The sequence below is a fragment of the Cellulosimicrobium sp. GQ32 genome, assembly GCF_059758455.1.
This window is the reverse complement of the sequence record NZ_JCAXEP010000009.1, coordinates 114340-213537: the sequence shown is the minus strand read 5'-3', so window position 1 is coordinate 213537 and position 99198 is coordinate 114340. Positions and strand designations below refer to the sequence as shown.

The window sequence follows — 99198 nt, the reverse complement described above, 5'->3', positions numbered from 1 at the left end:
GCCGGTCGAGGGCACCGCGACCCTCACCGTCGTCGCCTCCACCCGACCTCTCGCGCGCGCGAACCAGGACACCGTCGACGACGCCCACCAGGGCAAGCCGACCACCGTCCCCGTGCTCGCCAACGACTCCAACCCCTTCCCCGACACCCCGCTGGAGATCGTCGGCGCGAGCGTCGAGACAGGCAGCGGAGACGTGACCTACAGCGGCGGCAACGTGGTCGTCACCCCAGCCGAGTCCTTCGTCGGCGTGATGGTCGTGGTGTACCGCGTCCAGGACGCCACGAAGGACCCGGACCGCCTCGTGGAGGGCCGCGTCCAGCTCAAGGTGCTCGGCAAGCCCGAGGCCCCGGCCACCCCGCAGGTCGACGAGGTCCGCTCCAAGACGGTCGTCCTGTCCTGGGACCCGCCGAACAACAACGGCGCCGAGATCACCGGCTACACCGTGCGCTCCCAGAACGGCTACGAGAAGGCCTGCGGCACCACCACGTGCACGCTCGACGGCCTCACCAACAACGTGAAGTACACGTTCACCGTCTTCGCGACCAACGCCGTCGGCGACGGACCCGCGTCCCCGCCCTCCGCCGAAGCACGTCCCGACGAGAAGCCCGACCCGCCCGCCGCGCCCACCCTCGAGTTCGGCGACAAGTCGCTCACCGTCACCTGGACCAACAAGACCTACACCGACCGGTCGCCGATCGAGACGGTCAACCTCGAGATCTCCCCGGCCCCGCCGAGCGGGGCGATCCAGATGCAGGCGCTGTCCGGCAACCAGGTCGTGTGGACGGGGCTCACGAACGGCGTCGCGTACCGCGTGCGCGTCCAGGCCGTGAACCTCGCGCCCGACCCGTCCGAGTGGGGCGACTACTCCGCCGAGGAGATCCCCGCCGGCCTGCCGGACGTTCCGAAGACCCCGAGGGCCGACCGCGCGGCCGACTCCCCGCTCAACGGCGGGTCGATCGACGTGTCGTGGGAGCAGCCGTTCGAGAACGGTGACGCCATCAAGGCGTACCACCTCCAGCGGTACCGCAACGGCTCGCCCGACGGGGCGGCGCTGACCCTCACGGGGCTCAGCCACAAGGCGACCGGGCTCGACAACGAGTCGTCCTACACGTTCACCGTGACCGCCGAGAACAAGGCCGGCGTGACCGCGCAGAGCTCGGCGTCCGCTGCGGTCGTGCCCTACGGCCGTCCGGAGGCCCCACCGAAGCCGAGCGTGCAGAACGTCGGGTCGTCGTCCCAGGACAGCGGCATCCCGCGCGTGTCGTGGGGCGCGGCCGACGCCAACGGCAGCCCGATCACCGCCTATACCGTGACGGCCTCGCCGGGCGGGACGACCAGGCAGGTGTCCGGGACGTCGGTGGACTTCACGGGCCTCAACCCCGGCTCGTACACGTTCACCGTGACCGCGACCAACCTGGGCGGCACCTCGACGTCGAGCCCCGCGTCGGCGTCGATCAACGCCTACGACAAGCCGGGAGTACCCGGGGTCTCCGCGTCCCGTACCGGCGTCAACCGTGGCCAGTTCTCGATCTCGGCGCCCTCGTCGAACGGCGGCAACGGGATCTCGCGCTACGAGTGGCAGCTCTCCGGCAGCCAGAACACGTCCGGCACGGGGCAGACGGTCAACGTCGGGTCCGACTACGACCAGACCTTCCGGCTTCAGGCGAGGGCATGCAACGCGGCCGGTTGCGGTGCCTGGAGCGGGCAGAGCACATTCACGACCGACAAGCGCCCCGATCCGCCGCGCGCCTGGGTCACTCGAGGTGCGCCTGCCTCGGTCGCCGGATGTGCTGACACCAGCGTCTGCAACAACTACCGCGTCAACGCGAACGGGACGTTCCCGTCGGGCAGTCATTCCTTCCAGTGCATGACCGACCTCGGTGGCGACCACAACATCGTCGCCCCCGGACGGTCGTACACCCGGACTCTCAACGCCAACGGGTGGGTCGACCTCCCCTGCGTCTACGGACGGAACAACGGCGCGAACGTCTGGGTGATCATCGACGGGACCGCGTACGAGCGCACGCCCTGGCCGCCGCGCTGACACGTCTGCTCGAGTAGTCGGAGGATCTGCCGTCGGCGAATGAGCCGACGGCAGATTCCTCGCCCGTCCGGGCCTCGCCCGAGCCACGGTGGTGCCATGACCACGCACACGCCACGCACCCCGCACGCGGAGGCCGCCGCCCCGGCGACGTCGTCCTTCGACGACCAGCTCACGACGCGCCTGCTGCACCAGCGCATCGTCGTCCTCGGCACGGCCGTGGACGACGCCGTCGCGAACCGTCTGTGCGCGCAGCTCCTCCTGCTCTCGGCGGAGGACCCGCGCGCGGACGTCGCGCTGTACATCAACTCCCCCGGCGGCTCGGTGAGCGCCGGGCTGGCCATCTACGACACGCTGCGGCTCATCCCCAACGACGTGTCGACCGTCGCGATGGGCTTCGCCGCGAGCATGGGGCAGTTCCTGCTGTGCGCGGGCACGCCGGGCAAACGTCTCGCGCTGCCGCACGCGCGGATCATGATGCACCAACCGTCGGCGGGCATCGGCGGCACCGCGGTCGACATCGCGATCCAGGCCGAGAACCTCGTCTACACCAAGGGCCTCATGCACCGGCTGACCGCCGAGAGCACCGGGCAGAGCGTCGAGACCATCGCCGACGACTCCGACCGGGACCGCTGGTTCACCGCCCAGCAGGCGCTCGAGTACGGCATGGTCGACCGGATCGTCGAGAGCGTCGACGACGTCCGCCCCGCCCGCGCGGCTCGGAAGGTGGGCCTGTGATGGCGAGCTACACGATCCCGACGGTCGTCGAGAAGACTCCGCTCGGGGAGCGCGCGTTCGACGTCTTCTCCCGTCTGCTGTCGGAGCGCATCGTCTTCCTCGGCACGGAGATCGACGACGGCGTCGCGAACGTCGTCATGGCTCAGCTCCTCCACCTGGAGTCCGACGCCCCGGACCAGGAGATCGGCCTGTACATCAACTCCCCCGGTGGCTCCGCGACCGCGCTCATGGCGATCTACGACACGATGCAGTTCGTCCGCTGCGACGTGTCGACCATCTGCATGGGCCAGGCGGCGTCGGCCGCGGCCGTCCTGCTCGCGGCGGGGACGCCGGGCAAGCGGTTCGTGCTCGAGCACTCGCGCGTGCTGCTGCACCAGCCGTCGGGCGGCGGCGAGGGCACCATCTCCGACCTGTCGATCCAGGCCGAGGAGATCCTGCGGATCCGGTCCGAGACGGAAGAGGTCCTGTCCCGCCACACGGGGCAGACCGTCGAGCGCCTGCGCGCGGACACCGACCGCGACCTCGTGCTCACCGCGCGCCAGGCCGTCGAGTACGGCGTCGCGGACGCCGTCGTCACCTCGCGCAAGCTCGCTGCGGCCGCCTGAACCCGGGTCGAGCGCTGCGTCCGCGGTCGACGGATGCGTCCCGGGACGCAGCTCTCGGCCGCAGACGCAGCACTCGCCGTGCGCCGCCGCGCGGGGCCTACCCGCGTCGCCGGAACCAGGAACGTCGACGTGGCTCCTGCGCGGGCTCGGCCGCCGGGCCCGGTTCCCCCGTCGCCGCGGGCTCTCCGGGTTCCGGCACCTCGGCAGTGTCCGCGTCGGGGAAGTCGGCGGTGTCCGCGTCGGGCACGTCGGAGGTGTCCGCGTCGGGCACGTCCGCGGGGTCCGCGTCCGGGTCGACGGCGGTGTCCGCGCCGGGCGCGTGGGCGTCCGGACCCGCTGCTCCCGGCTCGGGATCGCGCGCCGGCGCGGACACCGGGCGCGCCGTCGCCGCGATGCCGGCGATCCGGCCACGCTCGTCGAACCGGACGGCCACGCTCCCGTCAGGAAGCACGAGCACGAGCGCGCCGTCGTCGTCCGTCGTCTCCAGGCCGCGCGCGGCCGCGTAGGACGCGACCGCGCGGCGGTGGTCGACGACCGTGACGGACAGCAGGCCCTCGCTCAGCACCCGCACGACGCGCGGCACGCTCGGCGCGGGCAGCGCGAGGCCGGCGGCGTCGAGGAGGAACCACGCACGCGTCCCGCTGCCGACGGGGGCGCTGTAGTGGGTCCAGGAGCCGGTGACGGCCTTGGCCGCGAGCGCGAGGCGGTACGGGAGGTCGTCGGTGAGCGGCAGCTCGGCCTCCGTCGCCTCGCGCAGCCCGGTCTCGCGGGTCTTCTCGGCGGCGCGCAGCACGTCGTCGGGGAAGCCGTTGACGTTGTTCCACGCCCACATCCAGCTCCCGGGGCCCGGCGCGGCCGTGCCGAGGAACTGGAGCCGGCACGTCGTCGTCCCACCGGTGGCGGTGGTGAAGGTGAACGTGCCCTCCGCCATCTCGGCGCTCCATGCGTCGTCACCGTGGTGGTCGGCGAGGTGGAGCTGGTGCTCGTGCGAGAGGAACGCGGCGTCGTCGACGAGCTCCTGGAGAGCCGGGGCGGTCTGCTCTGCCGTGCCGTGCGCGGTCTGCGGCTCCGTCATCCCTCGACGGTAGCCGCGCGCCTGCCGCCGCACCGGGGCACGACACGCGGTGCCGACCAGGTACCCGTCGGGTGCTCTCGGCCCGCGGAGTCCCGCGGGGCTCAGGCCGCGAGGAGCAGGACGTCGTCGGTGCGCGCGATAGGGCGCACCGCGAGCGTGGCGGTCGCGGTCGTGGTGCGTGCGACCGGGAGGTCGCGCACGGGCTCGCCGGCGGGGGCGGGGTGCCGCGGCGCGGAGAGCGCGCCGCGATCCCGGACGGAGGAGAGCACGCGCACCGGGGCGACGGGGCGCAGCTCCTCACCCGTGCGGGCCACGAGGTCGACGAGGCGCAGGCCGAGCGCGCCGCAGACGGCCGCCAGCACCTCGGAGGACGCCTCCTTGCGGCCGCGCTCCACCTCGGACAGGTACGCGGTCGAGACGCGCGCGGAGGCCGCGACGTCGACGAGCGTGCGACCCTGCGCGAGCCGCGCCCGCCGGAGGATCCCGCCGATGACGTGGCGCAGCAGCGGCTCCGCCCGCCCGCCCTCCCGGGACCGGGGGCTCGCCGTCGCTCTGCTCGGCACTGCGATCGGCGCCGGGCCCGGCGCCGCGCTCGTCGCGTCCATGCGGTCACGCTACCCGCGCTCCCGCCCGGGTGCCGAGGCACCCGGGCGGGGATCTGCTGCTGGCGTAAGGCCCGACGTCGGGCGCTCACCGGCCCGGGAGGGGCGTCACCACCGCTCGATCGACCACGCCATCTGCCAGAACCGGATCTCGTGCCGGCAGCTCAGCTCGAACGCGCGCTCCATGCGCGCGCGCTCCGCCTCGCCGGCGTCGGCGGCGAGCGCGTCGAGGCGTGCCCGGAGGTCGGCCAGGACGCCCTCGGTGCGCTCGGCGGCGTAGAACTCCCACCAGCCCGCGAGGGGGTGGTCGGCCCCGATCGCGCCGGGCGTCGCCTCCCGCTCTGCGCGCCAGAACCGCCGCGCCGACCAGATGTAGGTCCACGGGCACGGCAGGAGCGCGGCGAGCAGCACGCCGAGCGAGTCGCGGCCCGCGGCGAGCATGTGGTCGACGTAGGCCTGCGCGCTCGGGGCGAGACGGTTCGTCTGTGCCTCCTCGTAGGTCACACCGAGGAAGTCGCACATCGCGTGGTGGGCGTGCGACTCGTCGTCGAGCAGGAACCCGGCCTTCTCGTGGAAGTAGGCGGCCCACGACCGGTCGGGCGCGAGCGCCATGCCGAGGCCGTAGCAGCGCAGGTAGGCGGTGAGGTACTGGTGGTCCTGACCGACGTAGTGCCGCACCGCGGCCGGCTCGACCGTCCCGTCACGCAGGCCGGCGAGGAACGGGTGGTCGTAGAACTCGTCGAAGAGGTGCGCGTACCGGCGGGCGAGGTCGGCGGTGAAGCCGCTCTCCCCCCTCCGGACGAGCACGGTCGGGTCGTCCGCGAGGACAGGGTTCAGGGTGATGGCAGCAGGCGTCGTCATGCCCACGTTCCTCCGCTCGTGCTAGCGAGATCAGGTTCGACGGGTCCGGGCGGCCGTACCGCTCGTCTCAGTCCCTCGGCCCGGCTGCCCGGGCGGGACGCCCCGCGTGGTTCGTCGCGACCCTAGCAAGGAAGCACCGTTCGCGTCGGGAGCATCCGGCGGAGTGTGGGAATATAGTTGTAGCGACAACAAGTTGGAGCAGACATGACCACGAGCACCCCGGGCGCGCCGAGCGACCGCCTCCTGTCCCCGTCCACGAGCATGGACGCCGTCACGCTGCGCGTCGGCGACCTCGAGCAGATGACGTCCTACTACACGGGCGCGTTCGCGCTCGCTCCCCTCGAGGAGCGCTCGCGCGGCACCGAGGTGCACCGCGTGCTCGGCCGCGGCACGACACCCATGCTGCGCCTCGTGCACACGCCCGGGCTGCCCGCCGTCGACCGGCGCCAGGCCGGACTGTTCCACACCGCGTTCCTGTTCGACGACGCCGCCAGCCTCGCCGCGACCGTCTACCGCGCGGCGCAGGACCGCCGCGGATCTTTCGTCGGGTCGAGCGACCACCTCGTCAGCGAGGCGTTCTACTTCACCGACCCCGAGGGCAACGGCGTCGAGCTGTACACCGACCGGCCGCGCGAGACGTGGGTGCGGGAGCGGGGGCAGATCCGCATGGCGACGGAGTTCCTGGACCCGAACGCGTACCTGCGCACGCACCTCGACCAGGAGACGTTCGACGCCGGGCCCTCGCTGGCCGGGCGCGTGGGGCACGTCCATCTCCAGGTCGGAGACATCGCGACCGCTCACAACTTCTACGTCGACGCCGTCGGGTTCGAGGCCACGGTCACCGAGTACAGCGGCGCCCTGTTCGCGTCCGCCGGCGGGTACCACCACCACGTCGCGATGAACGTCTGGAACAGCGCCGGCGCCGGGCCGCGCGCCGCGAGCCTCGGTCTCGGGGACGTGGCGATCACCGTGCCCGGCCGCGACGACCTCGACGCGCTCGTCGCCCGCCTGCGCGCCCGCAGGTTGCAGCACGCCGACGACGGCCGCTCCGTCGTCGTGCACGACCCGTGGGGCACGCGCGTCACGCTGGCCGTGCCCGGCACGACCACCGACGAGCTGCTGGCGCGATGAGCGCCTCCGCCTCGCTCGCCGCGGTCCGGTCCGACGCGGACCCTGCGAGCCCGACCGCGGCGGGCGCCGTCGTCGTCCTGCTGCACGGGTTCGGCTCCCACGAGCAGGACCTCGCCGGCCTCGGCCCGCACCTCGGTGCGCCCTGGGTCTCGCTGCGCGCCCCGCTCGCCCTCCCCCACGGCGGCTTCGCGTGGTTCCCGATCGTCACGCCGGGCGACCCCGACCCCGAGCCCGTCGCGCGCGCGACCGAGGCCGTCTGGGACTGGGTCGACGCCGAGCTCGGCCCCGAGCGGCCGGTCGTCCCCGTCGGGTTCTCCCAGGGCGGGCTCATGGCCACCCAGCTCCTGCGCACGCGCCCCGAGCGCGTGGCGGCGACCGTCGTCCTCGGCGGGTTCGTCCAGGCGGCGGAGCAGCCCGCCGACGCCGCGCTCGCCGCGTCGCGCCCGCCCGTCTTCTGGGGCCGCGGCGCCGACGACCGGGTCATCGCGCCGCACGCGATCGACCGCACCGCCGCGTGGCTGCCGGGCCGCTCGACGCTCGTCGAGCGCGTCTACCCCGGCCTCGCCCACGGCATCGACGCGCGCGAGCTCGCCGACGTCCGGGCGTTCCTCGACGACGTCGTCGGGCGAGCAGCGACCTGACACCCCGGGTCACGCCCCGCCGGGCGGGCGGCACAGGGCGCGGGCCGGGCGTCGCGCGCGCACGATGGGAGCACACCCGCCGTGCGCACCGAGGAGCGACGCCGATGTTCCGCAGCCTCTTCCCGATCCTCACCGTGGCCGACCTCGAGCGGTCGCTCGACTTCTACCGCGACCTGCTGCGCGGGACCGTCGAGTACGCGTTCCCGGACGACGGGCCGCCCGTCTACGTGAGCCTGCGCGTGGGCGGGTCTCCGCTCGGCCTGGGCCAGGGCGAGCCGCCTCCCGCGGACACGCGGATCGTGCTGTGGGTGTACGTCGACGACTGCGACCGCGCGGTCGAGCACCTCGCCGCCGCAGGCGTGCCGGTGCTCGAACCACCCACGGACCAGCCGTGGGGGGAGCGCGTCGCGCGCGTGCAGGACCCGGACGGCACCGTCGTGGTCCTCGGCCAGGAGGCCGCGCCGCCGCCCGAGCCGGACGGCCCGACCGGGCTCTCGTGACCTGGGTGCCCCCACCGGGACTCGAACCCGGAACACGCCGGGTTTAAGCCGGCCGCCTCTGCCAGTTGGGCCATGGGGGCGCGCGCCGAATCTACCGCGACCGCGGCTCTCACCGGGCCGTCGGCGCTCGACCCGACCAGGACGAGGACGCCGCGAGGGGCGAGCCGTACGCGCGGCTCGCCCCTCGTCGTCGGGCAGGTGCCGGGTACCCCGGCGGGTGCGGACGGGTGTCAGGACGCCTGGGCCGCCGGCGTCCGGTCGTCGGCGTCGACGGTGCCCGTGCCGGACTCCGCCGCGGCCGCCGAGCCCTGCGCGGTCTGCTTGACCGGCTCGCCGTCCTTCTTGGGCGGCACCGACGCGGCGCGGAACTCCGCGCGCGGGTCGTGCAGGGAGCCGAGCGACACGAGCTCGCGGCCGAGGAGGAACTGCCCGATCCAGCCGATGAAGATGCGGATCTTGCGGTTGCCCGTGGGCATCGCCATGACGTGGTAGCTGCGGTGCATGAGCCACGCGAGCACGCCGCGCAGCTTGAACACGCCGAACAGCTCCGCGACGCCCTTGTACAGGCCGAGGGACGCGACGGTACCGACGCTCTTGTGGCGGTACTCGACCGGCTTCTCGCTGTGCAGCTCGAGCGCGAGGTTGTCGGCCAGGCGCGTGGCCTCGCGGATCGCGTGCTGCGCGTTCGGCGGGCAGAACTTGCCCGGGTTCAGCACGTCCGGGACGGCGGCGCAGTCGCCCGCGGCCCACGCGTTCGGGACGACGTTGCCGTCGGCGTCCGCGACCTGGAGCGTCGGGAGCACCGTGACGCGGCCCATCTTGTCCACGGGGAGGTCCGAGGCCTCCTTGATGACCGGGTTCGCCTTGACGCCCGCGGTCCACACGATCGTGTCGGAGTCGAACTCCACGCCCGTGGACGTCACGACGTGACCGTCCACGCACGACGACAGGAACGTGTTGAGGTGGAACTCGATGCCGCGCTTCTTCAGCTCCTCGAGCGCGTAGCCCGCCATGGGCTCGCTGAGCTCGGGCAGGATGCGCCCGGCGCCCTCGATCATGACGAAGCGGAGGTCCTTCTCCTCGATCGTCGCGTAGTTGCGGGTCGCGTAGCGCGCCATGTCCTCGATCTCGGCGATCGCCTCGACGCCCGCGAACCCGCCGCCGACGAACGTGAACGTCAGCATGCGACGGCGCAGCTGCTCGTCCCAGGTGGACGACGCGACGTCCATGCGGTTGAGCACGTGGTTGCGGACCGCGATGGCCTCCTCCACGTTCTTGAAGCCGATCGCGTTCTCCGCGAGCCCGGGGATGGGGAGCGTGCGCGACACCGAGCCGAGGCCGACGATCAGGTGGTCGTACGTGACCGAGTAGTCGTCGCCCTCCTCCGGGTGGATCGTCACGCGGCGCGCGCCGTGGTCGATCGCGACGACCTTGCCCTGGAGCACGTCGACGCCCTTGAGCGCACGGCGGTGCGGCGCGACGACGTCGCGACCGTCGATCGAGCCCGCGGCCGCCTCGGGGAGGAAGGGCGCGTACGTCATGTACGGGCGCGGGTCGACGACGACGATCGCCGCCTCGCGGCGACCGAGCTTCTTGCGCAGTCGGCGCGCGGCGTACAGACCCACGGAGCCGCCGCCGAGGACGACGACGCGGGGCACCTTGCGGGGCCGCGGCGAAGCGGTCTGGGCACGGCTGACCGAGGTCAGGTCATTCTGAGGCATGGTTCCAGAGTATTACCGGTTGCGGCACAGGCGAGCCGGAGCGTCCGCCAGACGGGCGTGACGCGCCCCACGCTCGCCCCGCGCACGGGGCAGACGCGACATTCCGCGCGGTGCGGACGGCACCGGCCCCCGGGTCGCTCCCCACGACGACACGCGGCTGGGGAGCGATCCCGGGTTCGACGGTCCCGCGGTCAGCCGATCGCGCCGACGACGGGCGTCGGCGCGCTGGGCTGCGGCTGCGTGCCGCCCGCGGGCGGGGTGGGGCCGGGCTCGGGGGCCGTGCCCTCGGCCGGGTCCGTCGTGTCGCCCGACGGCGCGGCGCCGCCCTGGTCGCCGGCGTCGCCGGTGCCCGGCTCGTCCGTGCCCGACGCCGCCTCGCCCGAGCCCGCGCTCGAGGGCACCGCGGTGGGCGCCTTGAGGAACGGCCACGGCATCTCGCGCGTGCGCGTCCCCGTCGCCGGGACGGGCCGCCCGTCGCCGTCGGCGTACTCGACGTCCTCCTCGGCGACCGCGCGCAGGGGGTAGACGTTCCAGCGCTCGCGGCCGTCCGTCGAGAGCGTCGGCTGGAAGAACCACGACCCCTCGACGTCCGGGACGGCCCAGACCCCGTAGGCGCCTTCCTCCGTCACCGTGCGCACCGGCCGGCCGCGGTCGTCGAAGACCTGGACGTCGCGCAGCGGGTCGCCGGCCGCGTCGTACACGAACAGGTTGGACACCTGCATCCCGTCGACCCACACGCCGTCACCGCCGGGCCCTCCGCCGTCGTACGCGACCTGGTTCACCCCGACGCGCGCGTCGGCCACGCCCTGCTGGTACCCGCTCTCCCAGCCCGCGCCGGAGGAGGACGCCCCGGCTGCCGCGGCGCGCAGGACGAGGGGTGCCGCGACGACCGCCGCTGCGACGGACAGCGGGCGCACGACCTTCGGCAGCCACGTCGTGGGCAGCCACCGGCCCCTCCCCCACTGCACGCTCACGACGACGGCCGCGAGCACGACGACCCGTGCCGACAGGTCCGGGGGCAGCATCGCGATCTGGTACCCGCCGAACATCCAGAGCAGCAGCGTCGCGGCGACCCAGCCGCGCAGGATCCACCACGCGGGCGTCAGGGCCCGCAGGAACTCCATGACCGAGGCCCACTGGGGCGTCGACGTCACGGGCCGCCACAGCGAGCGCCACCCGGACGAGAAGATCCCGCCGAGCACGAGCAGCCGCCCGCGCAGCCCGATGCGGGGGCGGCGCGCACCGCCCGGCGCGGCGGCGGGCGGGAGCCCCGCGGCGGCGCGCAGCTCGGCGGCGTACTCCGCGGGCGGGCCGAAGAGCGCGACGAGGTCGAGGGCGGAGTCCTCGGCGCTCTCGGCGGCGACGGCGCCCGGCGCGTCGGTGAGCTCTCCGGCCCCGCTCGTGGGACCGCCGTCGGGAAGCGGACGAGGGGCGCCGCCGCTGCGCGGCAGCGCACCCGGCGCGTCGACGACCGCCTCGGCGAGGTCGGCCTCGAGCCCGTCGGCGAGCTCCTCGACCTGCTCCGGGCGCAGGTCGGCGAGGTGCGCGCGCACCTGCTGCGCGTACGCGTGGACGTGCCCGTAGAACGCCAGGCCCACGGGTGTCCCGGCGGGCTGCTGCGCGGACGTCGTCGTGCTCATCAGGCGGCCACCTCTCCGGTCCGCAGCAGCGCGGACACGGTGCCCGCGAACGTCTGCCACTCCTTGCGGTGCAGGTCGAGCATCGCCCGGCCCTGCGCGTTGATCCCGTAGTACTTGCGGTGCGGCCCGGCGTCGGACGGCACGACGTACGTCGTCAGCGCCCCGTTCGCGTACAGGCGCCGCAGCGTCCCGTACACCGACGCGTCCCCGACGTCGTCGAGCCCCGCGGCGCGCAGGCGTCGCACGACGTCGTACCCGTACCCGTCCTCGGCCTCGACCGCCGCGAGGACCGCGGCGTCGAGCACCCCCTTGAGCAGCTGCGTGGTGTCCATCCGACCCTCCGTCGGGCATTCCCGGCACTCGTCCCACCGGTTCGTGGCGGGCTCACGCGATGCACACTACCGCGCGATGCGCAGTACCGTGCACGGCGACACGCCGCCCGTGTGTTCCCGCAGACGGCGAACCCGGGGTCCCTCCCCACCCAGGCTTCGGGTGGGGAGAGACCCCGGGTTCGGCGGTCGGGTCAGGCGATCGACCAGGCGATCCCGTCGAGGATGTCGTGCTCGCTCGTGACGACCTCGGTGAGCGACCCGCCCGCGGCGGCGACGTCGTCGCGCACGCGGCGCACGACCTCCGACCACACGAGCGCGCCGGCGCCGATGACGTCCACCCGGCCCGGGTGCATGAAGCCGAGCGCGGTGCGCTCGGCGCGCGAGCGGTGGAGCAGGTCGTCGCACGCCGCCAGGACCGCGTCCACGGACAGCACGGCACCGTTGATCCGCTCCCGGTCGTACCGCGCGAGGCCGAGCGCGTGGGCCGTCACCGTCGTGACGGACCCCGCGAGGCCCACGAGCGTCGCGGCCTCCCCCAGCGGCACGACCGCGGCGGCCTCGTCGAGCGCGGCGCGCACGTCCGCGCGGGCCGCGGCCTCCTCGTCGACGGTCGGGGGGTCGGACCGCAGGTGCCGCTCGGTGAGGCGCACGCACCCGACGTCCATCGAGAACGCGGCGTCGGGCGCCGCCGTGCCGAGCACGAGCTCGGTCGAGCCGCCGCCGAGGTCCACGACCGCGTAGGGCCCGGGCCGGACGGCCGCGACGGTCGACGTCGCGCCGCGGAACGACAGCGCGGCCTCCTCCTCGCCCGAGACGACCTCGGGCTGCACGCCCAGCGCCGCCAGGACGCCGTCGACGAACTCGGCGCGGTTCTCCGCGTCCCGCGTGGCCGAGGTCGCGACGAAGCGCGTGCGCGTCGCGCCGAGCTCCGCGATCACGTCGGCGTACCGGCGCGCGGCATCGAGCGTGCGCGCGAGCGCCTCGGGCGCGAGGCGACCGGTGCGGTCGACCCCCTGGCCGAGCCGGACGACCTCCATGCGTCGGTCGACGTCGACGAGCGTGCCCGCCGCGGGGTCGACGTCCGCGACGAGCAGGCGGATCGAGTTGGTGCCGCAGTCGATCGCGGCCACGCGCGACGCACCGGGCGGGACGGGGACGGGCGCGGCGAGCGCGCCCGGGTCACGGGTGAGAGGAGAGGTGGAGCCTGAGGTCATGCGTCCAAGCGTGCCACGGCGTCAGCAGGTGCAGCGGTCCGGGCGCCAGACGTCGCGCACGCGCTCGAGCGCCTCGTCGCCCAGCGGGTTCACGCCCGGCCCGGCGGCCAGCGCGTGCCCGACGAGGACGTGCAGGCACTTCACGCGCGTCGGCATGCCGCCTGCCGAGATCCCGTCGATCTCCTCGACGTGGCCGAGCGCCTCGCGCTGCGCGAGGTAGTGCTCGTGCGCGCGCCGGTAGGCGGCGGCGAGCTCCTCGTCCTCGGCGAGGCGCTGCGACATCTCCTTCATGACGCCGTTCGCCTCGAGCGTCGACGCGGCCGCCACCGCGCCGGGGTGCGTGAGGTAGAAGGTCGTGGGGAACGGCGTGCCGTTCTCGAGCCGCGGCGCCGTGCGGACCACGAGCGGGCGCCCGCACGCGCACCGTGCGGCGATGCCGACGACCGCGCGCGGGGTGCGACCGAGCTGCTCCGCGAGGGTCTCGAGGTCGCGCTCGGTGACGACGGCGTCCGGGTCGTCGGCGGGGATGGCCAGGCGGGCGTCGGGCACGGGTCTTCCTTCGGGTCGGTCGGGCGCGTCGGGACGACGCGTCACCCATTCTCCCCGCTCGACGGCGCCGAGCCGTCGCCGGTCGGTTCCTCGCCCGCGGGCGGGTCCTCCTCACCGGCCCCGCCGTCGGCCGTCCCGGCCCGGTCGCCCGTGCCCGACGGCACCGGCTGCTCGCCCGCGACCTGCACCGACGCCCAGATCGCCTCGTACCAGGGCGTGCCGTCCTCGTAGCCCTGGACGGGGCCGTCGGTGATCGTCCGACCGGTCTGCGGGTCGATGTCGTCGACCACCGTCTCCGGGTCGAGCACGCGCCACGGCCGCTCGCCCGGCATGACGAAGTTGAGGCGGTCCCGCGCCTCGCGCTCGACGTACGCCTGGTCGTCCCAGCGGTCCAGCTCGGACTGGAGGTCGTCGCGCCGGGTCTCCGCCTGCGCGAGGTCGTTGCGCAGCTCGCGCAGCTCCCCCGTCTGGTTCACGTACGCCCGCAGGGTGGGCAGCAGCAGCACCACGGCGAGCAGCACGACGACGGACAGCACCAGGGTGCGGACCGTCACCACCTCGGGGAGCAGGAAGCCGTACCGGCTCCGGCGCCGGTCCTCCGGCGCGGGGCCCGCGGCGCGGCGCGACGGAGCCGGGCGCTGCGCGCGCGTGGCCGGCCGGCGTGCGCCCGGCGATGCAGCCGCCTTCGCGCCCGTCGTGGAGCTCTTCCCGGTCGTCGACCGCACGCGCGACGCGCCCGGGGACGCGGCGGGCTTGGACGTCGACGAGCGGGACGACGCTCCGGACGCCGTCGAGCCCGACCGGGCCGGCTTCGACCCGGACGACCCGCGCGCAGGCCCGGTCCCCGGGCGCGCGGGGGCACCGGGGCGCGGAGGGCGGCGCGAGGACGGCATGCCCCGATTGTGCTGCCGGGACCGGCCTGGCCCGGGGAGCACGCGCGGGGCGTCCGCGAACGTGAGCCGATCGACACGACATCTTCACCCGCGGTCGTGACCTGCGACGGCGTCGTGCGCGCGTCGTGCACCGGTCCCGGGCGCGCCGGAGCCCGGCGGGCCGACGAGCGGCCCACCGGGCTCCGGGTGCCGGGACGTCCCGGCGGGGTTGCTGCGCGACCGGACGGCCAGCCGCAGGTCAGCCCTGCACCGTCCAGCGCGGGAACGCGGCGCGGCCGGCGTAGCGCGCGGCGTCGTCCAGCGCCTCCTCGATGCGCAGGAGCTGGTTGTACTTGTTGATGCGCTCGCCGCGGGCGGGGGCACCGGTCTTGATCTGGCCGGCGTTCGTCGCGACGGACAGGTCGGCGATCGTCGTGTCCTCGGTCTCGCCCGAGCGGTGCGACACCATCGCGGTGAAGCCGTTGCGCTGCGCGAGCTCGACGGCGTCGAGCGTCTCGGTGAGCGTACCGATCTGGTTGAGCTTGACCAGCAGCGAGTTCGCCGCCTTGAGCTCGATGCCCTTGGCGAGGCGCTCCGGGTTGGTGACGAACAGGTCGTCGCCGACGATCTGCACCCGGTCGCCGACCTCGGCGACGAGCTGCGACCAGCTGTCCCACTCGTCCTCGGACAGCGGGTCCTCGATGGATACCAGCGGGTAGTCGCGCACCAGCTGCTCGTAGTAGGCGATCATCTCGGCCGGCGTCTTCGCGCCGCCCTCGAACTGGTACGCGCCGTCCTTGAAGAACTCGGTCGACGCGACGTCGAGCGCGAGCGTCACGTCGGTGCCCGGCACGAAGCCGGCCTTCTCGATCGCGACGAGGATCAGGTCGAGCGCCTCGCGGTTGCTCGCGAGGTTCGGCGCGAAGCCGCCCTCGTCGCCGAGGCCGGTGGCCAGGCCCTTCTCCTTGAGCACGGACTTCAGGGAGTGGTAGACCTCGGCGCCGGTGCGCAGCGCCTCGCGGAACGAGGACGCGCCGATCGGGGCGACCATGAACTCCTGGATGTCGACGTTCGAGTCCGCGTGCGACCCGCCGTTGAGGATGTTCATCATCGGCACGGGCAGGACGTGCGCGTTCGGGCCGCCGACGTAGCGGTACAGGTCGAGGCCCGCGCTCTTCGCGGCGGCCTTCGCGACGGCGAGCGAGACACCGAGGATCGCGTTCGCGCCGAGCTTGCCCTTGTTCGGGGTGCCGTCCAGGTCGATGAGCGCGGCGTCGATGAGGCGCTGGTCCTCGGCCTCGAAGCCGATGAGCTCCGGGGCGATGTCGTCGATCACGGCGTTGACCGCGCCCTCGACGCCCTTGCCCAGGTAGCGGGACTTGTCGCCGTCACGACGCTCGACGGCCTCGAACGCACCGGTCGACGCGCCCGACGGCACTCCGGCGCGGGCGAACGTCCCGTCGTCCAGGACGACCTCGACCTCGACGGTCGGGTTTCCGCGGGAGTCGAGGATCTCGCGCGCTCCAACGGCTTCGATGCTGGCCACAGGTGCTCCTTCGGGGCAGGGCTGCGGGCGCATCGAATGGGGTGTGGCCGACCCGGGCAGGGAAACCCGGGACGCCGCGTGCGCGCCCGCGACGGTGGTGGGTTTACGACCACAGCCTAGTGCCCGGATGTGACCTGCGCCGCTGCGTCCGCTCCGTGGGCCACGGGCCGGGGACCTGCGCGCCGACGATCGGGACGAACGTCCCGGTCAGGCTGACCCCTCCGCGCGCGGGGTCTCCGCCGCGACGATCCGCGCCTCGACGCGCCGCAGCGCGCCGCGCAGCGCCGCCTCGGCGTCCAGCCCGTCCGCCTCGGCGCGCGCCACGAGGGCGAGGAGCTCGCGACCCAGGCGCTCGTCCGCCGACGCGCCCTCGCCGTCCCCGACGACCTCGCCCGGGGCGCCGCCCGGCGGCGTCGCGAGCGCCTCCCCGACGACGTCCCCGAGGCCGCCACGCCCGGCCCGGGAGAGGACCTTCTGGGCTCGGGCGAGCGCGCCCTGGGTGTGCGAGATGCCCTCGAGCACGGACGACCGCTGCTTCTCGGCCTGCTTGATCGCGTCCCACTGCTGGTGCAGGTCGGTCACGTCGGCGTCGGCGAAGACGTGGGGGTGGCGTCGCACGAGCTTCGCCGCGAGATCGGCCGCGACGTCGTCGACCGTGAACGGGTCCGGCTCCTCGCTCGCGATGCGCGCGTGGAAGAGGACCTGGAGGAGCAGGTCGCCGAGCTCCTCGCGCATCCCCGCGCGGTCGCCGGTCTCGATGGCGTCGGCCAGCTCGTGCGCCTCCTCCAGCAGGTACCGCACGAGCGACTCGTGCGTCTGCTCGCGGTCCCAGGGACACCCTCCCGGGGAGTAGAGCCGGTCCATGACGGCGACGACGTCGCGCAGCGGGTCGGTCGCGGGGTCGTGCACGGAACCCGGGGCGTGCGCGGGCTCTTGCTCGGGCTGCGGGGCGGCCGAGGCCTCGGGGGCGGTCACCGGTTCATCGTAGGTTCGCCGAGCATGCGGTTCCCGCCGGTCGAGCATGCGGTCGTGGCCCGTCCGGGCCTCCGGACGGGCCACGACGGCATGCTCGGCGGGTGGGTGGGTCAGCAGGTCAGCAGGTGCGCGGCTCCACCGTGATGTCGCGGGTCGTCGAGCGGCCGTCGTCGAGTGCGGCCGTGACCGTGGCCTTGATGGCCGGTACCGACGTCGCGCGGGCTGCGAACGACTGGTAGGCGTTGGCACCCGGCGCCACCGCCGTGAACGTCCGCGTCCCGTACGGGGTCGTGAGCGTGACGTCGACGGGCACGTCCTCGCGGTTCGTGGCCCGGACGGCGACGTACGCCTTGCCCGCGAGGCAGCGCGCCGACGCCTCGACGTCGAGCGCGACCTCGGGCGCGGCGCCCGCGCCGACGAGCCGTGCGACGCCCCAGCGGGCCGTCGACTGGTAGCCCGCACCGGACGGGTCCGCCCAGTTGCGGATCGCCGTGCGGGTGCCGTCCGACGCGTCGTTGACCTGGAGGTCGAGCCCGTGGAACGTGCCCTCGCCGGCCTGGTCGGCGAGGTCGACCGCGAGCTCGACGACGTAGCCGTCGGCCGTGCGCGTCGTCGCGCTCGTGACGCGCGCCCGTTGCGCCGCCTCGTCGCCCGTGCCGAACGACACCGCGTTCTCGGCGCTCACGCGGATCTGGGTGTCCAGGTCCCGGTAGGCGCCGTTCTTGGCGTTGCCCGCGTCGACGTAGACCTCCACGGAGTCCTGCACCCACGGGTCGGAGCCGCTGACGTCCACCACCGGGTCGGCGACCTGGGCGAGCAGGTAGAGCGTCCGGTCGCGCCACAGGGTGCGGACGGTCGCGACCGCGCCGCCGCTGCCCTGGACCTCCTTCGCGGTCGTCACGGGCGCTCCCGCCTCCGCCCACACCGCGTCGACCTCGCCGTCGACCGCGGGCGCGGCCGACGCGTGCGCGACCTCGAGGTACGACAGCTCCTCGAGCAGGCGCAACGTGCCCGTCGCGCCCGGCGTGTTCCACGCGGAGGTCGCGCCGCCGTCGGTCCCCGCGTCCGTGACGCGCACGTCGAGCGCGAGCGTGTCGCCCGCTGCGGCGGCGTCGAGCGGGAGGTGCGCGACGACGTCGTACCCGCCCGAGCGCTCGGTCACCTCCGCGAGGACCCCCGCGCTCGTCGTCCCGTCGCGGCCGACGACGTGCTCTGCGCCGTCGAGCGCGAACGTCACGGCGTCGCCGGCGTCGGCGGTCGCGTCGTCGACGCTCGCGAACGCCGTGAGGTGGTCGGGCGACCAGCGGAGCTGGAACCCGACCGCTCCCCCGACGCCCCCACCCGGCGCGGCGAACGTGTGCAGCGGGAGCCGTCGCCAGTCCGGGGCCGTCGCGGCGTCGCCGTCGAGCGGGACGTCCCCGGCGAACACGTCGGCCGTGCGCAGGCGGGCCGGCAGCTCGCCGTCGACCACGCCGTGGTAGGCGGGCTTGGCCTTGAGCGCGTCGTCGAACACGAGCGGGGCGCCGTCGTCGGCGCGCCAGCTCCGGCCGTCGGTGAGGCCCCACACGGTGACGGAGTACAGGTCGTCGGCGTGCGCGCGGAGCACGCGGAACGCGTCGCGGTAGTAGTACCCCTGCTCGACGAGCGACGCCTGGGTGACCGGGGTGCCGGTCGTCACGTCGAGCTCGGTGACGGCCTGCGTCACGGGCAGGTCGGCGAACCGCTCGATCGCGCCCTCGAGCGCGGAGACCGGCATCGCGAGGCTCACGTGGAACTGGTGCCCCACGCCGTCGACGGGCACCCCGCGCGCGAGGAGCCGCTCGACGAGCGCGTGGTACCGGTCCTGCTTGCCACCCTGCTCGGTGTTGTAGTCGTTGATGAACAGCGCGACCGGCCGCTCCCCGCGCTCCTTCACCGCGGGGTCCGCGTAGACGTCGTTGAACGCCTCGTCGGCGTACGCGAACGCGAGGTCCAGGTACTCCTCGCCGAGGATCCGGAACCACTCCGAGCGGCGCAGGCCGTCGGGGTTCTCCCCGCCGTCCGACACGACCTCGTTCACCACGTCGAACGCCGTGAGCGGGTTGTCGCCGCCGAACGGGCCGTAGGCGTCCGCGAGCGCCTGCGCGACGGAGAAGACGTGCGTCCGCAGGCGCTCGCGCAGGACCTGCCGGTCGGCCTCGGACGTCGTCAGGGGCGCGCCGTCGGCGCCCTCGAAGAACCAGGCCGGCGTCTGCGAGTGCCACACGAGCACGTGGCCGTAGACGCGCAGGTCGTTCGCGGCCGCGTAGTCCATGAGCGCGGTCGCCTCGGGGTGCGTCCGGAACGTGCGGTCCTCGTCGTACCAGGCCTCGGGCTTCATGTGGTTCTCGGCCGTGACCTGGTCGAAGTGCCGCAGCAGCAGCTCGGACGCCGCGCCGGACGTCTCCCGGCTGTCGATCGCGACCCCGACCGGGACGTCGACGGTCTCCTTGATGCCCGTGAGGTCCTCGACCGCGGGCGGCGGCGGCACGCGCAGCACGACGTCGTCGACGAGCAGGTCGCTCGTGTTGTCGCCGTTGTAGTCCGTCTCCAGGTACAGCAGCGCCTCGTCCGCGGCGGCGCCGGGGAACGTCGCGGTGATCTGCGTCCAGCCGGTGCTCGTGATCCCCGCGAGCTGGGCGAGGGTCGAGTACGACGTCGCCCCGTCGACCGTGCGTGCGATGCTGAGCCACACGTCGTCCGCGGGCTGGCCCTCGGCGAAGCGCACCCAGGCGCTGAGCTCGTACGTCGTGCCGGCGGCGAGCAGCCCGGTCACGTCGTGCCCGATGCCGTCGCCCTGGCCGTCGCGACCGGAGACGACCGCGGCCTGCGTGCCGCCGTGGGCCACGTCCGTGAGGTCGAGCGACGGCGTCGTCGCGTCGCCCGCGCGCGGCACCCAGCCGCCGAGGCCGTCCTCGAAGCCGGTCTCCAGCAGCACCTCACCCCCGCGCGGCGGCGTGCCGACGGGGAACGTGAACTCCCAGCCTGCCGCGAGCCGCTCGGCGACGACCGTCTCGACCGCCGCGAGCGTGCCCGCGCGGTCACCACCGCCGTCGTGCGCGAGCACGACCTCGCCGGGCCTCATCGCGGCGCGCAGGTTCGCGGTGAGGGTCTCGACGTCCTGGGTCTCCCAGTCGGAGATCGTGTTGACGACCGCGAGCGGCTGCATGCCGAGCGCGACGGCGACCTCGGGGGTCGCGCCCCACGAGCCGTTCGGCGCCCGGAAGAACGGGACCGGGTACGCCGGGTCGCCGAGCGCGTCGCGCAGGATGCCGAGGTTCTCGACGAGGTCGGCGCGCACCTGGTCGGCCGACCACGCGCCCATGTCCGCGTAGCCGGTCGAGTGGTTGCACAGCACGTGGCCCTCGTCGACGATGCGGCGCAGGAGGTCGGCGCCGCCCGGCGCCTCGACGTTCTGGCCGATGACGCAGAACACCGCGTGCAGGTCGTGCTCGGCGAGGAAGTCCAGGAGCGCGGGCGTCGTGCCGGGGTTCGGGCCGTCGTCGAACGTCAGGGCCGCGACGTCACCGGTGCCCTCGGCGAGGCGCACGGGCGTCGGGACGGGGTTCACCGCTCCCCCGGGCACGACGTCCCCGGGGTCGGTCGCGACGGTCGCCACGCGGACGTCGTCGAGCAGGAACGACGGGTGCGCGCCCGCGACGGGCGCGGCCTCGACGTAGAGCGACGCCGACGTGAGGCCGGCGGGCAGGGTGTACGTCCCGCCGATCTCCACCCAGCCGTCCGCCGTCGTGGCGACGGCCCCGCCGACCCACGTGTACGCCGTCCCCGACGCGCCCGTCTCCTGCACCGTGAAGTGGACCCCGGACGACCCGGGCGTGCCCGCCGGGAGCTTGACCCACGCCTCGACGTCGTACGCGACGCCGGGCTCGAGCAGCGCGAGCGCGTCGGTCGCGACGCCGTGCCAGTCCGCCGTCCGACCCGTCACCGCGAGGCTCGACGACCCGCCGTGAGCCTCCGCGCCGGTCAGGGCCACGGTGACGGGCCCGCGCGCGGACCACGGCGCCGTCGCCACCGTTTCGAAATCGTTCTCCAGAACGATATCGATATCGTTATCGACCTGGGCAGGCGTCTGCGCAACCCTCAGATCCATCCCCACTGCCGCGCTCGCTCCCCCTCCCGCCACGAGGGTGGCGAGCACCCCCGCCACGGCGGTCCTCCACGTGCGTCTCATCGTCGTCGCTCCCTTGCGATCGGCTGCGCGGGGCAGGTCGCCCCCGGGCGCACCGGCGCGCCCGGGCCACACCCTAGGGGCACCGGCCAGGTTTCGACAATGGTTGAACTATTCACCACCACGACCACGAGCGGCCCCGCCCCGGTCCGTGCGGGACCGAGGCGGGGCCGGGAGTGCGAGGTCACGACCTCCAGGTGTCCGACAGCGTCAGCGAGCCGTCGGGACCGACCGTCGCGGTGCGGTTGCCGCCGCTCTCCCAGACGACGTTCCCCCCGCCGTCGCGCTTGACGTACTTGTACTGGAACGTCGCCCCGGCCGGCAGGTCGAGGGTCGCGGTCCAGACGGGGTAGCTCGCGGCCGAGAGCGCGACGCCGTTCGCGGGCGCCCAGGAACCCAGAGCCGGGATGCTGCCGACGACGTACACGCCCTGCCCCCAGGCCGTCGTCGCCGTCACGGCGAACGACGCGTCGCCCTGGCCCTCGACCGGGCCGGGCCCCTCGCCGTCGTCCTCGCACGGGTCGCCCGCCGTGACCGTCCCGCCCGAGACCGCGACGGCGGCGCCGCTCAGGGCGTAGTCCTTGCCGCCGTTGTTGTCCCAGGAGCCCGAGCCGTTCGTGAACGCCGCCGTGACGGTCGCGGCGGCGCCGGTCGCGCCGGCCGGCAGGGCGATCTCCTTCGCGACCCAGCCGGTGCAGGCCGCGGTCATCGCGGCGCCGGGCACGGCGGTCCAGGCAGCCGTGCCGACGCGGTAGTGGACGTTGTACGCGTCCCAGCCCTTGTCGGTGGCGTAGTAGACGGTCGTCGCGCCGCTCGGGTCGACGGGACCGGGGCCACCGGTGCCACCGTCGTCCACGGCGCCGACGTGCAGCGCGAGCGCCCCGTACGCCGGGACCGTCGCGGTGAAGGTGCCGGAGCCCGAGACCGTGACCGTCTTCGCGCAGTCCTTCGACGCGACGACGTCGCAGTACGTGCCCGCAGGGAGCGACGTCTGGTAGGTCCGTGTGACGGCGCTCGCGGAGTTGTTGATCGTCACGTACCCCTTGCTGCCGCGGCCGTACGCGATGTGGTTGTTCCCGTCGTCCCACCAGCCCGTCACCGCGGTCCCGGCGACCGCGTTGTGGAAGCCGACCATCCCCACGACCTCGGTCCAGCGCTGCGTGCAGACCCACGCGCTGCTCGAGCAGCTCGCGTCGGGGACGGACGTCGCGGACGCCCCGGGGGCGCCGGCGTCCTTGTTGTCCCACGTGTAGCCGGAGTAGACGCTGGGCGCGCCGTAGGGCCACGAGAGCATGAACGCGTTGGCGAGCCGGTACTTGGCGCCCCACTTGTAGTTCATGGTCTCGCCGTTGCGCTCGGTGTCGTGGTTGTCGACGAAGACGCCCGCGCGGTCCGAGGGGAGCTTGTTGTCGCCGATGGTGCGCAGGTCCTTGATCTGCCCGTCGAACCGGGACTTGAGCTCGCGCGCGTAGAAGAACTCGTGCGAGTCGCCGGAGCCGAGGTACTCCGAGGGCTGGATCGGCTCGCCGCTCGCGCCGATGACCTCGTGCACCCAGAAGACGTTCGGGTTCGTGAGCCGCGCCTTGATCGCCGCGAGGTCCGCGGCCGGGATGTGCTTGGCGGCGTCGATGCGGAACCCGGCGACGCCGAGGGAGAGGAGGTCGTCGAGGTAGCCCGCGATCTTGCCGCGCACGTAGTCGGAGCCCGTCCGCAGGTCCTGGAGCGAGACGAGGCGGCAGTTCTGGACGTTGTACCGGTCGCCGTAGTTGCTGATGTTCGACCGGCAGTCGTTGAAGTCGTTCGGTCCGTACGGGACGCCGGGGAAGCTGTCCACGGAGTAGCCCGTCCCGCCGGTGCCGGTTCCGGAGCCGGTGTCGGCGCCCGCGGTGTGGTTGACGACCGCGTCGACGACGACGCCGACGCCCGCCGCCCGGCACGTGCTCACCATGCGCTGGAACTCGGCGCGGGTACCGAGCTTGGACTCGAGCTTGTAGCTGACGGGCTGGTAGGAGGTCCACCAGGCCGTGCCCTGGATGTGCTCCTGCGGCGGCGAGACCTGGACGTAGCCGAACCCGGCGGGGCCGATGGTGCTGGTGCACTCGGCGGCCACGGAGTCCCACGTCCACTGGAAGAGGTTGAGGATCACGTCGCCCCGGCCGTTCGGGGAGTCGACGACGGGCGTGGGCACGGGCGGTGCGGCAGCGGCGGGCGCGGCGACCGGCACCGTCGCGGCGAGCGCCGCCCCGAGCGCGAGGGCGGCCGACGCCGCGGCCGCGAGGAGACGCCGCAGAGGGCCGTCCCCGCGGCTCGTGCGCCGGGACGTTCGCCGGGAGCGGTGACCGGCGACGGACGTCGGGGTGGGTGCCGGCGGACCGGCGGGATCGGTGGTGCGCGTCATTGCTGCTCCTTCGAGGTGCTGCGGCCGACGGCGCGCTCGGCATCGAGCGCGGAGGGCCACGCGGTGCTGGCTGCGCCCCGGGGTGTCGGGCGCGCGTCCGGACTCCGCGGCGTTGCAGAGAGTTTCCGGATGTTGCTGCAACCTTACAGAAGCGCCTGTGCGCTGTCACGGCCTGGTACGAAGCAGACGGTCGACCGGCCCGCGTCGCTGCCCACGCAGCCGTGCACCGCGGGCCCCGACGGCATAGCGTCGAGCCGTACGCACCACGGGAGGAGACGACGACATGGGGACCAAGCGCCGCTGGAAGGACCTGACCACGGGTCAGAAGATCGCCGTCGGGGTCGTGGGCGCGGCACAGGTCACGCTCACCGCCGCGGCCTACCGCGACCTGCTGCGCCGCCCGGCGGAGCAGGTGAACGGCACCAAGCTCGCGTGGGGCCTCGCGCTGCTCGTCAACTGGGTCGGCCCCATCGCCTACTTCCTCGACGGCCGCAAGAGCTGACGCCGACGGGGCCGGTCCGCGGTCGCCGAGCATGTGGTCGTGGCCCGTCCCGATGTCGGGACGGGCCACGACCACATGGTCGGCCGGGGAGATGGCTTCGGTCAGCGGGCGGCCGACGACGTCCCGACCGTCGCCGCCGCGCTCACCTCGCCGAGGACCACGGCGTCGATGAGCTGGCGCGCCCACGCGAGCACCTCGGCGCCGCGCAGCGGGCGTCCGCCGATGCGCGCCGTCGTCGGGTACGGCACGAGGAACGCGCGGATCGCGGGCTTGAGGAGCGTGCCGGGGTACAGGCGCTTGAGCCGGAGCTGCGCCGACTCGGCGAGGTCGACCGGCGCGAACCGGATGAACTTGCCCTGCGCGGTGACGTCCGTGAGCCCCGCGCGGCGCGCATGGTTGCGGAAGTCCGCGACGTCGAACAGCGCCGACGCGACGTCGGGCAGCGCGCCGTACCGGTCGACGAGCTCGGCCCGCACCTCGGCGAGCTCGGGCGCGTCGGTCGCGGCGGCGATCTTCTTGTACGCCTCGAGCCGCAGCCGCTCGGTCGCGATGTACGACTCGGGCAGGTGCGCGTCGACCGGCAGCTCGATGGAGATCTCGGGCTGCTCCTCCGGCCCGTCGCCGCGATAGTTCGCGACGGCCTCCCCCACCATCCGCACGTAGAGGTCGAACCCGACGCCCGCGATGTGCCCGGACTGCTCGCCCCCGAGCAGGTTGCCCGCGCCGCGGATCTCGAGGTCCTTCATCGCGACCTGCATGCCGGCGCCGAGGTCGGTGTGCGCGGCGATGGTCGCGAGGCGGTCGTGCGCCGTCTCGGTGAGCGGCCGCTCCGGCGGGTAGAGGAAGTACGCGTACGCGCGCTCCCGGCCACGGCCCACGCGGCCCCGCAGCTGGTGAAGCTGGGACAGCCCGAGCATGTCCGCGCGCTCGAGGATGAGCGTGTTCGCGTTGGAGATGTCCAGGCCCGTCTCGATGATCGTCGTGCAGACGAGGACGTCGAGCTCCTTCTCCCAGAACGCCCGGATCACCTGGTCGAGCTGGTGCTCGTTCATCTTGCCGTGGGCCACGCCCACGCGGGCCTCGGGCACCAGCTCGCGCAGCCGCGCCGCGGTGCGGTCGATCGTCTCGACCTTGTTGTGCACGTAGAACACCTGGCCCTCGCGCAGCAGCTCGCGCCGCAGCGCCGCCGCGATCTGCTTCTCCTCGTACGCACCCACGTACGTGAGGACGGGGTGCCGTTCCTCCGGCGGGGTCGCGAGCGTCGACATCTCACGGATGCCCGTGACCGCCATCTCGAGCGTGCGCGGGATGGGGGTCGCGGACATGGCGAGCACGTCCACGTTCGTCCGCAGCTGCTTGAGCGTCTCCTTGTGCTCGACGCCGAACCGCTGCTCCTCGTCGATGATGACGAGCCCGAGGTCCTTGAACCGGATGCTGCCCGTGATGAGCCGGTGCGTCCCGATGACGACGTCGACCTTCCCCAGCCGCAGGCCCTCGATCGTCTCCTCGGACTCCTTGGGCGTCTGGAAGCGCGAGAGCGCCTTCACCGTGACGGGGAAGCCCGCATACCGCTCGGAGAACGTCTCGAGGTGCTGCTGGACGAGGAGCGTCGTCGGCACCAGCACCGCGACCTGCTTGCCGTCCTGGACCGCCTTGAACGCCGCGCGGATCGCGATCTCCGTCTTGCCGTAGCCGACGTCGCCGCACACGAGCCGGTCCATGGGGACCGTCTTCTCCATGTCCGCCTTGACCTCGTCGATCGTCGCGAGCTGGTCCGGCGTCTCGACGTACGCGAACGCGTCCTCGAGCTCGCGCTGCCACGGCGTGTCCGGGCCGAACGCGTGGCCCTGCGTCGCCATCCGCGCCGAGTACAGGCGGATGAGCTCGCCCGCGATCTCCTTGACGTGCTTGCGCGCACGGGTCTTCGTCTTCGCCCAGTCGGCCCCGCCCATCTTGTTGAGGCTCGGCGACTCGCCGCCCGTGTACTTGGTGACCTGGTCGAGCTGGTCCATGGGCACGAACAGGCGGTCGCCGGGCTGGCCGCGCTTGCTGCTGGCGTACTCGATGACGAGGTACTCGCGCGTCGCGGCGTTGCCACCGGTGCCGAGCGTGCGCTGCACGAGCTCGACGAACCGCCCCACGCCGTGCTGCTCGTGCACGACGAAGTCGCCCGCCTTGAGCTGGAGCGGGTCGACGACGTTGCGGCGCCGGCTCGGCATCTTGCGCATGTCGCGCGTGCTCGTGCCCGCACGGCCCGTGAGGTCGGCCTCGGAGAAGACGGCGAGCCGCAGCTCCGGCGCGACGAAGCCCTTGCCCACCATCGCCGGGGTCACGAGGACGATGCCGCCCTCGGGCTCGTCGTCGAGCCGCGGCACGAGGCGTGCGGGCGTGTCGACGGCGCCGAGCTGCTCGACCATGCGCTTGGCCGGTCCGTGGCCCTCGGTCGTGAGGACGAGGCGCCAGCCCGCGTGCTGGAGCCCGCGCACGTCGTCCAGTGCCCGCGAGACGTCGCCGCGGTAGGACTCGACGTCGCGCGCGCCGAGCGTGAAGGTCGGGACGCCGTCCGCGCTCTCGCCCACGTGCGCGGCCGTGGTGCCCGACGACGCGCCCGCGCCGCCCACGGCCCGCGCACCTGCGTCGGGGGCCGCCTCGGCCGGCACGTCGAGGTCCGGGTTGTCGAGCGCGAACGAGGAGAGCGTCCACCAGCCGAGGCCGCGGCGCTGCGCGACCGCGCGCACCTCGGCGAACGTCTCGAACGACGCTGCGGACAGGTCGAGCGGCGACGCCCCGCCCGCGACCGCCCCCGTCCAGGCGGCGGCGAGGAACTCCTCCGTCGTCGCGACGAGGTCGTGCGCGCGCCGGCGCACGCGCTCGGCGTCGTCGAGGACGAGCAGCGCGTCGTCGGGGACGAGCTCGAGCACCGGGACCATGCGGTCCACGAGGACCGGCGCGAGCGACTCCATGCCCTCGACCGCGACGCCCGCGGCGAGCTTGTCGAGCATCTCGACCGCGCCCGGCAGCTGCTCGACGAGCGCCGCCGCGCGCGCCCGCACGGACTCGGTGAGCAGGATCTCGCGGCACGGCGGCGCCCACAGCCCGTGCTCCGCGATCTCGAGGCTGCGCTGGTCCGCGACCGCGAACCAGCGGATCTCCGACACCTCGTCGCCCCAGAACTCCACGCGCAGCGGGTGGTCCTCGGTGGGCGGGAACACGTCGAGGATGCCGCCGCGCACCGCGAACTCGCCGCGCCGCTCGACCATGTCCACGCGCGTGTACGCCGCCGCGACGAGCCGCTCCGCGACGCCGGTCAGGTCCGCCGTCGAGCCGGCGTGCAGCTCGACCGGCTCGAGCTCGCCCAGCCCGTCCACGACCGGCTGGAGGAGCGCGCGCACCGGCATGACGAGCACGCGCACGGGTCCCGACGGCCCGACCTCCGGGTCCGGGTGCGCGAGGCGGCGGAACACGGCGATGCGCTTGGCGACGGTGTCCGCGCGCGGGCTCAGCCGCTCGTGCGGCAGCGTCTCCCAGCTCGGCAGCACCGCGACCACGTCGGCCAGCTCGTCCGGCAGGTACGCCCGGACGCTCGCCGCGAGCTCGTCCGCGTCGCGCCCGGTCGCCGTCACGACCACGAGGGGACGCGAGCCCGGGGCCCACGCGCCCCCCGCCGTGCCGTCCGAGGACGCCCCGTCGACCGGGCCGGTGGCCCGCGCCCCCGCCATCGCCGCGAGCAGCGGCGGACGCGCGCCTGCCGGTCCGACCACGTCCGCCTCGCCGCGGGCGCGCACGTGCTCGACCGCCGCCGTCGCGGCGGGGTCGGCGAGGAGCGCGGGCAGGATGCCGGTGAGGTTCATGCGGTGAGGTCCCTCCGAGGACGGTGGTCGGGAGCGTCGGCGGCCGCGCGCGGGGCGGGCCCGGGTCGAGGACGGTACCGGGGCTGGCTGAGGACACGACGGGGCAGCACGAACGGCCCGGACCGAGGCTCACCGAGGGGCGGGCGGGTCCGGGCTGACGTCGTGCGAGACGACGCATCCCAGCGTACGCCCCGGCGCCCACACGGCGACCGGCGGCGGCGCGACGAGGAGACGGCGTTTTCACCCGGCGCCATCCGCTCGCGACCGGTGACACGGTCCCCGCCGCTCCGTCATGCTCGGGGCGTGCCCACCTCCGCGGCGCCGGACCGCGTGCCGGCCCGGTCCCGCTCGTCCGTACCGCTCGTGCTGCTCGCGCTGCTCGTCGCGGTCTTCGTCGCGCTCTGGGCCGCCTCGCACCTCACCGTGGCCGGGCAGCAGGCCGACGCCGGGGCGTTCCGGACCCTGGCGCCCCTGCACGACGCCGGGCGCGACGTCGCCGGGGCGCTGCGCCGGGGCCTCCCGGTGGCGTGCGCGGCCGTCGTCGCCGTCCTGGGCGTGGTCGCACTGGTGCGCCGCGCGTGGCGCGACCTCGTGGCCGCCGTCCTCGTGGTGCTCGGGACGGTCGGGATCGCGCTCGGGCTCCGCGAGGTCCTCGTGCGGCCCGACCTCGGGGAGCACGGCTACGCCTACCAGACCTTCCCGAGCGGTCACGTCGCGGTGGTCGGCGGCCTGTGCGTCGCGATCTGGCTGCTGTGGCCGTGGTCGGCGTCGCGCGCCGCCGCGGGCTGGGCCGGGCTCGGCGTGACCGCGGCCGCCGCCCTCGCCTCGGTGGTGACGTACGCGCACCGGCCGAGCGACGTCGTCGGCTCGCTGCTCGTCGCGGCGGCCGTCACGGTCGCTATCGTCTGGCTGCTCGACGTCCCCGGGGGACCCCGCGCCGCGAGCGCGAGCCCGGCGGCGCCTCCCGCCGTCGCCGACGGGACGCGCGAGCCTCCCCGGGTCAGCGACCCCTCGGCCTGACCTCGCCCAGTCCGGCGTAGAGCTCCTCGTACCGGTCGACGACGCGCTCCCAGGTGAAGTCCTCGACCCGTCGGCGGCCGGCGGCCCCGATCCGCTCCGCGCGCTCCGGGTCGTCGAGCAGGCCGAGCACGGCGGCCGCCAGCGCCTGCGTGTCCTGGGGGTCCACGAGCACGCCGTCGACGCCGTCGGTGACGATCTCCGGGGGGCCACCCCGCACGGTCGCCACGAGCGGCCGGCCCGACCGCCACGCCTCGAGGACGACGAGGGGGGCGGCGTCCGCGCGGCTCGGCACGACGACCACGTCCGCAGCCGCGAGACGGGCCGCGACCTCGGACGGGTCCAGCCGCCCGGGCAGCTCCACGCGCTCCGTCAGCCCCGCCGACGCGACCCGGCGGCGCAGCGCGGCCGCCTCGCTCCCGTCGCCGACGACGACGAGCCGCGCCCGGTCGCGCAACCGCGACGACGCGAACGCGTCCACGAGCAGGTCGAAACCCTTGACGTGCTCGATGCGCCCCACCGCGACGACCACGGGCTCGCGCACCGGGCCCGACCGCGCGGGCTCCCCCGCCGCGACGTCGTCCTCCGGACGGTGCTCGGCCAGGTCGTGCCCGGCGACGTCGTGACCGGCGAGGTCGACGCCGTTCGGGACGACCACGGCGTCCGGCGCCCCGAAGCGGACGAGGTCGTCCGCGACGACGCGCGAGCAGCCCGTCACCGCTCCAGCGACGTCGATCGAGCGCTCGAGCGCCGCGCGCAGCAGCCGCGAGTGCTCGAACACGGCATGGTCGTCCGCGAAGGTCTCCCCGTGCGAGCTGACCACGAGCGGCGTCCGCGTGAGCGTGCGCAGGCCGAGGGCGTACGCGCCGTTCGGGCCGAAGCACTGCACGTGCAGCACGTCCGGCCGGAACGACCGGAACGCCCGGCCCCAGGCGAGCGCGGCCCCCGGCGCGGCGAGGGCGAACCGGGCGACGTCGCCGGGCCGGCTCGACGGCTGCGGGGTCGGCAGGTACCGCACGAGGACGCCGTCGACGCGGCGCGTGCCGAGCCGCTCGCCGCGGTCCACGGTCCAGACCTCCACCGCGGTCCCCCGCGCCGCGAGCACGCGCGCGACGTGGCGCACGTGCGACTCGACGCCCCCCGTGTGCGGGTCGAACGAGCTCGCGACCAGCGCCACCCGACGACGCCCTGCCATGCGTCCCTCACCCTCTCGCGGGACGTCCCGCGCCCGGTCCACGATCACCCGCTCATCACCCGCTGCCGCAGGTCCGGCGGGGCGCCCGCGCCACTAGAGTGGGCCACTCTACCGACCGCCCCGGTCGTCCCGACCGTGCCGCACCCGCCACGCACCACGCCCCGAGGGGGACCCTCCCGATGCCGCAGCTCGTCGTCGCGACCGTCGCGGTCGAGGTCCCGATGGGGGCCCAGGTGTACCAGGAGGAGGTCGCCGCGCGCGCGACGGCAGCGCTCGCGGACGGTCCCGCCGGCGCGACCGGCGGCTGGTCCGTCGACCGCGCGGTCTTCCGCTCGCTGCGCTCCCCGCTCGCCGGGACCCACCGGCTCCCGCTCGGACGCCTCGGCTCCGCGAGCCCCGTGGTGCGCCGGGCCGTCGGCCGTGCGGTCTACCCGCGCGGCGCCGTCGTGCACCGCGTGGGGCTCGACCTGCCGCCGCACCCGACGCGCGACGTCGTCGCCGTGCAGGACGTCGTGTCGTGGCGCTACGACGACGAGTCCGCGCCGGTGCGCGCGGCCGCCGAGGAGGTCCGCCGCGCGGCGGCCGTCGTGTGCGTGTCGGAGTTCAGCGCGGACGAGGCGGCCGACGTCCTCGGGCTCGCCGAACGACCGTCCGTGGCCTACAACGGCGTCGACCCGGTCTACTTCTCCGCCCGGCCGCTCCCCCGCGAGCGTCTCGCGGCGCTCGGCGTGGACGGCCCGTACGTGCTGCACGCGGGCGGCGCGTCGCGGCGCAAGAACCTCGAGGAGCTCGCGGTCGCATGGCGCCGGGTCCGCTCGGCGCGGCCCGACCTCACGCTCGTGATGAGCGGCCCGCCGCACCCGCGCCGCACGGACCTGTTCGGCGACCTGCCGGGCACGCGGCTCGTCGGTCGCCTGCCGGGCGAGCTCATGCCCGGGCTCGTCGCGGGCGCCGCGGCCGTCGTCGTGCCGTCGCGCTACGAGGGGTTCGGGCTGCCCGCCCTCGAGGCGATGGCCGCGGGGGTCCCGGTGGTCGCGGCGCGCACCAGCTCGCTGCCCGAGGTCGTGGGCGACGGCGGCGTGCTCGCCGAGCCGGACGGCGCGAGCCTCGCGGAGGCCCTGCTGTGGGTGACGACGCGCGACGCCGAGGTCGAGGCGCTCGTCGGGCGCGGCCGCGAGCGCGCCGCCACGTTCACGTGGGAGCGCAGCGCCGCGCAGCACGCCGCGATCTGGCGCGCGGTCGCTGAGCGCGGCTGACCGCGCCCCTCCCCGGGTGACGGGGCTCACCCCGCCGGCTCCCACGCCTGGACCGCGCTGATCGTCGCGATCCACTCGCTCTCCGTCGCCAGCGGGACGAAGTCGGGGTGCAGACCGCCGACGATCCCCGTGTAGTTCGCCGCGAGCACGGGCACGTCCCGCTCGGTCGTCATCGGGAGCGTCACGCGCACCGCCGTGACCTCGACGGGGTCGAACGTGAAGAGCGCGACGCGGTCGAGGAACTGGTCGGTCTGCTGCGCCACGTCCTGCCACGCGCCGTCGGGCGTACGGACCGAGACGGTGTAGTCGCGCAGCCCCGACGTGCAGCACCGGATGCCGGCCGTCGCGACGGCGACGCGGTCGATCGTGCGCGGGCCGTCGGTCGTGACCTCGACGCCGGGGGCCTCGTCGACCGACCCGTCGGTCAGGCGCCCCGACCGCCACGGCTCGCGCACGGCGAAGGTCCCCGACGTCACGACGTCGGGACCGCTCGCGTCCTCGTGGGTCGACGTCGCGGCCACCGGCCGGCCCTCGAGCACGTCGTCGCCGAACGGCTCGACGGGTGCGACCTCGAGCGCCGTGCCTGCGGGCGCGACGAGCAGCACGGGCGCGCCGTCCACCGGGACCTCGACGCCCCCGGAGGGGACCTCCAGGCCGCGCTCGGCGCCGTACGGGTCGCGCGCGGTCACGGTGACCGCGCCGCCCGGCGCCGTCAGCCGCACGGTGGTGGACAGGTCCTCGCTCCACAGGGCGAGCAGCTCGGCGCCCTCGACCTCGCCGGTCCCGGGCGCGCGCACGGCGTGCACCCCGGGGATGCCGGTGTCGACCGCGTCGGGAGGCAGGAACCCGTCGAGGAACGCCGCGCTCGCCGCGAAGGCGGCGCCGGCGGGCTTCGCGTACTGCCCGTACTGGAGCAGCGACCACGAGTTCCCCGCCTCGCCGAACCCGCCCTCGGAGAAGAAGTACGTCCACTCGTCGACGCCCTCCAGCCCGTACCAGAGGAGCTTGCGCACGACGTCGGACCCGCCCGCCCAGAAGTTCGCGACGCCGTCGGACCACCACCCGGACTCGGTGTCCCACACGGGAACGTCCCCGCACGGACCGATCGCCTCGCGCAGCCGGTCCAGCTCCGCGCCGTCCGCGGAGAAGCCCTCCTCCTCCCACGACCGGTTGAACCCGGTGTAGGGGTGGATCCCGACGACGTCGAGCGAGTCGCAGCCGCCCGCCGCGACCAGGTCGGCCCACCACGCGGGCTCGATCCCCAGCGTGTTGCCGCCGACCACCACGACGTCGTCCGACGCGTCGCGAGCGCCCGCCGCGAACGGCGCGCCGACCTCCGCCTCGTACGCGGCCGCGTCCTCGTAGCCCGTGTTGTTGGGCTCGTTCCACGGCTGCCAGTAGCGGATCTGCGGTGCGTGCTCGTGGACGGCGGAGACGATCTCGCGCGCCCACCCCTCCCAGGTCCCGGCCTCCACCGCGGCCTGCTCCGCCTCGCCCCCCGAGCCGAGCTGGAGCGTGAGGATCACGCCCGCCTCCTCGGCGAGCTCGGCGGCGGCCGCGAGCTCGGTGAACGGGTCGACGTCGGCGGGCTCCTCGCTCTCCTCCTCGTCGGGCGCGAACGCCGCGTTCGGCAGCGAGTCCCAGACGAGCGCGGCGGCGTCCGGCTCGGCGGTCGGGTCGGGCACGATCGCACCGAAGTCGAGCTGCGTGCGGTGGCTGCCCACGCCGAGCTGGTCGGCGAGCTGCACGCCGCGCAGCGGTCCGGCACCGCCCCAGTCCGCGCCGTCGGCGAGCGCCGCCGGGTCGAGCCCGCTGCCCGCGGAGGCCACGGTATAGCGCAGGCACGTCCCCGAGACCGCCTCGCCCGTCGCGGCGTCGACGAGCGCGGCGTCGACCTCGTACACCCCCGGCCGGGTCGGCGGCAGCTCGAGCGGTACCTCCCCGCCCTCGGCGGGGAGGTCGACGACGGTCTCCTCGCCGATCACCGGGTCCCACACACGCGGGTCGCCGCGCACCTGGTACCGCAGACGGTAGGTCCCGGCGGCGGCACCCCACGCGTCGTCGAACGCGGCGACCACGCGCGGCGTGGTCCCGTCGGGGAAGACGCCGTAGGGCGCGTCCACGAGCAGCCCGGCGCCGAGCCCGAGGCCGCCGAACAGCTCCTCGTTCGCCGCGTTGTACTTCACCGGCGCGCCGAGCTGGTACGCCATGCGGTCGGCCGTGATCTCGGTGACGGCGAACCCGCCGTCCTCGCCGTGCGTGAGCACGTAGTACGGCGCGTCCCCGGCGGTGCCGTCGCGCAGCACCGGCGTGCTCTCCCACAGCGCGAACGGCTGCTCGAGGTCCTTGTGCGTGTCCGGCCACACGCCCCGGAACACGCCGTCGCTCCCCCACCACCGGAACCCGAGGTTCTCGTCGGCGACGACGAGGCCGTCGCCCTCCGACCCCGAGGACGGTCCGGTGGTCGCACCCGTCGTGTCGTCGAGCCAGGGCACGCGCGGGACGCCGAACGGGCGCCCGCGCTCCCACGAGGCGCCGAGGTGGAAGGACGCGTCATCGCCCTCCGGCCCCACGGCGCGCAGGTCGAGCGTGCGGCGCTCGTCGTCGCGCACGTCGGTCTGCACCAGGGCCGTGCCGTCCGGGAGCTGGGCGAGGACCGCGCCCTCGAACGGGGTGTCCGTGAGGAGCTCTCCGTCGCCCGACACCTCGTGCAGGACCTCGCCCGCCTCCTGGACGCCGACGACGGTCCCGCCGTCGCCCGTCCAGCGGACCGTCCCGTACAGGTCGAGCAGGTCTCCCGCCGTGTGCTCACCCTCGGGGATCGTCGTCGACCAGGTCGTGGTCCCGTCGGGCGCGACCTTGAGCAGGTCGCGGCGGTGCATGAGCGTGTCGAGGAGGTAGACGCTCCCGTCGGGGTCGACCTCGAAGGAGTCCGTGCGGAACGTCTCGCTCGCACCGTCCCACTCGAGCTCGACCGGCGTCGTCGCGGCCACGTCCCCGGTCGCGAGGTCGTACCGCGTCACGGTGTACGTGGCCTCGCGGTCCCACTCCAGCACGTACGCCGCGCCGTCGAGCACGCGGAACGTGACGAGCTCGCCGTCGTCGAGCGTCACGACGTCGTCGACGACCGTACGGACCCCGTCCAGCGCCTCGGTGTCGACGCCGTCGTCGGTCACCTGCTCGAGGCGGGGGAACCCGCACAGGGGCAGCGCACCCGCCTGCGTGACGGGCGCGGCCGCGGGGACCGGTGACGGGGTGAACGGCGGCGCGTCCGACGTGCTCCCCGTCCCCGTGCCGCCGATCGCGACGGCCGCGACCAGCCCGAGGACCGCGGCGACGACGCCGCCCACGACCGTGGGGTCCGTGCCGCCCTGGGCCCCCTCGCCGTCCTCGTCCGAAGCCATCTCGCCGCCCTGTCGTCGTCGGGCCCTGCTCGGGTGCCGCTCCCGCGAGCGTAGGTCCGCGGAAGGTCGGCGCCGAGGGTCGACGGGCACTTTCACCCGCGTTCGTCCGGTTCCGGGCGCGATTCACCCGTTCGACCCGGCCGCGGGCGCGAGCGGGACGACTATCTTTCATCTGTGCAGGCGACCACGGAACCCGCGATCCGCGTCGCCGGGCTGGGCAAGACCTACCGGCTCGGCGCCTTCGGCGAGCGACCGTCCACGGCCGCGGCCGCCGCGATCCAGTGGGTGCGGTCGACCGGCAAGCAGAAGTACACGCTGTTCGACGCCCTCGACGACGTCTCCTTCGAGGTCCCGCAGGGCGAGGCGCTCGGGATCGTCGGGCGCAACGGCGCCGGCAAGTCGACGCTGCTCAAGATCCTCACGCGCGTCACCGCGCCCACGCGCGGGCGCATCGAGCTCACCGGGCGCGTCGGGTCGCTCCTCGAGGTCGGCACGGGGTTCCACCCCGAGCTCACCGGCAAGGAGAACATCTTCCTCAACGGCGCGATCCTGGGCATGACGCGCAAGGAGATCACCAAGCGCTACGACGAGATCGTCGCGTTCTCCGGCATCGAGAAGTTCCTCGCGACCCCGGTCAAGCGCTACTCGTCCGGCATGTACGTGCGGCTCGCGTTCTCGGTCGCCGCCCACCTCGACACGGAGATCCTCGCGATCGACGAGGTCCTCGCGGTCGGCGACGCCGAGTTCCAGCGCCGCTCGATCCAGAAGATGCGCGAGGCCGCCCAGGGCGGCCGCACCGTGCTCTACGTGAGCCACCAGCTGCAGACCGTCCAGGCCCTGTGCACGTCCGCGGTCCTCCTCGACCGCGGAACCCTGAAGTACTCGGGCACGGTCGAGGGGACGCTCCAGGCGTACCGCGACAGCTTCGAGAGCTTCGCCGCGGCCCAGTCCGACCCCAAGAAACGTCCCGGCAACGGCAAGGTCCGGCTCTCCTCGGTCCGCATGGAGGACGAGTTCGTCAAGTCGTCCCAGGACATCGTCGTCGACTTCGAGGCGCCCGCGAGCAAGAAGCTCGTCGGGACCTACTTCGTCTCGATGCACATCAACAACGACCAGGGGACCGTCATCGCGCAGTGCGACTCGCGGCTCGTCGGGAAGTGGTTCGACCCGGAGCAGCCCCAGAAGGGCCGCCTCGTGGTCCGCGACCTGTGGCTCAAGCCGGGCCAGTACACGGTCGACGTCTACGCGTGCCAGGCCGGTGTGCTCGACGCCTGGGAGGGCGCGTGGCGCTTCGAGGTGCTGCCCGACCTTCCGTACCCCGAGTTCACGGAGGCGTCCAGCACCGAGAAGGGCATGGTCTTCGTGAACTTCGAGTACGAGGGGGCCTGACGTGGAGCAGACCGTGCAGCGCACCGTCATCACGCCGCCGGGGCGCCTCAACCTGCCGTCCTGGCGCGAGCTGTGGAACGCGCGCGAGGTCGCCGTCCGGCTCGCGCTGCGCGACGTCATCGTGCGCTACCGCCAGACGATCTTCGGCATCACGTGGGTCATCGCGCAGCCGCTCGTCAGCGCCGGCATCTTCACGATCGTCTTCGGGGAGATCGCGGGCCTGTCGACGGGCAAGATCCCCACCTTCCTCTTCACGCTCGCAGGCATGCTCGCGTGGAACCTGTTCAACGGCGCCCTCGGCCGTGCGTCCGGCTCGATGGTCGGCAACCAGTCCCTCGTGCAGAAGGTCTTCTTCCCGCGGCTCCTGGTCCCGATCTCGAGCCTCGCCTCCGTCGTGCTCGACTTCCTCGTCGCGCTCGCGCTCGCGGTCGTGCTGCTCTTCGTCTACGGGATCAACCCCGGCTGGGCGGTCCTGCTCCTGCCCGTCTGGGTGCTGCTCATCCTGCTGATCGGCACGGGGCTCGGCCTCGCTGCCGCGGCGTACATGGTCAAGTACCGCGACGTCGGGTACGTGCTGCCCTGGCTCGTCCAGATCCTCCTCTACGCGAGCCCGGTCGCCTACGCGCTGTCCTCCGTCCCGGAGAACCTGCGCTGGCTCTTCGACCTCAACCCGGTGACGTGGTTCCTCGAGGGCTTCCGCTGGTCCCTGCTGGGCACCGACTTCCCGCCCACGTGGCAGGTCGTGGCGCTGGTGGTCGCCGCCCCCCTGATCTTCCTCGCCGGGACGCTCGTGTTCCAGAAGAACGAGCGCGAGTTCGCGGACTTCATCTGATGCGCGTCTCCGCGTACGTCCTCCTCGCCGACCCGAGCTTCCTGCGCGCGAGCCTGCTCGCGTACTACCACCTCGTCGACCGGGTCGTCCTGTCCTACGACGAGACGAGCACGTCGTGGACGGGGACCCCGCTGCCGGTCGACGAGTGCCTCGCGATCGTCGAGAAGATCGACACGGACCGGAAGTGCGTGCACGCCCCCGGGAGCTTCGCCCGGCTCGACGAGCACCCCCTCGACAACGACACGTACCAGCGTCAGACGGCCCTCGACGCGGCGTCGGAGGGTGCCGACTGGGTGCTCCAGCTCGACACGGACGAGGTCATGCTGGACCCGGCCGCGTTCCGCGCGTCCCTCGACGCCGCCGAGCGGGCGGGGGCGGGCGGTCTCCACTACCCCGCACGCTGGCTCTACTCGCGGGTCGCGCCGGGGCGCTACCTGGAGTCGAGCACGCGTCTCGGCCGGCCCGCGGCGTCGTACCCCGGGCCGCTGGCGGTGCGCGCCGGCACGACCCTCGCGCACGCCCGCCAGGCCGACGTGCCGCTCTACCGCGTCGACCTGCGGCCCTGGAACACGGACCCGAGCCACCCGCACGACACCGTCGTCCACGAGGTCGTCCGCCCCGACCAAGCCGTGCTCCACTTCTCCTGGGTCCGCCGCCCGGAGGCCATGCGGCAGAAGTTCGGGTGGTCGGGCCACACGGCCCACTACTCGCGCCCGGGTGTCTACGAGTCGTGGGTCGCGCGATCGCGGCGCCCGCACCGCACCGTGCTGACGTCGCCCCTGCGCCGCGAGGACTGGTTCCGCCTCGTGACCGTCCCCGAGCCGCCGGGAGGCGCGCCGTGAGCCCGACCGTGAGCGTCGTCGTCGTGACGTACGGCCGCCCCGAGAGCGTGCGCGAGTGCCTGGAGCACCTGAAGCGGCTCGACACCCCGCCGCTCGAGGTGGTGGTCGTCGACTCGACCCCCGCGGACACGACGCGACGGCTCGTGCGCGAGGAGTTCCCCGACGTGCGGCTCCTGCACAGCACGCTCGGGCGCGGCACGACGCCCGAGTCGCGGCAGATGGGCTTCGCCGTCACCCGCGGCGACGTCGTGGCCTTCGTCGACGACGACGCCTACGCGGCGCCCGACTGGCTCGACGAGCTCGTCGCACCCTACGCAGACCCCGACGTCGTCGCCGTCGGAGGGCGCGCGGACAACGGCATCCCCGGCGAGGAGCACGAAGGGCTCGACCGTATCGGCCGGCTGCTCCCCGACGGCCGCCTCACCGGGAGCTTCGCCGCCGACCCCGGTCGCGTCGTCGAGGTCGACCACCTGCTCGGGGCGAACATGTCGTTCCGCCGCAGCGCCCTGGAGGCGATCGGCGGCATCCGCGGCAACTACCCCGGCACGTGCCTGTGCGAGGAGTCCGACATCTCGCTGCGGCTGCGTGCGACCGGCGGCCGCCTGCTCTACACGCCGCGGGCCGTCGTGCGGCACATGGCCGCGCCGTACGGGATCGGCGGCAAGCGCTTCGACCGGCGCTACCTGTACTACGCCCGCCGCAACCACCTCGTCATGCTCGTGCGGAACTTCGGGTGGCGGGACCCGATCGTGCGCCGGTACGCCCGCACGACCTTCCGCGACCAGCGCGACTACCTGCGCACGACGGCACGGCGCCTCGGGGCGACCAAGTCGGACGGGACGCGCCGGTCGCTGCGCAAGCGGGTCACGGCCCCGGTCGTCCTCACGCGGGCGGTGGCCGAGCTGGTCGGCCTGGCCGCCGGCGTCCCCGCGGCGGTGCGCGCGACGCGGCAGGACCGCGCGGACGGGCTCGCGACGCCATGACGCCGGGGGCGGGCAGGCCGCTCGTCCACGCGATCACGCCGGGCGACCACTTCTCCCCGCGGACGGGCAGCGCCGTCCCGACCGTGGTCGACGGGCTCTCCCGGCACCGCCCCGAGGGCAGCCCGCGGCCGACGGTCCTCGTCGCGCGCGGGACCTACCCGGACCGCTACACGAGCGCCGACGTCGTCGAGTACGCGCCGAGGCGATCCCGTCGGACCGACCGCTACCTCGACTCGGCGCTCGCACGCGTCGGCGCACCCCGGGTCGCGGCACGACGCGCGTTCGCCACCGTCGTCGGCGGCCAGGACGAGTGGCCGCCGTCGTTCGTGCTCGCCCACAACGCCCCGGCCCTGGTGCCGCTGGTCGACGCACGGCACGTTCCCGTGCTCTACGCGCACAACCAGGTGCTGCGCACGTACACCGCCCGCGACGCGGGCCGGACGCTCGCGAACGCCCCGGTGGTGTGCGTGAGCGACTTCCTCGCGGAGCAGGTCCGGGCGCGGCTCCCCCGGGAGCTCGGCGACCGGGTCCGTACCGTGCGCAACGGGGTGGACCCGGCGCTCCTCGACGTCGAGCGTCCGACCCCCGCCGACGACGGCCTGCACGTCGTGTACGTCGGTCGGGTCATCCCGGACAAGGGCGTGCACGTGCTCCTGGAGGCGGTGGGCGCGCTCGACCGCGACGACGTCCGCGTGACCGTCGTCGGACGTCCGGGCTTCGACGCCCGGGACCCGTTGACGCCTTACGAGCAGGAGCTCCGCCGGACCGCGGCCGACCTGCGGTCCCCGGTCCGGTTCGCGTCGTTCCTCGCGCGCGACGCGTTGCCCGCCGTCCTCGCGACCGCCTCGGTCGTCGTGGTCCCCTCCACCTGGCCGGAGCCGTTCGGGCTCACCGCGCTGGAGGGCATGGCGGCCGGCGCCGCCGTCGTCGCGTCAGACGTCGGGGGGCTGCCGGAGGCCGTCGGGGACGGCGGGCTCCTGGTCCCACCGGGCGACGTCGACCGGCTCGCCGAGGCTCTGGACGGCCTGCGCGACGCGTGGACGCTCGAGCAGGCTCAGACGAGGGCGCGTGCGACTGCGCGGACACGAACCTGGGCGGCGGCAGCGGCCCGTCTCGACGAGGTGCTGGAGGCGTACCGATGACGGTCACCGTGCGGGTCGTCGCGCTCGACGACCTCTCGCCCGCGGACGTCGCGGGCTGGTCCGACCTCGCCGCACGCGCGGCGGAGCCCAACGCGTTCCTCGACCCGGGCTGGCTCCTGCCCGCGGCGCACTGGTTCCCCGCGGCGCGCGACCTGCGACTCCTCCTCGCCGAGGACGGCGACCGGGTGCGCCTGGTCCTCCCGCTCGGCCTGGAGCGGGGGTTCCACCGGCTCCCGGTGGCGTACGCGACGACCGCGACCCCGTACCTCGCGCGGAACGCCTCCGTCTGCGCCCCGCTCGTGGACCGCGACGACACGCGCGGGACCCTCGAGGCCGTGCTCGACGCCGTGGGACGCCGCCGCAGCGGCCTGCCCGGGCTGCTCGAGCTGACGCTGTTCCCGGACGGCCCCCTCCTGTCCGCGCTCCTCGACGCCTGCGCGGACCGTCGGCTCCCGGTCCTCGAGCGCTACCGGCTGGAGCGCGCGTGCCTCCGGGTCCCCGCCGAGGACCCCGTCGCGCACCTGAGCAGGCGGCGGCGGCGGCACGTCCGGCAGGACGCGGCTGCCCTGGCCGAGCGGCTCGGCGGTGAGCTCACGATCGTCGACAACGGCGGTGACCCGGCCGCGACCGAGCGCCTGCTGGACCTCGAGGCGTCCGGATGGAAGGGCGACCGGTCGCGCAAGGGGGCCGCGCAGCGCAACAAGCCGCACCAGCTCGGGTGGTTCCAGGAGGCGACCGACGAGATGCGGCGGCGCGGGCGGCTGCACGTCTTCGAGCTCGTGGGCGGCGGGACCACGGTCTACGCGAGCGCGGTGATCCGTTCCGGCACCGGGCTCTTCGGCTACCTCGACACGTACGACGAGGCCTACGCGGACCTGGGGCCGGGCGTGATCGGCCGGGTCATGACGCAGGAGCACGTCGCCGCGCGCGGCGACGTCTCCCTCTTCGACCCGTGCATCCACCCCAAGTTCACCGTCCCGTCGACCCTGTACCCCGGGCGTCGCGACCTCGTCGGGCTCATGGTCGCCGTCCGCGGACCCGTCGCGCGCGCCTGCGTCGGGACGGCACCCCGGGTCTCGGCCGCGCTGCGGCGCGTGCGCAGCCCGCGTCCCGCGGCGCACGGCTCCGGGGGCGCGCCGCCGGGGGGTGATGCGTGATGGTCGCGGGTCCGGTGCCGGAGCTGAGCGTGGTGATCGCGGCGTTCGACGCGCAGCACACGCTGGGCGAGCAGCTGGACGCGCTCGCGGGGCAGGACGTGGGGTTCGCGTTCGAGGTGCTGGTGTGCGACAACGGCTCGCGCGACGCCACGCCCGCGCTGGTGCGCCGCCGGCAGGAGCACGAGCCGTGGCTGCGGCTCGTGGACGCCTCGGCACGCCGCGGTCCGTCTGCGGCGCGCAACATCGGTGCCGGGCACGCGCGGGGCCGGTTCCTCGCGTTCTGCGACGCGGACGACGTGGTGGGCCAGGGCTGGCTGGCCGGGATGCACGACGCCCTCCGCCGCGACGAGTTCGTCACCGGCAGCTGGGAGGGCGACCGCCTCAACAAGGGCAACCGCGCCTCCGTCTCCTGGACGACCGACCCGATCGTCACGAAGCCCTTCTTCCCGTGGCTCCCCGGCACCGGCGCGGGGACGATGGGGATCCGTCGTGCCGTCTTCGAGGAGGCGGGCGGCTTCGACGAGTCGCTCGTGACCGGTGAGGACGTCGACCTGTCGTGGCGGGTCCAGCTCGCCGGGCACCGCCTGGTCCACCACCCCGAGATCGTGCTGCACGTGCGCAAGCGCGACGGGCTGCGCGCCATCTTCCGCCAGGCCTACGCCTACGGCGCCGGCGACCGGCTCCTGCGCCACCGCTACGCCGACGTCGCCGCCGCCTTCACCACCGGTGCCGCGACTCCGGGGCCGGGCCCCGCGGACCCGGGACCGCCGGTCGCCCGTGCCGGTGCTCTCCCGGTCGTCCGTCGCGTGGCGCGCACGGTCCGCAACAAGCTGTCGCGCGGCCGGGTCGGTCTCGCCGAGACGGTCTGGCGCGTGGGCGAGCAGGCCGGCTACCGCTGGGGCCGTGTCGACCCCGCCGCACCGCGGGTCCCGGTCCCCGCCGTACTCCCACCACCGGTCTGAGCGGCGCCACCGGACCGTCCTGAGCGAAGCCCGCCGTACCGGCCCGAGCGCACCCCGGCCCGGGCTACGACGGGTCGGGCAGGACCGGGGGCACGGGGACGCGCGCGACGGTCGGGTCGGTCCGCGCGAACCGGAAGCCCACGTCGTGCCCGACGCGCTGCACCCGGTCGGCGAGGTCCCTCCGACTCCGGACCCGCACGACCTTGCCGAGCACGCGCCGCACCGAGCCGATCGCCCGCGCGGCGCGCCCGGCCGTGGCCTCCGCACCGGCGGCGGGCCGCCGCTCCGGCACCGGTGCCGCCGCCCCGGACGACTGGTCCTCCCGGCGCTGGTACGCCGCGACGACGTCGGCGTACCGGTGGCGCAGGAGCCGGTCGCCCGCGCCGTAGGCGTAGGCCTGGCGGAAGATCGCGCGCAGCCCGTCGCGCTTGCGCACGTGCAGCACGATCTCGGGGTGGTGGACCAGGCGGTGCCCGGCGAGCTGGACCCGCCACGACAGGTCCGTGTCCTCGTTCGTGGCCAGCCGCTCGTCGAAGCCGCCCGCCTCCTCGAAGACGGCACGACGGATCCCCATCGTCCCCGCACCCGTGGCGGGCAGCCACGGCAGGAAGTCCAGGCGGTAGACGCTCTCCACCATCCACGACACCGCCGTGCCGTCGCCGCTGTTGAGGCGGTCGCCCTCCCAGCTGCCGGTGACGAACTCGTCGCGGCGGAGGGCGTCGTGCATCCCGGCCAGCCAGCCCTGGCCCACCACGTCGTCCGCGTCGCAGAACGCGAGGAACCGGCCCCGCGCGTGCCCGGCACCGATGTTGCGCGCCGCGGACGGACCGCGGCGTGCCGAGGCGTCCACGAGCCGCAGCCACGGCTCGTGCTCCTGCCGGCGGCGCACCAGCGCGGGCGTGGCGTCGCGCGAGCCGTTGTCGCACACCAGCACCTCGAACGCGAACCCCACGTCCTGCCCCGCGAGCGCGTCCAGCTGCTCGCCCAGCGTGTGCTGCGCGTCGAACGCCGCGATCACCACGCTCAGCTCCGGCACCGGACCCGCGACCATCACGCATCACCCCCCGGCGGCACCGTCACGGCGCCGGCCGTTCGGACCGGGACCTGCTGCGCACCGGACGGTGCTCGCGGAGGAGGCCGCCGACCGTCGACGTGCGGTAGCCCTGCGCCACCAGGCCGTCGAGCAGCGTGACGAGCACCCGCGCACGGTCGAAGCGGGGCAGCTCCTGCCCCGGCTCCAGCGTCTCGGGGTCGGCCCGGTCGTCGTGGAGCAGGACGATCCCGCCGGGGAACACGTCGTGGAGGGCGCGTCCCGCGATGCGGTCCTCGTCGTCGTGCAGCCAGTCGTGCGCGTCCCCCGACCAGATGACCAGCTCGAGCCCCAGCGCGCGGATCCCGCGCGCCTGTCCCACGGTGTGCCGCCCGTAGGGAGGGCGGTAGAGCCGCAGCGGCACGCCGGCCACGTCCTCGACGCGCCGCTTGGCGTCGCCGATCCGGCGGACCGCCTCCTCGTCGCCGAGCGTGAGGAGCGACCGGTGGTCCTCGCCGTGCAGCGCGACCTCGTGCCCCTCCGCGACGACCCGCCGCGTCACCTCCGGGTACCGGACCACGTGCTGCCCGAGCACGAAGAACGTGGCTGTCGTGCCCGTGCGCGCCAGGACGTCGAGGAGGCGGGGGGTGTGCTCGGGGTGCGGGCCGTCGTCGTACGTCAGGGCGACGACCCGCTCGGTGGTGTCGACGCAGAACACGCCGAACTCGCGCGCGAGCACGGGCGGCACGGGGAAGGGCGGGACGGCCTGGGACCGGAACGTCCCCCCGGCGGGCCGCGGGTCACGGTCGAGGGCGCCCCGGCGGACGAGCACGGGCCACCGGGCGCGGCTCACGGCGCGCCCCAGGCGTCGCGGCGACCGTTCACGCCACCACCCCTCTCAGCCGGACACCGAGGCGAGCATATCGACGCCGACGGCGCCCGGGTCGTGGCGGCGGGACCGCGGGGTCGCCCGGCCCGGGTGAATTCCCCGCGAACCCGCGGTGACGGCCCGTCGCTGACCTAGGGTTTGGCTGTGGAGCCGACGCCTGCGCTGCCCCCGGGGACGCGCGTCCTCGATCTCGGCGCGCGCGACGGCGCCGTCGCCGCCGACCTTCGCGCCGTCGGCCTCGACCGCTACCTCGGGCTCGTCGACCCCGGGCACCTGGCCGCGGCGCGTCGTGCGGCCGGCGACCTGGCCGACCGGCTCCACCCCGTGCCGACGCCCGACGTGGCGGCCCGCTGCTCGACGGACCTGCTGATCCTGCGCGCCGACCACGCGCGCGTCCTGTGGACGGTGCGCGACCTCGGCCACCTGCGCTACGTCGCGGTCGAGCGCGGCGCCGGGCGCTCGGGTCTGGAGGCGCGCCTGGCCGTCCTCGTCGGCCGGGCGGGCGGTCGCCTCTCCTCGCTCGGCCGGTTCGTCTGGGGTGGTCGTACCTTCGACCTGTTCCGCCTGCCACCGCCGCACGGCCCGGCCCCGCGGACCTACTTCTCCCCCGTGTGGGGTGCCACCGGCCTAGCGACCCGGCTCAAGGAGGCCGGCCTGCGGTACGCGGTCCTGCGGTGGTTCGAGTCGCTCCCGGCGATCGAGCCCGGGGAGGACCTCGACGTCCTCGTCGCGGACGACGACGTCGACGCGCTGCGCGGGATCCTCGAGTCGGAGCCCGGGACGATGCCCGTGGACCTCTACAGCGTGTCCGGGCTCACGGCGTCGGACTACCAGGGCGCGGCCTACTATCCCCCCGTCCTCGCCGAGCAGGTCCTCGACCGAGCCGTGGTGCACGAGAGCGGGTTCCTCGTGCCGTCGCCGCAGGACCACCTGCACTCGCTCGCGTACCACGCGGTGTACCACAAGGGCCGCCGCTCGGGCCTGCCCTCGCACGGGCTGGGACCGGCCGAGCCGGCGCCCGAGCACGACTATCCCGCCGAGCTCCGGCGGCTCGCGCGGGCCCTGGGGGTCACGCTCGAGCCCTGGTACGAGGACGTGGACGCGTACCTCGGGTCCGTCGGGTGGCGGCCACCGACCGACGCGCTGCGGCGGCTGTCGGCCGGGAACGCCTGGGCGCGGGGTCTGCTCGCGTCCGGCCACGACGCCCGGCTCGGCGACGCGGAGCTCGCCGTGTTCCTCGTGCGCGAGGCCACCCTCGCCGTCGTCGGGGCGGATCAGGTCGAGGCGGTGCTCGACCGCTTCGGGTTCGACGTGCTCCTGGCGACGGACCTCGACCCCGCGGCCCGGGAGCGCGCGGCCACGGCGCTGCGCGGCGGCAACTGGGGGCGCGGGCCCTTCCCCCGCAGCGGGGGCGAGCCCGTGCGCATGGTGGTCGCGCTCCACTACGCGCCGGAGGAGCCCTACGACTGGCTGCGCGAGCGCTACCCGCACCTGACCAACGCCGAGACGTTCGAGGCGAAGTCGGAGGTCCGCCGGCTCGTCGAGCAGCAGGTGCCGCAGCCCGACCGGTTCAACCCCCTGCACTCGTCGGACAACACCGCCGAGGCGTGGGAGTACCTCGACGTGATCGCGCCCGACGCCGTGGAGACCGTACGGGCCGAGGCCGAGCGTCGTGCCGCGCAGCACGTCGCACCGCCCGGCACGGTCCGCACGCTCAGCGTCGGCCGGCGCGCACGTGTCGACGTGGTCGCCGGCACCGACGGCCTCGTCGTCCGGAAGACGTTCGCCCCGCCGTTCACCCGGTTCCTCGACCGCGAGCTCACCGCGCTCCGCGAGCTCGGGGGGCGCGTCGCCGCGGTTCCCCCGCTCGTCGCTGCCGGCCCCGACTGGTTCGCGTGCCCCTGCTACGAGGACACCCTCGGCGCGGCCCGGTCGAGGTCGGGCCTGCTCCCTCTCGCGGTCGTGCGCAGCATGGTCGACGTCCTGCGCGAGCTCCACGGCCTGGGGTACGACCTGGTGGACGCGAAGCCCGGCAACTTCGTCCTCGACCCCACGCACGGGCTCAAGGTCGTCGACTTCGAGTTCCTCCACCGGTACGACGACGAGCCGCCTCCCTTCGCGCGGGCCGTCGGGCTGGTGGGCCCGGGCCCCGAGTTCCCCGGGGACGTCCCGGTGGGCGAGATGGGCTACGACGCGCGCTGGCTCACTACGACCGGCCTGCCGCTCGACGTGCTCGTCGACGGGTCGGTCGTCACCCAGCACCTGGCTCGGGCGCGGTACCGCCTGCGGCTGCTGACCGTCCTGCCCGGTTCACCGCCGCGGCGCGTCGCACGCCGGGCGCGCGCGAGCGCCCGGCACGCCCGGTGGCTCGCCACCTCCCGCTACACCGAGTGGGCCCGACGTCGCGCCGCGTCCGGGCAGGAGACAGGAGCACGATGACCCTCCCCGACCCCGTGGCCCCGTCACCCGGAGCGCCGCACCCCACCGTCACCGTGGTGGTGCCGGTCTACAACGACGTCGCGCGCCTGCGGACGTGCCTCGCGGCCCTCGCCGCCCAGGACTACCCGGCGGACCGGTTCGACGTCGTCGTGGCGGACAACGCCTCGACCGAGGACCTGCGGCCCGCGCTCCCCGCCGGGGACGGGCGCTTCACGGTCGTCCTCGAGCCCCGGCGCGGGTCGTACGTCGCGCGCAACACGGCCGCGCGACGCGCCACGGGCGAGGTGCTCGCGTTCACCGACGGGGACTGCATCCCGCGCCCGGACTGGCTCTCGCGGGCGGTCGCCGCGCTCACCGCCGACGACCCGCCCGACGCCGTCGGCGGCGACATCAACATCCTCTTCCGCGACGGGTCGCGCCCGACGACCGGCCCCGAGCTGTACGAGACGGTCGAGGGCTTCGACCAGGAGCGCTTCGTGACGGTGACGCACTTCGCGGCGACCGCGAACCTCGTCGTGCCCCGGGCGACGTTCGAGCGCGTCGGCGACTTCAACGCGGCGCTGAAGTCGGGCGGCGACCTCGAGTGGGGCCGCCGGCTCCAGGAGATCGGGGGACGGCTCGACTTCGCGGCCGACGCGGTCGTCGACCATCCGTCGCGACCCTCGTGGCGCGACCTCACCCACAAGACCGTCCGGATCACGCACGGCCTCGTCGACCTGACCGAGAACCCCGAGACCGCGGGCTTCGCGCGCGACAGCTGGCACAACACGAAGCAGACCTTCACGGTCTGGATCCGCATCTGGCAAGCGCCCTGGCCGCAGGAGCGGGGTGCGAAGCTGCGGTTCGCCGCGGCGCGCAGCTATGCGGGCCTGCTGGAGCTGGGCGTCCGGGCACGGCGGCGCCTCACCGACCGGGGGCAGACCCGGCGCTCCGGGGTGAGCGGGTGACGGACGACGTCGGCGTCACCCGACGCACGGCGGCGGACCGCCCCTGGCACCACGTGCCCGAGCACGTGCGGCGCACGGTGCGCTCCGCGACGAGCGTCGAGCAGGTGATCGACGCGATGACGGACGCCACGTCGCCCTGGCCCGTCGACCTCCAGCGCCGGCTCCTCCACCCCGCGTCGGGCGGCCCGGCCGTCCTCGTCCCGCACCTGGGAGGGCGCGGCCTCGTCCTGGGGGGCGAGCGGCACGCCCTGGCGCCCGCCCTGCGCTTCCTGGGTCTCGACGTCGCACGGGCCGACTGGGTGGGCGACCGGCTGCGCTTCCAGCAGCTCGCCCACCCGGTGACCGGCGCGGCCGCCGTGCACCTGGACCTCCCCGCCCGTCTCCCGTTCCCCGACGCGTCCGTCGACCTCGTCTGGGTCGACGTGGACGAGGTGCTCGCTCTCGTCGGGGTCCGCGGGGCCGTGGGCTTCCTGGGCGAGGTCGGGCGGGTCCTGGCGCCCGGCGGGACGGTCGTCGCCGACGTCCGGCACCGCGGACGGCGCACCGTCGACGCGGTCCGACGGCGCGCGGCCCCGTCCGCGGGCATGGCCGCGGACGTCGTGCCCGTGCGGTATCTCCTCGCTCGTGCCGGGCTCGTCCCGGCCGGGCGGCACGCCCTCCTGCCGGGCCGCGACGACTGGGACCGCCTCGTCCCCGCTCCGCGGCTGCGGGAGGAGCTCGCCGCCACCGACCTCAGGACCGGGGCACGCCGGGCGGCAGCCCGCACGCTCCGAGCCTTGGGCGCGTCGGGCGTCCTGGCGCCGGACGCCGTCGTGCTCGCCCGGCGCCGTCGCGGCGCGCCACGGGACGTGACGACGCTGGCCGAGCGGGTGGCGCGGTCGCGCCGCCCGGTCGTCGCCGCCCTGTCGGACGCCCGGGTCGCCGTGCGTGGCGAGCGGTTCGTCAAGGTCCCGCTGTCGGCCGACCAGCAGCAGGCTCTGGGGCGGGAGGTCGCGGCGACGCACGAGGCCGCCGCGTCAGGGTTCGGCGCCTTCGTGCTCGACGAGGTCATGGCGCCGTCGTACGACGGCGTCCGGGTCGCCGACGCGCCCCTGCTCCGCGCCCGGCCCGTCTCCCTCGACGAGGCCGAGGACGTCCTGGCGCGGGCGCTGCCGGTGCCGACGTCGCCGGACGCGCACCGCCCGCTCCGGACGACGGCCGCCTGGCGGCGTCTCGAGTCCGCGCGGGGCGAGCGGGACTGCGCCGAGATCGGCGCCGCGGGCCTGCGGGACCGTGTTCTTCGGGCCCACGGCGACCTGCTGGTCCCCGTCGGCCCGACCCACGGCGACCTCCACCCGGACAACGTCCTCGTGACCGCCGAGGGCTCGGCGCACCTCGTCGACTGGAACCGCTTCGAGCCCGACAACCCGCTCGTGCTCGACGCGGCGTACGCGGCGTGCCAGGTCGACCTGGCACGGACGGGATCGGGGCTGGCCGAGGCGGTCCGCCGGCTGGCGGCCGACGAGCTCGCCGGCCCGCTCGCGACGAGCACGGCCTCCCGGCGCGGCGAGCTCTCGCTCGCCCAGGTCGCCACGCTCGTCGTCCTGGACCGGGTCGTCTCCTACAGCCTGCCGCGGCGGCGGTACAAGCCGTGGACGTTGTCCACGATGCGCGCGTCGGTCGTCACGGTCGACGCTCTCGCGGGCTGAGCCCCGGCGGTCTCACGCGCGCGACGTGCGCCCCACCCCGGCCCAGGCCCGGCGGACCGGCGCGCCGGGCGCGAACCGGACCGCCCAGGCCACCTCACCGAACGCGGCAACGGGCCGACGCAGGCGGAGCGCGGAGCGCGCGGCTCGACCAGCGCTCCACCACGCGAACCGCTCGTTGGCGGCGAGCCGGTCGTCGTAGGCGAGCACGAGGTCGCGGCGGCCCGCCGCACGCGCGTCGTCCCGGTGCCGGCGCAGGATGACGCGCAGGCTCGTCGCCAGGTCGCGGTGGGAGCGCGTGGTGTTCGACGTGTGGTGGCGGTAGTCCACGAGGACGTCGTCCACGAAGGCGAACGGCCCCCGCGCGGCGGCCTTCAGGACGAGGTCCAAGTCCTCGCCCTGCCGATACTCCGGGTCGAAGCCGCCGACGGCGTCGAACGTCTCCCGACGGATCACGAGGTTCGGGAGCATGACGCCCGGTCCGCGGATCACGGCGCGCTGGTCGTCGGCGGCCCGCTGGTCCGCGGCGACGAGCTCGGCACCCTCGGCGTCGATCGTGCGCATCCCGCAGTAGCTCACCACGACCTCCGGCCGCGCGGCCATGACCTCGGCGTGCCGCCGCAGCCGGTCCGGGCGCCAGCGGTCGTCGTCGTCGAGGAACGCGACCAGCTCGCCGGAGCTCTCTGCGACCCCGGCGTTGCGCGCCGCCGACACGCCCGCGGGCGCCCGCCGCACCACGCGGGGGCGAGGAGCCGCGACGTCCCGCGCCGCGTCCTCGACGAGCCGGAGCAGGTCCGCCGGCTCGGGCGAGCCGTCGTCGACGACGACGAGCTCGGCGGCGGGGTACGACTGCGCGAGGACGGACGCGAGCGCCTCCGCGAGGAACGGCCCGCCGCGGTTCGTCGCGACGACGACGCTCACGCTCGGGAGGACGGTGCCGTCCTCGTCCGTCTGCCGGGCCTCGCCCACGTGCTCCTCCGTGTCTTCGTCGCGTCCCCGCCGCGTCCCCGTCCTGCACGGCCACCGCACCCGGCCCGCGGACGGATGGGGTGAAATCGGCGGATTCCCGCGGGATCCGTGGCCTGCTGGGGGACAATCTCCCACATGAGGGTCCTCCGCGTCTCGCACAGCGCCGTGGTCGACGCCTGGCGCGAGCGCGAGCGTGAGCTGCGCGCGCGGGGGGTCGACGTCCGGCTGCTCTCGGCGCGCGCGTGGGACGAGGGCGGCGCGACCGTCCGCCTCGTGCCACGCCCCGGTGAGCCGGTGCGGGGCGTGCGGACCCTCGGGACGCACCCGGCGCTCTTCGTCTACGACCCGGTCCCCCTGTGGCGCGCGCTCGGGCAGGAGTGGGACGTGCTGGACGTGCACGAGGAGCCCTTCGCGCTCGCGACGGCGGAGGTCCTCCTGCTGCGCCGGCTGCGCGCGGTCCTGTCGCGTCGCCCCGCGCCGCCGTACCTCCTCTACTCGGCGCAGAACCTCGACAAGCGCTACCCGTGGCCGTTCCGGTGGCTCGAGGCGCGAGCGCTGCGCGACGCCGCCGCGGTGTCGGTCTGCAACGACGAGGCGGGCAGGATCGTGCGCACCAAGGGCGCCCGGGGTCTCGTCGAGACGGTCCCGCTGGGCGTCGACCCCGCGGTCTTCGCGCCCGCGCCCGACGCCGTCCCGGACGTCGCACGCACGGGGCAGGGTGCGGTTCGCCTCCGCGTCGGGTACGCGGGGCGGCTCGCGCACCACAAGGGCGTCGACGTGCTCCTCGCGGCGGTCGCGGACGACGACCGGCTCGACCTCGTCGTCGCGGGCGACGGCCCGGACCGCGCGGCGCTCGAGGAGGCGGCGCGCCCGCTCGGCGACCGGGTCCGGTTCGTCGGCGCGCTCACGGGCGACGACCTCGTCGCGTTCTACCGCTCCCTCGACGCGCTCGCCGTCCCGTCGCGCGAGACGCCCGGCTGGGTCGAGCAGTTCGGGCGCGTCGCGGTCGAGGCCATGGCGTGCGGCGTCCCGGTCGTGGCGAGCCGCACGGGCGCGCTGCCCGACGTCGTCGGCGGCGCGGGCCTGCTCGTGGCCCCCGAGGATCCCGCTGCCCTGCGCGCCGCGCTCGCGCGCGTCCGGGACGAGGACGGCCTGGCGGACCGCCTGCGCGCCGCGGGCACCGAGCGCGCGGCGTCCTGCTCGTGGGCCGAGGTCGCCCGCCGCTACGAGGAGCTCTACCTCACGGCGGTCGGCGAGGGTCCAGGCCCGGCGCGTGCGCGCGGGAAGGACGGCACGTCCGCGGCCGTGCCACCCGAGGTCGTCGTCGTCGCGTACGGCTCCCCCGCGATGGTGCGCGACGCGCTCGCGCCGCTCGCCGGGAAGTACCCGATCACGGTCGTCGACAACTCGTCCCTGCCCGAGATCCGGGAGATCACCGAGCTCGCGGGCGGACGCTACCTCGACCCCGGCCGCAACGGCGGGTTCGCCGCGGGGGTCAACCACGCGCTCGCCCACCGCCAGGCGCCCGGCGCCGACGTCCTGCTGCTCAACCCGGACGCGGTCGTGACGCCCGAGGACGTCCAGACCCTCCACCGCGCGCTGCACGCCGCCCCGGGGATCGCGAGCGTGGGACCGGAGCAGGTCGACGACGACGGCGTCCGGGCGCGCGTGGTCTGGCCGTTCCCGTCCCCGGCGGCCACATGGGTCGAGGCGGTCGGCCTCGCGCGGCTGCGCCGGGCCTCTGCGGACCGCTCGTTCGTCATCGGCTCGGTGCTGCTGCTCAACACCGCCGCGGTGGACGACGTGGGAGGCTTCGACGAGCGCTTCTTCCTCTACGCGGAGGAGACCGACTGGGCGTACCGCGCCGTGCGGTCCGGGTGGCGGCACGCCGTCGTGCCCGAGGCGCACGCCCTGCACCTCGGCGGCGCGACCAGCAGCGACCCCTCCCGTCGGGAGACGCACTTCCACGCGTCGCAGGAGCGCTACCTGCGCAAGCACCACGGCCGCGCGGGTTGGGCGCTCGCGCGCGCCGGCGCCGTGGTCGGGGCGGCGGCCCGCTCCGTCGCGCTGCGGGGGGATGCACGCGAGTCGGCGCGCCGACGGCTCCGGCTCTACCTCGCGGGCCCCGTCCGCGCGGAGTCGGCGCTGTGACCCAGCGCGCGCCGCTCCTGCGCCGCCGGCCCGTGCTCTACCGCGCGCCGCGCGTCCCGGGCGCGGTGGTCGCGCGCGGCCGGACCGTCGCCGCCTGGCTCATGGGCGGGGCCGTCGTCGTCGCGCTCCTCGCGCTCCTCGGCTTCGTCGTCCCCGAGCTCCAGATGGCCGCTGTCGGCGGCGCGCTCGTGGTGCTCGTCGTCGGGCTCACGGCGTACGAGCCGGTGGCCCTGCCGATCCTCGCCATGCCCGCACTCGTGATCGTCCAGCGCGTCGGCGGGGGCGGGGTCGACCTCTCCCTCAGCGACTTCGCGCTGTTCGGCGCGTTCTGGTTCGCGCTCTTCTTCTCGCCACGGCCGTTCTCGCGGCCGATGCGCGCGATGCTCTGGCTCTCGTTCGTCTACCAGGTCGCGACGCTCTTCACCGTGCTCGTCAATCCCTTCAGCGCGAACGTCGTCGAGTGGTTCCACGCCTGGCTCTCCGTCGCGGGCGCCCTCGTCCTGGGCTGGGCCGTCGGCCGCTCGGGTCGCGCTCGGCTCGGCCTCACCCTCTTCCTGCTGCCGTGCCTCGCCATCGCTGCGCAGACCTGCCTCGTCGCGCTCCAGCAGCTCGCGGCGGGCAACACGGGACCGGTGTACATCGAGACTCCGCTCGCGATGCACAAGAACTTCATCGGGTGCGTGCTCGCGTTCGCCGCCCTGACCGCCTACGCGCGTCCGTGGTGGGTCGGCTGGCCGCGCTGGTTCTCGCTCGGCGCGTTCTGGCTGTGCTCGCTCGGCGTGCTCGCCGCGCAGGCGCGCCAAGCCCTCATCGGCCTCGCGATCGGCATCATGCTCATCACGCTGCGCGGCGACCCCGACCGCAAGCGCTCGAAGCTCATCCTGCTCGCCGCGATCCCCGCGATCTACTTCGTCGTGCTCGCGGTGCAGGAGCAGCTCGCGTCCGGCAACCAGTTCAACTCCGCGAACCAGCGGCTCACCTGGTACGCCGACTCGATCGAGGTGTGGCAGCGCAGCCCGTGGGTCGGCATGGGCCTGCGGTGGTGGACCGCAGGCGTCACGGAGTTCGTCTTCCAGCCGCCCAACGTCGAGCTGGAGGTGCTGACGTCCGCCGGGATCGTCGGGCTCGTCGGGTTCCTCGTGCTGTTCCTCGGCGGGATGGTCGTGCTGTGGCGGATCAACCCGCGCTTCGGGACCCTCGCGTTCTCGATGCTCATGATGCGCTTCGTCCAGGGGCAGTTCGACCTCTTCTGGGTGTCCGTCCAGGTGACGGTCCCCTTCGTCATCGTCGGCGTGTGCCTGGGCGCCGAGTCCTACGCCGAGTCGCGCCGGCACGCCCGCCACATGACCGGTCGGGAGCTTCCTCTCGACGAGCTGCGATCCGTGCGGGAGATGGCCGAACGATGACCGACCTGCGGATCCTGCAGATCGCCCCGGAGATCGCCCCGGGGAGCGGCGTCGGCGGCGTCGCCCACCACCTGGAGGAGGCCTTCGAGCGCGCCGGGGTACCGACCGCGCGCTTCACCCTCGCCGACGCGCGCGGCACGTGGCTCCCCGAGCCGGGGCCGGGCGTCCGGGGCCGGCTCGTGCTCCTCGCACGGGTCGTGTGGTTCTCCACCGTGGGGACGGCCCTCGCGCGGCGCCGGGTCGCCCGCGAGCGCCGCGCGGGCCGGGGGACCGGGGACGCGGTCGTCTCGATCTGCCACAACGACGTCCTCGCCGGTGACGTCTACGTCAACCATGGCATCCTCCGGGTCGCCATGCGGGCGCGCGGCGGGTACGCGTGGCGCATGGCGCGCAACCCGCTGCACCTCTTCACGGCGGCCCGCGACGCGCTCCGGTACCGCGGCCGTTCCCACCGCGTGGTCGTCAACCTCACGCGGTCGGAGCGCGACGCGCTGCGCAGCACGTACCCGCGGCTGCGCGCGCGGGCGGTCGTCATCGGCAACGGCGTGGACGTCGTGCGCTTCGCGCCGCCCACGCTCACCGAGCGCGTCGCCGCCCGCGCCGCGGCCGACGTGCCCGCGGGAGCCGTCCACGTGGTGTTCGTCGGGCACGAGTTCGACCGCAAGGGCCTCGACCTCGTGCTCGCCGCGGCCGCGGACCTGCCCGACGTCCACGTGAGCGTCGTCGGCGGCACGCCCGACATGCTCGCCGACGTCCGGGCCCGGGTGGCCCGCCTCGGGACGACCGACCGCGTGCACCTCGCCGGCCGCGTGCCCGACCCGCGTCCCTGGCTCCACGCCGCCGACGCCCTCGCCCTGCCGAGCGCCTACGAGGCGAACGCGCTCGTCGTCCTCGAGGCGCTCGCGTGCGGGGTCCCCGTCGTCGCGACCCCCGTGGGCTACGCGCCCGACGTCATCGAGGACGGGGTCACCGGGTGGCTGGTGGACCGGACGGTCGAGGGCGTCCGCACCGGTCTCGCGGCCGTCGCCGCCCTGGACGACGACGCGCGCGCCGAGGTCTCGACGCGGGCGCGTACCGCCGCCGAGAGGCACGACTGGGACGCCGTCGCACGTCGCTACCTCGAGCTCGCGACGGCGCTCGCGACCCCACGATCGGAGCCACGCCCGTGAGGATCCTCCACGCCGTCCGGTCCGACGGCTTCGCCGGCGTCGAGCGGCACGTGGCGCGGCTCGCGCGCGCGCAGTCGGCCGCGGGCCACGACGTCGCGGTCGTCGGTGGGGCGCCCGACGGCATGCGCGCGACGGTGGACGACCCCACGGTGCCCCTCCTCCCGGCGGCCTCGACCGGCGACGTCGTGCGGGCGCTGCGCCGGCACGCGGCGGCGGCGGACGTCGTCCACGTGCACATGACCGCAGCCGAGGTCGCCGCCGCCGTCGCGGCCCGCACGACGCGCCGGTTCCCACCGGTCGTCTCGACCCGCCACTTCGCCCGACGGCGCGGTACCGGGGCCCGGGGACGACTCGTCGCGGTCGTCGCGGCGTCGTCGGTCCGGGCCCAGATCGCCATCAGCCGATACGTCGCGGACCACGTGGAGGGCGACAGCGTCGTGGTGCACCCTGGCGTGGCGGACCGTCCCGACGGGCGCGGCGCCGCCGCGCGCGACGACGTCGTGCTGGTCGTCCAGCGGCTCGAGGCCGAGAAGCGCACCGACCTCGCGCTCGAGGCGTTCGCGGCGTCGGGGCTCGCGGACCGCGGGTGGCGGCTCGAGGTCGCGGGCGACGGCGCGCAGCGGACGGCGCTCCAGGACCTCTCCCGGTCGCTCGGCATCGACGGTGCCACGTCGTTCCTCGGGGCGCGCGACGACGTCGACGCGATCCTGGGCCGCGCGGGCCTCCTCGTGGCGCCGTGCCCCGTCGAAGGGCTGGGGCTGAGCGTCCTCGAGGCGATGGCGAGCGGCCTGCCGGTCGTCGCCTCCGCGGCGGGCGGGCACCGCGAGACCCTCGGCGGGATCGACCCGCTCACGCTCTACCCCCCGCTCGACCCGGGCGCCGCCGGACTCTCCCTGGCCGCTCTCGCAGCCGATCCCGGACGCCGCGACGCGTGCGCCGCCGCCGGCCGTGCCGCGCAGCGCGCGCGCTTCACGCCCGCGGCGCAGGTCGCCGGGACGGACGCCGTCTACCGCGCGGTGCTCGCGTGACGGCCGCCGCGGGCGCTGGGGGCGCGGGCGACGTCGTCGTCCTGTCGCTCGAGCGCTGGGACGACGTGTGGCGCCGCAACCAGTACCTCGTCACGGAGCTGTGCCGCGCGGACCCGACGGCGCGGGTGCTGTTCGTCGAGCCGGCCGCCGACCCGCTGCACCGGCTCAGCCGGCGCGCCGCCCCCCGTCCCGGGCGGGGCCTGCGGGCCGCGCCCGACCTGGACGGGATCGCCGCGGGACGCGTGCTCCTCCACGAGCCGACCAAGTGGCTCCCGCGCAGGGTCGACCCACGCGTGGACGTCCGGCTCGCCCGGTCCGTCGAGCGTGCCGCGGCCCGCGCCGGGCTGCGCCGCCCGGTCCTGTGGGTCAACGACCCGTCCGGCGCCGCCGTCGTACGGCGCACGGGCTGGCCCGCGCTCTACGACGTCACCGACGACTGGCTCGCCGCCGACCGCTCCCCCACCGAGCACGCACGCTTGGTCGAGGACGAGGCGACGCTGCTGGAGCGGTGCGCCGAGGTCACGGTGTGCTCCTCGGGCCTGGTCGCGCGCAAGGGCGCGGTCCGCGACGTGACGCTCCTGACGAACGGCGTCGACCTCGACCGCTACCGGCGCGGCTTCGCCCGCCCGGACGACCTCCCCGCCGGCCGGGTCGCGCTCTACGTCGGGACCGTCCACCCCGACCGGTTCGACGTCCCGCTGCTCCTCGCGACGGCCCGCGCGCTGGACGGGCGCGCCCGCGTGGTGCTCGTCGGCCCGGTGGTGGACCTCTCCGCCGCCGAGCACGCCGACCTCGCCCGCGCCGGGGTCGTGCTCCTCGGGCCGCGTGCCTGGACCACGGTGCCGGCCTACCTGCGTCACGCCGACGTCCTGCTCGTCCCGCACGTCGTCGACGCGTTCACCGACAGCCTGGACCCCATCAAGCTCTACGAGTACCGGGCCGTCGAGCGACCCGTGGTGTCGACGCCCGTGGCCGGGTTCCGGGACGAGCCCGGGGTGCGGGTCGCCGCCGGCGAGGACTTCCCGACGGCGGTGCTCGCCGCGCTCGGCGACGCGGCGCCCCCGCGGGCCGACCGGCTCGCCACCGACCCGCCCGACGTGCCGACCTGGCGCGGTCAGGCCGCGCTCATGCGCGCGGCGCTGGCCCGGACACGGACGTCCAGACGTCCGTGAGCACGCGCGCCGTGCGCTCGACCGGGAACCGGCGGAGCGCCGACGCCCGCGCCCGGACTGCGCGCTCGCGGGCTGCGGCCGGGTCGCGCAGCACGTCGAGGAGTGCCGTCGCGAGCGCGTCGACGTCGCCGGGCGGCACGAGGAGCCCGAGCGTCGCAGGCCCCTCCTCGGGGTCGTCGAGGATCTCCTCGACGCCCCCCGCCCGCGTCGCGACGACCGGGACGCCACGGACCATCGCCTCGACGACGACCTGCCCGAACGGCTCCGGCACGGGCGACGCGTGCACGCACACGGCCGCGCCGTCGAGCTCCGCGCGCGGGTCGGCGACGAAGCCGACGAGGTCGACGTGGTCGTCGAGCCCGAGCCGGGTCACCTCCGCCCGGACCAGCGCCGCGTAGTCCTCGGCGCCGAACGCCGGCTCCCCGACGACCCGCAGCCGCGCCGCCGGCACCGCGTCCACGACCGTGCGCAGCGCGCGCACGACCTCGAGCTGGCCCTTGGTCGGGCTGATCCGCCCGACCATGACGACCAGGGGATCTGGCACGTCCGCGCGCCCCGCGAGCGCGGCCTCGACGCCCTGCGCCTGCTCGCGAGCGAAGCCCGGGTACGCGACCGCGGTCGTCACGGGCAGCGTCTCCGCCGTCGCGCGCGAGTTCGCGACCACCGCCGCCGGGACCCGGCGCGCCAGCCCGCGGACGACCCGGACGAGCGGTCCGGGCAGGTAGTCGGGGGCGATGCGGTCGTGGACGTGCCACACGAGGGGCCGGCGGGCGAGCGCGGCGGGCACGATCCCCAGGAGGTCGGCCTTGAGCGACGTCGTGTGCACGACGTCGGGCCGCAGCGCCCGCACGCGCCGCGCGAGCCGCCAGAGGAAGGGGACCGTGCTCAGGGCGCCCGTCAGCGTCGTCGTCGAGAGCCGCCCGGCACGCTCGCGGTCGGCGGTCGCCACGGACGGCGCGAGGGCGACGACGTCGACCCGGACGCCGAGCTCCTCGAGGCGCGCGCGCAGGGGGCCGTCGGCGAAGAGCAGCGCCCGCACGTCGACCTCGGGGCCGAGCGCCGCGCACGTGCGCACGAGCGCGAGCTCCGCGCCGCCGAGCTCCGCGGTGTGGTCGAGGACGAGGACCCGGAGCGGCTGACCGCCCGGGGCGGTCACCACCGGAACGGGCGCTTGCGCTCGTCGGTCGTGGGCTCGTCACCGCTCTCGTCCGGCGCGGCCGGCTCGACCTTGCTCCACGCCGGTGCGAGCACGGCGTGCCGCTTGCCCGGAGCCTGCGGAGCACCGGACGCCGCGGCGCCGTCGGGCGTGGTCGCGCCCCCGGCGGGCACCGTGGGCGGCGCGGGGCGCGCCGCAGCGTCGTCGACCGCGACGGCCGCCGCGGCAGCCGACGCGCGTCGCGTGCCGACCGCACGCCTGGCGTCGTCCGGGGCCGGCTCGTCCCCGGGCCGGCTCGACCGCGCGGGTCCGGACGGCTCGGCGGGGGCCTCTGGCTGTCGGGTCGCGGAGCGGTCCGTCACCGCGGGCGCGGCGGACGGAGCCGGCCCCGCCACGCGGGCGCTCCCGGCCTCCTGCTCCGTGTCGTCGCCGTACGTCGAGGCGTAGAGCATGCGGCGGTCACCCGTGACCCCGGTCAGCGCGATGCCGAGGAGCGGGACGTTGCTGACGCGCAGCCGCTCGACCGCCTCCGCGAGCACGGCACGGTCGGTCCGGCCCGCCGACGCGATGAGCACGACGCCGTTCGCGTAGCCGCCGAGGATCGTCGCGTCGGCGGCGGCCAGGACGGGGGGCGCGTCGACCACGACGACCTCCGCGTGCTCGCGCAGGCTCCGGACGAGGCCTCGCGCGCGCTCCGTGGCGAGGAAGTCCGCCGGGTCCATCTCCTCCTCGGGCACCGGCATGACGCGCAGGTTCGGGACCGCGGTCGGGCGCAGCTCCTGGTCCTGCCCGGCCCAGTCCTCGGGCGCAGGGAGCATGCGGTCGAGCTGCGGGCGCCGCAGGTCACCGGACAGCGCCACGGTGCGTCGCCCGCTGAGCGCGAAGGACGCCGCGAGGTTCGCGGTGATGAACGAGCGCGGCGCCGACGGGTCGGCCGCCGTGACGACGACGACGGCGTGCTTCATGCCCGCGGTCGAGACCTGCACGGCGGTGCGCAGCTCACGGATGGACTCCGTGAACGGCGTCGCCACCTTGCTCGCGACGGGCAGCGCGTACGTGTGGGCGAACTCCCTCTCCGCCGGGCGCGTGCCGTAGAGCTCGGCGAGGACGGGCGTCTCGGTGAGCCGCGTGGACTCGGACGCGCTGCGGACGCGGACGTCGAGACCTCGACGCGCGAACGCGAGCCCGATCCCCGCCACGAGGCCGACGACGAGGGCCAGCGCCAGCACCGTCAGCCGCGAGAGCCCGAGGGGCTCGGCCCCCGTCGCGGGCGCGACGACCTCGCCCGGCACGGCGATGCCGCGCAGCGAGTTGATCTGCACCGTGAGCGCGGAGTAGTCGCCGACGATGATGTCCTGCTCGGCCAGCGCCAGCGGGTCCTCCGGGTCGGCAGCGAGGCGCTGGCGCACGCCCGCGAGCTGCTCGGCGAGCGCCTGGCGGCGGCTCTCGAGCTCGGCGACCTGGTCGGCCTGGATGACGACGAGCTGGGCCACGTACGCGTCGGCGAACGCGTTCGCGACCTCGACCGACTGCGCCTCCTCGGTGGTCGTGGCCTCGACCGCCACCGTCTTGCTCTCGCCGTCGACGTCGCCGGACACCAGGTCGGCCAGCTCGTCCGCCGCCTCCGGCTCGCCGAGCGCGGCAGCGGCGGCGTCCGCGACCTCGGGCGACGTGACGTCGTCGGCGTCGGTCGCCACCGTGACCTCGACGAGCGACTCCCCGCCCTGCGCGCTCTGCACGCCGTAGAGCTGGACCGTCGCGGTCGCGCGGTACATCGTCTCCTGACGGTCCACGTAGAACAGCGCACCGGCGACGACGACGAGGACCGCGGCGAGCACGTAGTACTTGCCCGCCCAGATCGTGCGGAGGAACTCCCTGATGGTCATCGCTGTGCTCTCCCCCCACCGGGTCGGCCCGCGCCGACGGTGCGGTCCTGCTGCTCGGCCACGACGCCCCGCAGCCGCTCGACGAAACGCTCACGGCCGAACGTCGCGACGTGCGCCGTGACGGCGCCATCATCCCACGTGCGCCCCGCTGCCACCTCGACGGCCTCAGCCACCAGGTCGGGGCGCGGCGCGTCGAAGAACACGCCGTTGACGCCGTGCACGACCGTGTCGAGGTAGCCGCCGTCGCGCAGCACCACGCTCGGCCGCCCGAACGCCCCGGCCTCGAGCGGCGACAGCCCGTAGTCCTCGTACGACGCCGCGACGAGCGCCGACGCGTTCCGGTAGACCCAGCGCAGCGTCGCGTCGTCGACGCGGCCGAGCAGGTGCACGCGGCCGCCCCCGCGGGCCGCCTGCGCCTCCAGCCGGGCGCGGTCGGGGCCGTCCCCGACGACGACGAGCTCGCGCCCTGTCGCGAGCGCCGCCTCGACGACGACGTCGACGTTCTTGTACGGCAGCAGGCGTGCCACGCACAGGAGGAAGCCGGGGTCCACGCCGGGGAGGGCACGCTCCTCGCCGTCGGGCAGCATCGCGGGCGGCGGCGCGAGCACCTCTGCCTCGATCCCGTACGCGTCGCGGATCGCGCGCTGCGTCACGGTCGAGTTGGCGAGGTAGACGTCCGCGCGCCGGGCGGCGGCGCCGTCCCACCGGCGCAGCCCCGGGGACAGGAGGCCGAGCGCGGTGGCCGCGGCACGTCGTCGGGCGCGGTGCGCGGCGGAACCCTCCGCCGGCCCCAGGTACCGGTCGCGCTGGTACAGCCACCGGGCCGGGGCGTGGCAGTAGACGATCGTGCGCCCCGCACCCCGATAGCCGTGCGCCCAGCCGGTGGACGACGCGAGCAGGACGTCCGCCTCGACGCGCTGGCGGTCGACGGCGGGCGCGAGGAACGGGAGCGCGACCCGGTGGTGCCGCCGCAAGAGCGCGGCCCGGTCGAGCGCGGACGTCCGCAGGTCGAGGGAGCCGAACTCGGGGAACGTTCCGGCCGGGTCGTACAGCGTCGTGTACATCGGCGAGCCGGGGAACGCGTCGGCGAGCAGCAGCGCGACCCGCTCCGCGCCGCCACGCTGGGTCGCGTAGTCGTGCGCGAGCGCGACACCGTGGGTCATCGGTCCTCCCTCGCGAACGCAGGCATTCAGCCTAGGTCGGAGGGGCCGCCGGAGGTGGGGGACGAAGGGACCTCACCCGGGTGAAAACGGGCGTCCTGACGCGCCTGGCGGCGCTACGCCTTCGTGTGGTACTTCCCCTGGGCGGCGAGCAGACCGTCGGTGAGCAGCATCTCGACGGCGTCCGCGGCGTCGTCGAGCAGGAACGGGAGCTCCTTGGCCTCGGGGCCCTTGAAGTCCTTGAGCACGAAGTCGGCGGTGTCCTGGCGGCCCGGCGGGCGCCCGACGCCCCCGCGCACGCGCACGTAGTCCTTGGTGCCGAGGGCCTTCGTGATGTCGCGCAGACCGTTGTGGCCGCCCTCGCCGCCGCCGATCTTCAGCTTCACGGCGCCGAACGGGATGTCGACCTCGTCGTGGACCACGACGACGTGGTCCGGGTCGATCCCGTAGTACTTCGCGAGCCCGGACACCGGGCCGCCGGAGACGTTCATGTACGTCGTCGGTTTGGCCAGGACGACGCGCGGCCCGGGCCGCCCGCCGGGCAGCATCCCGATGCGGGCCTCGGCGACGGCGGCCTGCGCCCGCGGGTGGCGCGCGAACCGGGCGGCGGCCCGGCCCGCCAGGACGTCGAGGACCATGTGGCCCAGGTTGTGGCGGTTGCCCGCGTACGTCGGCCCGGGGTTGCCGAGCCCGACGACGAGCCACGGCTGGTCGGTCATGTCGTCCCTCGTCCTTCGTCCGGGTCCCGCCCCGGGCGGCGCGCCGGCGGGAGGTGGTGCAGTGGTGGTGCGGGCGCACGGACGCCCGGCACCGTCACGGTACCGGGCGTCCGACGCGGGTCGTCGTGGCGTCAGCCGACGACGGGGAGGATCACTCCGCGGCGGCCTCGGCGGGGGCGGCGGCCTCGGCGGCCTCGTCCTCGGTGGCCTCGACCTTGGGCTCGCTGACGATGAGGACGTCGGCCGAGGCGTCCGTCACGAGGGTGACGCCCTCCGGAAGCGTGACGTCGCCCGCGTACACGACCGAGCCGGCCTCGAGGCCCTCGACGGAGACCTCGATCGCGTCGGGCAGGCGCGTGGCGTCCGCCTCGACCACGAGGGTGAGCTGCTCGAGCAGGTGGATCGTGCCGGGGACCGACTCGCCCACGACGTGCACCGGCACCTCGACCTCGACCTTCTCGCCCTTCTTCACGATGAGCAGGTCGACGTGCTCGATGACGTTGCGGACCGGCTCGCGCTGGACGTCCTTGGCGATCGCGAGCTGGGCCTTGCCGTCGAGCTCGATCGAGAACAGCGCGTTCGAGTGCTTGAGCGCCATCATCGTCTCGTGACCCGGCAGGGTCACGTGCAGCGGGTCGGTGCCGTGGCCGTAGAGGACCGCGGGGATCTTGCCGGCGCGGCGGACGCGGCGGGCGGCACCCTTGCCGAACTCGGTGCGGGCCTCGGCGGCGAGCTTGATCTCAGACACGTGGATCACTCCTGGAAGAACGTTGCGGGCCGGCCACCAGTGGGGAGCGGTCGGCTGTCCGGACGGTTGAGAGGGCCACCCGGACGGGCGGCTGCGTCGGCGCGGGACGTGTGACGGGCGCGCAGGAGGACGACCGCCCAGTCGATAACGGAGATCCAACAGGTCTGGCTGACACTCGCGGTCTCGCGCCGCCGGTGTGCTCACCGGTCCAGCGCTGCCGGCCGTCAGACGTCCCTCGCCGAGGCAACCTGACTACTGTACCCGGGCTCGGCTCCCCCGCGAAACCCGCGACGAAGCCGAGACCGGGCCGTGACGGAGCCGTGACGGAGCCGAGACAGGGACCTCTGCTACTTCCCGGGCGCGGCGTAGAGCTGCGCCACCTCCGCGGCGCTCAGAGCGCGGTCGTAGAGCCGCACGCCGTCGATGCGACCCTTCAGCGGACGCGTCCCGTCGGACTCGGCGCCGATGCCCAGACGGAGCGCGTTGGTGCCGACGGCGGCCGGCCCGGCCTTCGAGGCCTGCTCGACCCCGTTCACGTAGATCCGCATCCGGGTGCCGTCGTAGGTGCCCACGAGATGCACCCAGGTGCCGTCGGTCGGGTACGGCGTCGTGGTGTCGACGCGGTAGGTGTCCCCGGAGGACGCGTGGTTGAACCGGAGGAACGCCGTCCCGCCGTTCGCAAGACCCAGCTCGTACCCGTCGGTCACGCCCTGCGCGGCCTTCTTGAGGACGTACTGCGTCGCCTTCTGCTCGGGACGCACCCAGGCCGAGACCGTCATCGGGCCGGCGAGGTCGAGGGCGTCCCGGTCGTCGACGCGCGCGAAGTCGTCGACGCCGTCCAGCCCCAGCGCCGTGCCGCTGAGGCCCGCAGCCCACGTCGCTCCGGAGCGCAGCGACGCCGTCGCGCCGGTGGTCGAGCCGTCCGCCGCCGTGGTGCCCTGCCCCTCGTCGAAGCCCCACGCTCCGACCGCCCCCGCCGGGACCGTCGGTCCCGGGTCGGGCGTCGGGTCCGGCGTGGGCGTCGGGTCCGGCGTCGGAGTGGGGTCCGGCGTCGGAGTGGGGTCCGGCGTCGGCGTCGGCGTCGGGTCCGGCGTCGGCGTCGGGTCCGGCGTCGGCGTCGGCGTCGGCGTCGGGTCCGGGGTAGGCGTGGGGGTCGGGTCCGGCGTCGGCGTCGGGTCCGGGACGGGCACGGAGCCGCTCGCCCCGGAGTAGAGCGTCGCGACCTCGGCGCCGGTGAGTGCGCGGTCGTACAGCCGCACGGAGTCCACGGCACCCTTGGTGGGCCGCGTGCCGTTGGACTCGGCCCCGATGCCCAGCGGGAGCGAGCTCGTCCCGATGCTCGCCGGACCGGCCTTCGAGCCCTGCTCGACCCCGTTCACGTAGATCCGCATGCGGGTCCCGTCGTACGTCCCGACCAGGTGCACCCACGTGCCGTCCGTCGGGTACGTCGAGGTGGCGTCGACGCGGTACGTGTCCCCCGACGACGCGTGGTTGAGCCGCAGGAACGGCTTGCCCCCGCTCGCGAGACCGAGCTCGTACCCGTCGGTCGTCCCCTGCGCGGCCTTCTTCACCACGTACTGGGTCGCGAGCTGCTCGGGCCGTACCCACGCGGCCACCGTCATCCGCGTCGTGAGGTCGAGCGTCGACGCGTCGGGCACGCGGACGTAGCCGGTCACCCCGTCGGACCGCACCGCGGTCCCGCTCCGGCCGGGGACCCAGCTGGCCGCGCCGACCAGCGAACCGCTGTTCGCCCAGCCCGAGGCGTCCGCCGTCGCGAGCCCCTGGCCCTCGTCGAGCTCCCACGCACCGACGAGCCCGTCCGGGGACGTCACGGCCACCCGGACCGTCGCCGGGGCCGACCACTGCCCGCCGGCACCGACCCGGAACGTGAAGGAGTCCGCGCCCGCGGAGGCGCCGGGCGTGTAGGTGAACGCGCCGGTGGACGTGCTCGTCAGCGCGACCGTCCCGCGCGTCGGCGGCGTGACGACCTGGAACTGCGGGGTCGCGCCCTGGGGCACCGTGGCCGCGAGCGTGCCGGAGACCGGCTGGCCCAGCGCCGTCGTGACCGCGAGGTCCTGCGCGACGGGGGCCGGCGTGGGCTGCGTCGTCCCGCCCTGGAACAGGGTCGTCACCTCGGCCGCCGAGAGCGCCCGGTCGTACAGGCGGACCCCGTCGACCGCACCCTTGACGGGTCGGTAGCCGCTGCCCTCGGCGCCGATTCCCAGGGGGGACGCGTTCGTGCCGATGCTCGCGGGACCCGCCTTCGACGCCTGCTCGACGCCGTTCACGTAGATCCGCATGCGCGTCCCGTCGTACGTCCCGACGAGGTGCACCCAGGTGCCGTTCGTGGGGTAGGAGGACGTCGCGTTCACCCGGTAGGTGTCGCCCGAGCTGTCCTCGTTGAGGCGCAGGAAGGGCTTGCCGTTGCTCGCGAGCGCCAGCTCGAACCCGTCCGCGGCGTCGTTCGTGGCCTTCTTCACGACGTACTGGGTCGCGGCCTGCTCGGGGCGCACCCAGGCGGCGACCGTGAGAGCGGTGCTGACGTCGAGCGCGGCAGAGTCCGGGACCCGGACGAGGCCGGTGGCGCCGTCCGACCGCACGGCGGAGCCGGTGACGCCCGGGACCCACGAGGAACCTCCGACGAGCGTCCCGCCGTTGCCCCACCCGGAGGAGTCGGCGGTCACGAGCCCCTGGCCCTCGTCGAGGTTCCAGGCGCCGACCAGACCGTCCGCGGAGGAGACGCGCACGCCCACGGTGGCAGGAGCCGACCACAGCCCGCCGCTGCCCACGCGGAACGTGAACGAGTCGAGCCCGCTCACGGCCCCGGCGCGATACGTGAACGCGCCCGTGACGGGGTCCATCGCCGTCAGGGTGCCCGCGGTCGGCGGCGTGACGACCTGGAACGTGAGGGGGTCGTCGGTCGTCGCCTGCGCGCCGAGCTTCCCGGTGACCGTGCCGCCCACCGTCGTGGCGACGGTCGAGTCCTGCGCCGTCGGGGCACCGGCCGGCGTCCAGGCGAGGCGCGCCGCACGCGCCGTCGTGGCCGAGGACGCCATCACCAGCACCTCGCCGGGGACGTTCGACTTGGTCGCGGTGGCGTTGTTCCACGAGCCGTCGAGCACCGTCTCGGCCGCTCCGGAGAAGTCGGGAGAGAGCCGGGAGGTCTCCTTCACGAGGATGTCGTCGAGGTTCGTGCTGCGCGTGTACACGACGCGGAGACGGTCGGTGACGTCGTCGACGACGACGATGCCGCGCGTGCCGATCCGGTCGACCTCGCGCAACGGGTCCCAGGTGCCGTCGGGGTGACGGACCAGGAGGCCGATGACCGTGTTGTCGGCGGTGTTGTACGACGTCTTGACGGCCGCGTAGAACGTCCCGTCGTCGGCCACGGCGACGTTGAGGTGGTCGTCCGCCATGCCACCGCCGACCGGGAGCGCGGAACCCGCCGCGGGGACCTCGTCGGCCGTCCACGTCGAGGGGGACGCGCCGTCCGCGTGCGTCCGGAACCCGAACCTCTGGGTGTTCTGGTTGGACCACAGCACGCCGATCTTCTTGCCCGGCATCGCGGTGACGACGGCGATGTCGTCGTCCGTGATCCCCGACGCGACCGTGACCGGTGCCGAGAACGAGGCGTAGGGCGCGTCGCTCCAGCGCACCTGCACCTGGCTCGCCGTGTCCCAGGCGACCCACATGCGGCCGGTCGAGTCGATGTCGATGGTCGCGGTCTCGCTGCCGGGCAGGGAGACGGCCGTCGCGCCGGCGCGCGAGGCCCACGGGACGTAGGTGTTCGACTGCGGGTCCCGCTGGATCGAGACGAGGGTCGTGGTCGGCCCGTGGAGCAGCACGTGCGCGACGTCGCCGACGGCCTTGACGTCCGCGCGCACGTCAGTGCGCTCGGAGATGCGCGTGACGTTCGTCCACGTCTTGGCGACCGCGTCGTACCGCCAGACCCACGTGCCCGCGGGCGACGTGCTGGCCGAGGCGAGCACCGCCCACCACGTGCCGCCCGCGGACCAGAGCTTCGACTGGGGCTTCTCGCCCGTGTTCCCCGTGAGGGGGATGCCGGTGGACGTGACCGCCGCCGCGGCGGGCTCCTCCGGGAGCGCCGCGGCCGCCGGTGCGGGCGGCTGCCACGACAGGGTCAGCAGCCCGGGGTCGGGCGACTTGGCGGAGACCTCGACGAGGTACTCCTCGCCCGCGGTCGCGTCGAAGGTCACCGAGGAGGTCCGGACGTCACCCTCGTCGTCGTTCGTCGCGACGGGTGCGCTCGTCGCCGTGCCCGGGTAGACCGTGAGCACGGTGTCGAGCTCGCTGCCGTGCGTCGAGAACGTGATGGGACCGCTCGTCGGGGCAGTCCACCGCCACCACATCGACGAGGCGGACGCGTCCGGTCCCTCGGGGCCGGACTGCTCGGGGTCGAAGTTCGCCGCGACCTCCTGGCCGACGGCACCGCTGATCGCGACGCTCTCGGCCTCGGTGTCGCCGACGACGTCGGTGAGCTGCGAGGTCCCGGCACCGCCGGGGATCCCGGGGAGCGCCGCGCCGATGCCCACGAGCGCGAGCGCACCCGCCACCGCGCCGGCCGTCGCGACGACCCATCGCCGACGCGTGACCCCGGACGGTCGAGGCTCCTGTGTGTGCGGCATGTGGTGCGTCCTGCTTCTCGCGTGTGCTCGTCGAGACTGCGGCGACACCGCGTGACCGCCGCCCCCTGCACGCACCCTCAGGCGAATCGAACCACTCCCGGGGCGCCGAGGGCGACCTCCCGCTCGGAAGTTCACCCGCCGCGGGCGTCCCCGGCGACCGGTTGGTGCCCCGTGTCCGTCATTTCACCCCCACGAGCCGGCCGTCCGGCGCGGCCGGCGGAGTAGCGTGGGCCGACACCCAGACCGTCTCCTACGGAGGACCTTCGATGCGCATCTCGGTGGTCGGTTGCGGGTACCTCGGTGCCGTGCACGCGGCGAGCATGGCGTCCCTCGGGCACGACGTCGTCGGCGTGGACGTCGATGCCGACAAGGTCACCGCGCTCACCGCGGGCGAGGCCCCGTTCTTCGAGCCCGGACTGCCCCACCTCCTCGAGCAGGAGGTCGGCAGCGGCCGGTTGTCCTTCACGACGGACGTGTCCCGGGCGTCCGGGGCGCGGGTCCACTTCGTCTGCGTCGGCACGCCGCAGCGGCAGGGCGAGTACGCGGCGGACCTGCGCTACGTCGACGCCGCGGTCGAGTCCCTCCTGCCGCACCTGGCCCCCGGCGACCTCGTGGTCGGCAAGTCCACCGTCCCGGTGGGGACCGCAGCGCGGCTCGCCGCGCGCGTCCGCGAGGCCCAGCCCGGGGCGCGCCTCGTGTGGAACCCGGAGTTCCTCCGCGAGGGTCACGCCGTCCAGGACACGCTCCACCCGGACCGCCTCGTGTACGGCGTCGAGCCGGGGGACGACGGCACCTCGGAGAGCGTCCTCGACGAGGTGTACGCGAGCGTCCTCGCGGACGGCACACCGAAGGTCGTCACCGACTTCGCGACGGCCGAGCTCGTCAAGGTCGCGGCGAACTCGTTCCTCGCGACCAAGATCTCGTTCATCAACGCCATGGCCGAGCTGTGCGAGGCCACCGGGGGCGACGTCACGGTCCTCGCCGACGCGATCGGGCACGACGCCCGCATCGGGCGCAGCTTCCTCAATGCCGGTCTCGGGTTCGGCGGCGGGTGCCTGCCCAAGGACATCCGCGCGTTCATGGCCCGTGCGGGAGAGCTGGGCGTCGACCAGGCGCTGTCGTTCCTGCGGGAGGTCGACTCCATCAACATGCGCCGACGCGTACGGATGGTCGACCTCGCACGCGAGGTGTGCGGCGGGTCGATCGTCGGTCGCAACGTCGCCGTCCTCGGCGCCGCGTTCAAGCCCGACAGCGACGACACGCGGGACTCCCCCGCGCTCAACGTCGCGATGCAGATGCACCTCCAGGGTGCGCACGTCGTCGTCACGGACCCCCGCGCGGTGGAGAACGCGCGGCGCACCGCGCCGGAGCTGAAGTTCGCGGCGACCGTCGAGGAGGCGGCGCAGGAGGCCGACGTCGTCGTGCTGCTCACGGAGTGGCGCGAGTACCGCGACCTCGACCCGCGCGCGCTGGGCGAGCACGTCGCGCACCGGCGCGTCCTGGACGGCCGCAACGCGCTCGACCCCGCCGTCTGGCGCGACGCGGGCTGGACGTACCGCGCGCTCGGGCGCCCCTGACCGGGCGGCCACGCCGCCCGACCGCGCCTCAGCTCGTCGCCGCCGCGGTCGCCGCGACCGTGGCGCCGACGAGGATGACCGCGGTGACCTCCTCCACGTAGGCGCGCACCGCCTCGCTGGCCCAGCTCTGCTGCGCGATCTCCTTCGCGCGCGCGTCGACGGCGCGGCGGCGCGCCCCGGACAGGTCGGCTCCGCCGTCGACGACTGCCGGAGCGCCACGGCCGTCGCCCGCGGCCAGCACGCGGCCCGCCTGCCCGGTCGCGGCGAGGATGGCGACCAGGGCGGCCGTGCGCTGGTCCGGCGCGCCGCCGTCGACCAGGACGCGCCACAGGTCGACGCGGACGCCGTCCTCGTGCCGGGTGTCGGCGGCCGGCCAGCGCGTGGTGGGGAAGATGCCGAGCACGCGCCCCTCCTCGCGGCGCAGGACGCCGCGTTCGGCGAGCGACCCGATCGCCCGGGACGCCGGCTTGAGCTTCGCGAGGGGCGCCACGAGCGCCTTGGGCTTCGAGCCCTCGCGTGACCGCACGACGGTCAGCGCCTCGTCGAGCAGCGCGTTGCCCGTCGGTGCAGGGTCCCGCACGACGATCCGGCCGACGCGCCCGCCGTCGCCGTCGCCCGCCAGGTCGGCACGGCCCAGGAGCGCGAGCTCGACGAGGAGCGCGCCCGCGGCGACCTGCTCGCGGTACGAGGCGTCCACGACGGCCTTCCCGGTCACGTCGTCGAGCGTGAGCAGCAGGTAGTCCTCGAGGATGAGCATGTCCTCACGCTACGGCGCGCCGAGGTCGCGAACACCTGCCTTTTGTCACGGCCTGGACGTGCGTCGCGCACGGTCCCGCGCCGCGCGGCGTCAGTCCGCGAGCTCCCACCGCACGGTGACGCTCGCGCGAACCTCCTGGGTGCCGGGCTCGACGACGAGCGCGTCGCTCGCGGCCTTGGCCGCCATGAGGCGCGGCATCGGGCCGGGCCCGCCCGCGTCCTCGCGGACCTCGACGACCGGGCCGAGCGAGCGGCCCGCCAGCCGCGCGTACTGCTCGGCGCGCGAGCGCGCGTCGGCGAAGGCGGCGTCGCGCGCCGCGACGGCGAGCGGGCCGGGGTCGCCGACGGCGAGGCTGGTCGAGTCGAGGCGCGCGACCGGCCCCGCCGCGTCGAGGGCGGCGCGGACGATCTCGCCGCACGCCGCGACGTCGCGCACGGTCGCGCGCAGGGTGAGCCGCGCCGTCGTCCGCGGGCCGTCGTCGCGCTGCTCGGTCCACGTCGACGTCTGCGAGGTGCGCACGTCCGCCGGGTCGACGCCCGCCGCGACGAGCGCGTCGCGGGCCGCAGCCAGCCCTGCGTTCGCGCGGTCGAGGGCCTCCTGGACGCCGGGCGCGCTCGACTCCGCGCCCAGCTCGACGACGGCGACGTCCGGCGCCGCCGTCACCGCCCCCTGACCGGTGGTGGTCACTCCGGATCCGCTCATGGCGGCCATGCTCGCACGGGTGGGCGCGTGCCGCCCCGAATTCACCCGCGCGGACCCTGCACGAACGGCTCCCGGCTGCCACTCTCCTCGTGGGGGCACCACGTCGCGACAGCAGAGCGCCGGAGGTCCGCATGCGCCGTGTCCTCATCACCGTGGCCGCGCTGCTCGCAGCCCTCGCTCCGTGCGCCACCGCATCGGCCGACGCATCTGACGAGGAACCTCGCGCGCCTCATGCGTGCAGCGAGGCGCTCGTGCTGGTCGACGGCGCCCGTCCCGGTGACGCACAGACCCTGATCGACGCGTACCGGTCGAGCTCTCCGTCCGGCAGCGGGGTGACCGAGCCCGACGAGGACCGGGCGTGCGACGACGCGTATGCGGCGGCCGGCGCCGCGATCTCGACAGCCCAGGAGCTGGCCGACGACGCGAGGCTCCTGGTGCCCGGTGGCGAGCCACCGGCGTCGGGGTCCTCGGAGTCGTGGGCGGCGGCCACGGCTCGGGCCGAGCAGGCGCTCGCGATCGACGAGCAGAACGTCACCGCCGCCGAGGTGCTCCAGGACGCGCCGCAGACCGCCGCCGAGCGAGTCGGCCGGGCGTGGCGCACGTTCGTGGAGTCGGTCGAGCCGCTCGGCGCTCCCCTGCTCGCCCTCGGGGTCGCGGTCCTGGTGCTCGCCGTCCTCGCCCGCGCGACCCTGCCCACCACGCTGCACTGGCCGGTCCTGACGACCCGGCAACGCTGCGTGGCCACCGTCGCCGGCTGGGTCGCCCTCGTGTCCGGCGCCGTGCTCCTCGTCTGGGGCCCGGCGGCGGCGACCGCACCGTGGTCTGCCGGCGACGCGCGCCTCGGCGGCGTCGTCACCGGCGTCTTCCTGCTCGCGGCCCTGGGTACCGGGATCGCCGCAGGGTGGCTCGCCCGCGACGTCCGCCGCGGCCAGCCCTCGCACGCCGCGCTGCGCTCCGGGTGGACGCGCGTCCTCGCGGTGCTCGCTCCGACCACGATCGTGCTCGGCGCCGTCGGGATCACCGCGATCGTGCTGGAGGTCGCCGGGGTCGTGGAGCTCGGGCTCGTCGGCACGCTGCTGCCCGGAGCGGCCGCTGCCGGGCTCGGGGTGCTGCTGACCGGGACGGTCCTCGCGACCCGGCTGCGGTTGACGGTCGACACGACGTCGGACAGCGGAGGCCGGTCGTCGTCCGAGGAGGGGACCGGTGGCGGCCACCTCGTCGCGCTCCTCGCCGAGCTCGGGGCAGAGCCGCCTCGGGGCCTCGAGACCCCGACGGCCACCGACATCAACACCCTGGGCGGATCGACGCTCACCGAGCTGCCGCAGCAGGCGTTCGCCAAGGCGGCCCTGACCGTGGTGCAGTGGCTCCTCGGGTCCGTGCCCTGGCGCGTCCGGGTCGAGGTGACCGGTCCGGACCACCTGTCCGTCGTCGTCACGCGCAACGGACGAGCGGCAGGTTCTGCCGTCGTGGACCGTACCCGCATCCTCGGTTCCGACACGAAGAGCCCCGAGGCAGCCGAGGTCGCCGCGAAGGTCGACCTGCACCGTGCCGCCGCGGCCGTCGTGCTCATGACGCTCTCGCGCCACCACCCCGGCTTCGAGGGGCTGTGCGGCGCGACGGAGTGGCGCAGCCTCGCGCTCTACTACGTCGCTCAGACGGACCTCGCCTCCAGCTCCGAGCACAAGAGGTCGCTCCTGGCACGGGCGGTGGGCCTCGACCCGGCGAACGACCTCGCCCAGGTCGCGTTCGCCAACGCCACCGCCCGGCGCGACACCACCCGTGAAGACCTGGACGAGTACCGGCGGTGGCTCGACGCCTTCGTCGGTCGCACGGAAGGGCTCGACGGTTACCGCTCCCTGCGCCTGCGCGCCCTGTACTCTCGCGCGGTCGTCGCGACCAACGCATGCTTCGCCGCACACCGGGACACGCGTCCCCCGCTCGGGCACCTCGACGCCGGTGCCAGGAGAGCGGTCCGCGAGCTCCTCGCGGCGCTGGGCGAGGAGCGCACCGCGGGCCGCGAGGACGCGCTCGTGCACAGGCTTCGGGACGCCGCCGAGACCATGTACCACCAGGCGACGACCCACGGCCCGGGCAGAGAAGGGGTGTCGGCCTCGCGGGCGGGCCCGCCGGACCCCGACTCGGTGCAGCACGACGCCCTGCGGGTCGCGTACACCCGGGCGACGGGCGAGGAGCCGGGGCCCCTCACCACGGCCCCGCGGTTCTGCGCGACTCCCACCGGGGACTACAACCTCGCCTGCACCTACGCGATCCGGCGACCGCTGCAGGACGTGGACGCTCGGCGCGCCACGGAACACCTGCGCCGCGCGGTCGAGCTTCCGGGGATGCTCGACTGGCTGCACAAGGACCCCATGCTGGCCGCGTACCGGGGACGGCAGGAGTACCTCGACGAGTTCGGCACGGAACCTCTCGGTCTGCTCGACGTCGAACCGTTCGCGCGGCACGCCGACGCGCTGCGCTCCGTCGGCCTCACGACGACAGGGCGGATCCTCGCGCGTCGCCGCCCCGCCCTGACGACGGACCTCGGAACCACACCCGAGGTCGCCACGGAGCTCCGGGCCGCCGCGCACCTGGTGGAGGACCTCCCCGAGGTGCGCGGCCGCCACGATGTCGCCGAGGTGCTGCTCGAGCACCACGTGACGTCGGTCGACCCCGCGCACCCCAGGCTCCCGGCCGCCGTCGTGACCGCCGTCCGCAGTCGGCTCGGGCGCACCCGGCTCGACCAGGCCGACCGCGAGCGGTGGTCGACCTGGCTGGGACGGGCCTAGCACGCCCTCGGAGAGCGCCCGGAGCGCTCCCTCGTCGGGATCGAGGCGCCGTACCGGGTAGACGCACGGACCAGGTCATCCTCCTGTGCGGTCCGGCTGGATCGGGGGAGTCGACCTCCGCGCGTGGACTCGGGGCCCAGGGCTACGTCGTGCTCTCGTTCGACGGCGAGGCGTGGGCCCTCGGGCACCGGAACCACCCGACCGACGAGGGCGCACGCCCGGCCGTCGACCGAGCGCCCCGGGAGAAGCTCGTCGCAAGAGTGAAGCAGGGACAGCACGTCGTCGTCGACTCCTCGTTCTGGCCCCGGGCCTCGCGACGAGCTCCGACGGCTCCTCGCTCCCGCGGCGTCGTGCCGGTCGTCTACCACCCCGGAGGCAAGACCTCACCCGGAAGGGGGTGGGAACCGCTCCGGAGCAGCGGCTCCCCACCACCACACCGCCGTCGCGCCGTCATCGGCCCGTTCCTCCGGTGTCCAGCAGGGAGAGCGCACACCCGACGACGACGGAGACCACCCATGCACGCACGGCACCACGGCGGCAGCACCCGCCGAGCGTCCAGGACGATCCCCGGCCGCTGGACACGAACCCTGGCGACCACGGCCCTCGCCGCCACCCTGCTCACCGCCACCGCCACCGCCACGTCCGCCGCACCCGACACCTGGACCGACCACTGGCAGGACGACCCCCTCTTCACCGTCGACACCATCCATGCTGGCGGCTCCACCGACCTCTTCTACCTCGACGCCTTCGGTCGCGGTGTTCCCGGAGCACAGGTCTTCCATGCGCACTACGACTCCGCAAGCGAGGCCCCTGCATCCGGAGGGTCGATGGTCAACAACGACGGAGAGTGGTCCTGGGGCGCAAGCACACGAACGCCCGGCCTCGTCTCCCCCGGGTTGAACCTGTTCGAGTTCACCCAGGTCAAGGACGGCAAGATCATCGGCTACTTCTCCGAAGCGGCCTGGACCCAGGACCGCAGCAGCACCCTCTACGACGAGCGCAACGCGCCGTTCACCGCCCGCGTCGAGACCATCACCCCCGACGACCACGGCACCTACACCCTCACCCTCACCGGAACCCGCGACCTGGGAACCTTCGTCGAGATCAAGGACACCGACGGCACCCTCCTCGCCACCGAACCCCGACCCGACCCCCGCCCCGCACCCGGCCCCGTCCCCCACGAAGCCCTCACCTGGACACTCACCATCAACGACGTCCCACCAGGCGACCACACCTGGGGAGCACGCCAGTACTGGTACTCCTCCGTACCCGACCAGGGCTACGACATCACCGGCACCCACCTGCACATCGGCCTGCAAGACGTCCCCCTCGCCCCCACCCCAGCACTCGCCGCCACCGGCCTCGCCGCAGCCCTCACCACGACGTGGCTCCTGCGCACCCGACGCCACCGCCACCAGAACGAGCACCCGACGACCACACCCTGACCCCCGGTCTCCGCTGTCCTGCCACCGCAGCGTTGCGGTGCGCCTGGACCGGGGCTGCAAGGGCAGGTCTGCCCACGAGTCACGACACGAGCGAAGGAGCTGAGCACGATGGCAGGTCTCGGAAGGAACGGGCCGCGGCGCGCGCGCCGGTCGTCGTGGACGGCGGTGCTCGCCGCCCTCGCGGGAGCCGGGCTGGTCCTGGCCGGGTCGGTCGTCGCTCCTCCGGGGAGCCTCCCAGCAGCGTCGGCGATCACCTCGCCCGCGTGCGTCTCCGCGAACGGTGACGGGCACGGCTCGATCCGCCCGTCGAGCACGTTCGTGGTGCCGCGCCTCGCCTGGTTCACCGACACGAACGGGGCATACCGCCCGTTCACCCAGGAGGCGTGGAACGCCTCCCTCGCGCGCCTCAAGGACGCCGGGCTGTCGTCCGTGATCGTGCAGGCCACCGCCTACAGCGGCGACTTCTCGGGCACGCACATGCCGTACTTCCCGAACCGCGACGCCTCCGGCGACGTCATCTACCCGGAGACTCCCTCAGGTCAGGGGTACTCGGAGGCGACTCTCGCCGCCGAGCGGGACCAGCTCCACCGCATCCTCGAGGCGGCCCGCCTGCACGGCATGACCGTGACCGTCGGGCTCGGCCTGGCAGAGAGCGAGTGGTTCGAAAAGCCGCCTACCGCGCCAGAAGAAGGATGGCGCAATGTGACTTGGCTGACCCGAGAGAAGGACCGCGCCGTCGCTTCGGGGAACGCCATATGGAACACGTTCGGCAAGGCCTCGGGACCGTACCAGGGGAGGTACGCGAGCACGATCGACGGCTGGTACCTGCCGTACGAGCTCGAGGGCTACGAACTCGCACAGTTCGACGCGAACCACGTCCATCGCCCGACGCCCGAGCGCGCGCACCCCTACGTCGACACCTACCTCAAGGGCGTGTCACAGGCGCTGGTCTCCTCCTCGGGCAAGAAGCGGGTGGTCGTCTCGCCGCTCTTCACCGCGGACTCCGACGACCCGGGCAGCACGGCCGAGCAGAATCGCCTGTCCGCGTGGAAGGACGTGTGGCAGCGCGCGTACTCCACCACCGACCTCTCCGTCGTCGCGCCGCAGGACGGCGCTGGGTCGGGCAAGGTCACGGCGGCGGACCTGGCCCGGTGGATCGGCAGGACCGAGGAGGCCCGCGTCGCGGCCGGGTCGTCCGGCGTCGAGGCAGGCAACGAGGTGTGGGGCAACGCGGAGAACTACCGCGACCAGAACGAGGGCATCGACCACATGGGCATGCGCAACCACGCGCAGAACCTCGCGGCGATGAAGGCCGGCGGTGCGAGCACGCTGGTCACGTTCTCGATGCACCGCATCGACGACGTGGCCGGGCATGACGGTGCAGGGACGAACGCGCTGTTCCGGGACGCGTTCGCCGCGTGGGCGAGCGGGGAAGGATGCCCCGCGACCGCGCTGTCCGCGCCCCGGGGCTTCGCTGCCGTGACCGGAAGCGGCGCGGCCGGGCAGGACGAGTCCACCACCGTCCGCCTGACGTGGGACCAGTCCACCACCAGCACGACGAGCCCGGGCCGCAAGGTCGCAGGCTACCTCGTGCTGCGCGACGGACGTCGCGTCGGGGAGTACGCCGCCCCGACGGCGGCGGGTGAAGGCATGACACACCTGGACTACCAGATGCAGCCCGGCCGCACGTACACGTACCAGGTGTACGCCTACGACGCCTGGGGCACCTACTCCCCGGCGGCGAGCGCGATCACCGTGACGGTGCCGTGGACCGCTGCCGCCCTCGCCGCGCGCGACGGCGGCCCCGGCGACTTCAACGTGGCCCGCAACGCCCCCTACGCGATCACCTCCACCGCCACGGGGACTCCGATCAGCGCAGACGGGATCGACGAGCGGAACGTCACCGACGAGCTGACACCCTCGCCGGCGTACGACGATCCGGTGGCCACCCCCGGCGACATCGGGCACGCGGCCACCCCGACGGCCCCGAAGGTCTCCGCCACGTATGCGGAGGGTGCGGCGACCGACACGGTGCTGGCGACGAACGGCGTGTTCGACGGGCGCTGGCAGGGCCAGTTCACGGAGTCCTCCGGCTACTGGGCGATCCGGATCGACCTGACCGCGGTCCACCCCGGCGGGGTCCCTGTGCGGCAGGTGAACACCCAGTGGGGTCACGATCCCGCCTTCGGCGTGTCCGCACCCACGAAGGTGCAGGTCCAGCTCGTTCGGGCGGGGAACGCCGGGCTCGTCGACCTGGGTGCGCAACGGCTGCCCGACGCGGACCGCGCGACCAAGGGCGCCAAGTGGTACCACCACCAGGCCGCCACCCAGATCGAGAACGTCACCGCCGTCCTCATCACCGTGGACCAGCAGGGCGGCAGCTGGGCCTTCCTCGGCGAGGCCCAGGCGATGGACGACGGCGGCACCAACGGTGCGGCGCGCGCCCCCTACCTGTTGCAGGACTACAACTCCGACACCGACCTGACCTACGACCCGTGGAACCCGGACGGCACCGTCGTGTACGCGGGGACGCGCGCCTGGTCCGTCACCGACGGCACGGCCGCGACCAGGACCACGAGCCAGACCGAGAACCAGTACATGTCCGACCCCGCGTGGACGGGGCGCATCACGTCCGGCAGCACGTACCTCACCCTCGACCTCGGCGCCCGGCAACGCGACCTGACCGACATCACCCTGGGCACCTATCACCGGCCCGGTGCAGCGATCAGGACACCCGGGACGGCACGGATCCGTGTCGCCGGCCCGGACAACGCCTGGCACGACACGTGGAGCCCGCCGGTGACCTTGACGACGCCCACCGGATCCGGCTATGCGGACCGGGTCGTGCAGTCGATTCCCGTACCCGCGGACAGGAGCACCGCCCGGTTCGTGCAGATCCACCTGACCACGACCCCTGGTCAGTACCTGTTCCTGGACGAGGTCGAGGTCCATACGCGCACCACCACCAACTCGGCGCTGGACCGGCCCGTCACCCACCTCAACCGCTCCGCGGGTCTGTGCAGCGGCACCACCTGCCGGGGGGCCGCAGCCCTCGGGGCGGACCTCGGTGTCCTCACGTCGGCCGCCTCGTTCACCACGACCTGGAACGGGTCGGAACGGTGGGCGATGACCCTCGTGCCCGACCTCGACGACCCCACGATCCGGGGAACCACCTACGAGGTCGACCTCGTGGGCGGCACCGGGCAGCCGAACCGCACGATCACCGAGGTCACCACGACCTGGCTCGAGGACTACGACGCCTCCGTCGTCCTGCCCGCGACGGTGACGGTCCAGTACCGCAACGGAACAGGGGGAACCTGGCACACGCTCGGCACGGCGCACCAGCCGGCCGTGCCTCAGGAGATCCCGCGCCTGCCCCTCACCTGGACGTACCGGACCGTCCCCACCGCCCCGGTCACCGCGACCGCGATCAGGGTCCGCGCCACCAACTCCAGCATCAAGCCGTGGACCGAGGCGGGGCCCGCCTGGGTCGCCCTTGCCAGCGTCACCACGCAGACGCCGGGGTAGCCCGGCGCATGAAGAGCTGACCTGGAGAACCGTCCGCGACGCCCTAGCTGTTGCCGTCGAAGAGCGAGGTGACGGAACCGTCGTCGAACACCTCGCGGATGGCGCGCGCGACGAGCGGCGCGATGGAGAGCACGGTGAGCTGCGGGAACTGCTTCTCCGCGGCGATGGGCAGGGTGTCCGTGATGACGACCTCGCTCGCCCCGCACTCCGAGAGGCGCTGCGCCGCCGGGTCGGACAGCACGCCGTGCGTCGCCGCCACGATGACGGACCGGGCGCCCGCCGCGAGGATGACGCGCACCGCCTCGGCGATCGTGCCGCCGGTGTCGATGAGGTCGTCGACGAGCACGCAGTCGCGGCCCTCGACGTCGCCGACGACGCGGTTGGCGACGGCCTGGTTGGGGCGAGTAACGTCGCGCGTCTTGTGCACGAACGCGAGCGGCCCGCCACCGAGCTTCGCCGCCCACTGCTCGGCGACGCGGATGCGCCCGGCGTCGGGCGAGACGACCGTGACGTTCGACGTGTCGACGCGGGAGCGCACGTAGTCCGTGAGGATCGGCATGGCCCACAGGTGGTCGACGGGGCCGTCGAAGAAGCCCTGCGTCTGCGCGGCGTGCAGATCGACGCTCATGAGGCGGTCGGCGCCCGCGGCGGTGAACAGGTCGGACATGAGGCGGGCAGAGATCGGCTCGCGGCCACGGTGCTTCTTGTCCTGGCGCGCGTAGCCGTAGAACGGCTGCACGACCGTGATGGTGCGGGCCGAGGCGCGCTTCGCGGCGTCGACCATGAGCAGCTGCTCCATGATCCACTGGTTGATCGGCGCGGTGTGGCTCTGGAGGATGAAGACGTCGGCGCCGCGCACCGACTCGCCGAACCGGACGTAGATCTCGCCGTTCGCGAAGTCGTACGCGGTCGTGGGCAGCAGGTCGATGCCCAGCTCCCGCGCGACGTCGTTGGCCAGCTCGGGGTGCGCGCGCCCCGAGGCGAGGACGAGGGACTTCTCCCCGTTGCCGGCGATCGTGCTGCTCATACCAGTGGGTTCCTTCGGTGGTGTTTCCGGGTGCGGGGTAGGTCTGAGGAGGTCTCGGCCGGACGCGGTCAGTCTGCCGTGGTCGCGGGGCGACCGCCACGCAGCGCCTCGAGCGTGTGCTCGAGCTCCGGTCCGGGCGGCGGCGGGGTCGGGCGCTCGGCGGTCGCCGCGGCGCTCTGGTCCGCGAGCTGCGCCTGCGCCTGCGCGCCGAGCGGCGGCGCGTCGGGGTCCGCCGCGCGCGCGGCGCCCGCGGCCTCGGCCGCGGCCGTGCCCGGGCGACGACGCTCGACCCAGCCCTCGATGTTGCGCTGCTGCCCGCCGCTCACGCCGAGCGCGCCCGCGGGCACGTCACGACGGATCACGGAACCCGCGGCCGTGTAGGCCCCGTCACCCACGGACACCGGCGCGACGAACATGTTGTCCGCGCCCGTGCGCGCGTGCGAGCCGATCACCGTGCGGTGCTTGTGGACGCCGTCGTAGTTGACGGTGACCGACGCGGCGCCGATGTTCGTGTGCTCGCCGATCGTCGCGTCGCCCACGTAGGACAGGTGCGGGATCTTGGAACCCTCGCCGATCTCCGCGTTCTTCGTCTCGACGAACGTGCCGATCTTGCCCTTGGCGCCCAGCACCGTGCCCGGGCGCAGGTAGGCGAACGGCCCGACGGACGTCCCCGCGCCCAGCACCGCGAGCGAGCCGTGCGTCCGGGTCACGGTCGCGCCGGCGCCGACCTCGGTGTCCGTGAGCGTCGTGTCCGGGCCGATCGTCGCGCCCTCGGCGACGACCGTCGCGCCGTGGAGCTGCGTGCCCGGGAGGAGCGTCACGTCGCGCGCGAGCTCGACGTCGACGTCCACCCACGTCGTCGCCGGGTCGACGACGGTCACGCCCTCCCGCATCCAGTCCTCGAGGATCCGGCGGTTGAGCTCCGCGCGCAGCGTCGCGAGCTGCACGCGGTCGTTGACGCCCTCGACGATCGTCGGGTCCGCCGAGACGAGCGCCCGGACCGTGCCGCCCTCGGCGCGCGCCGCCGCGACGACGTCCGTGAGGTAGACCTCGCCCTGCGCGTTGTCGCGGCCGAGCGTGCCCAGCCCACGGCGCAGGACCGCGGCGTCGAACACGTAGATCGAGGCGTTGATCTCGCGGATCGCGCGCTCGTCGGCCGACGCGTCCTTGTGCTCGACGATGCGCTGCACGTCCCCCGAGCCGTCGCGCACGACGCGCCCGTAGCCCGTCGCGTCCTCGAGCTCCGTCGTCAGCATCGTCACCGCGTTGCCGTCCGCGACGTGCGCGGCGAGGAGCTGGGCCAGCGTGCCGCCGTCGAGCAGGGGGGTGTCGCCCGCGGTCACGACCACGGGACCCTGCAGCCCGTCGCCGACGCCGCGCCCCTCCTCGCCGTCGGGGACGCCGTGGACGAGCGCCTGCGCGTGGGCCTTCGCGTCGAGCGCGGCGAGCGCGCACTGCACGGCCCGGCCCGTCCCGGGGATCTCGTCCTGGTCCACGACGACCGCGTCCGGGTCGACCGACACCGCGTGCTCGGCGACGCGGTCGCGCTCGTGTCGCACGACGACGGCGAGCAGCGCCGGGTCGAGCGAGCGCGCCGCGACGAGCACGTGCCCGAGCAGGCTGCGGCCCGCGAGCGTGTGCAGCATCTTGGGGGTGGACGACTTCATCCGCGTGCCCTCGCCGGCGGCGAGGACGATCACGGCAGCGGGGGCGACGGTCGAGTCGGTTCCCTGCTGAGCTTCCATGGGTGTTCCCCTCAGGATCGGTGGCACGAGCTCCGCCCCCAGGACTCGAACCTGGACCAAGGGCACCAAAAACCCTTGTGCTGCCGATTACACCAAGGCGGATCGGACCCGGCGACGCTCGCGCCCGGTGCGTTCCCGGGCCACGACGGGCGGGGTGGGTCCGGGAACAGTCTGCCAGGTCGGTCCCCGTGCCCGACGCCGGTCGTGCCCGTCTCGTCCGGTCCGCGCCGCGCCCGGGACGTGGTCCGCACCACACCCCCGCGCGCGTCCCCGCCCGCAGGACGTCCGCGCCGCCAGGCCGGACCCTCCGGCTGACGGGAGCGGCTGCACGGCATGATGGACCCGTGGCCGAATCCAGACGCACCCCCCGATCCCGCATGACCGCGAGCCAGCGGCGTGAGCAGCTGCTCGCGGTGAGCCGTGGCCTGTTCGCCGAGAAGGGGTTCGAGGGGACGAGCGTCGAGGAGATCGCCGCGCGTGCCGAGGTCTCCAAGCCCGTCGTGTACGAGCACTTCGGCGGCAAGGAGGGCATCTACGCCGTCGTCGTGGACCGCGAGGTCCAGGCGCTCACGGCGGCGCTCTCCGGCGCGCTCGACGAGGGCGGCCACCCCAAGGTCCTCCTCGAGCGCACCGCGCTCGCGCTCCTGTCCTACATCGAGGCGTCCGAGGACGGTTTCCGCATCCTCGTGCGCGACTCCCCCGTCGCCCAGGCGACCGGCACGTTCTCCAGCCTCATCGGCGACGTCGCGACCCAGGTCGAGCACCTCCTGGCGAACCAGTTCCGCTCGCGCGGCCTCGACCCGAAGGTCGCGCCCATCTACGCGCAGATGCTCGTCGGCATGGTCGCGCTCACCGGGCAGTACTGGCTCGACGCGCGCTCGCCCAAGAAGACCGAGGTCGCGGCGCACCTGGTCAACCTCGCGTGGAACGGCCTCGCGGACATGGAGAAGCGGCCCCGGCTCATCACGACCAAGTCCTGACGCCCCGGGTCTCACCCTTTCCGGGCAGTCAATCACCCCCCGAATCACCTCCTCGTCGCCCTGCCGTCATCACTGCGTGGAGTTCCATCGAGTCGTGCCCCCTCTGGGCACCGGCCGCCGCGCGGCCGCGACCTCCCCGCCGGATTCACCCGCTCCCTCTGGGTTCCCGGTGCGTCTGGAAGGACTGTGACCCGTGAGCGACGCGTTCTGGAGCGCCGACGAGCCGGATACCCCCGTGTCGGCCACGGCGGTGCTGATGAGTGAGGCTGCGGCGGGCCGGCCCGGCACGGCTGTCGACACCGCCACCGACGTCCTGCGTCAGGCCGGGACCCTCCTTCCTCCCGCGCGCGGCACGGTGCACCCTCGGCGAGGGGTCGAGCAGGCACTTGCTGCGGGTCCCCCGCTGACGACCGTCCACGTGCCGCGCGGGTTCGGCGCGACGACGGCGGTCAGCACGTGGGCGCGGGGCGAGATCCGCCGCGGCACGCCCGTCCTCTGGATCTCGGCCCGTACGGCGACGGGCGGGAGACCACAGCGCGGTACCCCGACCGAGGCGCTCACGACCTGGGTCGACGACGCGCTCGCGTACCTCGTCGGGCAGCGCGGTTCCCGCAGGACGCCGCCCGCACCCGAGGCGGTCGCCGACCGTCTCGACGAATCGGGTGTGACACTCGTCCTCGACGACGTCGGGCCGGCCACCCGAGGACTGCTCGATGCCGTGGCCGAGGTGGCGCCCCGACTGGGACGTGCGCGCGCCGTCGTCGTGACCACCGCGCGTCCGAGCGGCGGCGACGGAGCACTCCTGACGCTCGACGACCTCGCCGTCACGCCGGACGAGGTCGCCGAGTCGGCGAAGCTCGTCGGCACGGACCTCGAGGCGGGACTCGCCGAGCTCCTCACCGACCAGCTCGCCGGGTGGGCGACGGGGGTCTACGGCGCCGTCACGACGCTCGCCGGCGCCGTGGCCCGTGGTGAGGAGACGACGGAGGACCTGGTGCTCGCCGTGGCCCGGCGGTACCGTGCCCGCGCGCTCCAGGACCTTCCGCGCGACGTCACCGAGCTCCTGCTCGATCTCTCTGTCGCCGAGGAGTTCGACGAGCCGGACCTCGCCCTGCTGACCTCCGTGCCGCGGCCCCTGGCCCACCTCGAGCTGCTCCACGACGCGGGGGCGGTCGTCCGCACCTCGGGGCGGACCGGCACCGTGTTCGCGATCCGCCCGCGACTGCGCCGCGCGCTCGTCGACGTGGCGCGGCACCGCCACCCGGCACGTTTCCAGGCCCGTGCCCTCGGCGCGGCGGCCGAGCGTCTCGACCGCGGCGAGACCCGGATGGCCCTCCGGCTCGAGCTCGAGGCCGGCGACACGACCCAGGCGGCGCGCACGCTCGCCCGGTCGTGGACCACCCTGCTCGACGGCAGCGACGACCACGCCGTCGAGGCGCTCTGGTCCGCGGTCGGGAGCGTGCCCCGGACGCACCTGCCGCCTCGACTCCTCCCGCTGCTCGCCGCCGTCCGGAGCCCGCGCGGAGGACTCGGCAGCACGGTCGCGGACGCCTCCGTCCCGACGTCGGGTGCTCGGCCAGAGACCGACGAGCTCGGAGCGTTCCTGAGCACCGTCTCGCTGCGTCGGTCCGGTCGTCGCGAGGACGCCATCGCCGTCGCGCGGGCGTTGCTCGTCCCGCCCGCCGTCGTCGGACCGCCCGAGCTGCACGCCGAAGACCAGCCCCGCTCCGCCCCGGCCACGCTCGCCCTCCTTGCGCTCCAGTCCTCCCTCGCCGCGATCGAGCTCGGCCGTCCTGTCACCGCGTCGCGCTTCGCGCAGCGCGCTCACCAGGAGGCGCTGGGAGGCGGGCTCCTCCGTCTCGCCTCCGCGGGTGCCGGGCTCGCCGCGCTCGCCGAAGCGCTCGGTGACGACGTGCGAGAGGCGCACGCCTGGCTCCACGAGGCGTCGGCCCTCCCCGACCCTCCCCGCTGGTGGCGCACCGTCGCCGGTGACACCTCGGCCCTCGTGACCGCGCTGGAGGCCCTGGCGTCCCGGGACCCGGAGAGCGCCCGGCTCGTGACGTCGTCCGACGCCGTGGAGAAGAGCGCCGGGACCGACCTCTGGGCGGTCGGGCTCCACGTCGAGGCCGCCGCCGGGGTACTGAGCGCGAGACCGGAGCCCGCGGTCGACCACGTCCGGACCTCGCTCATGCGCCGCGGCCTGGTGCGCGGCCCGGAGGACGGACGCGAGGGCCGCAGCGCCCCCGCACTGGAGCTCGCCCCACCACTCGTCACGGCCGCGCTCGGACGGCTCTACCTCGCGCTCGGACGCGGTACGACGGCGGCGGCGGCGGAGGCGGCGCTCCCCGGGACGAGCGCCCTGCGTACGCTCCTCGCGGCCCACGTCGCGATCGCTCGCGGCGACGAGGAGAGCGCTCTGCACGGCGTGGCGTCCTTGACGTCGAACGACGCGCTGCCGGTGGGCCAGCGCGCGGAGGCGCACGTCGTGGTCGCGGAGGCGCTGCGCCGTGGGGGCGACCGGGACGGTGCGCGGATCGAGCTCGCACGCGCCGCGTCGTTCGCGCGACGCCACGGCTCGCTGCTCCCGTTCCGGTGGTTCTCGCCGCCCTCGCTCGATGCGCTCGTCGAGGTGGCGGACGACCTGACACGAGAGCTCCTCGCCCCGCTCCGGCGTGACACCACCACCGCCGAGGTCTGCTTCGTCCACCTCCCCGAACGTCAGCTCCTCGTGCTCCAGGCGCTCGCCGAAGGGCTGACGGGTCCGGAGATCGCGCGGGCGTTCTTCGTGTCGCGCAACACCGTCAAGACGCAGGTCCGGGAGATCTACCGGCGGCTCGGCGTGCACGACAAGGCGTCGGCGGTCCGCCGGGCGCACGACCTCGGCCTGCTCGACCCGCTCAACCGGGCCCCGGGGCGAGACCGCTGAGCACGGTCACCGCGCCCAGCACGTAGCGGTCCGCGCCGGTCTCGGCGCGCACCTCCACGAGGTCTCCGGCGACGGGGACGGGCTCGAGCTGCTTCGCGTCGACGCCGAGCGAGTTCCCGTAGCCGGACCCCCACGCGGTGGAGTCCAGGACGTCGTCGGCAGGACCGAGCCCGGCCGATCCCGTCCCGTCCCAGCGCGCGGCGCGGGTGTCGCGCCCGGACACGCGCACCCGGTCGCCCGTCGACTCGCGGTCCCCGTCCCACGCGACGAGGCCCACCCGTGCTGAGGTCCCCGGGACGCCCGCCGCCGTGACGGCGACCGAGGACGCAGGGGCGACCTCGCCGAACCCGTCGAGGACGGTCGCGAGCCGCGTCCCGTGGTCGTCGGCACCGGTGTGGACGACCACGAGCGCCCAGCCACCGTGGTTGCCGAGGCCGGGCGTGGCGCAGACGTCGGCCACGCCCCACGGACCCGCGCCCCCCGACCGCACCGCCCGGGTCACGTCGGCACTCGCGTGGTAGGTCGCCCCGGCCCGACGGACGTCCACGTCGTCCACGACCGGGGCCGCCGAGCCGTCGGGCGCGACGAGCACGGGGCTCCCCGGCACACCGGGGCACACCCCCGACCAGTACAGGCGCGCGTGCACGACCTCGCCGACCGGCCCGAGCTGCGCGGACGACGACGTCGTGCCGCGGCCGAGGGCGTCGACCGCCACCATGCTCCAGACGTTGTTCGCCGCCCGCGACCCGGTGGCGGTGCCCGTGACGACCTCCGCGCAGCGCGGGCTCGTGGCCGGGCAGTGGAGAAGCGGGGCGCCGACGACGCTCACCTCCACGGCACCGGCGGCCACGTACCGCACGAAGGCACCGCTCCCCCGGACGGCCACGACCCCCCGGTAGGCTCCGGCGCGTGCCCCCGCCTCGGTGAGCTCGACGCCCACCGGCGACTCGCCGAGCGCGGCGTCGGCGGACACGTCCACGGGCACGAGGAGGTGCGACGTCGCCCCGGCGCCCAGCCCCGACGTCGTGCAACGGACCGCTCCCCCCGAGGTCGAGCACGACCACGCCGACGACGCGCCGCCCGGGGACGCGACGACCCCGGCCGGGAGCGCGATCTCCGCCGTCAGCGCGCCGCTGTCACGGTCGCTCGCGCTCGACACCGCGAACGCGACGACGCCGGGGCGGTCGCGCACCAGGTCTCCGACGGGCACGGGCAGGACGGTCAGCTCGACCGGGGGCCGGGCGGGCCCACCGGCTCCTGGGTCTGCCCCCGCGCCGTCCCCCGGGCTCGCGCCGCCGCCCGAGCCGCCCACCGGCGGCCGGGCGCCGCCCGAGCCCGGTCGGGTCGCCACGTCTCCCGGACCGCCGTCGTGCGGCGCCACGCTCCCCGCGCCCGTGCCGTCGCGGCCCGAGCCCGTCCCGTCGCGCGCGGACGCCCCGCCGCCCGTGCCCGGGTCGGCGCCGTCCTCGGTGCCGGCGCCGTCGGCCGCCGTCCCGGCCGGCGCACCGCCGGCCCCGCCCGGCGCCGCGGCGGCCCCTGCCCCCGTCCCGGTCGGCGGAGACGCAAGACCTCCGAGCACGGCCACCGCGACGACGCCGACGACCACGACGACGGCCACCGCGAGGATCCCGGCCGTCACCGCGCCGCCCAGCGAGCCGCTCCCCGCTGCCGTCGACTGCCGAAGGCGCCCGAGCACGCGGCGGACCGCGCCCACGAGCCCGTCGGCGCCTCGGGCCGCGAGCGCCCCGGACGTCGGACCGGTGAGACCCACCGTCGGAGCGCCCGCGACGAGCACCGCGGCGCCGGCGAGCCCCCACGGCAGGAGAAGTGCCCGCATGCGCCCGTTGACGTCCCGGAGCTCTACGAGCGCGGCGGAGCACGCGGCGCACGTGGCCACGTGGGCGAGGACCGGCTCGCGGTGCCGACCGGCGAGGGACCCGCGGACGAGCGCCCCGAGGTGGCGCGCGTGCTGGACGCAGCCCGGGGCGGCTGTGCGGAGATGGTGCTGGAGGTACTCGTGCCGCAGGCCCTCGCGCGCGCGGCGCACGAGCGTCGAGACGGCGTTGGGCGTCGAACCGACCAGAGGTGCGACCTGTGCCGGCGTGAGGTCTCGCACGTCGACGTACCAGAGCACGCGACGCCAGCGCGGCGGGAGCGCGGCGAACGCGGCCCGCACGTGGTCCGCGTCCTCGGCCGCGTCCAGTCCGGCCTCCACGCCGGGCCCGGCGTCCAGGCGCTCGAGCGCGTCGTCGGGGACGGGTTGCGTCCGGGCCCCCGCCCGCAGCGCCGCGAGCGCCGAGTGGCGGACCGCCGCCAGGAGGTACGCGCGGAGGTTCGACGTCGGCCCGCCTCCCCCACGCACGGTCGCGAGGACCGCCGTGAACGCGTCCGCGACGACGTCCTCAGCCATCTCCTCGCTCCGCACCACCCGCAGCGCGGCGCGGAGCGCGAGCGGGCGGTACCGCTCGTAGAACGTGCCGAACGCGGCCGCCTCGCCGGACGCCAGGTCGTCGAGCAGGCGGGCGTCGTCCAGGTCGTCGGCGTCCTCGCCCGGCCGCCGTGCCGCGTCCTGGGTGGTCATGCCCGTCGTCCCCTCGTCGCTGCGCCCGCGCTCTCGCCGGCGCACGGGGTGCACGGTGCCAGCAGGGTGTCGCGGTCGCAGCGTCAGACGCAGCGCGCCGGGGGTGATGGCGGGGGTGATTTCACCCGCGGAATCTTCCGTCATAGGTCGGAGCCCCTACCGTCTTCACCGACGATGACGACGACAAGCACCCCTGACGAGATCGGCGACCTGTGCGCGCGGTGGCGCGAGCGGTCGCTCGCCGACGGCTGGTCGGTCCCCGAGGACTGGGCCGTGCCGGCCGTCGTGCTGCTCGCGCGCGCCAGCGCGTCGGGCGCCGAGTACCGCACGCACGCGCGCGCCCTCGGCACGGCACGCGCCCACTCGGGCGCCGGGATCTCCGAGTCGCTGCGCGACCTCGCGGCCCTCTACGCCGTCCAGGGGTCGCCCGCGCCGATGGACGCCGTCCTGGCCCTGACCCGCGGGTGGGAGGAGGCCGACGGTCTCCTGGAGCCCGCCGTCGCCCGTGCCGGGATGAGCGGGCTGTCGCCCGTGGAGGACTTCGGCACCCGGTGCGCCGACGTCGCGGAGGGGGTGCGCCAGGCGCGCAGCGGGGGTCGGCCGGTCGTGATCGCGGTCGACGGCCGGGCGGGCGTGCTGGGCCGCCTGCGTCGCTGGGAGCGCGACGTCCTGCTCGGCGAGGCGGTCCTGCTCGCCTTCCCGCCCGAGGCCCCCACGGGGTACCGCGACGGCGTCGCGCTCGCCCTGTCGTGGACCGGTTCGGCGATGGACCCGCCCGAGCTCGCCGACGGCGTCGACCACGTGCGCGGCACGCTCGGGGAGTGGGCGCGGGTCCGCCACGGGATCTTGCGCGACCCCGCGCGCATCGTGTGCACGTTCGCCCCGCTGCACGAGCCGGAGGAGCTGAGCGCGCTGATCCGCCGGTCCGTCCGCTGAGCGGGTCGCGACGCCCTCAGCCCTGACGGCGCGCGAGGCGCCGGTTGGTCGCGACGCGCTCCATGGTGCGGCGCGCGAGCGCGCGGCGGATCGCTTCGCGACCGCGGACGAGGAGGGCGGCGACCGCGTTGGCCGAGATGCCGAGCTCCGCGGCGACCTCGGCGATCGACCGCCCCTCGCACGCCGTCATGTAGAGCGCGTAGCGCTGCCGGGGCGAGCACTCGCCGAGACAATCGAGCGTCTCGAAGAGCTCGACGAGCATCGCCGCCTCGCTCGCCGGGTCGTGCGCCGAGGCGACGTCCCGGGCCTCGTCGATGACGACCGTGATGGGCTCGCGGCGACGCGAGCGGTCCGTCGCGACGTTGCGGACGGTGCGCGCGATGTACGTCCGCGCGTGCTCGCGCGGGCCCTGACCGCGACGCAGAAGGGTGAGGATGCGCGTGAAAGCCTCGGCGGCGAGGTCGTCGGCGTCCGACGCGCTGCGCGTGAACCGGCGGGCCGCCGCGAGGGCGTACGGGTAGTAGCGCCGCCAGACGAGGTCCATCGCGCCCGTGTCGCCCGCCCGTGCCCGGTCGAACAGCTCGACGTCGGTGGGCTCACCCTCCGGGACCGACGACGGCCGCGGTGCGCCCTCGACGGGCACCACCGCGGTCGTCGTGCCGCGCGGCCGGACGTCGGTCGTTCCGACGTCGTTCGTGGTGAGTGTCATACGAGTCAGCCCCTCTCGTCCACCTGCGCTCGGGCAGGCACCGCCGACGCGTCGTGCGTCGTCCTGGAGAGGGCCCAGGGGGCCGATCGTGTCGCAGGTCACGGTGGTGATCGGGGGGGTGATCCGGGGCGCGGGACGGGGTGATCGCGCTGCTCACGGACCCCGGAGGAGCACGACCCCGACCACGGCGCCGCACCCCACCACGAGGGCCGCGGCGACCGCCACGACCCTCGCCACGGCCCTCGCGACGCCTCTCGCCGCGACTCTCGCCACGGTGCCCGTGGCGGCACCCGCCGCTCCCCGCGTCCCGCGCCCGGCACGCGCGGTGCGGCGCCTGTCGTCGGGCACCTCCCGGAGCACCGACACGTCGCCCGTGCGCACGGCGTGCAGGACGATCGGCAGGGGCGTCTCGCGCACCCGCGGCCCGTACCCCCAGCTCCACGGGACCGGGGGCGGGCGGTCGTCCGGGCCGCTGCTCACCGGCCGGAGCCCGCGGCCGAGGCCGCCTCGGGCGCGGACGGGGCGGTAGCCGTGGCCGTGGTCTCGGGCTCGGCCTCGGTCCCGGGATCGGCGCCCGCCCCGGTCTCACCGCGCAGCGTCAGGCCCGACGCGACGACGAGGCACAGCGCGAGCCCGCCCGCGAGGCTGCCCACCACGACGTGGCGCGCGACGTCCGTCGCCTCGGTGAGGGCGACGGCGAGCACCTGCGTGGCCGCGACGCCCAGCGCGAGCAGCGCGGCCTCCGCGAGGCGCCGGCCCGCGTCGCGGGGCCCGTGCGTGCGCCAGGCGGCCAGGGCGACCCACAGGAGGAAGCCCCACGCGAGGAGCGCGACCGGCGCCCCGATGCCCAGGAAGGACCCCTGGAAGGAGCTGAAGATCGTCAGGCGGCCCTCCTGCGCCCCGGCGGGCTCGCCGCTCTCCGCGGTGTACGACCCGAGGCCCGCGGGCAGGCCTGCCGCGACGCCGTCGACGCTCGCCCCGAGGCGGTCGTACGCGGCACCGGGGTGCGTCGCGAGGTAGCGCAGCACCTCGCCCTGCCCGACCTCGAGCCCGGACCACCCCGACCAGCCGCGGATGGACGAGGGCGACCAGATCCCGACGCCCACGAAGCGCTCGGTCTCGCGCGGCAGCCCCATGTCCTCGAGCTCGGCCCCCGGGTCGGCGACGTCGGCCAGCAGCCCGACGCCGACCATCTCCCAGACGTTGTTCTTGCGCTGCTCGGCGGTCGCCGAGGTGGCGCCGACGACGGCCGGGGCGAGCAGGGCGAGCGCCACGGCCGCGGGGACCGCCCACGACGTCACGCGCCACGCCGCCGCGCGGCCCTCGCGCACCGCGCGCCACCCGAGCAGGCCGACGAGCGGCACCGCGGCCGTCGCGGTCACCGGGCCGGCGACGACGAGGGACGCCCCGCCCCCGAGCACCGCGGCCCAGCCGACCCAGCGCAGCGCGCCCGCGTCGTCGAGGAGCAGCCAGCCCACGAGGCACACCACGAGCCCGGCGAGCGCGAGCGCCTGCGGGTAGAGGCTCGCGGAGTACCCGACGAACGCCGTGTCGAGGAGGACGACCCACGTCAGGCCCGTGGCGACCGTGCGGCCGAACCGCCGACCGCGCGCGAGGTGCCCGACGGCGGCGGCCGCCACCCCCGCGAGCACGCACCACGCGAGCGCCGAGACCCGCAGGTCTAGCGCGGCGCCCGGCGAGAGCCACCCCGCGACGTGCAGGAGCGCGGAGTGCAGCGTCGGGGTGCCCGCGCACGGCTCCGTCGCCGCGGCCCAGTCGAGGATCGAGAAGGAGAAGTAGCGTGGCCCGCCGCCGGCCGGCTCGATGCCGAGGCTGCACGCGACCGTGCGGCCCTCGCCGCTGTCGGCGAGACCGATCGCCGTCGGGACGAGGACGCGGACCGCGCCCAGGACGGACAGCACGGCGGCGAGCAGGACGGTCAGCGCTCGGGGGCGGCCTCGCAGCGCGGCTGCCGCCGACCATGCGGGGCGGCGGGCGTGCTGCCGCCCCGCCGACGGCGGGGGCGTGCGGCGGGTGGTCTGGAGGACCACCTGGTCGAAGGATCGGGGGTCGGGGCGGCGTGCCGGCTCGGCGGCGACGTCCTGCGTCTGCGGTGTGCTCACGCCTCCGAATGACGCAGCACGGCCCCGACGCTGACGGGCGAAGACGGGCGGAGCGGGGCGACGGCCGTCACAGCGTCGGCGAGCCCGACGGCGTGCCGACGGCGGCACCGATGAGCTCCGGGACGGGCGTCGGTGCTGTGGGCACGGCGGGCGCCGTCGTCTCGGGGGCAGGGGGCGGCACGGTGGCCACGACGGCGCCCGGGCGGTCGCTGCTGCGCGCGGTCTTGGCCCATGCCGTCTCGCCGCGCAGGACGCGCGCGAGGGCCTTCCAGGCGCACGCGAACGAGATGTAGTTGGTCAGCACCATGTAGTTGCCCATCATGAGGCCGCTCCAGATGCCGACGCGACGGTCACGGCGCCAGTACACCCAGCCGCTGAACACCGCGGGCGCGAACGCCATGAGGTACCACGCGAGCACGACGATCGCCGCCGCGCCCGCGGTGTCGACGAACTCGAGCAGCTCGGAGCCGTTCATGAGGAGCTGGACGAGGCAGTAGTGGAACAGCACCGACCACGGGAGCGTGAGCAGCCATGGCGACAGGCAGTAGAACGACAGCTCGAGCGCCGCGACGTGCGAGAGCTTCGGCGAGCGCCAGATGTCCGGAAGGCGCGTGATCGCCATCATGTGGCCCTGGTACCAGCGCGTGCGCTGGCGCAGCAGGAGCGGCACCCTCTCGACCGCCTGCTGGTCGACCGACGCGAGCGGCGTCGTCGTCAGGCGCCACCCGTGCAGCGCGAGCGAGAGAGCGAGGTCGAGGTCCTCGGTGAGCGAGTCCGACCACGGCCGCTCCCCCACCTGGTCGAGAGCGGACAGGCGCGTGAACTGCGCGTTGCCGCCGAGGCTCACGGTGCCCGTCGCCGACCGGCCGATCTGCGTGACGCTCGCGACGCCCCAGAACTCGAAGTCCTGGAACCGCGTGAGGAAGCTGTGGCGGTTGCGGATGCGCACCTGGAGCTGCACGCCGCCGACGGCCTCGTCCTCGAACAGCGGCAGGACGTGGTCGAGCGCGTTCTCCGAGAGCCGGCCGTCGGCGTCCATGACGCACACGACGACCCGCTCCGGGTCCTGGCCGCGCTCGCGCACGAGCTCGCGCACGCGGCGGATGCCCGCGTTGAGCGCCTCGCCCTTGCCCTGGCGCGCGTTCGGCAGCTCGCGGCGCAGCACCTCGACCTGGCGGCCCCCCGCGGCGCGCGCGAGGGCCGACGTCTCGTCGTCCGAGCCGTCGTCCACGACGATCGTCGTGGTGCCGCGATTAACGACGAGGCCCGAGACCGTGCGGCCCACGACCTCGGCCTCGTCGAGGCACGGCACGAGGAAGTACACCGGGTGCTCGTCCTGCTCGGCGCCGGGCACGAGCCCGTAGCGGGCCCGCCCCTGGACGCTGAGCCGCGAGCTGCGGCGGCGGATCTCCCGGATGCCCGACGCCATGAGCAGGACGAAGTACGCGAGCGAGCACGAGACGATCGCGGTCGCGGCGAGGTTGAGCAGGTTCACTGCGGCCTCCGGGTGGGGTCGGGCTCAGTCGCGGCCGCGGAGCAGGCCCACGCGGACGAACAGGAGGGCGCACGCGCAGAACGTCGCGAGCATGAGGACCGAGCCGACGACGGTGTGCGCCCAGCCGAAGCCCTCGGCGCCCCAGCGCGAGGCTGCCTCGCCGATGAGCACCATGCGCGCGGTGTTGACCGTGAGCAGGAGCCCGACCGTGAGCGCGGTCGCGGCGAGGAGTCGCCACGCGCCCGCGTGGCGCCACGCGACGAGCAGCAGCCCGCCCAGGACGAGCGTGCCGCCGACGAACAGCGCCGCGGTGCACTCGCTCGTGACCACGAGACCGGACCACGACGTGTCGTCGCCGACGACCTTCTGGAAGAGGAACGTCGGCTCGGTCGTCAGCACGCGCGACGGGCGGCCGAACAGGTCGATCGCCCACGCGGCCAGCGCGGCCTCGCGGAACTGGAAGTCCAGCATGCGCACCATCGCCAGGACGCCGGCCGCGGCGAGCGCGGCCCCGACGAGCAGCCGGCCGGCGAGGCCGGCGGCGTTCAGCACGCGCGCGCCGCCGGTGATCGCCGGGCCGGGCGCGGAGACGGGGACCGGGACGGTCGTCATCCCCGCACCCGCGCAGCCTCGCGACGCATGCGGCTCGCGCGCAGCAGGACGAACCCGCCGACCACCAGCGTGATCGCCGCGGCCACGATGGCGAGCGAGCTGAAGCCCGTCTGCGCCAGCGCCCCCGCTCCGACGACCCCGGTACCGATCCCTCCGGTCACGCCAGGCGTGTTGTACATGCTGTTCCCCTTCCGTCGAGCGCTCGGTGAAGCCGTTCGCGAGACAGGGTCGGACGCCTGGTCCACCCCGTCGTGATCGATAGACGCAGACCGACCCCTCTCACCAACGGGTGAGATGTCGTCGGCCGTCATGCGGTGGCCTCCGGGTCCGTCTCGCCCCGTGCCGCCGCCGTGATCGCGTCCGCGAGCCACGGCGCGATCCACGCCATGCCCGCGCGCGAGAAGTGCACGGTGTCGATGTAGGCGGGCGCGCCGTCGGGCGTCGTCTGGAGGCACTCGGTGTCCGTGCACACGAAGTCGTGGAGCTCGAGCACGTCGACGGCGGGCTGCTCCTCGGCGTGCGCGCGCACGAGCTCCGTGTGGCACGCGGCCCAGCCGGGCTCCGCGATGGGCGTGAACTCGCGCGACGTCGCGAGCAGCACGCGCCGGTCGGGATCGCCCGCCGTGGCGATCTCTGTCGCGGTGTCGAGCTGGCGCTCGTAGCGCTCCGCGTACTCGGGCATGCACGGGTCGAGCCAGCGGCCGTCGACGTACTGCTCCGCACCGTCCCACGCGACGTTGACGACGACGACGTCCGGGTGGCTCTCCTGCACCGACGTGCGCCACCGGTCCTCCCACGGGAGGCAGCCCGGAGCGGGCCCCTGCGTGACGGCCGTCGTGCGGCTCGTCTCGGGGCTGAAGACGCCGCACCCGTTGAACGCGCCGTCGGTCACGGTGAACCGGTCGCCCTGGAAGTCGGTGAGCGCGGTGGCGAAGTCGTGCCCCAGCGAGTCCCCCAGGACGAGCACGTGGACGTCGCCGGACCCCGTCGACTGGCGCACGATCGTCGGCGCCACGGCGAGACCGGACGTCGCGGCGACGGCGAGCACGAGGAACGCCGTGCCGCCCGCCCGGTTCCAGCGCCGGATCCGCACCGGTTCCCCGACGATGTGGTGGAGGAACGCCGCGAGCGCGATCGACAGCGGGATCCCGAACAGCGCGACGTTCATCGGACGCGGGTCCTCGAGCGTCTTCTGGAGCACCCAGAACACCGGCAGGTGCACGAGGAAGAGCGCGTAGGAGAACTTGCCGATCTCGACGAGCGGCAGGGTCGAGAACACGCGTGCGACGAGCGTGTCCTCACGCGTGAGCGCGAGGATCAGGCCCGCCCCGAGGACCGCGACCACCGTCATCCCGCCCCCGGCGTACAGCCACGGCTCCTCGTACGTGGCCGTCCGGACCGACACCGTGACGATCGAGGCGAGGAGACCGAACGTGAGGAGCTCGGCGATCGGCCGCGGGAGCCGGCTCGCGGTCCCGGCCGCACGCCGTCGGGCCACCGCGATCGCGACGACGCCCGCGCCGGCGCCCACCATGAGGCCGACGCCGTGCGTGTGCGTGCCCATGTACAGCAGGTCGGCGTTGGTGCCGTCGTACGAGAGGACCGTGACCACGGTCATCACAGCCGCGAGGATCGCCGCGACCGTCGCGACGAGGAGGTCGGCGCGCCGCCCGGGCCGCGCCACGAGCGCGCACAGGAGCACGAGCAGCGGCGGCCACAGCAGGTAGAACTGCTCCGTCAGCGAGAGCGACCACATGTGCGCGAGCGGCCCCGGGATGCCCATCGCGTCCCAGTACGACTCGCCGCGTGCGATCTGCTCCCAGTTCGCGACGTAGAACAGCGACGCGACCCCCTGCTGGAGCACGCGGTCCGCCTCGTCGCTGCGCGCGAGCTGGGTGGCGGCGACGGCCGTCGCGCCGAGGACGACGATCAGCGGGACGAGGAGCCGCTTCGCGCGTCGCTGGTAGAACTTCTTGAGGCTGATGCGCCCCGCGCGCGACCGCTCCCGGAGGAGCGTCACGGTGATGAGGAACCCCGACAGGACCATGAAGAGGTCCACCCCGAAGAGTCCGTTGTGGTAGAGGTTCGTGTGGTACATCAGCACCGACAGCACCGTGACGCCGCGCAGGCCGTCGACGGCGCGGTAGTACGTGGAGGGCAGCGGCACACGGGCACGCGCGGCCCGCCTGCCGCCGTCGGACGGGACGCCTGCGGCGCCCTCGACGGCCGGGACGACGGCCGCCGTCATCGCACGGTCCCCTGCCCGTGGGCACGCTGACGGAGTTTCCTCATGCCGGGTCGGACGGCGTGCCGCGGCGGCGGTGACGGGTGAACCGCCCCGTGGACCTCCGTGCACGACGACGGTCCCCGCCCCTGGAGAGGGACGGGGACCGCGTGACGTGCGTGGGTAGGTGTCGATCAGTCTTGGCGGCGGGTGCGCAGACGCGCCGCGCCCACCCCGACCAGACCCAGCAGACCCGCCGCAGCGAACCCACCTGCGACCATCGGTACCGCCGGCTCGTCGTCCTCGGTCACCGTCACCGTCACCGTCGCCGACCGCTCCACACCGTCCGGGCCCGTGACCCGGTACGTGAACGAGTCCGTCCCCACGAACCCGGCAGCCGGGGTGTACGTCACCGTGCCGTCACCGTTGTCCACGACCGAGCCACCCTGAGCCGACGTCGCGTCGACCGCGAACCCCGTCGAACCATCGGGGATCGTGTCGTTGCCCGCGATGTCGATCTCCGTCGGGCCGTCCACGACGGTCGAGGCGGCGTCGTCCACGAGCTCGACCGGCAGCGGGCACGCCTCGCCCTCGTCCGTGTACTCCGCCAGCGTGATGCTGGCGCTCGACGACGGCGAACCCGTCCCCGCACCGTTCAGCACACCCTGACGGCTCGAGACCAGCTCCGGCTCCGTCACCGTCTCACCGCACTGCGCGGGCTCCGGAACGTCCGACGTGAACGCGAACTCCACGAACCCCTGACCACGCGCCGAGTCCAGCAGGTCGAGTGCGAGCACGCCGGAGTTGCCCGGGTTGAAGGCGTACATCGCGGCGCCGGTCCCGCCGGGACCGCAGTCCGCAGCCGTGTCCGCGGTGTCGGAGGCGTTGGTGCCGGCCGCGTAGAACGAGTCATTGGCCGTGCCGGAGATCGTCTGGGAGAAGAAGTCCGTCGTCCCGCCCGCCGTGCGCACGTACGAGCAGTGGTGCAGGTTGACGTAGCGGCTCCCGACCAGGTCGAGCGCAAGAGCACCCGAGTTGGCCGGGTTGGGCGCGAACTCGTTGCCCGGGCCGCAGTCGGCCGCGGTGTCGGCCGCGTTGGACGCGTTCGTGCCGGCCCGGAAGATGGCGTTGGCGACGGTGGGCACCGTCTGGGAGTAGAAGTCAGGCTGCCCACCCACCGAGCGGACGAAGGAGCAGTGGTGCAGGTTCACGTACCGGTTGCCGAGAAGGTCGAGCACGACGACACCGGTGTTGTTCGGGCTGGGCGCGAACGCGTTGCCGGGGCCGCAGTCCGCGACGGTCGCCGCGGTGTTGGACGCCGACGTCCCGGCTCCGAAGAACGCGTCGTTCGCCGTCCCCGAGATCGTCTGGGCGAAGAAGTCGGTCGTGCCGGCGTTGACGCGCGAGTACGCACAGTTCACGCGGTTGAGATAGCGCTTGACGCCGTTGCGCAGCACACCGGACTGCGACGCGTTCGACTCCCCGTTGAACCCTGCCGACGGCGACACCTCCAAGGTGTCGCCCGACCACACCGAGTCGGCCACAGCCGCGACCTTGGTCTCGGACGACACCGCACCGGTGGACACGTTCGAGCCAGGCGCCAGGACGTTGCGCGTCGACCCGGGCACGTAGGTGAAACCCTCCGGGATCTGCGTCGTCAGCGACGCGCCCGTCACCGTCGTCTCCTTCGTCGTGTCGTAGAACAGCCGCGCCGTGACGGTGTCGCCACGCTCCGCCGACACCGTGTCCGACCATGGCCCGCCGTTGACCGAGTACAGCAGGTTCGTCGTCGTGCCGTCGCCTGTGCCGGGCGCCGCGGACGCCGGAAGAGCCGACAGGCCGACCGCCAGCCCTGCACACAGGCCGACGGCCGCGACCGTCCGCCCCGTTCTCCGCATGCTGCGCATGTGAGTCCCCTTCGGATCACCCGGAGAGGTCTCCCCGGGGTGCCAGCACACGGCCGGACAGCCGCATGCAGAGAAGCAGACGCACGCTCGTCATGGGCAGAGCGGGTGAACTCGTGGGGGGAGCCGCAAGGCGGCCGCCGAGATACGACGCCCCTGTTCCGGCGCGGTCTAGGCTCGTGCGCTGAACGAAGCAGACGCGCAGCCCCCCGGAGTGAGCCCCCGTGAGCACCGCCCCGCGCCCCCGTCCCGTCGTCGACAGCGGTGTCCCACGCCTACCGCCCTGGCACCTGCCCAGGCCCGGGCTCGCGAACACGCTGCGCGAGGCGGACGAACCCCTCGTCGTGCTCCGGGGACCCGGCGGTGCCGGCAAGACGACCGTCGCTGCCGAGCTCGCCCACGCCGCTCTCGCCGACGGGAACACGCTGGTCTGGCTCGACGTCGCTCGGTTCCCTGACCGGGCCGCACTCTGGCAGGCGGCGGCGCGGCAGCTGGGGAGCGCAGGAGTCCTCGACGAGGACCGTGACCCGGGAACGACCACCGACGACCTCGCTGCCGCCTCCGTCGCGCTCACGAGCCCGGTGATCCTGGTCCTCGACGGCTACGAGTCACTCGCGTGCGACGACCTCGACGGCGACATCCTTGCGGCGCTCCGCACGTCGTCGATGCTCACGGTCGTCGTCACCACCAGGCGGGTTGGGCGGTTCGAGTCCCTCGAGGCACGGCTCGCGGTCGGCGTCCGCACGGTGACGTCGGACGAGCTGGCGCTCGACAGGACGCAGGTCGCCGACCTGTGCGCCGCAGCCGGCGTCACGGTCCCGGGCAAGGTCGTCGAGCGCGTCGCCGTCGCGACCGGCGGCTTGCCTGCTTTCGTCCGGACGGTGGTGCTCGCCGCGCGCGAGGGCGAGCTGCCGCTGGCCGTCGCGTCGAGCTCCACCATCGTCGCCGTCGCGGCGCGTGCTGGTGTCGCCCTGCTCGCGTCCGGGGAGCGTGACGATGCCGGCGAAGCACTCGCTGTGCTGGCGGTGCCGCCCGCTCTGACCCCCGAGCTCGCCGACCTCCTGGTCGACGACGGTCGGGCGGCCCTCGAGACGGCGGAGGAGTCGGGCCTCGGAGAGTGGGCGACGACGCGGGGAGTGACCAGGTTCCGCTTCGTACCCGTCGTCCGGACCGCACTACGGACCCGGTTGCGTACCGCTGATCCCGACCGCTTCGGGCGTGCCCTGGCGGTCACGAGCGACTGGGCGACGCGGACTCGGGAGCACACCATGGGGTTCGAGTCCAGCCTGGAGCGCAAGGACTACGCCACGGCGCAGGCCCACCTCCTCGGGCGGTGGTCGTACCCGTCGTCCCAGCTGCCCGACAACGCCCGCCTGGCGCTCTACGACCTCTCTCTGGGGACGCTCGCGAGATACCCGATCCTCGCTCTCGCAACTGCGCTGCTCTACTTCTCGGACAGACGGGACCGTGTACGCGCGATGGAGATGCTTGCGCTCTCCATCGCGGGGGCCGTCGCCTGGTATCCGCGCGCAGCACCGGGCGAGCGTGCGATCCTCCTCGGAGCGGAGAGCGTCGCGAACCGGCTCCTCGGTCGAGGAGAACGTGCCGGGACCGTGGCGCGCCGGGCACTCGCGACGATCGAGCAGGTGCGTGTCGGGGACGACCCGACGTTCGACGAGCTGCGGCCCTTGGTGCTGCAGCACCTCGCGAGCTCTCTGCTCGCCGCGGGCGAGGTCGAGTCGTCGCAGCGCGCCGCGGAGC

General features: G+C 74.7%; 70 protein-coding genes, 2 tRNA genes, 1 pseudogene and 1 riboswitch (1 of these 74 only partly in view). Of the genes and pseudogenes, 33 read left to right on the top strand and 40 right to left on the bottom strand.

What is annotated here, in order from left to right; all coding sequences use genetic code 11:
- The 3 genes from AC6CH9_RS15590 to AC6CH9_RS15580 all read left to right on the top strand — a co-directional run.
- The coding region (locus AC6CH9_RS15590) for a fibronectin type III domain-containing protein (protein WP_498155706.1) at positions 1–2044 on the top strand (2044 nt) is incomplete at its 5' end.
- Between the two features lie 96 nt (positions 2045–2140).
- A complete protein-coding gene (locus AC6CH9_RS15585) occupies positions 2141–2779 on the top strand; it encodes a ClpP family protease (RefSeq protein ID WP_498155705.1) in 639 nt (212 codons plus the stop codon).
- Positions 2779–3384: a ClpP family protease gene (locus AC6CH9_RS15580; RefSeq protein WP_087469679.1), complete on the top strand. Its 606-nt coding sequence runs from the start codon at positions 2779–2781 to the stop codon at positions 3382–3384. Before AC6CH9_RS15585 ends, AC6CH9_RS15580 begins: the two co-directional genes overlap by 1 nt.
- Positions 3385–3481: 97 nt before the next feature.
- Here the strand turns inward: AC6CH9_RS15580 and AC6CH9_RS15575 are convergent, their stop codons facing one another.
- The 3 genes from AC6CH9_RS15575 to AC6CH9_RS15565 form a co-directional block, all read right to left on the bottom strand.
- Positions 3482–4459, bottom strand: a complete 978-nt coding sequence (locus AC6CH9_RS15575) for a DUF6882 domain-containing protein (RefSeq protein WP_498155704.1) — start codon at positions 4457–4459, stop codon at positions 3482–3484.
- Positions 4460–4560: 101 nt separating this feature from the next.
- A complete protein-coding gene (locus tag AC6CH9_RS15570; protein WP_498155703.1) occupies positions 4561–5064 on the bottom strand; it encodes a helix-turn-helix domain-containing protein in 504 nt (167 codons plus the stop codon).
- A gap of 105 nt (positions 5065–5169) precedes the next feature.
- The gene (locus tag AC6CH9_RS15565; protein ID WP_498155702.1) at positions 5170–5922 is read right to left on the bottom strand and encodes a TenA family protein; all 753 of its coding nucleotides are present in this window, start codon (positions 5920–5922) and stop codon (positions 5170–5172) included.
- Positions 5913–6037: riboswitch (TPP riboswitch) on the bottom strand. It overlaps the preceding gene by 10 nt.
- An 89-nt stretch (positions 6038–6126) precedes the next feature.
- Here AC6CH9_RS15565 and AC6CH9_RS15560 point away from each other — a divergent pair.
- From AC6CH9_RS15560 to AC6CH9_RS15550, 3 genes are all read left to right on the top strand, one after another.
- The gene (locus AC6CH9_RS15560; RefSeq protein ID WP_498155701.1) at positions 6127–7053 is read left to right on the top strand and encodes a VOC family protein; all 927 of its coding nucleotides are present in this window, start codon (positions 6127–6129) and stop codon (positions 7051–7053) included.
- A complete protein-coding gene (locus tag AC6CH9_RS15555; RefSeq protein ID WP_498155700.1) occupies positions 7050–7694 on the top strand; it encodes an alpha/beta hydrolase in 645 nt (214 codons plus the stop codon). Before AC6CH9_RS15560 ends, AC6CH9_RS15555 begins: the two co-directional genes overlap by 4 nt.
- A gap of 104 nt (positions 7695–7798) precedes the next feature.
- Positions 7799–8194, top strand: coding sequence for a VOC family protein (locus AC6CH9_RS15550; protein WP_498155699.1), 396 nt, complete (start codon positions 7799–7801; stop codon positions 8192–8194).
- 6 nt (positions 8195–8200) lie between these two features.
- On the opposite strand, the gene AC6CH9_RS15545 is transcribed toward AC6CH9_RS15550, so the two are convergent.
- The 11 genes from AC6CH9_RS15545 to AC6CH9_RS15495 all read right to left on the bottom strand — a co-directional run bounded on the left by AC6CH9_RS15545 (position 8201) and on the right by AC6CH9_RS15495 (position 23648).
- Positions 8201–8274: transfer RNA gene (locus tag AC6CH9_RS15545), tRNA-Leu, on the bottom strand.
- Positions 8275–8424: 150 nt separating this feature from the next.
- The gene (locus AC6CH9_RS15540) at positions 8425–9915 is read right to left on the bottom strand and encodes an NAD(P)/FAD-dependent oxidoreductase (RefSeq protein ID WP_498155698.1); all 1491 of its coding nucleotides are present in this window, start codon (positions 9913–9915) and stop codon (positions 8425–8427) included.
- 191 nt (positions 9916–10106) lie between these two features.
- Complete coding sequence (locus tag AC6CH9_RS15535; RefSeq protein WP_498155697.1) at positions 10107–11555, bottom strand: hypothetical protein; 1449 nt, start codon at positions 11553–11555, stop codon at positions 10107–10109.
- Positions 11555–11887, bottom strand: a complete 333-nt coding sequence (locus AC6CH9_RS15530) for a PadR family transcriptional regulator (RefSeq protein ID WP_389279392.1) — start codon at positions 11885–11887, stop codon at positions 11555–11557. Before AC6CH9_RS15530 ends, AC6CH9_RS15535 begins: the two co-directional genes overlap by 1 nt.
- Before the next feature lie 191 nt (positions 11888–12078).
- A complete protein-coding gene (locus tag AC6CH9_RS15525) occupies positions 12079–13101 on the bottom strand; it encodes a Ppx/GppA phosphatase family protein (RefSeq protein ID WP_498155696.1) in 1023 nt (340 codons plus the stop codon).
- A gap of 21 nt (positions 13102–13122) precedes the next feature.
- A complete protein-coding gene (locus AC6CH9_RS15520) occupies positions 13123–13650 on the bottom strand; it encodes a DUF501 domain-containing protein (protein ID WP_498155695.1) in 528 nt (175 codons plus the stop codon).
- Between the two features lie 41 nt (positions 13651–13691).
- Entirely contained in the window at positions 13692–14543 is an 852-nt protein-coding gene (locus tag AC6CH9_RS15515) for an FtsB family cell division protein (RefSeq protein WP_498155694.1), read from the bottom strand.
- Between the two features lie 238 nt (positions 14544–14781).
- Positions 14782–16068: a phosphopyruvate hydratase gene (gene eno, locus AC6CH9_RS15510; RefSeq protein ID WP_498155693.1), complete on the bottom strand. Its 1287-nt coding sequence runs from the start codon at positions 16066–16068 to the stop codon at positions 14782–14784.
- Positions 16069–16275: 207 nt separating this feature from the next.
- Positions 16276–17043 carry a nucleoside triphosphate pyrophosphohydrolase gene (locus tag AC6CH9_RS15505; RefSeq protein WP_498155692.1) on the bottom strand — a complete coding sequence of 256 codons (768 nt, stop codon included), beginning with the start codon at positions 17041–17043 and terminating at the stop codon, positions 16276–16278.
- Positions 17044–17161: 118 nt separating this feature from the next.
- Positions 17162–21172, bottom strand: coding sequence for an endo-1,4-beta-xylanase (locus AC6CH9_RS15500; RefSeq protein WP_498155691.1), 4011 nt, complete (start codon positions 21170–21172; stop codon positions 17162–17164).
- 262 nt (positions 21173–21434) lie between these two features.
- A complete protein-coding gene (locus tag AC6CH9_RS15495) occupies positions 21435–23648 on the bottom strand; it encodes a carbohydrate-binding module family 20 domain-containing protein (RefSeq protein ID WP_498155690.1) in 2214 nt (737 codons plus the stop codon).
- A 283-nt stretch (positions 23649–23931) separates the two neighbouring features.
- Here AC6CH9_RS15495 and AC6CH9_RS15490 point away from each other — a divergent pair, with 283 nt between their 5' ends.
- Entirely contained in the window at positions 23932–24150 is a 219-nt protein-coding gene (locus AC6CH9_RS15490; RefSeq protein WP_141390373.1) for a PLD nuclease N-terminal domain-containing protein, read from the top strand.
- 101 nt (positions 24151–24251) lie between these two features.
- On the opposite strand, the gene mfd is transcribed toward AC6CH9_RS15490, so the two are convergent.
- A complete protein-coding gene (mfd, locus tag AC6CH9_RS15485; protein ID WP_498155689.1) occupies positions 24252–28001 on the bottom strand; it encodes a transcription-repair coupling factor in 3750 nt (1249 codons plus the stop codon).
- Positions 28002–28304: 303 nt separating this feature from the next.
- On the opposite strand from mfd, the gene AC6CH9_RS15480 reads away from it, so the two are divergent.
- Positions 28305–29021, top strand: coding sequence for a phosphatase PAP2 family protein (locus AC6CH9_RS15480; protein WP_498155688.1), 717 nt, complete (start codon positions 28305–28307; stop codon positions 29019–29021).
- Here AC6CH9_RS15480 and AC6CH9_RS15475 read toward each other — a convergent pair.
- On the bottom strand, positions 29002–30213 hold the full coding sequence (locus AC6CH9_RS15475) for a glycosyltransferase family 4 protein (protein ID WP_498155687.1): 1212 nt from the start codon (positions 30211–30213) through the stop codon (positions 29002–29004). The genes AC6CH9_RS15480 and AC6CH9_RS15475 overlap by 20 nt on opposite strands.
- A gap of 179 nt (positions 30214–30392) precedes the next feature.
- Between AC6CH9_RS15475 and AC6CH9_RS15470 the strand changes: the two genes are divergently transcribed.
- On the top strand, positions 30393–31469 hold the full coding sequence (locus AC6CH9_RS15470) for a glycosyltransferase family 4 protein (protein WP_498155686.1): 1077 nt from the start codon (positions 30393–30395) through the stop codon (positions 31467–31469).
- Between the two features lie 26 nt (positions 31470–31495).
- Here AC6CH9_RS15470 and AC6CH9_RS15465 read toward each other — a convergent pair whose 3' ends face one another.
- A complete protein-coding gene (locus tag AC6CH9_RS15465; RefSeq protein WP_498155685.1) occupies positions 31496–34873 on the bottom strand; it encodes a hypothetical protein in 3378 nt (1125 codons plus the stop codon).
- 174 nt (positions 34874–35047) lie between these two features.
- On the opposite strand from AC6CH9_RS15465, the gene AC6CH9_RS15460 reads away from it, so the two are divergent.
- From AC6CH9_RS15460 to AC6CH9_RS15430, 7 genes are read left to right on the top strand one after another with little or no spacing between them, the layout of a single operon-like run.
- Positions 35048–36262, top strand: coding sequence for an ABC transporter ATP-binding protein (locus tag AC6CH9_RS15460; protein ID WP_052877748.1), 1215 nt, complete (start codon positions 35048–35050; stop codon positions 36260–36262).
- Position 36263: 1 nt separating this feature from the next.
- Positions 36264–37094, top strand: a complete 831-nt coding sequence (locus AC6CH9_RS15455) for an ABC transporter permease (RefSeq protein WP_498155684.1) — start codon at positions 36264–36266, stop codon at positions 37092–37094.
- Entirely contained in the window at positions 37094–37936 is an 843-nt protein-coding gene (locus AC6CH9_RS15450; protein ID WP_498155683.1) for a glycosyltransferase family protein, read from the top strand. Before AC6CH9_RS15455 ends, AC6CH9_RS15450 begins: the two co-directional genes overlap by 1 nt.
- Positions 37933–38919: a glycosyltransferase family 2 protein gene (locus AC6CH9_RS15445; RefSeq protein ID WP_498155682.1), complete on the top strand. Its 987-nt coding sequence runs from the start codon at positions 37933–37935 to the stop codon at positions 38917–38919. The genes AC6CH9_RS15450 and AC6CH9_RS15445 overlap by 4 nt, the downstream gene beginning before the upstream one ends.
- Positions 38916–40061, top strand: a complete 1146-nt coding sequence (locus AC6CH9_RS15440) for a glycosyltransferase family 4 protein (protein ID WP_498155681.1) — start codon at positions 38916–38918, stop codon at positions 40059–40061. The genes AC6CH9_RS15445 and AC6CH9_RS15440 overlap by 4 nt, the downstream gene beginning before the upstream one ends.
- The gene (locus AC6CH9_RS15435; RefSeq protein WP_498155680.1) at positions 40058–41218 is read left to right on the top strand and encodes a GNAT family N-acetyltransferase; all 1161 of its coding nucleotides are present in this window, start codon (positions 40058–40060) and stop codon (positions 41216–41218) included. The genes AC6CH9_RS15440 and AC6CH9_RS15435 overlap by 4 nt, the downstream gene beginning before the upstream one ends.
- Complete coding sequence (locus AC6CH9_RS15430; RefSeq protein ID WP_498155679.1) at positions 41218–42180, top strand: glycosyltransferase family 2 protein; 963 nt, start codon at positions 41218–41220, stop codon at positions 42178–42180. The genes AC6CH9_RS15435 and AC6CH9_RS15430 overlap by 1 nt, the downstream gene beginning before the upstream one ends.
- A 64-nt stretch (positions 42181–42244) precedes the next feature.
- Here the strand turns inward: AC6CH9_RS15430 and AC6CH9_RS15425 are convergent, their stop codons facing one another.
- Positions 42245–43231, bottom strand: coding sequence for a glycosyltransferase family 2 protein (locus tag AC6CH9_RS15425; RefSeq protein WP_498155678.1), 987 nt, complete (start codon positions 43229–43231; stop codon positions 42245–42247).
- Between the two features lie 25 nt (positions 43232–43256).
- Complete coding sequence (locus AC6CH9_RS15420; RefSeq protein ID WP_498155677.1) at positions 43257–44063, bottom strand: polysaccharide deacetylase family protein; 807 nt, start codon at positions 44061–44063, stop codon at positions 43257–43259.
- A 180-nt stretch (positions 44064–44243) separates the two neighbouring features.
- On the opposite strand from AC6CH9_RS15420, the gene AC6CH9_RS15415 reads away from it, so the two are divergent.
- From AC6CH9_RS15415 to AC6CH9_RS15405, 3 genes are read left to right on the top strand one after another with little or no spacing between them, the layout of a single operon-like run.
- Positions 44244–46538 (top strand): hypothetical protein, encoded by a 2295-nt coding sequence (locus tag AC6CH9_RS15415; RefSeq protein WP_498155676.1) that lies wholly within the window; start codon positions 44244–44246, stop codon positions 46536–46538.
- Entirely contained in the window at positions 46535–47485 is a 951-nt protein-coding gene (locus AC6CH9_RS15410; protein ID WP_498155675.1) for a glycosyltransferase family 2 protein, read from the top strand. Before AC6CH9_RS15415 ends, AC6CH9_RS15410 begins: the two co-directional genes overlap by 4 nt.
- A complete protein-coding gene (locus AC6CH9_RS15405) occupies positions 47482–49173 on the top strand; it encodes a hypothetical protein (RefSeq protein ID WP_498155674.1) in 1692 nt (563 codons plus the stop codon). Before AC6CH9_RS15410 ends, AC6CH9_RS15405 begins: the two co-directional genes overlap by 4 nt.
- A 12-nt stretch (positions 49174–49185) precedes the next feature.
- Here the strand turns inward: AC6CH9_RS15405 and AC6CH9_RS15400 are convergent, their stop codons facing one another.
- Positions 49186–50139, bottom strand: a complete 954-nt coding sequence (locus AC6CH9_RS15400; protein ID WP_498155673.1) for a glycosyltransferase family 2 protein — start codon at positions 50137–50139, stop codon at positions 49186–49188.
- 135 nt (positions 50140–50274) lie between these two features.
- Here AC6CH9_RS15400 and AC6CH9_RS15395 point away from each other — a divergent pair, with 135 nt between their 5' ends.
- From AC6CH9_RS15395 to AC6CH9_RS15375, 5 genes are read left to right on the top strand one after another with little or no spacing between them, the layout of a single operon-like run.
- Entirely contained in the window at positions 50275–52290 is a 2016-nt protein-coding gene (locus AC6CH9_RS15395) for a glycosyltransferase (RefSeq protein WP_498155672.1), read from the top strand.
- Positions 52287–53696 (top strand): O-antigen ligase family protein, encoded by a 1410-nt coding sequence (locus tag AC6CH9_RS15390; protein WP_498155671.1) that lies wholly within the window; start codon positions 52287–52289, stop codon positions 53694–53696. The genes AC6CH9_RS15395 and AC6CH9_RS15390 overlap by 4 nt, the downstream gene beginning before the upstream one ends.
- Positions 53693–54865, top strand: a complete 1173-nt coding sequence (locus tag AC6CH9_RS15385) for a glycosyltransferase family 4 protein (protein WP_498155670.1) — start codon at positions 53693–53695, stop codon at positions 54863–54865. The genes AC6CH9_RS15390 and AC6CH9_RS15385 overlap by 4 nt, the downstream gene beginning before the upstream one ends.
- Positions 54862–55893: a glycosyltransferase family 4 protein gene (locus AC6CH9_RS15380; RefSeq protein WP_498155669.1), complete on the top strand. Its 1032-nt coding sequence runs from the start codon at positions 54862–54864 to the stop codon at positions 55891–55893. Before AC6CH9_RS15385 ends, AC6CH9_RS15380 begins: the two co-directional genes overlap by 4 nt.
- The gene (locus tag AC6CH9_RS15375) at positions 55890–57065 is read left to right on the top strand and encodes a glycosyltransferase (protein ID WP_498155668.1); all 1176 of its coding nucleotides are present in this window, start codon (positions 55890–55892) and stop codon (positions 57063–57065) included. The genes AC6CH9_RS15380 and AC6CH9_RS15375 overlap by 4 nt, the downstream gene beginning before the upstream one ends.
- Here the strand turns inward: AC6CH9_RS15375 and AC6CH9_RS15370 are convergent.
- The 6 genes from AC6CH9_RS15370 to AC6CH9_RS15345 all read right to left on the bottom strand — a co-directional run bounded on the left by AC6CH9_RS15370 (position 57019) and on the right by AC6CH9_RS15345 (position 67380).
- Positions 57019–58221 carry a glycosyltransferase family 4 protein gene (locus AC6CH9_RS15370; RefSeq protein ID WP_498155667.1) on the bottom strand — a complete coding sequence of 401 codons (1203 nt, stop codon included), beginning with the start codon at positions 58219–58221 and terminating at the stop codon, positions 57019–57021. The two genes, AC6CH9_RS15375 and AC6CH9_RS15370, sit on opposite strands and share 47 nt — an antisense overlap.
- Positions 58218–60107 carry a tyrosine-protein kinase family protein gene (locus AC6CH9_RS15365; RefSeq protein ID WP_498155666.1) on the bottom strand — a complete coding sequence of 630 codons (1890 nt, stop codon included), beginning with the start codon at positions 60105–60107 and terminating at the stop codon, positions 58218–58220. Before AC6CH9_RS15365 ends, AC6CH9_RS15370 begins: the two co-directional genes overlap by 4 nt.
- Positions 60104–61270: a glycosyltransferase gene (locus AC6CH9_RS15360; RefSeq protein ID WP_498155665.1), complete on the bottom strand. Its 1167-nt coding sequence runs from the start codon at positions 61268–61270 to the stop codon at positions 60104–60106. Before AC6CH9_RS15360 ends, AC6CH9_RS15365 begins: the two co-directional genes overlap by 4 nt.
- Positions 61271–61383: 113 nt before the next feature.
- Positions 61384–61986 carry an aminoacyl-tRNA hydrolase gene (gene pth / locus AC6CH9_RS15355; RefSeq protein ID WP_498155664.1) on the bottom strand — a complete coding sequence of 201 codons (603 nt, stop codon included), beginning with the start codon at positions 61984–61986 and terminating at the stop codon, positions 61384–61386.
- Positions 61987–62137: 151 nt separating this feature from the next.
- A complete protein-coding gene (locus AC6CH9_RS15350; protein WP_498155663.1) occupies positions 62138–62734 on the bottom strand; it encodes a 50S ribosomal protein L25/general stress protein Ctc in 597 nt (198 codons plus the stop codon).
- 347 nt (positions 62735–63081) lie between these two features.
- Complete coding sequence (locus tag AC6CH9_RS15345) at positions 63082–67380, bottom strand: LamG-like jellyroll fold domain-containing protein (RefSeq protein ID WP_498155662.1); 4299 nt, start codon at positions 67378–67380, stop codon at positions 63082–63084.
- Positions 67381–67646: 266 nt separating this feature from the next.
- Here AC6CH9_RS15345 and AC6CH9_RS15340 point away from each other — a divergent pair, with 266 nt between their 5' ends.
- Entirely contained in the window at positions 67647–68957 is a 1311-nt protein-coding gene (locus tag AC6CH9_RS15340) for a UDP-glucose dehydrogenase family protein (RefSeq protein ID WP_498155661.1), read from the top strand.
- A gap of 28 nt (positions 68958–68985) precedes the next feature.
- Here AC6CH9_RS15340 and AC6CH9_RS15335 read toward each other — a convergent pair whose 3' ends face one another.
- Together AC6CH9_RS15335 and AC6CH9_RS15330 are read right to left on the bottom strand one after the other, a co-directional pair.
- On the bottom strand, positions 68986–69714 hold the full coding sequence (locus tag AC6CH9_RS15335; protein WP_498155660.1) for a GOLPH3/VPS74 family protein: 729 nt from the start codon (positions 69712–69714) through the stop codon (positions 68986–68988).
- A 90-nt stretch (positions 69715–69804) separates the two neighbouring features.
- Positions 69805–70416, bottom strand: coding sequence for an SIMPL domain-containing protein (locus AC6CH9_RS15330; protein WP_498155659.1), 612 nt, complete (start codon positions 70414–70416; stop codon positions 69805–69807).
- Between the two features lie 251 nt (positions 70417–70667).
- Here AC6CH9_RS15330 and AC6CH9_RS15325 point away from each other — a divergent pair, with 251 nt between their 5' ends.
- From AC6CH9_RS15325 to AC6CH9_RS15310, 4 genes and pseudogenes are all read left to right on the top strand, one after another.
- The gene (locus AC6CH9_RS15325; RefSeq protein WP_498155658.1) at positions 70668–73202 is read left to right on the top strand and encodes a hypothetical protein; all 2535 of its coding nucleotides are present in this window, start codon (positions 70668–70670) and stop codon (positions 73200–73202) included.
- A pseudogene (locus tag AC6CH9_RS15320) lies at positions 73175–73513 on the top strand (AAA family ATPase); the annotation flags it as partial. The gene AC6CH9_RS15325 and the pseudogene AC6CH9_RS15320, both read left to right, overlap by 28 nt.
- A 204-nt stretch (positions 73514–73717) precedes the next feature.
- Entirely contained in the window at positions 73718–74647 is a 930-nt protein-coding gene (locus AC6CH9_RS15315; RefSeq protein WP_498155712.1) for a hypothetical protein, read from the top strand.
- A gap of 108 nt (positions 74648–74755) precedes the next feature.
- On the top strand, positions 74756–78175 hold the full coding sequence (locus tag AC6CH9_RS15310; RefSeq protein WP_498155657.1) for a DUF4434 domain-containing protein: 3420 nt from the start codon (positions 74756–74758) through the stop codon (positions 78173–78175).
- Positions 78176–78218: 43 nt separating this feature from the next.
- Here the strand turns inward: AC6CH9_RS15310 and AC6CH9_RS15305 are convergent, their stop codons facing one another.
- The 3 genes from AC6CH9_RS15305 to AC6CH9_RS15295 all read right to left on the bottom strand — a co-directional run bounded on the left by AC6CH9_RS15305 (position 78219) and on the right by AC6CH9_RS15295 (position 81049).
- Complete coding sequence (locus AC6CH9_RS15305; protein ID WP_053370151.1) at positions 78219–79202, bottom strand: ribose-phosphate diphosphokinase; 984 nt, start codon at positions 79200–79202, stop codon at positions 78219–78221.
- A gap of 68 nt (positions 79203–79270) precedes the next feature.
- The gene (gene glmU / locus AC6CH9_RS15300) at positions 79271–80947 is read right to left on the bottom strand and encodes a bifunctional UDP-N-acetylglucosamine diphosphorylase/glucosamine-1-phosphate N-acetyltransferase GlmU (protein ID WP_498155656.1); all 1677 of its coding nucleotides are present in this window, start codon (positions 80945–80947) and stop codon (positions 79271–79273) included.
- A gap of 30 nt (positions 80948–80977) precedes the next feature.
- Positions 80978–81049, bottom strand: a tRNA-Gln gene (locus AC6CH9_RS15295).
- A 275-nt stretch (positions 81050–81324) separates the two neighbouring features.
- Between AC6CH9_RS15295 and AC6CH9_RS15290 the strand changes: the two genes are divergently transcribed.
- Positions 81325–81927, top strand: a complete 603-nt coding sequence (locus AC6CH9_RS15290; RefSeq protein ID WP_498155655.1) for a TetR/AcrR family transcriptional regulator — start codon at positions 81325–81327, stop codon at positions 81925–81927.
- A 193-nt stretch (positions 81928–82120) separates the two neighbouring features.
- Positions 82121–84853 carry a helix-turn-helix transcriptional regulator gene (locus AC6CH9_RS15285; protein ID WP_498155654.1) on the top strand — a complete coding sequence of 911 codons (2733 nt, stop codon included), beginning with the start codon at positions 82121–82123 and terminating at the stop codon, positions 84851–84853.
- Here the strand turns inward: AC6CH9_RS15285 and AC6CH9_RS15280 are convergent.
- Positions 84825–87434: a sigma-70 family RNA polymerase sigma factor gene (locus AC6CH9_RS15280; RefSeq protein ID WP_498155653.1), complete on the bottom strand. Its 2610-nt coding sequence runs from the start codon at positions 87432–87434 to the stop codon at positions 84825–84827. The two genes, AC6CH9_RS15285 and AC6CH9_RS15280, sit on opposite strands and share 29 nt — an antisense overlap.
- Before the next feature lie 174 nt (positions 87435–87608).
- Between AC6CH9_RS15280 and AC6CH9_RS15275 the strand changes: the two genes are divergently transcribed.
- Positions 87609–88370: a hypothetical protein gene (locus AC6CH9_RS15275; protein WP_498155652.1), complete on the top strand. Its 762-nt coding sequence runs from the start codon at positions 87609–87611 to the stop codon at positions 88368–88370.
- 16 nt (positions 88371–88386) lie between these two features.
- On the opposite strand, the gene AC6CH9_RS15270 is transcribed toward AC6CH9_RS15275, so the two are convergent.
- The 8 genes from AC6CH9_RS15270 to AC6CH9_RS15235 form a co-directional block, all read right to left on the bottom strand.
- Positions 88387–89079, bottom strand: coding sequence for an RNA polymerase sigma factor (locus AC6CH9_RS15270; RefSeq protein WP_498155651.1), 693 nt, complete (start codon positions 89077–89079; stop codon positions 88387–88389).
- Positions 89080–89232: 153 nt separating this feature from the next.
- On the bottom strand, positions 89233–89559 hold the full coding sequence (locus tag AC6CH9_RS15265; RefSeq protein ID WP_498155650.1) for a hypothetical protein: 327 nt from the start codon (positions 89557–89559) through the stop codon (positions 89233–89235).
- A complete protein-coding gene (wsfD, locus tag AC6CH9_RS15260; RefSeq protein WP_498155649.1) occupies positions 89556–91202 on the bottom strand; it encodes a glycan biosynthesis hexose transferase WsfD in 1647 nt (548 codons plus the stop codon). Before wsfD ends, AC6CH9_RS15265 begins: the two co-directional genes overlap by 4 nt.
- A 67-nt stretch (positions 91203–91269) precedes the next feature.
- Positions 91270–92697: a glycosyltransferase family 2 protein gene (locus AC6CH9_RS15255; protein WP_498155648.1), complete on the bottom strand. Its 1428-nt coding sequence runs from the start codon at positions 92695–92697 to the stop codon at positions 91270–91272.
- A 24-nt stretch (positions 92698–92721) separates the two neighbouring features.
- Entirely contained in the window at positions 92722–93309 is a 588-nt protein-coding gene (locus AC6CH9_RS15250) for an archaeosortase/exosortase family protein (RefSeq protein WP_277514893.1), read from the bottom strand.
- Positions 93306–93488: an LPXTG cell wall anchor domain-containing protein gene (locus AC6CH9_RS15245; protein WP_277514894.1), complete on the bottom strand. Its 183-nt coding sequence runs from the start codon at positions 93486–93488 to the stop codon at positions 93306–93308. Before AC6CH9_RS15245 ends, AC6CH9_RS15250 begins: the two co-directional genes overlap by 4 nt.
- Before the next feature lie 128 nt (positions 93489–93616).
- Positions 93617–95557: an acyltransferase family protein gene (locus tag AC6CH9_RS15240; protein ID WP_498155647.1), complete on the bottom strand. Its 1941-nt coding sequence runs from the start codon at positions 95555–95557 to the stop codon at positions 93617–93619.
- A gap of 170 nt (positions 95558–95727) precedes the next feature.
- Entirely contained in the window at positions 95728–97440 is a 1713-nt protein-coding gene (locus AC6CH9_RS15235) for an Ig-like domain-containing protein (RefSeq protein WP_498155646.1), read from the bottom strand.
- 221 nt (positions 97441–97661) lie between these two features.
- Here AC6CH9_RS15235 and AC6CH9_RS15230 point away from each other — a divergent pair, with 221 nt between their 5' ends.
- Positions 97662–99198 carry the 5' portion of a LuxR C-terminal-related transcriptional regulator gene (locus tag AC6CH9_RS15230; RefSeq protein WP_498155645.1) on the top strand. Its footprint extends 1019 nt past the window's final position, so 1537 of the gene's 2556 nt are visible here — the first part of the coding sequence; it begins with the start codon at positions 97662–97664; its stop codon lies off the right edge, out of view.

What these genes read in the sequence shown, in the direction of transcription:
- AC6CH9_RS15345 (WP_498155662.1), bottom strand. Translation starts at nt 67,380, where the DNA reads ATGCCGCACACACAGGAGCCTCGACCGTCCGGGGTCACGCGTCGGCGA.
- AC6CH9_RS15570 (WP_498155703.1), bottom strand. Translation starts at nt 5,064, where the DNA reads ATGGACGCGACGAGCGCGGCGCCGGGCCCGGCGCCGATCGCAGTGCCG.
- AC6CH9_RS15275 (WP_498155652.1), top strand. Translation starts at nt 87,609, where the DNA reads ATGACGACGACAAGCACCCCTGACGAGATCGGCGACCTGTGCGCGCGG.
- AC6CH9_RS15315 (WP_498155712.1), top strand. Translation starts at nt 73,718, where the DNA reads ATGCACGCACGGCACCACGGCGGCAGCACCCGCCGAGCGTCCAGGACG.
- AC6CH9_RS15500 (WP_498155691.1), bottom strand. Translation starts at nt 21,172, where the DNA reads ATGGATCTGAGGGTTGCGCAGACGCCTGCCCAGGTCGATAACGATATC.
- AC6CH9_RS15250 (WP_277514893.1), bottom strand. Translation starts at nt 93,309, where the DNA reads ATGACGACCGTCCCGGTCCCCGTCTCCGCGCCCGGCCCGGCGATCACC.
- AC6CH9_RS15540 (WP_498155698.1), bottom strand. Translation starts at nt 9,915, where the DNA reads ATGCCTCAGAATGACCTGACCTCGGTCAGCCGTGCCCAGACCGCTTCG.
- AC6CH9_RS15430 (WP_498155679.1), top strand. Translation starts at nt 41,218, where the DNA reads ATGGTCGCGGGTCCGGTGCCGGAGCTGAGCGTGGTGATCGCGGCGTTC.
- AC6CH9_RS15330 (WP_498155659.1), bottom strand. Translation starts at nt 70,416, where the DNA reads ATGAGCGGATCCGGAGTGACCACCACCGGTCAGGGGGCGGTGACGGCG.
- AC6CH9_RS15395 (WP_498155672.1), top strand. Translation starts at nt 50,275, where the DNA reads ATGAGGGTCCTCCGCGTCTCGCACAGCGCCGTGGTCGACGCCTGGCGC.
- AC6CH9_RS15515 (WP_498155694.1), bottom strand. Translation starts at nt 14,543, where the DNA reads ATGCCGTCCTCGCGCCGCCCTCCGCGCCCCGGTGCCCCCGCGCGCCCG.
- AC6CH9_RS15305 (WP_053370151.1), bottom strand. Translation starts at nt 79,202, where the DNA reads ATGAGCAGCACGATCGCCGGCAACGGGGAGAAGTCCCTCGTCCTCGCC.
- AC6CH9_RS15535 (WP_498155697.1), bottom strand. Translation starts at nt 11,555, where the DNA reads ATGAGCACGACGACGTCCGCGCAGCAGCCCGCCGGGACACCCGTGGGC.
- AC6CH9_RS15425 (WP_498155678.1), bottom strand. Translation starts at nt 43,231, where the DNA reads ATGGTCGCGGGTCCGGTGCCGGAGCTGAGCGTGGTGATCGCGGCGTTC.
- AC6CH9_RS15585 (WP_498155705.1), top strand. Translation starts at nt 2,141, where the DNA reads ATGACCACGCACACGCCACGCACCCCGCACGCGGAGGCCGCCGCCCCG.
- pth (WP_498155664.1), bottom strand. Translation starts at nt 61,986, where the DNA reads ATGACCGACCAGCCGTGGCTCGTCGTCGGGCTCGGCAACCCCGGGCCG.
- AC6CH9_RS15565 (WP_498155702.1), bottom strand. Translation starts at nt 5,922, where the DNA reads ATGACGACGCCTGCTGCCATCACCCTGAACCCTGTCCTCGCGGACGAC.
- AC6CH9_RS15435 (WP_498155680.1), top strand. Translation starts at nt 40,058, where the DNA reads ATGACGGTCACCGTGCGGGTCGTCGCGCTCGACGACCTCTCGCCCGCG.
- AC6CH9_RS15495 (WP_498155690.1), bottom strand. Translation starts at nt 23,648, where the DNA reads ATGACGCGCACCACCGATCCCGCCGGTCCGCCGGCACCCACCCCGACG.
- AC6CH9_RS15310 (WP_498155657.1), top strand. Translation starts at nt 74,756, where the DNA reads ATGGCAGGTCTCGGAAGGAACGGGCCGCGGCGCGCGCGCCGGTCGTCG.
- AC6CH9_RS15365 (WP_498155666.1), bottom strand. Translation starts at nt 60,107, where the DNA reads ATGACCATCAGGGAGTTCCTCCGCACGATCTGGGCGGGCAAGTACTAC.
- AC6CH9_RS15490 (WP_141390373.1), top strand. Translation starts at nt 23,932, where the DNA reads ATGGGGACCAAGCGCCGCTGGAAGGACCTGACCACGGGTCAGAAGATC.
- AC6CH9_RS15290 (WP_498155655.1), top strand. Translation starts at nt 81,325, where the DNA reads ATGACCGCGAGCCAGCGGCGTGAGCAGCTGCTCGCGGTGAGCCGTGGC.
- AC6CH9_RS15580 (WP_087469679.1), top strand. Translation starts at nt 2,779, where the DNA reads ATGGCGAGCTACACGATCCCGACGGTCGTCGAGAAGACTCCGCTCGGG.
- AC6CH9_RS15525 (WP_498155696.1), bottom strand. Translation starts at nt 13,101, where the DNA reads ATGACCTCAGGCTCCACCTCTCCTCTCACCCGTGACCCGGGCGCGCTC.
- mfd (WP_498155689.1), bottom strand. Translation starts at nt 28,001, where the DNA reads ATGAACCTCACCGGCATCCTGCCCGCGCTCCTCGCCGACCCCGCCGCG.
- glmU (WP_498155656.1), bottom strand. Translation starts at nt 80,947, where the DNA reads ATGGAAGCTCAGCAGGGAACCGACTCGACCGTCGCCCCCGCTGCCGTG.
- AC6CH9_RS15470 (WP_498155686.1), top strand. Translation starts at nt 30,393, where the DNA reads ATGCCGCAGCTCGTCGTCGCGACCGTCGCGGTCGAGGTCCCGATGGGG.
- AC6CH9_RS15245 (WP_277514894.1), bottom strand. Translation starts at nt 93,488, where the DNA reads ATGTACAACACGCCTGGCGTGACCGGAGGGATCGGTACCGGGGTCGTC.
- AC6CH9_RS15335 (WP_498155660.1), bottom strand. Translation starts at nt 69,714, where the DNA reads ATGCTCATCCTCGAGGACTACCTGCTGCTCACGCTCGACGACGTGACC.
- AC6CH9_RS15360 (WP_498155665.1), bottom strand. Translation starts at nt 61,270, where the DNA reads ATGACCCACGGTGTCGCGCTCGCGCACGACTACGCGACCCAGCGTGGC.
- AC6CH9_RS15475 (WP_498155687.1), bottom strand. Translation starts at nt 30,213, where the DNA reads ATGGCAGGGCGTCGTCGGGTGGCGCTGGTCGCGAGCTCGTTCGACCCG.
- AC6CH9_RS15270 (WP_498155651.1), bottom strand. Translation starts at nt 89,079, where the DNA reads ATGACACTCACCACGAACGACGTCGGAACGACCGACGTCCGGCCGCGC.
- AC6CH9_RS15550 (WP_498155699.1), top strand. Translation starts at nt 7,799, where the DNA reads ATGTTCCGCAGCCTCTTCCCGATCCTCACCGTGGCCGACCTCGAGCGG.
- AC6CH9_RS15560 (WP_498155701.1), top strand. Translation starts at nt 6,127, where the DNA reads ATGACCACGAGCACCCCGGGCGCGCCGAGCGACCGCCTCCTGTCCCCG.
- AC6CH9_RS15530 (WP_389279392.1), bottom strand. Translation starts at nt 11,887, where the DNA reads ATGGACACCACGCAGCTGCTCAAGGGGGTGCTCGACGCCGCGGTCCTC.
- AC6CH9_RS15575 (WP_498155704.1), bottom strand. Translation starts at nt 4,459, where the DNA reads ATGACGGAGCCGCAGACCGCGCACGGCACGGCAGAGCAGACCGCCCCG.
- AC6CH9_RS15410 (WP_498155675.1), top strand. Translation starts at nt 46,535, where the DNA reads ATGACCCTCCCCGACCCCGTGGCCCCGTCACCCGGAGCGCCGCACCCC.
- AC6CH9_RS15280 (WP_498155653.1), bottom strand. Translation starts at nt 87,434, where the DNA reads ATGACCACCCAGGACGCGGCACGGCGGCCGGGCGAGGACGCCGACGAC.
- AC6CH9_RS15235 (WP_498155646.1), bottom strand. Translation starts at nt 97,440, where the DNA reads ATGCGCAGCATGCGGAGAACGGGGCGGACGGTCGCGGCCGTCGGCCTG.
- AC6CH9_RS15240 (WP_498155647.1), bottom strand. Translation starts at nt 95,557, where the DNA reads ATGACGGCGGCCGTCGTCCCGGCCGTCGAGGGCGCCGCAGGCGTCCCG.
- AC6CH9_RS15465 (WP_498155685.1), bottom strand. Translation starts at nt 34,873, where the DNA reads ATGGCTTCGGACGAGGACGGCGAGGGGGCCCAGGGCGGCACGGACCCC.
- AC6CH9_RS15385 (WP_498155670.1), top strand. Translation starts at nt 53,693, where the DNA reads ATGACCGACCTGCGGATCCTGCAGATCGCCCCGGAGATCGCCCCGGGG.
- AC6CH9_RS15450 (WP_498155683.1), top strand. Translation starts at nt 37,094, where the DNA reads ATGCGCGTCTCCGCGTACGTCCTCCTCGCCGACCCGAGCTTCCTGCGC.
- AC6CH9_RS15440 (WP_498155681.1), top strand. Translation starts at nt 38,916, where the DNA reads ATGACGCCGGGGGCGGGCAGGCCGCTCGTCCACGCGATCACGCCGGGC.
- AC6CH9_RS15555 (WP_498155700.1), top strand. Translation starts at nt 7,050, where the DNA reads ATGAGCGCCTCCGCCTCGCTCGCCGCGGTCCGGTCCGACGCGGACCCT.
- AC6CH9_RS15340 (WP_498155661.1), top strand. Translation starts at nt 67,647, where the DNA reads ATGCGCATCTCGGTGGTCGGTTGCGGGTACCTCGGTGCCGTGCACGCG.